Genomic DNA, 115,343 nt, shown 5'->3' with positions numbered 1-115,343 from the left:
CCGAAGGACGAACTGTTGCAGGAATTGGCTGTCGTTCAAAGACTCAACATTGCGACGTATATCATCATGTTTAGTATACTCTGTCTATTTTTATTTATTTTTTACAACCGTATTTTAAAGCCGGTAAGGGCCTTAATGGAATTTATGAAATCTTACCCGAAAAAGGGTGGAGAAAACCGCTTCAACGTTGTCCATCATAATGAAATTGGCGTGCTCGCCGTTAATTTGAATAAAATGCTGGATGAAATTGATACCCTAAGCAAAGAGATTCAGCTTACGCAAAAGCAGATGTACGAAATCGAAATCACGAAAAAACAGATGGAAATATCCGCGTTTCGTAATCAGATTAACCCCCACTTTTTGTACAATACATTGGAATGTATCCGCGCTATCGCTTTTTATTACAAAGTTCAGGAAATTGCTGATATATCGACATCCTTATCCAATATGTTCAGATACTCGGTCAAAGGGAACGATTTCGTAACCATTCAGGATGAAATCTCGCATGTCAAAGAATATGCGAAAATAATCGAGTTTCGTTTTATGGGAAGAATGCAAGTAGCAATCGAAGCGGATGAGGACCTGTTGGAAGTGAGGACGCTTAAAATGCTGCTTCAACCGATTGTGGAAAATGCCGTTTTTCACGGATTAGAGAAAAAAATCGACAACGGCCTCGTTCTGATTACGGTGCAAAAGATTGCGCAGAACCAAGTTCAATACGTAATCCGAGATAACGGATACGGGATGGAAGATAAGCAGCTTGAGGAGCTGCTAAATTGCCTGCGGCAATTTGACACACCTAGCTATTCGAAGAATGATGCTAAACTAGGAATTGGGTTATCCAATATTTATCGGAGAATCAAGTTGTTTTACGGTGATGAGGCTGAGATGACCATACAAAGTAAATTACATTTGGGTACAACGATCAGTATCACCTTCCCTGCGCAGGACCATTCCGAACAACTGGAGGACAAATAACCATGTACAACGTATTGATTGTTGACGATGAGCCGTGGGTCGCATACGGGATAAAAGCGTTGATTGATTGGGAGAGCTTGGGCTATACCGTGATCGGAGAGGCGTATAACGGGTTAACGGCGCTGGAGACGATTTTGGAAAAAAAACCTGAGATCGTGATATCCGATATTCGAATGCCGGGTTTAAACGGAATTGAGCTGTTGGAGCAAATCAATGAGAAGCAGCTGGATACCAATGTCATTCTTATTAGCGGCTATGCGGAGTTTGAGTATGCGCAAAAAGCGGTCCGACTCGGCGCCTTTGATTATTTGTTGAAGCAGGTCGATAAAGACAAGCTCATCGATACTTTATTGCGGTTAAAAAGCGTGTTGACGGAGAAGCAAAAAGCGTACAAAGGACTGGATTTGTTCCTGGATGATCTATTCGAATTATTTGAGCCCGATAACAAAATTAAAATCAGCAATTTTTTAACAAATAGAGGAATTGGTTTCGTACTTCCTCATTATCGGTTCATTAGTTGTTTATATCCGCAAACAACGCTTTCAGAAGCCGGGGATGGAATTATAACGAGTAACGGGATAAAGTGTATCCGCTTTCGTACAGGGCAAAATAAAATCTCCATTCTATTAAACTACGATGAATGCAAGAATCCGATCGGTTTATTGGATTTCATCTCGGTAAACCTTTCCGGTACCGAGTGTATCGGAATAAGCAGCATAGGTGTTTTCTCTACACCCGTTGCCAAGCTTTATCAGGAATCGGACATTGCCCTGTTCAGTTCTTTCTTCGGGCAGGGACGACAGATGGTCGATTATAAAACGACTGAACTTGCCGCAGCTCTGACGAAAACGATACTTCATATCGAAGTAGCCATTAAAGAACAAAAACAGGAGCAAATTTATAAAGGTCTGGACGAGCTTTGTGAGGAATGCAAGGCTCGGCACATGTTGATCGACCAAATATCCACGATTTACAATCAAATCGTCTCGCTCATTTTTAAATATTATAGCAACAGCGATGTAATTAACGAAATCGAATATTTAAACTACTACCAAATTGTCCGTTATTATAGCTCAATCGAGCAACTATTCGAAAGGATCAAGGCAATCTTCGAGCAACAAGCCGGCGAAGAGCTGCTGATTTCCAATGAGACGGCGAAGAAGATTATCGATCATATCAATGCCAGCTTTACGGAGGATATTTTACTCGGCGATTTATCCAAGCAATTTAATATCAGTCTCGGTTATTTAAGCACCCTTATTAAGAAGGAAACGGGAATAACATATACGGATTATATAACTAACAAGAGAATGGGCCTGGCCAAAGAACTATTGTCTGGCTCTTCGCTGTCCATACATGAAATCGTAGAGCGTGTGGGATATAAGGACTATTTCCATTTTAACAAGCTTTTCAAAAAAAATTGTGGAATTACGCCAAGCAAATATCGGAAAATGTAATCGCTATCTAAAACCTACACCAAAATAAAAAAAATCAAACATATGATGTGATAGCGAAGCGGGCTAAGATGAAGAAGTACCAAACAAATATGCGTGGGCAGGGGTGTCGTCGATTATGAAGTTGAGATTGTTTACAGTATTGACATTGGCAGGGGCAGTCGCGTTATCGGGCTGCAGCGCCAACAAATCGGGAAGCGGCGCCGAACCGACGAAGGCGGCGAAAACCGAGACGCCAGCGGCGCCGGTTAATGTTAACTGGTTCTCTACAGCAGGATTCTGGAACCCGCCTCAATGGAACACGGAGCCTGGAACTGTTACGGGCGAACTTACGAAAAAGACGGGGCTCACTTTCAGCTACAATATTCCGGCTCAGGACGGCGATACAAAATTGAGTCTGCTGATGGTTTCATCATCGGATGCTTTCCCGGACGTCATTACAACTGTAGGCCCGGATATGTCTAAGAAGCTGACTCAATCCGGCAAGGTATGGAAATTGGAAGAATTCCTTAAGAAATATGATCCGGAGTCCCATTTGCTGAAGAGTTTTCCTGCTGATGTAAAGAAGCAGCTTATCAAACGAGATGGCGACTGGTACGCCATTCCGAGTCATATGGGCAGTGATGATGCGAAGAAGACATTTCCTCCGTCAAGCACTTACTTTGCAGATGTGGCAAAGTATTCAGAAAACAAAGGTGTTTTGATCAACGAGAATCTCATGAAGCAGGCAGGCCTTACGCTTGACGATCTGAAAACCGAGGATGGTTTCCTCGCGGCTCTCAAAAAGGTGAAGGACATGAAGCTGACTGTTGACGGCCAGGCTGTCATTCCGCTCCAGTTGAATGGCAAGAACTATCAGGGCGAGTCGCTCCAACTTCTTCAGCGATCTTTTGGGGCCATGCCGATTGATAAAGAAGGGAAAGCCAGAGATGTTCTCTTAACTCCGGAAAAACAAGCATGCCATTCAATTTCTGTTTAAGGCAGCTCAAGGCGGGTACTTCGATGCTGGGCAGTTAACAACCGATAATGCAGCCATGGAAGCAAACTTCTTGTCTGGACGTGTGTTTAGCTTCATCGGCAATATGGCTGGCGCTAAATTTGATAAGCTTGATTTCTGGGTTTCTCCTGGCCCGATCTTGTCGAACGAAGGCACAAAACCTACTTTCCCTTACTGGTCTGAACCAGGGGAAGGCTGGATGCAAACTTTCATTTCCAAATCAGCCAAGGAACCGGAACGCTTGGCGAAATGGCTCAGCTATATGGCCAGTCCTGAAGGGATGACACTCACTCACTGGGGCATTGAAGGCGTTCATTATACGAAAAATGACAAAGGTCTCATCGTACAAACTGACAAAGGGATACAAGACACCAAGGACAGCACCAAAACAGCATTAGATATCTTCTGGCAATTCACCAATTTGTCATTCTTTGAAAGCGTGATGCCGGCTCCTACAAAAAGGTCTGGCGCCGGTGGATTGGCTGAAGTGGAGGCACGGACCGCTTTCGCGAAAGGAAAGGAAGTGGTCAGATATAATGCTTCTGTAATGGTAATGCCTGGCGATTTCTATGCGGTCGGAAGCAAAAATAAAACGATAAAAGATCAAGTGCAGCAATACATCCAAGCTCAGATTTCCAAGATGGTTTTGGCGAAGGACGAGGCAACGTTCAACAAGCTCTATGACGAATATATCGCCAAACTGAAGGAATTGAAGATCGATGAGCTTGATGCAGCGGTAGACGCAGAAGTCCAAAAGAGGTTCAAAGAACTGGGCGTAACGGTAAAAGGCGTTAATTCATAACTTATGATTTGACCGATGAATAGTGCCAAAGTGCGGGTGCCTTCGCATGCTGCACTTTGGCACTATCAATGTTTGTCTGGAGGGATAATGATGGCGAAAAGCGCCTATGAGGGACACATCCCGTTAGCAAAAGCTAAAAGCAAGAAATCATTCAGGCTTGGACACGATCTTCGCACCCAGTTGGAGCTCAAGACCATGCTGTGGCCTGCAATTATTCTTATTGTCATATTCGACTTTGTCCCGATGTACGGGCTGTTGATGGCATTTAAGGCCTACGATCCCTTTACTGGAGTCAAAGGCATTTTTACGAGTCAATGGAACAACTTTGAGAACTTTATGTTTGTTTTTCGGAACTTTGAGTTTTGGCCGATGGTGAAAAATACACTCGGAATCAATCTCTTGGGGTCGCTGATAGGGATACCGGTAACCCTGATGTTCGCTTTATTGTTAAACGAGATCCGGAATCCCAAGTTTAAATCATGGATTCAGACCGTCACGTACCTGCCGCATTTTCTATCGTGGGTTATCTTTGGCGGATTGTTTATTACGCTGCTGAATCCAGATGGCGGTATCGTGAATTATATGCTCCTGAAACTGGACTTGATCGATAGACCTATTCAATTTCTGGGTGATCCCGATTATTTTTGGGGCATTGCTATCGGGACATCCTTGTTGAAGGAAATAGGCTGGGGCGCCATCTTATATTTGGCTGCCATTGCAGGCATCGACCAGTCTTTATATGAGGCTGCTGCAATTGACGGTGCGGGCCGTTTCAAACGGATGATGCACATCACGCTGCCTAGCATTTTGCCTACCGTGATGATTCTGATCATATTCGCAGTGAGCGGCATGCTGAACAATAACTTTACGCAGATTTACGTCCTGCAAAACTCATTAAACTTGCCTGCAAGTCAGGTTATAGATACTTACGTGTATCGAACAGGGATTCAACAGTTCCAGTTTGCTCCGGCTACGGCAATCGGTTTGATGAAATCGATATTTGCGCTTGCGCTATTGCTTGGAGCGAACATTCTATCAAAAAGACTTACAAAATCAGGTTTGTTTTAAGCGTATGCTTCCGGAGCGAGTTTTTCGCTTGCATAGAAGATACTACATGGAAGCAGCGCGAATAACTTTTAGGAGGTAGTCCGGTATGGTCGGAGGCAGGAGCTGGGGAGATCGCATTTTTACTGTATCGAATGTCCTCATCATGCTGTTTGTGATGCTATTGACGGTGTATCCGTTTTGGTTTTCTGTCGCAAATTCTTTGAATACAGGCGACGATCTTGTGCGTGGTCCCATATTTGTATGGCCAAGGGAATTTACATGGGCGAGCTGGCAGACGGTTATGTCGGACCCGGGGATCCTTCAGGCTGCATGGATAAGCGGGTCGCGAACTGTTATTGTAACGGTTGTCTCTATTTTGTATACGGCGATGTTTTCTTACGCCTTTTCCCGTCCTTATTTAAAAGGCAAATGGTTTTATGCGGGAGTAGGCTTTGCAAGCATGTATTTTGGCGGCGGGCTGATTCCTTCATTTATGTTAATGAATTGGCTTGGTTTGTATGATAGCTATCTGGTTTATATCATTCCTGCCCTTTTTGGCGGATTTTGGAACGTTATTATTTTCAATGCGAATTTCAAAGCGATTCCCATCTCTCTGTTTGAATCGGCCAAAATGGATGGGGCGAATGAATTCACCATATTCTTCCGCGTTGTTATCCCGTTATCAAAGCCGGTTTTGGCTGCTCTTTCGGTTTTCACGGCTGTTGGCGTATGGAATGATTACGGAGCGACGCTGTATTTCACCCAATCCAGTGATTTACAGACGCTGCAGTATCTGATCTTAAAGCTGGTTCAGTCGACTGATGCGCTTGAACAGATGGCTAACACCGTGAATGCCAACAATCCCGCTATCGCGGATCTCTACTCCAAAGTTCAAGGCCAAGGAACCGTTACAGCCCGAACCCTTCAACTGGCGTCGATGGTCATGGCGTCGATTCCAATGGTAATTATATACCCTTTTGCGCAAAGGTTTTTTATTAAAGGCGTGCTGCTCGGTTCTGTAAAAGAATAAAGGAAAAGTAATTATTTGAAGATGACCCAAAATGCCAGATATGTATCAAAATGACCGTCTAAAAAGCTTGAGCCCGGCTAATTGCCGGGCTCAAGCTTTTCTATTTTTCGCTTCAAATACTTACATCTTCACTTTCACTTATTTATTCTAAATATAGTAATCGTATGCAAATCCTCCAAAACAACCTGCGCATGAACACTATTCTCCTGCACATTTACAAACTTGACGATGACATCCCCTGTGGAACGTTCGAAACTTGCTGAATAATACAAAGGTTCGATCACCGGAAGCTTGTCTTCCGTGTCATGGGATAACACGTCGTCGATCCAAGCTCGGATCTATCTTCCCGATACTTCTAACGTACCCAATCCGTTTCTCCCAGATCCAGCCAACTTAAAAAAATGTATTTATCCCAAAAAACTATTCCCTTTAACATTAATTCGGCTAATGCTACAATAAAACGGGGGGGAAAGCTATGATCCATTACATCACGTCTTTCATGCGCAACAAAAACTTTCTGATCCGGATTGTATCGTCGTATGTTCTTGTCGGACTGCTGATCATTGCGGTCTTGACGTTTGTCATCACTTCTAAAGTTTCAAGGAATTTGACGAATGAAATCAATCGATCCGCGGATCGCTCCGTTGAGCAGTCGTATAATGCGGCGAACATTTTGCTGACATCAATGTTTGAAAATTTTGCAATCGCTTTCCAGAGCGCAGATGTCCAATATGGTTTATATAATGAAGATTTCAATACGAGCGCATTGGGTAGAATAGGTGGTAAGCTGTACGAGCTCAGCAGTACGAATCCTTTGGTAAACTCGATTTATTTGTTCAATTATCAAAAGAGACTCGTATTCTCCTCATTATCCACTGTCCGGACCTTTGACGATTTCTACGATACAGGGATGATCCAGCTGCTCAGTAACTTACAGCCTGCTAAGTCCGGCATATTTTTTTCTCGCCATATTCGGTATGACATCGACGCGAAACAGTATGACAACGATCTAATCTCCATTGTTTATTTGAACTCCATTGGAAAGAACGCGAACGGCGCCATGGTAGTGAATCTGAATCAGCAAACCTTGCAGAGGATGGTTATGAACGGGGCGGGCAGCAGTTCTTTTCAATCGATGATTTTGAACAAGCAAGGTACGGTCATTTCTCATACGAACAGCGCTATGATCAACACGAATATGTCTGATCAAAGCTATGTGCAGAAAATCAGCGCTTCGAGCGAGCCCAGAGGCACCATGGAGATCACGCAGGATGGCCGAAGTTACCGCATCTCGTATATCAAATCTGAAAGCTTGGGCTGGACTTTCATAGGCGTTACCGACTATGAGAGTCTGCTCCGCAATGTGAAGGAAATGAAGCGATATATTTTATCGGTAACGGCTATCCTGCTATTGACCGTACTCGGTCTCGGCGGCTTCTTTACCCGCCTCATTTACGGTCCGATTCATCGTCTGATCCGAAGCGTTCGTGATTCTTCCTTCGATTCAAGGCAGCGGCAGCCCGTTTCCGAGTTGGACTTGCTGAGCGGTACATTTGCTTATTTGGAGAATAAAATTCAGGATTTGCAAACCAGCGTCACGGACTATCAATCTGCGAAACGCAATGAAGTGTTACGGATGCTGACAGCCGGCGGCTGGACGGACGATGCCGAGATCGCCCGTAAGCTCAAACAAGTAGGCATCGAATTTGAATATCCTCATTTTCTCGTATGTTTGCTGCGAATCGACTCTTTTCGCAGCCTGCAGGAGGCCTATAAGCAAACGGATGTTTCTTTGTTCAAATATGCAGTTTCCAATATCGCCGTTGAGCTTGGCTCAGGCTCGTTCCGGATGGTCTGCTTTGATTGCGGGGAGGATGCGATTGCGCTCGTCGCCAATATCCCGGAGGATATGACGAACGCGGACCAACGGCTTGCAGATTCACTTGCTGACATTCAGACGAATGTCCGCAAATATTTGAAGCTGTCCGTTTCCGCAGCAATGGGTACACTTGTTCATGGTTTGACGCAGATCAAGTATTCCTGGAGCACCGCATCTGACGCTTCACGATACAGAATCGTGCTGGGAGCGGGTTGTTTGATAACCCGCGATTTTCCGGAAACACGAGAACCGCTGCAGGAGAGCCATGTTACGCTGCTGGAGAAGCAAGTGACAGACAGCATGAAGCTGGGGGATTTGGGGAAGACGAAAGAGGCTGTCGGGGAATTCGTCGCTTATGTGCGTTCGACTTCATTCGATGAAATGATGCTGGTATTCGCCCAGATGCTGATCGCGATTGTCCGTGTTGCCAGAACGATGGGAGTCGCCGATCATGAGGATGCCAGAACGTACATTGGCAGCCTGAATCAACAGTTATATATGAAGGAATCGATAGAAGAGATCGAACTATGGTACATGGGCTTATGTGAGAAGTCGATTAGCCAGAGAGATCAACAGTCGCTGCAGAAGAACAAATGGATTGTCGACAAAGTGCTACGATATATTCATGAAAGCTACAGCGATCCAAGCTTGACCGTGGATACGCTTGTGGAGGTCGGAGGATTATCGACCAATTACATGCGCAAAATGTTCAAAGATATCGTAGGGCAAACGATGACCGCCTATTTGACAGAGTACCGTTTCGCGAAAGCGAAGGACCTGCTGATTCAGACGGATTTGCCGGCGAACAGGATCGGAGAAATGGTAGGAATCGAGAACACGAATTATTTCTATGTATCATTCAAGAAGCACTGCGGCAAAACCCCGGACCATTTCCGTAAGCAGGCGAAATATAGCATAATTGATGACAGCGAAAGTACCATTTAATGAAAGTGGTCGGATTTTAAAGCTTTGAATCGTTGCCGATCGTTGAATGTGATCTAAACCTGAACTATGACCAAGCCTTGGCCTCGACTATGATTATAGTCGAGACTAAGGCTTGGCTTTTTCTATTGCTAACACAACGATTCGGAAGGCGTGATTGAATGACAAGGACTATCGAGAATCTCTCCTTGTGGACGGGGATGAGCGGATCAGCTGATGATTATGCTCTTCTAAGACCCGATGCGGAGGCGATCTTTGAATACGGGGAGGCGCAGGATTGGCGGCCATGGGACGCGCTTTCGCTGGAGGTTTACCTTCCAAAGAATACGACGGCCCAGCTGACATTCCGTATTTATCCACTTGCAATTGGCAGACAGGAATATATTCCTTTTACGACGGCTGCCGTGGCAGTGAGCGGCGAAGGCTGGACCTCAATAGAAGTATCGTTCGCTGAATTCGATTATTCCCATGCTGTACCAGCATTTTGGCGCATGGTAAGCAGGGTGGGTTTGAAGGCTCAATTTGTTGCCGACGGACAAGCGGAGGAGCTGCAGGTCAGAAAGCTTCGGCTGAAGAAACTAGGTTGGATTTCCCTTGATGCGCAGCAGTTGTCCCGATCGGCTGAACCGGGGGAAACGGTCATCTATGACCTGTCGGTCCGCAATGAAACGGACGAAACGCAGGCTGTAGCCCTCAGCTTGGAACATTACGGGTACGAATCTATGGAGCTGCTGCTCCAACCGAAGCTGCTTCTGCTCGGTCCCGGCCAATCAGGCAAGGCTTCGCTGCGGACGGTGATTCATGATGGAATCGCTCCAGGCGGGTTTGAGAAACATGCGATTAAGGCAATACCGAATGGTAATGCTAACTATGCCAAACGACTGACCTTGTATACCGTACGAAAGCTCCGCCATCCTTACATCATTCATACGGAAGCCGGGTGGGAGCAGGTCAAGCGAAACGCCAAGACCTACGACTGGGCGAGGAAAGAGTTGGACAATTACGTCCGAATGGCGGAGGAATGGGTTGTCCCCGAGACGCAGGGAGCAGGAAAGCCTCATGCCTTCGAGCTGTCGCAGCGGTTTCATCTGCACGCGGCAGGCGTGGCCTGGAAGCTGACAGGACGCGCGGATTTGCTCGAAAAGGCGGTGCTGTTTCTGCGGCGATTCGCAGATCCTGAGACCGGATATCCGACTACGGATGCTCCGTTTCTACACATTTATGCCACTCGCGAAGAAAGAGCATTGCCGACTCCCAGGGCTGTAAAGGTAAGTACCGGCGGGCTCATACACGAAGGCGAATTGATGCTGGATATCGCTTCCATCTATGACTTGCTTTACGATGCGGAATGCTGGACGGAAGAAGACCGCCGCAGGATCGAGGTGGCGTTCCGACTCTTTATCGAGAAGGTCGATTGGATGATCACCGACGGGGATACGAATAATATTCCTTCAGGAGGCATGGTTGGAGCGTTCCTTTGCAGCTTAGTCATTCAAGACATGCACCACATTCAGCGCTTCCTCCACGGACCGGGCGGTTTCGTTGACATGGTGGCAACCGGCGTCATGGATGACGGCTGGTATTTTGAAGGGGCAACCAATTATGTCATCTTGTTCGCCGATATGTTTACGCGCCTAGTTCAGGCCTGCGAGCCTTGGGGTCTCAATCTGAAAAACTGGCATGTGCCGCCTTCCTACCTAAGGAATGCGATGCTTTCGCCCTGGTCTATGCCGAAGGAAAAGCCTTTTCTCGGCATGTCCTTCGAGAAATTTGGCCCAGTTTGCCGTAATTACAGATCAGTGCGCGACGTCTGGGATGCGATGCTGCCTTTCATCGACGACCGCGGCATCCTGTTCGGCACCAACGACTCTACGGCGAAGGATATGGTGAAGTGGTACGATCTGGCTTATTATGTTTGGCGCGAGCCGAAATATACATCGGTAATTCACACTGCGGACAGACGCGATTTGATCTACGGCGTCGGGGAACTGCCCGAGCCGCCGGAAAGCCATGACGAACGATCCGTATATGCCGACAACGTCGGATTGGCTCTGCTGCGCTCACGCAAACCTGATGTTGCACCTTCCTCACAGCTACAGGCTGTGGTGAAATACGGCAGCCACGGCGGATACCACGGACATTTCGACAGAATGGGACTAACCGCTTTGATGAGGCATGGCAGAAATGCATACGGCCCGCTCGCCTCTTGGTTCGGCTATCATTCGTTTATGTTCAAGATGTGGGTGCAGGCTTCCATGTCTCACAATATGGTCGTCGTCGATGAGAGTATGCAGGAGCCGGTACCATCAGAGCGACTATTGTTCTACAGCGGCCCGATGCTGAACGTTTGTGCTGTCGAGACGTCAGCAAGGTGGAGCGATCCGCCGTACGGAGGCCAGACACCGTACCCCGAGACGTTTCCAGAGGAACGGAGTCTAATCGAAGGTCGCGACGTTCCGGTTCCCGCCATCGCCAGAAAACAGGGAGATATCGGAACGTATTCCGAGCCGGTTCTGCAGCGCAGGTTGGTCGCGGTGACGGATGATTACGTCGTAGTGGCGGACTACCTGCGGGGGGAAGAAACGCATACGTTCGACTGCCTTCATCATTATCAGGGTTTTCAAGAGCTTGCGGCAGAGCGGAAGCGGCACATTCGCCATACAGGCCAAATGAACGACGATCCTTACGGCTCCGGCCAGTTCATTACCGATTGCGATTGGTATGAATGTGAAGCTCCCGTACAAATTCGTTTTTCTCACCAATACGACCGGGTAAAGGACGATAGTGACGGCCGACACGCCATGTACAACGAAAATGGGCTTATGAATCTCCATGTGCATTCGCTTTGGCCGCGTCGGCAGGAGGTTATGACCGGTTGGTATGCCGAGGCCGACCAGATCAACAAGACGATAAGCTACAAGGTGTCGGGAGACGGAGTAACGCTGGCGGAAGGACGATTCGGCGCCTGGATATTGGGGAAAAGAAGCGTACAGATTGATCTTTCAGGCGTGAAGGAGTTTAAGCTGCAGGTCGATACGGATAGAGCAGCCAAGAAAACCGTCTTCTGGGGAGATCCCTTTGTGCTGACCAAGGACGGCCGCCGTATTCACCTCTCCGAATTGCCCGTCCGTTACGACAATGTAGATCGCGGGAACGGCATCGGTATCGATTACTATGGGGGTCCCGTACATGTTGAAGGGAAGAGCTACCGAAGGGCGCTGCCGTTCGAACCATTGGATTCCGGGCAGCCGGCCGAAGCAGTATTCGACTTGATCGGTCTTGATGTCGTCAGCTTCGAAGGGATCATCGGTGGTGATTATCCGCTAGGCGACGATACTGCCCGCAGGAAAACCGTTAGTGTCCGCAGCGTCGGCAAAGAAGCGTGCTTCCTGACGATTCTGGAACCTCACGAAGGAAACTCGGCGATTGTCTCGGCCGAAGCTTCCGCTCCGGGGGAGCTGAAGGTTTGTCTCGCCGACGGAAGGACGCAAGAGCTGTCGATCCGAGGCCTAGAAGGAGACGGGAAAAGCATTCACGTTCATGTCCGAGAGCTTATAAACGGCGTTATCGTGCGTGAGGAAACAGCGGAATGAACGATAAATCGTTACTATTCAACCAAACTAGTGAGATTTTACACCCGGAGTTTGATGGGGAAATAAAGCTTTTATCCGAAATCCAAACTTTCGCCATGCCGACAATGGTTCTATAGTAAGGATGTAATAGCAGACAAGATAAGATTAAGGAGGAGGGATCAGGATGAGCGAGACGATGTCAGCGGCACGCCCTGAATACACAGGCAGCCGCATCAAGAAAAATCGCGGAGTCATCGGGCGCTTCTTTTATGAACTGCTCCGCAATAAATTTATGTACGCTTTAGCCCTTCCCGGGATGATATGGTTCTTTGTATTCGCTTATCTTCCAATGGGAGGCATTGTTATTGCTTTCCAGGACTTCAAAGTGGTAAAGGGGATAACGGGCAGTAAGTTCATCGGATTTAAAAATTTCGAGTTTTTCTTTCGATCAAGCGATTGGATCAAGGTAGTGAGCAACACGTTGTTTCTAAATATTTTATTCATTGTAATCGGAACGATTGCCGCCGTAGCCATTGCAATTATGGTGACGGAAATCAGCGGCAATACGTTCAAGAAAGTGACGCAGTCGGTCATGATCTTCCCGAACTTTCTGTCATGGACGGTTGTGGCTATGTTTATGACCGCATTCGTCGCGACGGATGGAGGCTTTATCAACCAATTTCTCGGGGTATTCGGTATCGCGCCGATCACTTTCTTGTCGTCGCCGCAATATTGGCCTGCCATTCTGGTGCTGCTGAAAATTTGGCATGGCGCCGGATTCGGCTCCATCATCTACATGGCCACAATTGCAGGAATCAACCCAGAGATATACGAATCCGCTTCAATGGACGGTGCCAGCCGCTGGCAGAAAATTCGCTTCATTACGCTGCCGTTATTAAAACCGACGATTATCTTGCTGACCATCCTGGCGGTTGGCGGCATATTCAACGGCGATTTCGGCTTGATTTATGCGATTATCGGACGCAACCCGATGCTGTATCCAACAACGGACGTCATTGATACTTATGTATTCCGCGCCTTGATGGACCTTGGAGACTTGGGGATGTCGGCCGCCGTTGGCTTTTTACAATCGTTCATCGGATTCGTACTTGTCATAACCGTCAATGCTGTCGCCAAGAAAGCGGCGCCGGATTCCGCCATTTTCTAGCAGGAAGGGAGTTTTAGAATGATCAAGGAAAGTTTACCAGATAAGCTGCTCAAAGCGGCATTTTACATCATCATCGCTGTCTTTTCAGCGTATTGTCTCGTTCCGTTCTATGCCGTTGTGGCCAACTCATTTACTTTAGAGTCTGAAATTGTAAGGAACGGGTATATGCTGTTGCCCAAGAAATTCAGTCTGGAAGCCTATAAGCTGATTTTTCAAGACAATACCATCTACAGAGCTTATGGTGTGACAATATTCGTTACATTAGTCGGCACGGCATTGTCAATGCTTTTCACCTGCGCATTGTCTTACGCCGTCTCATCGAAAGCGGTAAAGTACCGTAATGCAATCGCTTTCTACGTCTATTTCACAATGCTGTTCCATGGCGGCTTGGTCACCTCCTATCTGCTCATATCCAAATATTTGGGCATGAAGGATTCGATCTGGGTGCTGATTATTCCCGGCATGATTAGCGCGTGGAACATGTTTCTACTGCGGAACTTCTTTGCTACCATTGATGAATCGCTCGCGGAATCCGCCAAAATCGACGGAGCCAACGATGCCTATATTTTGTTCCGCATAATATTGCCGATTTCGCTTCCCGCAATCGCAACGATTGGCCTGTTCTATGCGTTAGGGTACTGGAACAATTGGTTTAACGCGCTTCTCTACATTAACGACGCGCATAAGTATCCGCTACAATATTTGATTCAGCGCATCATGAACAATTTGGATTATATCAACTCGGTGTCTCCGAACGCCAACGTAAGCATTCCGGATTACGTTCCTCCAGCGATAACAGTTAGGCTGGCAACGACGATCGTGACGATCGGTCCGATCATTCTCCTGTATCCGATTCTTCAGAAATATTTTGTCAAAGGCTTAATGGTCGGCGCAGTTAAAGGCTGAACCCGCCTATATGGCGGTTTAGTATAGATGACTTTCGAAGATAAAAAGGGAGGAATAACAAACATGAAAGCGAAAAAAATCTCTGTCGCACTCCTTGCACTAACTGTACTCGGAGTAACGGCATGCAGCAACAGTAAGCAGGATCAGGCAAGTCCAGCCGTGAACGGCTCCGGAAAGCAACCGGCGCTGGCGCCGATTACGTTGAAGGGAATGTTGTTCGGCGATCAGCCGAAGGACTTACAGCTGGTATTCGACGAATTTGAGAAGCGGACGAAGGATACCCTGAATACGAAGCTCAACATTCAATGGAATCCGATCAGCGATCATAAACAGAAGGTTAAGCTGATGATGGCCGCCGGTGAAGAGATGGATTTTGTTTTCGAGGCCGATTTTATAAGTCTGAAGGAGCTTGTGCCGCAGGGCGCCTATGCCCAGCTCGATAAATACTTCAATAATGACGCGTATCCGGGTCTCAAGAAAGCGTTTCCACCGGAATTTGTAGAATCGAACAAGCGGTTCGACGGACACCTGTACACGATTCCGTTCACGCAATATTTCTATGATATTCCCGTTGTCTACCTGCGCAAAGACCTGCGCGAGAAATATGGACTTCCGCCGATCAACAGCTACGACGATCTGCAGAAATTTTATGATAAGGTGCTGGAGAACGACAAAGGTATAACACCGCTTGCATTGCGAGGTAATAGAGGGTTCCAGGAGATTTTTCAAGGAGAAAATCCGGAGCTGCCGAATGTGGTGGTAGGCACGGGGGGAATTCCATCTATTATAAAATTGTCTGATGATTTGAAGAAGGTTGAGACCATTGTCTCGGTAGGCGATCCAGCATCGGAGTGGGCCAAGCTGCCGGCGCCTTACAATACACCTAAGACTGCATTCCCTCATTTAGATAAGTGGGCGGAGTGGAGCAAATACCTGGAAAAGGACGTCGTCAGCCAGAAGGATGATTTGGGTTACTTCATGTCCGGCAAAGCAGCATCTTATTATTCAACCTTGAACGCTTTCGCAAAAGACAGGAAAAAGCTGAAGGATACGATCCCTGAAGCGGATTTGGAAATGTTCGTGCTCAAAACGAAAGTTCGGGAGATGAAGCCGCATGCAATCGGTGTGGACTATGTATCGAACAACTCTGTTGCGATCCCGGCCACTTCCAAAAATATCGACAGAACGATGAAGTTCTTTGACGCGGTGTTCAGCAGCAGAGAAAATCACGATCTGCTTGAATACGGCATACCGGGCAAGCACTGGGAAGCGGTTGGCGACAATCAGATCAAATTGCTCGACGAAGCGAAAAATTACAATTTCCCTGGCTATGAGCTCACATGGAATCCTTCGATGATCCGACTGAGCACCGATCTGGACGAAAATACGAAAAAGTATTACGAATATTCAGCGAAACCGGATACGTATTATACGCCGACGCTGAAAAAATTCAAGTTCGACAACACCGCTGTTAAATCGGAAACCGCGAACATTGCTTCCAAAGTTGATCCATTCACCCAATTGCTCAAGGATGGTCAAATCAAGGATTGGGAAGCGCAGATGGCCAAGCTGAAGGTCGAGGTGGATGCGCTTGGCGGTGAGAAAGTCAACGCCGAAACGAAGAAGCAAATTCAAGCTTACCTTGACAAGGGCGGCAAGTAAACAAGTATAGGCAGGTTGGCCAACCGATCTCATCCGTTAGAGATGAGATCGGCTGCCACCAAGCCCTTCGCAGCAAGAGAAGGAGGAGATAGACAGGTTATACGGACGATAGTTCGGGTAGGATTGCTCATTTTTATTAAAAGGAGGACTTTATGCGTAAGATTTCATTTCATTTAGGAATTCTTTGGAAGCGTTTACTCGCGGTAGTTGCAGTAGTGAACATGCTTGCAACGCTTATGCCGATTAGCACGGCTGCGGCTGCGGACGAAACCGTCAGCACAGGATATCAAGTCGAAATCAATGAAACGATCACCAGTGGTTTTACACATCCGGGTGTCGGTTTAACCAAAGCCACACTTGAAAATATGAGAGCGGAGGTACTGGCGCAAAAGGAGCCTTGGTACTCCTATTATAAGGCAATGACCGTATCTTCTACCTCTTCAACAACGATTACGTCGAGCAACCAAAGCTCCACAGATCCGACAAAACCGGCGGTCACTTCTTTTGACAGTCAGGGCTTTAATCAGAGATTTATACAAGATGCTTTGAAGGCTTATACACAGACGCTTATGTATTATGTTACCGGCGATGAGGTTTATCGGGCAAATGCTATGCGTATTATCCGCATTTGGTCCCAGATGGATCCTACGAAATACGTATATTTTACTGATGCGCATATTCACACGGGAATACCTCTCAACCGGATGGTAACTGCGGCAGAAATCTTAAGGTATTCCAGTTATCAAACCGAAGAGCTGAAGTGGACGGATAAAGATACGGCCGATTTTACGGCTAATCTGATTACGCCGGTCATCGAAACCTTTCAGCATGAAAATAACCATTTCATGAATCAGCATAATTATCCGCTGCTGGGAGCAATGGCAGGTTATATCTTTACCGAAAACAGAGAGAGATATAATGAGGCTGTCGAATGGGCAACCGTTAATAAGACGGCTGTAAATCAGGGCTTCAATGGGTCCATTAAGCAATTATTTCGATTGATTGATACCAATGCAGCAACAGGCGAGAAATTGGATAAGCCGGTCGTTCAGCAAGTGGAGATGGGCCGAGACCAAGCTCATGGCGCTGGTGACTTAACGAATTCGGCCATTCTGTCGCGTTTGTTTCTTGCCCAAGGCACCAAAGTCGACCCGGTGGAAGGCACTGTATCTACACAGGCCAATGCAGTAGGTTATTATGAGTTTCTGGATGATAGATTTTTAGCGGCCGCCGACTTCTTTTGGAAGTACATGCTTGGTTATGACACGCCGTGGGTACCAGTTGCATACTCCACTTACCCTGATGGAACGGTAAGAGGCATCTACCAAAAGTTCTCGGACTCTTACAGAGGAAGAACGAATACCGCTCTATTTTGGGATATGTACTATTACTATACGTATGTGAAAGGGATTAATGTAGCAGAGAAAGCGCCTTACTTATATGATGCATTTACCAAGAGAAGCCCATCCAATTATTACTATAAAGGGGCACTTACTCAAGCTTGGGAAAGCGTGGATGGAGGCGGAGATTTCTGGCTTTATATGCCAAAGGCAGCTGAGTCCGAGGGGGCAAAGTATCTTCCCAAGGAGCAAACAAGCGCTGCGCTGGTAGAAGTAGAAGACCGTTACACAGCATTTGACAACAATACGGCTACCAAACAAGAGGGAGATACTTCCTATGTGGAGTTTACGGCAACAGCTCAAGGAAGTGAAATTGCCGTACAGAATCTATCCTACGCTGATCGTACGAATTCCCGTCTTATTGGATTAAAATTTAGAACCAACGGCCCGGCTACATTAGAGCTAAGCAACGGTGTAGCAGCACCATACTATACATTGGCGCTGCCGGATACACAGGGTCAGTGGAAATATGTGACCTATGACATGGGGATTAGCCAAGTTTCCTATGGTCAGCTTGATGGCGATTACAGCCTCGTGTATATGAATGTAAAAGGGGACGGAACGACGGTTGACTTTGACCACTTTAATGTTCAGGCAGGCACTGGGCTGACACCTCCTTCATTTAAAGCTGGAAATTCGGATTTGAATATTTTTGCCTTTGTCGGGTCGCCATTGACTTTGGATTTCTCCGCTACGGATTCTGGTACGACGGATACGGTTGCTTATCAGAGTGGCAATAAGCCGGAAGGCGCCGATTTAAATGCGAATACGGGCGCATTTTCGTGGCAGCCGACGCAAGCCGGAGCGTATTCCTTTATCGTTGAGGCTTCTGACGGCACAACGATTGCAACCAAGAAGGCCAATATTGTTGTAGGTGGTGACAGGGCTTCTGCCGTACAAGCGGCAATTGCGCCATATAATCCGAACACAAGTTACGTTTCAGGATCGCTGAATAATTTTAATACTGTATATAATAACACCATTGGTCAGATTCAGACTGCGTCAGACAGTGCCTTCTCTCAGCAATTGATAACTCTGAGGAGTGCGGTCGAAAGCCTTCAATTGTTGACGCCTTCATTACAAGCTGACGGAAGTATGGCTTATACCAATATTATTACATCCACCTTTGGCAATTCAATCTCTCTCCTCGTGGATGGTAACAATAATACTTTTCCAGTCTATACGCTGGCGCCGTATCCGAATTTGTACCATATCCTGGATTTCGGGCCGGACTATAAATTAACAGCTGATGCTTTTGCTATGCAAGGCAGAATGAATTTCGTGGATCGTATGGCAGGCATGACGGTATTCGGGTCCAATGACAAGGAAAACTGGACGCGGATAACACCGGAACAAACGGCGTTTACGGATGGCTTTTCAAAATTAGACGTAGCAGATGCATACAAAAATGAGAAATTCCGGTTTATCAAGTTAGAAATGATTGATCCACAGCCTGATGTTCTTCGCGGTAATATTCAGAACTTACTTGAATTGTCCGAATTAAGAATCTACGGCGAGCGCCATGAGATTAATAACAAACTAGAGTCGATTTCGATAGGTTCAGATAAGAGCGTCAATGGCAGAATAGTTTTAGGCAGTACGGTAAAATTAACGATTAAAGCAAAAGAAGCGATCAATAACGTTAGTGTCAAAATTCAAGGCCAGGATGCAGCGGTCAGCACGCAAGATAATATCAACTTTACGGCCCTGGCGACTTTGAATGAGAATGTACAAACGGGTATAGTGAAATTTACCATCGATTACAAAAAGAATGACGGAACAAATGGAGACACAACCTATTTTACAACCGACAACTCCAAGCTTTACCTTGCTGATGAGTCGGATTTGATTCGCAATGTGGCTAGTATCACTAATTTAATTGATTCTACTACAAGTTCAGGAAGAACAGCAGCAGAAACCTTGAAACAGACGAATTATCTGTTTGACAACGATTTAAGTACGTCTTCCGATTATCGTTTAAACGGCGGCGGATCGGGAAGCTACATTACCTTTGACTTCAAGGAAGGTAATCAAACTGTGCTTTCGAGTGTAGAGCTTCTTGCAAGACAAGATAATAATCTATACAGCAGAATTAGGGGTGCAGTGGTTCAGGGATCCAACGATAATGCGACCTGGACAACTCTCTCGAAAGCAGCGACATCTACGATAGATTGGCAAACGCTGGCGATTAGCGGCACAGAATCTTACCGTTATATCCGTATTCTCAATTCAAATGGATGGTTTGGAAATATGGCTGAATTGAGATTCCATGGTGTTGTTAAGTCCCTAAGCAAAATCGAATCAGCTTCAATGAGTTCGGATCAAAACCTCAATAAAAGGATTGTTCCGGGCAACACGGTCAAATTAACAATCAAATCAAAAGAAGCGATCAATAACGTCAAGGTTGCCATTCAAGGCCAAGATGCAACGGTTACCACACAAGATAATATCAACTTTACGGCCGTGGCGACGTTGAATCAAGGCGCAGCAGCAGGACCAGTGAAATTCACCATTAATTACAAACAGCAAGATGGAGCGGATGGATTCCCCATCACGACTACTTCGGATAACACCACGCTGTTCCTGGCAGACGAGTCAGATTTGATTAGCAATGTAGCTAGTATCGCCAATTTAATTGATTCTACTTCAGGAAGAACGGCAGCAACCACATTGCAACAGGTGAATTATCTGTTCGACAGCAATTTAAGTACGAGTTCCGATTTCCGTTTGGGCAGCAGCTCCGGAACGGGAAGCTACATTACGTTTGACTTTAAAGCAGGCAATCAAGCTATGCTTTCGAGTGTAGAATTGCTGGGAAGACAAGACCAAAATTTATTTACCAGAATTAATGGTGCAGTGGTCCAGGGATCCAACGATAATACGACTTGGACAGCGCTTACAAAAGCAGCGGTATCTACAGCGGATTGGCAAAGCTTTGCGATCAGCAGCAAAGTACCGTACCGTTATATCCGTATTTACAATCCGACGGGGTGGTTCGGTAATATGGCTGAACTTAGATTGCATGGGGCAGTGAAAGCGGCAGACCTGACGCCTCCGGTTACAACGGATGATGCGCCGCAGGGATCGGTCAACAAGGATACGAAGGTAAGCTTCAATGCGACTGATGCAGATTCCGGCGTTGCCTCAACCTTTTTCAAAGTAGACGGAGGCGCACAACAAACCGGGAACTCGGTTACCTTGACTACCGAAGGAACGCATACGTTAGTGTATTGGAGCGTGGACTCGGCAGGGAATGTGGAACAGCCGCATACGGTTGCAGTAAACATTGACAAGACGGCTCCCGCCGATGCCACCTTCGCCCCAGACGTTACGGCGCCGACCAACAGCGACGTTACTCTTACGATCGGCTATCCGGCTGATGCCGCTGTGATGGAGTACAAAGTTGGCGAAAGCGGCACATGGACAGCATACGGTGCTCCAGTGGTTGTTTCCGCAAACGAAACGGTGTATGCAAGAGGAACGGATGCAGCGGGTAATGTAAGTCATGTAACCAGTTATGAGGTAAACAACATCGATCATGTAGCACCGGCAGATGCAATCATAGCTGTAGATACCACAGCTCCAACCAACCAAGGTGTCACCGTAACGATCAGCAACCCGGCAGACGCAGCGGTGAAAGAATACAAAGTTGGCGAAAGCGGCACATGGACAGCATACTCCGCTCCAGTCATTGTTTCTGATAATGAAACCGTGTATGCAAGAGGAATTGATGCTGTAGGCAATGTGTCGAATGTAACGAGCATGACAGTTAGCAACATTTACAAGATTGCCCCTGTCACAACTGCAACGCTAAGCCCGGCTGCGCCAAACGGCAACAACAGCTGGTACACGACAGCTGTATCGGTAAGCTTATCAGTAACCTCCAATGTTTACGGAGGAGCAGTGACAACGGAATATCAGGTGAATGACGGTGCTTGGACCGCCTATACCGGTTCCATTCCTGTCTTCAGCGAAGGAACGTATAAGTTCGGTTACCGGAGCAAGGATCAGGCAGGTAATGTAGAAGAACTTAAAACCGTCGAGTTTAAAGTTGACAAGACAGCGCCAGCGCTATCTGTGCAGCTGGATAAAACGTCGATTTGGCCGGCGGAACATAAAATGGTGACGATCAATGCCACGCTGAATCCGAGTGATGCTACATCAGGTGTTGAATCTGTGGTGTTAACCTCCATCACGAGCAATCAACCGGATAGCGGCCAAGGCGACATTCAGGCCAATTTCGGTACAGCCGCCACTTCATTTAGTTTACGTGCGGAAAAATCACGTATCTATACGATTACCTACACGGCAACCGATAAAGCGGGCAACAAAACGGTTACTTCCGTAACCGTCACAGTGCCTCATGATCAATCCGATACTCAATAGTTAAATCGTTGCCGATCGTTGATTGTAATCGAAACCTGAACTATGACCTGGCCTTGGACTTGACTATGATTAGTAAAGAGCCCAAGGCCAGGCTACTTTTATTGCTTACACAACGATTTCGGAAAGGATAACTGAATGACGGAGACTATCGAGAATGACTCCTAATGGAAAAGGTGTGAAAACGCTTTCCCACATCCTTAGGCTGTGGTGAAATACGGTGACCAGGCGGCAAAGAAACGTGTTTCCGGGTCTTTTCTCAGCGATGGATAGTGAACCATATTGAAGCATTTTATAATCACGATAACTTGAAGGAGAGTTGACATGCGAATAAACCGATTGAGAAAAAAACTTGTCTCTAAACTTATTTTAGGCTTGGCCTTGCCTCTGGCTTTGTTCGCGGGAGCCGTCGGCCAGCCGCAGGCAGCCGCTGCCGACGCCGAAGAAAGCTTTATCCATCCCGGCATGATCTTTACACAGGCTGATCTGGATCGCATGAAACAGCAAGTTGCTTCCAATCAAGTTCCGGCAATTTACGAATGGAACAATTTGAAAGCGAATCCAACAGCTTCTTTGAATTATGCCCCATCCAACTATCATCCAATTGTTTACAGAAATGATCCTACGAATGGGAATAAAGGAAATACCGATCTGTATTACAGCGCATCGGCAGCCCTTCTGAGTGCGCTAGAATGGTATATTAGCGGAGACCAAGCCTATGCGGATCATGCGATCCAAATTCTGAACGGCTGGTCCAACAATTTGACCTCCATCCAAGGCCATGACGCCCAATTGGCGGCCAGCATCTACGGCTACAAGCTGCTGAACGCCGCAGAGATCATCCGTTACAGCAATGCGGGGTGGTCGTCTGCGGATATAAGTAAATTTACCGATATGATGACGAACGTATTCTATCCGCTGACAAGCACGTACGGTCAGGTGAATGGCGGTTGGGCTAACGGAAACTGGGACACCGTTGATACGGTCTTCAATCTCTCCTTCGGCATTTGGACGGGAAATAAAGAAATTTATAATCAAGCCGTAGACTATTATAAGAATGGTGCGGGCAACGGAACCGTCATGCACTATATCCAAAATGACGACGGCCAGGTTCAGGAAAGCGGCCGTGACCAAGATCACACTCAAGGGGGTCTCGCAGGTCTGGCCGAAGCGGCGCAGATTGGCTGGAACCAGAGGGCAGCGGTTCCGAGCGGCAGCGATATGTACTCGTATCCGAACAATACGTACCGGCTGCTCAAAGGCATCGAATATACGGCCAAATATAATTTGGGCTACGATGTTCCTTACACACCAATCCCGGGTATAGGCTACACGCTGGACGACATGTCGAAGGGCTTCTCGTGGATCCCCGGTATGGTGGTTTCGCCGATCGGCCGAGGTAAATTCAGTCCCATATTCCATCAGGTCTATAACCTCTATGTTAATGAGATTGGTTTGTCGGATTCCATGCTGCCCTATACCAAACAAGTGATAGCGAGACAACCGTTTCAAGCGTTTGCTCTAGACTTCCCGTCATACGGGGGACTGTTATTCAACAGCAAAGATACCCCGCATTCCGATCAGTGGGGCAAGTCGGAGACTATCACGATTACAAACCGCGGTGCAGGCAAATCTATCGTTGTCATTAACGATCAATCACCGGCTTCCGTGGAACAGCAGTTCATCTCTGCGGCGGATGCCAATGTACGCGGAGGCACGTCTTCCAAAATCAACTATGGCGCGGACGCAACGATGACGAGCAAGCTGTCTACAGCAGATTTCACGCGGGAAGCCTATCTCAAATTCGACCTGAGCGGATACGCGGGAACCAAGGTCGATTCCGCCATCGTGAGGCTATATGCCACATCCGTAGGTGCCAATGTAGGCAATACGGAGGTCGATTATGTAGCGGACGATAGTTGGACCGAGAGCGGCATTACCTGGAGTACGAAACCGGCCTCCGGCGCCGTTCTTGCCACTTGGCCAAAGCCGAAGGCAGCAGGCTTTATCCAATTTGACGTGACGAATCAATTGAACGCCGAACTGGCCCGATCTGGGGATAAGAAGCTTTCCGTCCGAATTCAATCTCTCCTTAATGGCGATGGAGTGGACTACAGCACCAAAGAGGCAACTACAGCCGGCAACCGTCCGACACTCATCCTCAAGAATGAAGCAATGTCGTACCGTTATGCTATCGAATACCTCGGCACAAGCAATTATTACGCGTACAGGTCGCTCGCCAACAACAAATATTTGACCGTGATGTCGGACAGCACATTAGTGGCCAATTCGGACACCATCGGAACTGCACAAACGTTTGCTTACAGCAATAATGGTTCAGGCAACGTCATGCAGTCGATGCTGAACGGCAAATATGTGGCAGTCGATTCGGCAACGGGACAGTTGAAAGCGAATGTAGACAATGTAACTAACGATTACGGGAGATTCGATTATTTAACCCCGCTTGATTCGCCGGTTACAACAGCCGTATTGTCAAACGCGGCACCCGACGGGCAAAATGGGTGGTATGTGCATCCGGTTTCATTAGCGTTACCGGCATCCCCTTCGGTACTTCCGGTGAAAAACACCGTTTATACCCTTAATGAAGGGCAAACTTGGCAAACCTATGAGGGACCGATTACGTTCAATCAAGACGGCAAGTATTCGGTTTGGTATGAATCAAGAGATATCGGGGGCGGCGTAGAATTTGCCCGCAACGTCTTATTCAAACTGGATACGACCGCACCTGCCGATGCTACCTTTGTTGCAGATGTGACATCGCCGACCAACAGCGACGTCACCGTAACGATCAGTTATCCGGATGACGCAGAAGTGAAGGAATACAAAGTGGGCGATAACGGCACATGGACAGCATACGGTGCTCCAGTGGTTGTTTCCGCAAACGACACGGTGTATGCAAGAGGAACGGATGCAGCGGGCAATGTATCCAATGCAACCCATTATGTGGTCAGCAATATCGATCATATAGCACCGGTAGATGCAATTTTAGCTGTAGATACCACAGCGCCGACCAACCAAGGTGTCACTGTAACGATCAGTTATCCGGCTGATGCGTCGGTGAAAGAATACCAAGTGGGCGACAGCGGGACTTGGACAGCATACACAGCACCAGTCGTCGTTTCCGATAATGACACCGTGTATGCAAGAGGAACGGATGCCGTAGGAAACGTATCCAATGTAACCAGCAGTACAGTAAGCAACATCTACAAGATTGCCCCTGTAACAGCCGCAACGTTAAGTCCGGCTGCGCCTAACGGGAAGAACAGCTGGTATACAACGGATATGTTACGGTAAGCTTATCCGTAAGCGCCAATGTATACGGAGGAGCAGTGACAACCGAATATCAAGTGAATGACGGTGCTTGGATCACCTACACTGGATCCATTCCTGCCTTCGGTGAAGGAACTTTTAAGTTCGGTTACCGTAGCAAGGATCAAGCAGGCAATGTCGAACAACTCAAAACCGTTGAGTTTAAGGTTGACAAAATGGTGCCATCATTTACGGTCCAATTGGATAAGACGTCGATTTGGCCGGCAGATCATAAGATGGTGACGATTCAAGCCACACTGAATTCGAGTGATGCTGCATCGGGCATTGAATCTGTTGTGTTAACGTCCATCACGAGCAATGGGCTGGATAGCGGTCAAGGCGACATTCAGGCCGCTTTCGGTACAGCCGCCACTTCCTTCAGCTTGCGTGCGGAGAAATCGCGCATCTACACCATTACGTATACGGCAACCGACAAAGCGGGCAACAAAACAGTGACAACTGCAACCGTCACTGTACCGCATGATCAATCAGGTAATCACTAAGAAGAAACATGTTACGGGAGGAAGGCATTAGTGCCTTCCTCCAATAAAAGAGGCAATCTACTGGCACCGGCTACTACAAGATTCTCAACGTTAACAGCCACAAGTCATTGGATGCATCGGGCGCTTCTATGGCTGACGGCGCGAACATTGAGAACATTGTGAACAATGGAAAAAATCTATCGCTAGCTGGCAATAATGACGATTGGATATTAAACAGTCTAAAACCCGAAAACTATTACTTTACATGTGGTCAAGTGTTTGGGCAAAAACAAATGCACTTGTTCTCTATTGGCATGTAACCCCGCTAGACCAAATACCAGCATGTAATGGCTAGGTGTTTTAATTTAGCAAGTGCCAGGATAGTATGGTGATTAACTTGAATTGATTAAGTAATTATAATTAGAGGTGTTTACTGTGGATTGGAAAGAGACTAATCACTTGGCTCAACTAACGGAGAATGAGGGAGTTCAATAAGTAATAAAAATGAAGCTGCCGGCAGATGGACCGGCAGTCTTCACTACGTTAATGGGTAAGATACATAAAAGTGATGTTAGCATTTGAAACATTGTACTAAATTTACATGTCTATTAATTAGATTTTGAACCTTGAAAGGGGGACGATCTTGAAGAAAATCATAATTGGTATAGCATCGGGAGTTTTTTTATCTATGGTAACCGGAGTTTTTGCGTCGTCCAGCACTGCTGTTCAAGCAATGTGTAGACTAAAGTCTCTTGGAATAAGTTAAGTCATCGATGGTTATAACCATTGTGGCTTAGCTTATTTTCGTTTGTCGATTCAATTGAAAGGGGATGATGTTAGCCAGATGCCAAAGGGTGCTAAACCGGCATCCTCCTTTTTTAGAGATTTTTTTTAAACTGCGCAGGTACCCCCGCATACATAGTCTTCGCAGGAATATCATTTTTTACAAATGCTCCACCTCCTATAACCGACCATGCTCCAATATTGATTTTTTCACGGATAGAGGAACCAATGCCAATGTATGCTCCTTCACCTATTGTGACATTACCCCCAATATTAACTCCGGGACCTATTGTTACATAGTTGGTGATGATATTATCATGGCTAATGTTTGAACTGCGATTAATGATAACAAAATTCCCTACTTGAACATTTGTGGTTAAAATGGTTCCTTCACAAATAATCGATCCAATTCCAAGTGTATTCCGCTTTGAAATATAAACAGAAGGATGCACTAAAGTATCAGCAATCTCAAAACCTGCATTCATGGTTTTGATGGCAAACCTTTTTTTTAGAGAGGGGTCTCCTACACCTGCACAAACAATTTTAATCTTGTCTCGAAGAGAATAAATATCATGAAGATCTCCTAAAACCGGTACACCATCTATCATTTTTCCCTTCATTTCCGATCTTTCATCAAGAAATCCTGCAACCTCATAATTTGAATTATCACATAGATGATTTACCTCGCGTGCATGCCCACCGCATCCCCAGATGACGATTTTTTTCATGGTTTCAATCCTTTGGCGAGAATTTGTGTTACTTGGGCAATATCACTTTCTTTCATTTCCTCCCATATAGGTAAACTCAGTATTCGTCCAGATAAATGATCAGTATTAGGCATTAATGTTCGTTGGAATGATGAGAAGAACTTCTGTTGATGACAAGTAGGGGAAAAATAGGTCCTTGCTTCTACATGATTGTCGGCCAGTAGTTTCACAAAATCTAAATTGCTTTGATCTTTAGGACAGAGAACAGGCAAAAATTGATAAGCAATTTCACCTTCTGTTTTTTGGAGCTCCCACTCTTCGTTTAACACAGGGATTCGTTGGAATTTGTCAAGGTACCATTGAAAAATTTGTTGTCTTAGTCGCCTTTTTTCGGGAAAGATATCCAGAGTTGCAAGAGCAATAGCTGCGCTGTATTCTGATATTTTGCTATTAAGACCTTGTGAGATCGTTTCCCTAGCAGCCGAGAACCCAAAATTTCCTGCTCGTCGAATTTGACTGATCAGGTCTGTGTCACCACTATAGATTAAACCGCCTTCGCCAATTCCAAAGGATTTAGTAGCATGAAAGCTAAAAACGCTAAGACCTGGGAAATTATTACCAAATGCCCCGTTGCGCCCCGATGTTCCGAAACTAGGGGCAGCGTCAAAAACTACGGGCACACCCGACTCATGAATTTGCTTATAAAAGGCTAGGTTTACGTCTGTACCGAAGGTAGCATAGGGAACAACGACTGCCACTTTATCTCCCAACTTAGTTAATAAGTCTTCTAGAAGATTTTCGTCCATACACCAGTCGTCTTGTTTCACATCTACAAAATATGGTTCCAAACCACACCACATAGCTGCTAAAGGGGTGGCAGAAAAAGTAAAGCTGGGCATTAAGGCAAACCGCCCTTTAGGCCGCTTAATCTGATTTATAGCTAACATTAGTCCGATTGTAGCATTGTTGACCGTCAATGCCGCTCCGTTTCCTTCATAGTACTCGTGTAGAACCCGATTCTCGAAAAGCGTATTTAATGGACCGTAATTACTGTACCATCTGGATTTTTCAATTTGGGATAGATATTTAGTAAATGTGTCTTGTTTGACCAAGTTGGGCAGTAAAAACGGAATATTAATCATACAGATACTTTTCATCTCCTTTCATATTTCCACTTATTAACAGAATATGTGTTTACTCCTGGTGTGTTCTTGTTGGAAAAGTCTAATCGTTGATGTCCTTTAGAATAAATTTTATTTACATTTTCCGAAGGATTTTAGATGTCATACTCTGTACTCATAGAGCATACTTTTGATGATATTGACAGATGAAAGAAATAAATCGCGTCTTAAAGGAAGCAAATGGGAATTCTGCCGGAAACTTATCTAACAATACGTTTTTTGGAGATCGACAACAACCGTAGCGAACGGGCAATTAAGCCATTTGTCATCGGTCGGAAGAACTGGCTATTTGCTAATACGCCTCGATGTGCAAGGGCGAATAGTGTTATTTACAGTATGATCGAGACGGTAAAAGAGAATGGGCTGAATCCCTTCAAGTACTTGCTGTACCTGTTCGAACAACTCCCGCAGCTTCCCGATCCGAAAGATCCGGAAGCACTGGACAGCTTGCTGCCTTGGTCGCCGTCACTGCCATTGACTTGTCGTGTGTTCAAATCTTGATTAACATAGATTAGCCCTCAACTTGATAACAAGGTGGGGGCTGTTTGACGCTTACGTTTAAACAATTCAAATGTTTCAAACGATAGCCATATCTAAGTTTGGAAAAGAAGGGCACTTGTTTTAAGGTTTCCCTTCTTTTTTGCAACTTCATTAGTTAGTATCGGTTTCAATGTACCTTCGTGCCATAGTTCACCAGCATTTTTTGCTCCCGCCACGTTGCGTGGAGTAGGTGCTTTTTTATTTGTGAGAAAGTTGCCAATCTTGGAAAGTCCCCATCCCTGTCTATTCTGCTGGTAGCCCAAAACTAACAACGGATACTAGGTGGATTGCGCCGTTACAATTGTTGGAACCTCAACATAAATTATTAAATAGCAAACTCTTTTTAGAGATGAATAGTAATGACAGAGTCAGCAGCGTTTTAATAAGCGGAAACAGACAATTGAATCCCAGTACAAAAATAGTTGAGAGCAATTTGGTTGATGGAGGAAGCTTCAGTGAGAACGAGAAAGAAATTCGAGTAGAAAAAGGAGATGAATAGAGGTGTTCAAAGAAAATGATAATAAGAACTATAATACGTTTGTGAAAAAAGAATTGCCACAAAATAAAAACGTTCTTAATGACACAGAAAACAGTTCTTTTATTGGGGGGGAAGAAGGGTTTCTTATTAAATCGGATGGTAATATTGCCAAAGATGTAACCGGAACTGAGGTGGGACTTAATTTCTGGGATAAAAAAGTACTTTATATCCATCCCAACCATGAAGGGACCTATAAGGTTATCAGTCAAGGCATTATTGAGGGGCTTAGAAATTTGGTGCGTGAAGTATATACAGCCAAAACGGATCAAGATGTGGTCAACCTTGCAAATCAAATTAAGCCAGATCTTTTACTTGTACTACTCGGAGATACATTTCCAATTGATCAAGTGAATGCCATTAGGACAATGGGTATCAAAACAGCTGTTTGGTTTACGGATGACCCTTACTATACTGATGTCACAACAAAGATAGCCCTATATTATCAGTACATTTTTACCCAAGAGTTAAGCTGTGTATCTTATTATCAATTGTTAGGATCCCCTCAAGTTCACTATTTACCTCTCGCGGTCAATACAAAATATTTTTATTATCAAAAGGAATATAACTCGACTTCTATTGACGTTTGTTTTATGGGGGCGGGTTGGAACAACAGAATTACTTTATTTGACCAAATAGCTTCCTATCTATCAAATAAAAATACACTTATCGTTGGATCGCGTTGGGATCGAATGCGGAATTATCACTTACTCTCCGATAAAATCCGTTTTGGATTCCTATCGCCGGAAGAATCGGCTAACCTTATCAATCAATCTAAAATTGTAATTAACAACCATCGTTCATACGATGATAGTACGTTATTCAACCGTAACAGTAATAAACTACCAGCCGTTTCAATTAACCCGCGAACCTTTGAAATTTCCGCCTGCTGCGCATTTCAGCTTTCGGATGTTCGACAAGAATTACATCGTTATTATGAAATAGGGAAGGAAATTGAAACCTACTCATCCCCTACGGAATTAATTGAAAAGATAGACTATTATTTAAACCATGAGGATGAGAGACATGAGATTGCACGAAGAGGACATAGCAAAACATTAATAAATCATACTTATACGAAAAGATTAGTAACTCTGTTGAAAGTGGTATTTGGATAATTCTAATTTTTGATTTAGGAGTTAGTCGCGGGTGAAATGAAACTAATATTAGACTGGATGTAAATCCCTGCTTACAATGAATAAATGCAACGTCGTCAAGGTGAACAAGGCCCACAATGCAGCCCAGGCATGGCTAGTTCAGGTGCAATAATCCCATTTGTATTCGGACTACCTATCGAACACGTTAACGATGAAGTATTAACCGGCATTGACAGGGGCGCAGCACTTGGATTTGGAGGTACATCTTGTGGGTTACCCGTTAAGTTGGTTTTCGTTCAAAACCGTAACAAACGCCGGGAATGGCTGGCGATTCTCAGTACCGACCTGACGGTAAGTGCAGACGAGGTTGTTCGAGTCTAAGGCATGCGCTGGAGCATCGAGACCTTTTTCAAATTCACCAAAAGCTATCTTAAGCTGGGCACTGAGTTTCGGGGCCGCCTCTTTTGTCATGCTCATTAGCCATATGACTATTGGTATTCAGCCGTTATCTAGTCATGGAGTTTGAGCATCGGCAAGAGAACGATGCCAAGTCGCTGGGCAGTCTTTTTTTCCTTTTTGCTGATGAGGTAAGGGAGACTTTGGATTACCAAACCGCGTTGCAGCAACTGATGACGTTGTTCCTGCAGATGGCCGGAGCCAAGACAAAACAGGAGAAGTCCGATGTATTTTGTCAACTCCGCGAGTGGATCGTCGGTTTACCCAGCTACATCAAGGGTTTGTTCAAAGATTTAAGCTGCGAAAGTTGAGTTAATAACATTTGCTTTGCTAAAGTTTTAAGGAATAAGCAGAAAATAAAAGCATTAACAGAAGACAAAAATAGCTACTGGAGACTAAACAAAATGCCCCCGGTCCATAATACCAGAGTCATCTGTAGCTACTTAACCGATTAGGATTTTTTTAGTTTTTACTTTTTATTTCAATTTACGTATGAGGCGCAAACTATCGTAATCACAAACAAGTACATATTCTCTACTCTCACATAGTTCATCAACAGCTCTTCTAAGATCAGGATAAACAGTATAGTCATGAAACGCTATAAATCCTCCGCTGACAACTCTTGGAACATATAATTCTATATCTCTTTTTACGCCTAAATAACTATGGTCTCCATCTACAAAAAGGACAGATAAGGTCTCAGGACAATCCTGTATTGCATCATGGCTGAAATTTTTTATTGGTGATACATAGTTTGCAAGACGGAAGTTTAGAATATTATTCTGAAATTCATTAAAATAATCGGTATAATATCCATTAGAAATAAAAGGATCAATGGCAAAAATTGTTCGTTTCCTTTCACTTAACCACTTGCTGCCGAGACCTAATGCAACAGTACTCTTCCCTTTAAAGGAACCGATCTCAACAATTTCCCCATCTAAATGATCAACGAGAGCTGGCAAATGTAGTAGTGCAGTTTGCTCTGCAGTTGTCAACCACCCACTGACCGAATCAATGAACTGATACAATTGGCTGATTTGAAACTGATGTCCAGAAATTTTAGGTCACCTCTCAATAAAATCGTTATTTTCTAATGCTTTTTTTATTGCTTCCAAATATTGAAACTCATATTTTTTATCTGGTTCTAAATATGTTCCTTCGCCCCATTCATTCCAGGCATTAATAAACAAAAAGTCACTGTTTATTTCTAGAGATCTTTTTATTTGTTGTGTTAGATAAAAGGAAAATTTTTCGGGAGACGCGCCGGTGAAGATGAGGGGCCATTGACCTCCAACCCGGGCGGAGTTATCCCAATCGATGAAAGCTCCTAAATAAGTTTTAACACTTTCCTTGTCAGCCTTTCTTTCTAGTATACAGGACCAGTATTTATCGTAATCCATTAGATCAAATTTTTGCTTATAACCATCAACAGCTCTTCCACAATGGATACCGTTTGTTAAATACATTGTGTATCCTGGCTCAAACTCAATACGAGCATCGAAACCTTTAAGTTGAGGGTTGTTAAATCTATTTAAAGTTTGGACAAAATAGATTCCATCAAGCCCATTATCGACAGCTAATTTTTGCCAATACTCCAGCATTTCCTCGCATTCGGGAATATCGCTAGGACGATAAATAAGAAATAAAGGTTTGTTTTCTACTCTGATATACCTTTTATCTTTAAATGCTGTTAGGAGAAACTCGAAATGTTCTTTCCAATCTACTTTTTCTCCGTAATCTTGATCTACCAATACCTCATTACTTGAACCGGTCCATGTTTTTGTCCACGGGTCGTTTGCCCAGGAAAGACAGAAGGGGAAATCGGGCTCCCCTTTTTGAAGAACTGCATCTAATGGTTTATGAAGAAACCTTTTCCCCTTAAACCAGTAATGATAATAACAAAATCCGTAGATGCCATATTTTCTTGCAATTTGTGCTTGCCATTCCCTTGCAGATTCGTCTGTCAAATCATAGTAATAGTCTTGGTACGGCTCTTTCGGCTGATAATGTCCAGGAAATAGAGGCTTTGCTTTTCTGGTATTGGTCCATTCGGTAAATCCTTTTCCCCACCAATGATTATTTTCGTCGTTCTCATGAAATTGAGGCAAATAGAAAGCTATAAGTTTCAAAATCATCTCTCCTTTAAAAACTTTAGAAGGTAGGTTCTAAAGCGCACTAGATCATATACAAATAGTGTGTGTCCGACCATGGGCCATTGCTAATGATGTGCTATGGCAATTCCGGTGCTAAATCCATGACAAATATAGTATCGTTAAATGCCCATGACAAAACCATCATCTCCATCTTTTTTTTAATACGATATATATTATGTGCGTATTCCGGTAATGTTTGGACTCTCATTCCGGAAACAATTGGACAGTATTCCCTTCCAGTTCTCCCCCTTAAGAGGGCATCCACTTTAGCAAAGATTTCCCCTTCCTCTCTCGCGAATGTCTTTCGGGACACCGACTGAATGGAGTATAGCAACTTAGGGTACAAGCGAGTCCAGAGGACATTGACTATACAGCGCTCCGTGAATTGGATCACAACTTGATCCGCCAGCTCTTGACCGGGCAATGGCTGACGTCCCACCACAATCTCCTGGGTTAATCCGATGAAATTCTAGGGAGTGCATTTTATGTCAGCGAAAAAAGGTCAGAAGTTTAATCACTATCCGGAGTCCCTTAAAGTAGAGGCAGATCGATTGCATGTGGATGAGGGATGGAGCTACAGCAAGATTACAGAACACTTGGAGATTCATGATAAGAATCCTATTAGGGTGTGGATGTAGAAATATCGTGAACAAGGGCAAGCAGCATTGAAGAATCGACGTGGAGACCCCTATCTAGCTGAAACTGAGCAGGAACGTGAGCTCAAACGTCTTTACATGTAGGTAGACGTCTTAAAAAAGCGAAGACTAAACAAGCTGACACCGGTAGAATACCAGCGCCAGCTTGTTGCCAAGGTCTTTTTCAAATTCTATCAAATGGGGTCTAGACCAATATATATATAGTGCTTTTTAAAATCTTATTTTATGTTTGCTAGGTGAATGTTATCTCTATGACGGTACCTATATGGCTGGATCAAATCCAAGATTTAATATCAAGTCATTTTTAAAAGAGAATGATATTAACATCCATACAACCTTATATCCAGGTGGTGGTCGGGATCCTTCCACTTCTGATGAATTTCTCCTTATAGCAGTTCAAAATTGAAAACAGTATTTACGAACATAAATGAAGTATTAAATGTTATTCCGAATAGCATTTATTTTCCGGTAGACAGATTTCTATTCTTATTTTCCAAAATCTAAATCTAAACCAATACAATTAACTTTTTCTGCTCATCGTGCCGAACGTAAAGGGTTTCCATTATTGGCCCAAACATTAATCAACCTGATGAACATTTTCATCTAAATATTATAGGCGACTGGCAGAATGATCTCCATTTAATAACAAATAAAAATTATACTTTTTTTGGTCTTCTAAACCCCGAAAGAATAAAAATTTTGTATTTATTGTGGTACTCAAGATCAGTTTGCACTTGAGGGGTTTCCAACAACAGCAGCAGTTGATTTGTGTCTTAGTTTCCACCAACCCTAAAACATTAATATCGCTTTTCAATTATTATTTGATGGATGAATCCTATTAAAGGGATAGGAACTCGCAATCTATTAAAAATGCCGTTTTTTTATTACTTAGGGCAAATACTCAATCATTCACATTAAATTAGAATACGATAGAGGAACAAAGGAAGCATGCCCCTTTATTTTGATTCTGTATTTTAGTTCTAGTATCATTCTTGATCCCTGACTCAAAACACACTCTTGTTAGCAACTCTAGTTAATTTTTAATTCTAGGATACTATTATTCTATTTAATAGGTATGATACGAGTGTGAATTATGAATAAAGGAGGTATCAATTAAATGGCAGTTCTTTCCACCGGACCTATTGAAAATAATCCTGTTGATGGGGTCAGACCCACCCAACAGGTCACAATTAAAATGGTTAACCGAGATTCTGTCAATTCTTCCACTGTTTTAATTCAGGGATACTTTTTAAACGGCTCCAGAACATTGTATGTACTAGAAGAAGTTTCATTAGGTCCCAATGAAGTTGTTACAAGAAATCATTTTGCAAACTTCGATGCATTTGAATTCGTTTTTACCACAAGCGGGCCAGCAGAAGAAAGTACTGAAATTTCAGTTTGGGGAAGAAATGGGTCTGGAGAATTTATAAGCTCACAGCGTCTTGTATCAGATGAGCAACTTGAGTAATAAAATCCACGGCTGTACCAGGATAAACTCATAATCATTTTACAGGGATTGAAATAAGATATAGGGAACAAGTGCTTGGAAATCCTTTGTTCACGCTGCTTTTTACCACAAAAATATGTCTTCATTATCAATTGTATGACGTTAATGCTATTTAACACTTAGTTAGAAAGGAGGTATCAACTAAATGGCAGTATTATCAACCGGGCCAATTGCAAATAACCCTGTTAGTGGGGTCAGACCCACCCAACAGGTCACAATTAAAATGGTTAACCGAGATTCTGTCAATTCTTCTACTGTTTTTATAGAGGGGTTTTATTTAAACGGTACCAGAACATTGTATGTAGCAGAAGTGGTAGCATTAATCCCCAATGAAGTTGCGACGAGAAATTATTTTGCAAACTTCGATGCATTTGAATTCGTTTTTACCATAAGCGGCCCAGCAGAAGAAGTTACTGAAGTTTCAGTTTGGGGAAAAACTGCATCTGGACAATTGGTACCTGCCCATCGTCTCGTATCGGATGAACTTTTAGGAACAGAACCACCTGGACCTACTGGACCACAAGGCGACGAAGGACCACAAGGTGACCAAGGACCACAAGGTACTACTGGAGCACAAGGTGTTCAAGGGCCACAAGGTGTTCAAGGGCCACAAGGTGTTCAAGGACCACAAGGTGTTCAAGGACCACAAGGTGTTCAAGGACCACAAGGTGTTCAAGGACCACAAGGTGTTCAAGGGTCACAAGGTGTTCAAGGGCCACAAGGTGTTCAAGGACCACAAGGTGTTCAAGGGCCACAAGGTGTTCAAGGGCCACAAGGTGTTCAAGGACCACAAGGTGTTCAAGGACCACAAGGTGATCAAGGACCACAAGGTGTTCAAGGACCACAAGGTGTTCAAGGACCACAAGGTGTTCAAGGACCACAAGGTGTTCAAGGGCCACAAGGTGTTCAAGGGCCACAAGGTGTTCAAGGACCACAAGGTGATCAAGGACCACAAGGTGTTCAAGGACCACAAGGTGATCAAGGACAACAAGGTGATCAAGGACCACAAGGTGACCAAGGACCACAAGGTGATCAAGGTGATCAAGGACCACAAGGTGACCAAGGACCACAAGGTGATCAAGGACCACAAGGTGATCAAGGACCACAAGGTGATCAAGGACCACAAGGTGATCAAGGACCACAAGGTGATCAAGGACCACAAGGTGACCAAGGACCACAAGGTGATCAAGGACCACAAGGTGATCAAGGACCACAAGGTGATCAAGGACCACAAGGTGATCAAGGACCACAAGGTGATCAAGGACCACAAGGTGATCAAGGACCACAAGGTGATCAAGGACCACAAGGTGATCAAGGACCACAAGGTGACCAAGGACCACAAGGTGATCAAGGACCACAAGGTGACCAAGGACCACAAGGTGATCAAGGACCACAAGGTGATCAAGGACCACAAGGTGATCAAGGACCACAAGGTGACCAAGGACCACAAGGTGATCAAGGACCACAAGGTGACCAAGGGCCACAAGGTGATCAAGGACCACAAGGTGATCAAGGACCACAAGGTGATCAAGGACCACAAGGTGATCAAGGACCACAAGGTGATCAAGGACCACAAGGTGATCAAGGACCACAAGGTGATCAAGGACCACAAGGTGATCAAGGACCACAAGGTGATCAAGGACCACAAGGTGATCAAGGACCACAAGGTGATCAAGGACCACAAGGTGATCAAGGACCACAAGGTGATCAAGGACCACAAGGTGATCAAGGACCACAAGGTGATCAAGGACCACAAGGTGATCAAGGACCACAAGGTGATCAAGGACCACAAGGTGATCAAGGACCACAAGGTGACCAAGGACCACAAGGTGATCAAGGACCACAAGGTGACCAAGGACCACAAGGTGATCAAGGACCACAAGGTGATCAAGGACCACAAGGTGATCAAGGACCACAAGGTGACCAAGGACCACAAGGTGATCAAGGACCACAAGGTGATCAAGGACCACAAGGTGATCAAGGACCACAAGGTGACCAAGGACCACAAGGTGATCAAGGACCACAAGGTGATCAAGGACCACAAGGTGATCAAGGACCATAAGGTGACCAAGGACCACAAGGTGATCAAGGACCACAAGGTGATCAAGGACCACAAGGTGATCAAGGACCACAAGGTGATCAAGGACCACAAGGTGACCAAGGACCACAAGGTGATCAAGGACCACAAGGTGACCAAGGACCACAAGGTGATCAAGGACCACAAGGTGATCAAGGACCACCACCACCACCATAATAACCACAAAGTGACGTTCTATAAACCAAATAAAAAGAAAGCACTTATTAGGAAAGTATTGGATTTAATATTTCACACATTAATGCTGATTCAAAGGTCGTTTCATTATGACTTTTGGATCAGCATTTTTATTATTTTATAGGGGATTTATATTATAAAGTTTTAAGAATTTTCCATATGTTTTGCTAAGGTATAAAAAAGGACTTCACCCCTAATTTTGTAGAATTTTTCGAAGTGATATTTCAACAGAGGAATGTGTATAACAGTTGAACTTTTATGTATAGCTGTTTTTAATACCTACAAACAAGGGATTTTGGACATAAAAAAGGGACTTCACCCGCTTAATCTAAGACCCTATCAAAGAACTGAGAAGTCGTTCACCCCGAGGTGCACACGGACATTGCAGAGAAGGAATTCTTCGAGCGCTACTGGCCGCACCACTTGAGCATATTGATACATTTACCAGTTTGCATCATCGACTAGAAATGGATTCTAGCTTCCGCTATCAATGTGGACTCTGACTGGATCGAGAAGCTCCTTCGATATCGACATTGAGCCGCGTTTTTGCAGAGTTAACTAAAAAGAGTTTGGCAAAGCGTCTCTTCGAAAAGCTCGTCACACGCTGCCATCCATGCTTACGAGAAGAAGCAACCCAAACGTAAAAGCGAGCAGACCGGAAATGCGAACTGGGGCGCGAAATACGACTCGTTCGGCAACAAGATTACCTGGTTTGGTTACAAGCTCCATCTCGCTGTCGATACGAAAAGTGAGCTTCCTCTAGCGAATGATGGAGAAAAGGCGCCTGATTTGATCGAGCAAGTAGCAACTCGGACGAACACGCGGTTCTTTATTTTGGATGCCGGGTATGACCAGATGAAAGTCTACGAGGCAGCTCAAAACGTGTAGGCACAAGCGATTATTCCGCTCAACCTCTGAGGCGAGAAACAACCTCCTGCTGGGATGATGTCGAACTGAACCCCCTGCTGTTCGATGGGTTTCACGATGATCTAATGGGAAGCAGACGGTGATTATCTGAAGTTCCGTTGCCCGCATGCGATGGGTAAGGTCGATTGCCCACTTGGTGGGATGGTAGCTTGCTCATCTTCCAATATTTGAACGCGATTGTGCTGCTCGTATCTGCGCTTTCTATGGCTCAACAGAATAACCAGATCGCTGTTTTAATTCCGAATGTCTGAAATTCTGCAGGTCTGCCCATTTTTCGAACTTCGCTACAAAGTAGTTGTTACCACTGCGTTCAAACGAGAGTATCTACCCGTCTTTTAATCTGTTATGGAATTATGCAAAATGCTCAATTGATAAAAGGGAACCGAAACAAAAAATTGTGGTTATGAACTCTAATATATCAGGTTCCGAATTTAATGATTGTTTTGCGAATCATGTAGTATTCAAACCTACAGTGGTAAGGGACTTCCCCTTCTTTTGCAGGGTTATCCAACTTCGCCAGCCAACACGGTTAATACCGCCTGTTCCGGGGGTTGCTTTCCAGTCCTCCGCACCCTGCCTCACGGCCAGAGCACTACTGGTCAGCTATGCGCTTCCGCCACCTTCCGGTGCGTTCGGGACTCTCACCCGTTAGTACGATGCGCTGCCAAGCGCACAAAAAACCTTTCCGGGTTAGCGGAAAGGTTTTACGAAGTTATACTTTTGCATGCGCTCGGCTCGCATTATTTCATCATGAATAAATCTTGCGTCATTGTAAATACGCTGCCGATCCAGCCGAGTACGCCTTGCGGATAGAAACCCATCACGAGCATCACCGCCGTGCACAGCCACAGCGTAATGCCGAGCGGCGTGCTTACCCTTATTTCGGCACCTTCGTAGTCGCTGCGCATGAACATTTGCCGGTTGAAGCCGAAGTAGTAATAATACGAGACGACGCTTGTGCCGATCATAATGCCCGCCAGCCAGTAATGCTGCGTCTGGATCGAACCGAGCAATATGTGCAGCTTCCCGAAAAATCCGCCCGTTACCGGCAGGCCGGCCAACGACAGCACGAGAATGACGGCGGCCGCCGCCGTCCACGGAGCGCGGAAGTAGAGTCCCGCGAAGCCGTGCAAATCGCCGTCGGCGATATGGTGCACACCGATCAGCGGAAGCTCCAGCGAGAATGCGAGCGTTGTGGAACGCCCCGGCAGACCACGGAGTCGTAAACGCCTCCTGTTCGATGCGCAAATGGCGGGAATATCTTCTATTTTCATCAGGCGAAACGCAATATGCCCGACTCCCTGATCGGGATGCTCCGCTCGCTGTTCCAACAAATGAGTCATCTGGATTGTATGCTCTTATGATTCAGCCTCAAATACCACATTCGAAAGTTGTTTCAATCTATGCGGATACGTATGCTCCTGCAATGTTCAAAGAAGCCCCCTTAAAGCGATCGTATTTCTTCCCTTCTCATGGATGTGGTAATATCGTATTTTTTCGATCAGATCCGCAGGAGACGAGTAGGTTTCGATTTCTTTTCCAACCGTATAATTGCGAACCAATTCCTCTCGTACATCCGTAAGCTGAAAAGTACCGCATGCCGCGATTTCGAACGTTCTCGGATTGATAGAATGAGTGGGTAGTCTTCTGCTGTTCTTGTTGAATAGGGTCACATCGTCGAATGCCCTGTGATTGTTGATTGCGATTTTTGATGCATTCAAGCATCGTGCGGATTGTTCAGGTGAAAATACCTCCAACCGGATTTTATCGGATAACAACTTGGAATGAACTATGCTCTCCCAGCCCTGGCCTACAATTAGGGTTTGATATCGATTCAATTCGTGAGCGATTTGGTCAAAGAAAGCAATTCTGTTATGCCATTCCGTACCCAAAAAATAAACATCTACATTTTTAGGTATTTCTTCGTCCCGATGAATATCGCCGTATTGACAGCAAGCGGTAAATAGTGAACTTGACTGTAACCCAATGACTTATAAAAAGCACGCAGCTGATTTCTTGCGTAAAAATATAGTCGTAATGGGAAGCAACTCCTGCCGTTACATCGGTATTTCGAGTTAATGTCGGTTCCGATCTCCTTTGCGAAACATTTCCTGCCATATCGCCATCAAAGCTTGGAATTATGGATCAGTTTGGCAATCCTTTTATTAAGCAGCTCATCAGCTTCAGTAGCCACTTCGAGCAAGACGCCCAGCCCGAAATGCGATGAGACGCGATGTAACTGAATGTTCCTCTTCGTATCAGCAAGGAAATCTTCTATTGCCGTCAGCACCCCGTTTTTTTCTCCATGTTCATAAAGAGCATTATTATGTCTGTGGTTTACGCCTCCTGGAACAACCTCCTTTACGCCAGGCAGCACACCTAGCGAGGAATAAGGCTTTCGGTAAGCTTCGGGAATGGAAGCCGGATTATAGTACATATCCCTTCTGCCATACGGCCACTCGATATCGTGTTCAAATACAAGAGGAAAACGCTCCATGGCATCAATCATTTTTAATTCGTGAAAAACGGTATACCAGTTATGGTCTCCGTCAATTAAAACGACGTCGCAATGCTTAATTGTTTTTAAAGCCGTCAAGCTTAAATCCCGAATGAATTCGAACCGGTCACCGTACGCCTCATTTGCTTTCTGCACATTGAACATGGGGGCCGGATCGATGCAGATTAATTTGCTGTCCGTAGCTTCACAGTAGCGAAGCAAGTTGGCTGTGTTCAAACCGTCCGCGCAGCCGATTTCAACAATGACTTTTGGACGAATCATGTTGAAGATCGGTTGAATAAGCGGGTCCCAAAATCTCTTCATATTTACCCTCTCTTCTTCTATAATTTGGTAATTCACGTCATAATTGCTCAAAGAGCGCGAAGCAACCACACTTAGGTAATGGAGGTTTGCTTCATTGTACGTGCGGGATGGATATTGTGAAACGGCAATTGTACGGTCTCGTGATTAAAGAGACATCCGGTTGCCCGCATTTCCCACCATATCCGCTTCATCATCGACTTATCGTAATTATCGTTTGTTAATCGTGTTTGATTCTGCTGTCTAGTTCTCAATCACGGAATTATGCAAAATGCTCATGTAAAAAGTTTCTTCATTATAATAAAGAAAAAAGGCTAATGCATTGATAAATAGAATCAATGCATTAGCCTTTTTTGTAGAAAAGAACCCCAATAAAAATTCTTATCAGTTTGATTACTTTGTCTATAAGAATGCTCCCATCAACAACACTAAGCACAAATACAGAATAACAGGAGACTTGTTTCGATGAGGAGGTTACATTTTTCATCCTTGTAGGGGTTCACGGCAGCACAATCACTTTCTCCTTACATGAAGCGCAAAACTTGGCATATTGGATACAAGTTTCTAATGAATCATTTGGCTCCATTGGCCACCATCGGATTGCCCCCGTCGGCGCCTTCGACGCAAAGGTCTCGATTTCTGGTGGAACACGGCCTACAATCACTACCTCGATCTCCTTAAAGCTGGTTTCAATGCCCTTTTGAAGAGTCATAAATAATTGGGTATGCTTTTTTGCAGGACAGGAATGGGAGATAGGAAACAATATCGAAACTCTGGACAGATCTTCATGAATGATATGAGCAGATTTCCGGGCAGGATCATCTGTAGATGTCTCCCATACACGACTATATGGCAGCACTTGATCGGGTAAACCCAATTCTTTCACTCTCGCATAGATTCTCTGATGATAATAACTTTTTAGTTCTTTTACGAGAATCTGAATCTGCTTATTTCTAAGGAAAGTGGAGTTATCTCCATTTTCATTCCGATATTGGATATAGAGTAAATCGGGAATAGCTGCATACTGAGTACAAAGAAACGTCCGAATTAGCATGTCGTAATCGTCAGCCACCAATAGTTCAGCACGATGGCCACCTATCAGATGGTAACAATCCCGCGTCCACGCACGAGGATGATTCGGTAAACCGACCAAATGACGAAGGGTATTCCCATTGATAGTTGTATGTTTTTGCACATTTTGCCATCGGTTCATTTCATGAAGCCAGACTCGATAATGTATACTATATCCAAAACCACAATCCCAACCATACCAATGAGCATGATGGCTCCCTACGTGCACCTCTGTACAATCCCCATAAACAAAACCACATTCAGGGTGTTGTTGAAATGCATGGACGATCTTCTTTAGACAGTCAGGAGTTAACTCATCATCATGATCCATTTCTACTAAAATTTCTCCTGTACACAGACCTGCTGCATGCCTTTTGGTTGCCCCAATGTAGCCATTGCGGGAATCTTGGCGATATCTCCGCACACGGGGATCGTCTAGTGGAAGCAAGAATTGGTTGTATGTCTCATCCTCATCACCAGAGTCATCTACAATTACCCATTCCCAATTAGGGTAAGTCTGATTCAATAGAGAGCGATAAGGTCGCTGAATTTTATCTTTGGACTTATAGCTAGCTGTGAACACGGACACTAAAGGTGTATCTGAAGAAAAACGAGTAGCGGGAATCATCCTATTTTCAGGGAGGGGATCGGTTCGGCTGAGCCAGCAGTAAAATAAATGAAAGGGTTGAATCTCTTCTGGAGAATTGAAGTGTAACCAACGTTTTCTCTCGTGTGAAGGTAACGCATTTAGTGTTCTAAATTCTTCCCACCCCGTTCCCAACGAAACGTAGACGCGAGGTTTTTTTGGGTTAATATCTAATAATGGATCATCAGGTCCATGCAAATTCACTGTGATGCGGCTTTCTTCCAGTCTCATTATAAATTCTTTCAATTCATCCATTGAAATCTTCCTAGAAACAAATAGATGAGTTGTCAAGAGTGGAGTGAAATCCAATGACATGTTCATTCTCCTTTCCTATATATCCAACCGACTAGAGGTTCGTGTTGCTTCACAAATTAGTCTTCATAACCTTGTTCCATTCTTATCATCATCTTCTCACTCATTTTTCTTTTATATATATATATATATGAACGGAAAATGTTACTCAATTTCGGACCCAAAGAATAAATCAGACTTTCAGTCTAAGGGATGTTCTATAGAATTTTTTATCGGTTGGAGTCTATTGCCGATGCGATAACAATATATTTTAGTGAAAGAAAGGAGTTGATATTCGTCAAACATGATAATAACGAGTATTGGATGAATACTTTGATCGCCGAGGATGTCGCAACAATCACCTTTGGTGTGACAACTGAACATACTGAACATATTAGAGAAAAGAGGAGTCATCTTGGGACGTCCATTAGTTAGTATAGTCATACCTGCTTATAATCGGCCCCATACTCTACAAGTAGCCATCGACAGTGTATTGGAACAAACCTATCCGAATATCGAAATCATCATATGTGATGATAGTACAGATGATGGTGTACAAGAAATGCTTAATCCTTATTTACACGCTTTCCCTCAGATCAAATATCATAAAAACGAACAGAATCTATTCCTTGAAAATTGGCACAAATGCTTTGATCTAGCGTCAGGGGAATATATCAATTACTTAATGGATGATGACGTGTTTCATAAAGAAAAAATAGCGAAAATGATCTATTTTTTTAATGAATTTGAAAATATTACACTGGTCACATCTTATCGACAAACCATCAATGAATCAGGGGGATTTCTCCCGCCTCTCCATGCAACGGCTAGGCTATATGAAGAAACAAGGATATTAGATGGAAAAATGTTAGCAAATGTTGCATTAACTCGTTGTCTAAATGTGATTGGCGAGCCGACGACTGTGTTATTTAGAAAAAAAGACCTTACTGAACAATATGGCGTATACAAAGGGAAACAGTATTCACTTATCAATGATTTAGCTGCCTGGTTGTCTTTGCTATCCAAAGGTAAAGCTGTCTATATTCCGGAAGCACTAAGTTATTTTCGATTACATCCGAATCAAAACAACAATAAACTGGGTCTAAATGCATTTAGTGAATGGTTAGATATTATGATTGCCTCAAGAGAAGGTGGATTTCTTGAAACGAACGAGTTATTTAAAACTGCACTTCATTCTTATCGTGAACGTGTAAAGGGGCATCAACACTTTGTAGAAGATATCAAGCGGATTGAAATAATATTAAAAACGCTAGACTAAAAATCTAGATTTGTATCTCAGGCTTGCTTAAAAATACGAAAACGAAAATATACAAAACTTTATACCCGGTGCTTCTTACCACGTGAAATTTGGCAAATAAAATAAGCATAATTAACAGTGAAATATATCATTGTTAATTATGCTTATTTGAGATGAGTGATAAGCGACTATCGGTAAGTAAAATAAAACGGGTTATGAAAGCCAAGCCGTTCGCTAATTTCCGAGACATTTAATGAAGTGGTACGCATTAGATGCAGGGCTTTATATACGTCCGACATGTAGATCCGCTTTTCCAGACGCTTTCACTTTTTCTCGGTTAGATGCCGATTGATGCAGGATCAGGAATAACTGATACGCCTGTATACTGATTTCCGTCATACCGTGCGGCCTTTGCTTGCGATAGCTTTCGATCATGGACTTTAAGCTCAAGACGTTATCCTACATGTATTTGAACTCGAGGACGGACGCACAGCATCAACCACTGTGTACAACACGAAGGGAGAAGCGGAGCTAGTAGTGAACGCAGAGCTGAGCAGTCGCAGCATATCTATTAGCGCAAGTGGCACAGAGGTGCAAATCATAAGCATGATTTTTGTCCTTGCCTTGCCATCAGTGATAATATCCTTTGAAATCATGGACGGTATGTATTTTATAGTCCCAAAACAACGGGTTCGAACAGCCGGTTCATAATTCCTCCAAAGTGGATAAAATTCAAACATTTTCTCATATTTTATTATAACTTTTTCGATGGACGGAGGGATATAATCAGAATAAATATCGTTTGATGTTGATAAAATTATTGGCTCGTTTTTTGGGCAAAACACAGAAAGAGGTTTAACGATGGACAAAATAGCAAATGGCATTTGGAGAGTGCGTTTCGGAAAGCCCGAATCCCATACTCCAGTCAATCTACGTGAAACGGAAGTGAGAACGGAAGAACTTGCGAAACTCGATTGCCATGGAGTTTCGCCCTTCTCGCTTAGTGACATCGTGATTAAGCAATCGGCAAGAGGGATTTATCTTGAACTTCCTCTGAAAGCCGAGGAGCATATTTATGGTTTTGGGCTGCAATTGCATCGTGTGGATCACACAGGCAGGAAGAAAGTAATTCGTGTCAACAGTGATCCCGTGGCCGATACAGGAGATAGTCATGCACCTGTACCGTTTTATGTAACGACCGCAGGATATGGCGTCTTCGTTGACACATCGCGCTACGCAACTTTCTATTGCGGGACTAATTTACGTAAAGGGGCTTCGGAGAACAAGAAATTTGAACAGAAGGAAATCGGGACTTCTGAAATAGAATTGTACGGCTACCAGACTACGGAGGGTGATCGATCGGTTGTTGTCGATATTCCATCAGCGGAAGGCATTGATGTGTATTTGTTTGAAGGTCCGGACATGGTGACCGCCGTGCAGCGGTATAATCTGTTTTCCGGAGGAGGCGTTCTTCCTCCTATGTGGGGACTCGGGATGTGGTACCGGGCTTACAGTGCAGCCTCACGTGAGGATGTCATGCGGCTCGCCAAGTGCTTCCGGGATGATGGAATGCCGGTCGATGTGTTTGGCTTTGAGCCTGGTTGGCAAACGAAGGCTTATTCTTGCTCTTTTGTATGGGATGAAAGCCGTTTCCCGGCCCATGAAGAGATGCTCGATGAATTATACGATATGAGTTACCGGGTTAACCTCTGGGAGCATCTCTTTGTGCATCCGACTTCCCCTATGTACGAAGAGTTGATGCCATATTCCGGTGATTACGAGGTTTGGGAAGGTCTTGTCCCCGACCTGTCCGTAAAGGAAGCCAGAGATATCTTCGCCAACCATCATTTGAAGGAGTTTGTAGAAAAAGGGATATCCGGATTTAAATTAGATGAATGTGACAGCTCCGACTTTGTGCATTCCAATTGGTCATTTCCGGATATAGCGACATTCCCATCAGGGATGGACGGGGAGCAGATGCACAACCAACTGGGAACGCTATATCAATCCGCCATTCAGGCTCCTTTCGAAGCGAATGGCCGAAGGACGCTATCTCAAGTCCGATCCTCCGGAGCTCTTGCTTCGCCGTTTCCCTTTGTGCTTTACAGCGATCTATACAATCACAAGGTGTTTATACGCGGTGTCGTAAACTGCGGATTCTCTGGGCTTTTATGGTCGCCCGAAGTCCGTCAAGCGGATTCCCCCGAGGATTTGATTCGAAGGATTCAAACGGCAGTCTTCTCGCCAATGGCCTTGCTCAACTGCTGGAGAATTCCGAATCCGCCATGGATGCAAGTGGACCGCGACAAAAACATACGTGGTGAATTCCTCGATAATTATGAAGATATTCGAGACACTTGCCGAACGCTGTTCGAAATACGTATGTCATTGATCCCTTACCTGTACACAAGTTATGCGAAATATAGTATGGAAGGGTTGCCGCCTTTCCGGGCGCTTGTTATGGATTACCCGGATGACCCAAACACGTACGGAATCGAAGATGCCTACATGATGGGTGATTCCATCCTTGTAGCGCCAATAGTAACAGGCACAGCAGAGCGCAGCGTGTATCTCCCGAAAGGCTACTGGCGGTGTTTTTGGACAAATGAGGCCTATGAAGGCGGACAAGCATACACCTTTGCGCCGGGCTTGGAACGTATTCCGGTATTCGTGAAAGAGGGTACGCTTCTGCCGCTTGCCAAACCTTTGCCATATGTTTCCGATAATGCCACCTTCGACATCACCGTTAGAGCTTATGGAGACAGACCGTCGGATTGCTTCCTTTATGAGGATGACGGAACGACATTCGAATACCGAAAAGGCAGCTTTAATTGGGTGAAGCTAACTTGGAACGAAGGTGTTGATGTTGAACGCATAGGCAACTATACGGGCAAACAATATAACATAACCGATTGGGAACTGTTTAAGTAATTCTTGCGCAACGGGAAATAAGTTGAAGAACAAAGCGACATATATTTGAGTCAATTTCATAATAAAAGTCCGATTTTTCCACAAGGGATCAATTCGGGAGAAAAGCAATCGGATAAGAGACTTTAGAGACTGCTATTTCTTCATTTCCAGCGTATTTTGTAAAAATAAGAGTCCCTAGAGACTCTTATCCGTCAAGTAAAGTGTGAATTCGGGAGAAAAGCAATCGGATAAGAGCCTTTAGAGACTGCTATCTCTTCATTTCCACCGTATTTTGTAAAAATAGGAGTCCCTAGAGACTCTTAACGTTCAAGTGAAGTGTGGATTCATTTAAAAAGAAAATGCAGGAGGAACAAAATGACAATATCAGAAGCTAAATTGAAAATTACGAATCCCGTGTTGACCGGCTTTAACCCAGACCCATGGATGGTGCGGGTCGGTGATGACTATTATATTGCGACATCGACGTTCGAGTGGTTTCCGGGGGTTGCGATATATCATTCGCGAGATATGGTCCATTGGCAGCTGCTGACCCATCCGTTGTCAAAGGCCGATCAGCTTGAGCTTCTCGGCGTACCTAGCTCTGGCGGTATTTGGGCGCCGAATCTGACTTACGATAACGGTACGTTCTATCTGCTTTATACGAATGTAGTGGGGCGCAAGGGCGTGTTTAAAGACTTGCACAATTACTTGATTACGGCTGAAAATATCATGGGTCCATGGTCAGAGCCGATCTATCTGAACGCCAAAGGATTCGATCCCTCATTGTTCCACGATGACGATGGACGCAAATGGCTGATGCAGATGCGTTGGGATTTCCGGACAGGCCGTCCGCGCTTTAGCGGTATTTTGATGCAGGAATACAATCATGCCGAGGGCAGGTTGGTTGGAGAAGAGTCGGTCATTTATCGAGGAACTGAAATTGGCGTCACCGAGGGGCCTAGTATGTTCAAGAAGGACGGCTACTATTATTTGATTACTGCAGAAGGTGGTACTGGATGCAACCACGCAGTTACCGTCGCCCGTTCCCGCAGTATCGAAGGACCGTATGAAACAGCTCCCGATAATCCGATGATGACGACGGCTTATGATCGTGAACATCCACTGCAAAATGCAGGCCATGCGGCCTTCGTAGAGACTCAGAACGGAGAATGGTATATCTCCCATCTGGCGATACGCGTTCTTCCTGATGGAAGACGTTTGAACCCGCTCGGACGTGAAACAAACATCCAACGGATCGTTTGGACGGAGGATGGATGGCCCCGCCTTGAAAACGGTACCCGGCTTCCTTCGCTTGAAGTCGCGGCTCCTGGGCTGGAGCCGCATCTATTCGCCCCTGTATCGGAGAGGGACGATTTCGATGCTCCTCAGCTGAATATTCATTTCAGTACGCTGCGAACGCCGGCTGATGAAAGCTGGCTCTCATTGCAGAAGCGTCCGGGTTATCTTCGCTTGCGCGGCAGGGAGTCTCTGAATTCCTGGCACAAACAAAGCATGGTGGCGCGTCGTGTGCAGCACTTTGAGTGCGAAGCGGAAACATGTGTCGAATTTAATCCGCAGTCTTTCTTCCATATGGCCGGTCTCGTTTGCTACTACGACGAACAGGATTATTACTATCTGCGTATTAGCCATGATGAACACCTGGGCAAACATATTGGCATCGCCAAAAGTGTCGGGGGTAAATACGAAGAGCTTCTCGAAAATGTCGTTATTGCCGATGGCTGGGAACGATGCTATTTGCGAGTGACGATTGAGCAAGGGGTGCTTCAGTTTGCCGTCAGCGCAGACGGAAGCAGTTGGTCGAACATTGGGCCTGCGCTTGATTTCGGCGTCCTTTCCGACGAATACGCTGGAAAGCTGGGCTTTACAGGCGCAATGGTCGGCATATGCGCACAGGATATGAGTGGCGGCGGACATCATGCCGATTTCGATTATTTTACTTATCGTGAGCTTTTGTAACGGAAGGATAGGTTAAATATGAATAATCGGGAAATCCTTTCAGGGCGTCTTGACATCGGTGGAAAAGAGCTCTACTACGAAGTCTCCGGATCAGGACCTGCTGTCATCCTGCTTCACGGACATTCCGTAGATCATAGAATGTGGGACGCTCAGTTTGCGAGTTTAGCTACCCGGTATCAGGTACTTCGTTATGACTTAAGAGGCTACGGCCTTTCCGATATGCCGCAAGAGGGAGAAGTTTATTTACATGCCGAGGATCTGTACAAAGTAATCAATCATCTGGGCATTAAGCAAGCACATATCGTTGGTTTATCCTTGGGGGCCTTTGTAGCACTGGACTTTCTGTATCTTCATCCGGATCATGTGATGACTGTCTCCGTTGCGAGCGGAGCCATCTATGCGAATGAGGAAGATGAGACTGTAAATAACGAACCGTTTCAAGATGCAGGTTCTGCTCACGAGTCCCAATCGTCAAGACCAAAGCGTAACGATCCGTCGATCCAAGAGAAAGTAGACGAATGGTTCATTAATCTGATGGAGAGCTGCGGGAAATACAAGGATGAAATTCGTGACCAGCTATGGAGAATGATTGGCGACTGGTCTGCATGGACGCTGAGGCATCGAGAACCTAAGTGCCTGATCGGTCCGGATCTCGCACGAGGCCTTCGCGCACGCGGTGTCCGAACGCCAATTCTTGTCATCATTGGGAGCGACGACTCAGAAGGCAGCATCCGTTCGTCGGAAAAGCTGCTCCATCTGGTACCATCCGCTCGTAGAGCGGATATCGCAGATGCAGGTCATTTTTCCAATATGGAGCAACCGGAAGTTTTTACGAACGTGCTGGAACTCTTTTTTGAAGAACAGGAACAGTGAGAAAAAGAAGATAGTCTACAATGAAAAGAAAGAGTGATAAGGTGTGCATACGATTAATTTGGAACCATTGAGCCGTCTGGAGCAGTTTGGACAACCGCCAGTCATAGATTCAACATTTGCAGAGGAAGCCATTGGTTTTATTCTTAAGCAAATCGATCGTAATCTGGAAGCATTCACGCATCAATTTCCGGCGCCTGCAAGCGAAAATCTGATTTATCCGGGCATTGACAATGTGGAGTGGACTTCGAGCTTCTGGACGGGTATGCTGTGGCTTGCTTACGAATATACAGGGGATGAAAAATACCGCCATGTCGCGGAAAGCCAACTTCAAGGCTACAAGGAACGCGTAGAGAAACGGATCGAAACGAATACGCATGATATTGGTTTTCTGTATTCTCTGTCTTGTGTCGCTGCTTATAAGCTAACCGGCAATGAAGAGGCTAAGCAGACAGCTTTGCTCGCAGCGGATTTATTAATGGAACGCTACTTTGATAAAGCAGGCATCGTTCAGGCTTGGGGAGAACTCAGCGACCCCGAACAGCAGGGCAGAATGATCATCGACTGCAACTTGAATCTGCCGCTTCTGTACTGGGCGACTGAAGTGTCGGGCGAGCCGAGGTATGCCGAAGCAGCGAGAAGTCACGTCAAGCAGGCAGCTGCCTTTATTGTCAGAGAGGATGCATCGACGTACCACACCTTTTATATGGATGTGAAAACGGGATTGCCGAGATTCGGAAGAACTCATCAAGGCTATGCCGATGATACATGCTGGTCGCGTGGTCAAGCCTGGGGAATCAGCGGCTTCCCTCTCAGCTATTTATATACGGGTGATACAGAACTGCTCGAATTGACCAAGAAGCTGTCAAATTATTTTCTTAACCGTCTGCCGGACGATCTTGTCTGCTACTGGGATTTGATCTTCTTAGAAGGCAATGAACAGGAGCGGGATAGCTCGGCGGCTGCGATTGCCGCAAGCGGTTTGCTCGAACTCTCCAAACAATTGCCGCTTCTAGACCCGTCGAAGAACGTCTACGAGAATGCGGCGCTGCACATCCTGAAATCACTTCACGAAAACTACACAGCCAAGAATTACCCAGAGTCAAATGGCGTGTTGATTCACGCCGTGTACAACAAGCCACGCGGAATGGGCATCAACGAGTGCAACATTTGGGGCGATTATTTCTATTTTGAAGCATTAATTCGCGTTGTGAAAGATTGGAAGCCATACTGGTAGTCAGGCAAGAGTGTGATTTTAAATTTTATATGATTTGAACAACAAAAGGGGGCGACGAATGTTAAATTCGATCTGCCCCTTTTGTTTAAGACTTGTAGAATTGCCGCATGTACGCTGATGGCGATTCGCCATAAACTTTCTTGAACACCCTACTAAAGTAAAAAGGATTCTGATACCCGAGCCGCTCACTAATCTCCGCTAAGTTCAACGAGCTTAGTCGCATCAGCTCGATCGCCTTGTTCAGCTTTAACATCGTATGAGTCTCTACGATGCTTTTGCCAGTTGCTCTTTTGAATGAGGCAGAAATGTAGCTGTAATTCATGTTCAAGTGTGTTTGCAGTCTGGCAGCATCGAAAGGCTCCTCGAGATGTGCCACCAAATAGGTCATGATTCGGTCTGTCGTCCGACGAGCAGCTTCGGCGATTCCATCCTGATCGGAAGCGGCCGCATGCAGTTCGAGGAAGAATTGATAGACGTTCAAGCTAGTCCGTGTCATTTTGTGAGCAGCTGAATCATGCATTCCATGGATCATAGCATGAAGTCGTTTCTCTGTTCCTAGGGGTGCTTTAGCAAATTTGGGCAGTACGATACGGTATTGATAATGATCGGGATAGTAATACTCCAGCTCAGGACGCGGGGTATGGTCTTTGTAATCCTTGCGTTCGTCCGCGACTGTGTCGAAATGTATCCAGTACCAGGAAGTTCCCGCCAGCGTCTCAGGTAAGCCCCAGTGGTGTAAGCCTTTATTTAAGAATAAATACTCTTGTTCACCTACAACATAGGAAGATCCTTCCTCAATGACTTGCATGCCTCCTTTGGCGACATAAAGGAATACATGGTAGTCCAGAATACGGTCAGGATGGGTATATCGTGTATCCGTTTGGTTCAAGCCAATATCCCGGATCAACGGGAATCGGTCCGCAGTTAAATCAAAGAACTTGTCCATAGAGCGATTCCTCTCTCAGCATGCTTGTTGTTCATTAAATAACAAAAAAAGTATATGTAAATTCAAAATATAGTGCATGGAGTGAAGTATATCATAACATTAAAATGAAAAAGAAAACAAAAAAAAGAATGGGTGAAAAGTGATGAGAGGAAAAACGGTCATGAGAGACTTTCCGGCGGGACACGTTCAATTGCTACCGGGTCCACTCAAGAAGCGGTTTGAACTAAATAAACAGTACATGATGAGCCTGACCAATGAGAATTTACTCCGTAGTTTTTATCTGGAAGCAGGGCTGTGGAGCTATAGCGGCAACGGCGGCACTACTAGTGCTACGACCACAAGCATGGATGGTCCGGAGCATTGGCATTGGGGTTGGGAATCGCCAACCTGCGAGCTGCGAGGACATATTATGGGACACTGGCTTTCGGCAGCTGCGCGGATATATGCGCAAACTGGCGATCTGTTAGTGAAAGCAAAGGCTGATTATATCGTAGCTGAATTGAAGCGCTGTCAAGAAGCGAATGGAGGGGAGTGGCTTGCTGCGTTCCCAGAAACATATATGGACCGCATAGCTAGTGGTAAATTCGTATGGGCACCTCACTATACGATTCATAAACTGCTTATGGGATTATATGAAATCTATGCAATCACGGATAATGAGCATGCGGTACATCTGATTTCAGGAATCGCAGCCTGGTTTTATCGCTGGACGGGGAAATTCTCGCAGGAGCAGATGGACGATCTGCTAGATCTTGAGACCGGAGGCATGCTGGAAGCTTGGGCGGATCTGTATGGGATTACCGGCGATGAGAAGCATCTCGAGCTCATATGGAGATACGATCGGCGGCGATTTTTCGATGCGCTGATGGAAGGAAAAGATGTACTGACGAACAAGCATGCCAATACACAAATTCCTGAGATTCTTGGTGCTGCACGGGTTTGGGAAGTAACAGGGGATGAACGGTACCGCAAAATAGTGGAAGCGTTTTGGGCCACTGCCGTCACAAACCGAGGTTATGTTGCTACAGGGGCAGGCGACAATGGCGAGCTATGGATGCCGGCAAACGAAATGGCTGCCAGACTCGGCGTCGGTCAGGAGCACTGCTGCAACTACAACATGATGCGCCTTGCGCAAGTGCTGCTCCGCTGGACGGGTGATCCTATTTATGCCGACTATTGGGAGCGTCGGTTTATGAATGGTGTGCTTGCTCATCAACATGGGGATACTGGCATGATCTCATATTTCCTCGGTGCAGCTGCAGGCAGCAAAAAAACATGGGGCTCACCAACTCAGCACTTCTGGTGCTGTCACGGTACGCTTATGCAGGCTAACGCATCCTATGATTCGCAAATTTTCATGGAGGAAGAGAGCGGAATCACCGTCTGTCAATGGTTGCCTTCCGAGCTGCATTGTGATCACGGCGGCAGCGCATTAAGTATCCGCTTGGAACAGGACGGACAGCACGGCATTTATCCACTTAACAACTGGTCCGTTGAAGGTATGACCGCGATTACGAAAGTGAGCATTCCATCCATTCCGGTTCAACGTCCGGACAGCTTCATTTATAAAATTACCGTCAAGGTTGAGCAAGTTTCTACATTTACATTGAAGCTGCGCTTGCCTTGGTGGCTGAAGGGCCACCCAAAGATTTCAGTGAATGGCGTCGAACAGGCGCAGGGAGTGGCAGAAGCATCGTCCTTCTTCCAACTCACCCGAGAATGGCTTAGTGGCGATACGATTACCATCGAATTCTCGAAGGCGTTAACGGCTGAACCTCTTCCTGGAGAGCCAGGTACCTATGCGTTCTTAGATGGTCCGATCGTGCTTGCGGGATTAACCAGTGAGGAACGGGTGCTTTCTGGGGATCCTTCTCGTCCGGATACGATGTTGGCTCCTGACCGAGAGCGGAACCATGGCTGGTGGAATCCCGGATATTACCGCACTAAGGCGGTGGACCGCGGATTTAGGTTCATTCCTTTGTATGAGGTTAAAGATGAAAGTTATTCGATTTATTTTCCAATCCAGACGTCTTAAGAGATGGTGCGCTTCTATCATTCCTGTATTTGAGCGGAGTTATTCCGACCACCCTTTTGAAGAGCTGAATAAAGTAAGAGGCGTTCGGTATGCCGATTCGAATACCGATTTCCTCGACCGCCAAATCCGTCGTCTCGAGCAGTCTGCAGGCTTGTTTCATCCGTCTGGCCGTCAAGTAATCCGTTACGCTGCTGCCTGTCTCCTGACGAAAAACTCTAGAAATGTAGCTCGTGGACAGATGTGTTTCTTTGGCCAAATTTTCAAGACTAACGTCATCCTGATAATGCTTTTCGATCCAACTCATAATCGTTTCCGAGTAACGCGGATTTCTTCGCAATGCCTCTTGTACATCTTTCACTTTCGCGTACACACTGTCCACAACATTCAAAAGTTGCAGCAAAAGCAAAGTGATATCTTCACAATCGCGAACGTTATCATCGTTATTGCGATTAAAGGATGAGTAAATCCATTCTATCGATTCTGCTTGTAGGGAAAGATCATAAGCATGATTACGGTCACTACCTTGCCATAATGCAGTAAAAAGGGCGTGCTTTTTCGGGAATGGACGTAATTGTTGTTCAATGAGAACAGGATCTACATAAAAGATGGATCGAACATAGGGTGTTTCAGGACTAACCATTGCGTGAATACGATGGAGTTGAAAAGGCTGGAAGAAGAAGAACATTCCTCGTCTGATTTCGTAAGCCTGGCGATTCAGGACGATGCTGCCCTGTCCTTCGTGTACGAAGACTGCTTCGCAGCATTGATGCCAGTGATAGTACCCTTTGAAGCCATTTTCAGACCTGAGGTGATAATCCCAAACGATGTCTTTATGATCAAAGATAACAGGTTCGAATAGCCGGTTCATAGGGCTACCTCCTATATGACAAAATATGAACATTTGTTGATATTGTATCATAACTTTTGCGTGAAATGGTGATCTATAATGGATAAAAACAGATGGAGGTATTCATAATGAGTACAACATATTGGCAAGACATCATGGCAAGGCTCGATAGAAAAGTTACACGCACGATGGATCAAATGGGTACGAAATGTCCGCATTTCGCAGGGGAAGACGGCAAGTTTGACGACATCGGCTCCGATTGGTGGACGACTGGCTTCTGGCCGGGCATACTGTGGATCATGAATGACATGACAGGCAAGGATTACTATAAAGAGGCTGTCTGGCACTGGGATGGCCTTCTGGAAGAGTGGTTCGTGAAACCGACGGAGGAGCTGCATCATGACGTAGGATTTCAATTTCTGCCAACAGCTGTTATCAAAAATACGTTAACAGGGGATGAGGATGGATTCCGTCGAGGGATTGAGGCAGCGAATTTTCTAGCAGCACGTTATAATCCTGTTGGGCGATTTATCCGAGCCTGGAATAATGGACCTGATGGTAAACCAGTACCCGGCTGGATCATTATCGATTGCATGCTGAACATCTCACTTCTGTTCTGGGCTAGTAAGGTGACTGGTGATCCTAGGTATAAACATATGGCGATTCGTCATGCCGAGACGACGATGGCATATGGCATCCGAGAGGATGGATCGACGAAGCACATCCTTTCATTCGACGCAGAGACTGGTGCTTATATCGAAAACTTTGGCGGCCAAGGCTTGTCTCCGGAATCATCATGGAGCCGTGGTACGGCCTGGGGATTATACGGTTTTGTGAATACGTATCGTCACACGGGGGATGATCGGTTTCTTCATACAGCGAAGAGGATCGCACATTACTTCATTGCAGCGCTGCCTGAGGATCATGTCCCGTATTGGGATTTCCGCTTAGAATCGGAAGAGGGGATGTCGAGGGATACCTCAGCAGCGGCGATTGCCGCTTCAGGCTTACTTGATCTTGCAGATTTCGTACCGGCAGGAGAAAAGAGGTTGTACGCCGGTGCAGCAGAGCGGATCCTGCGTTCGCTGACTGAGAACTATGCGACTTGGGATCAGCCGGAGCACGAAGCCATTTTGCTCCATGCCACCGGCAGCGGAACTTCGTTTATTGATGTATCACTTATTTATGGCGATTATTACTACGTGGAAGCGATATCCAAGCTTAATGGATGGAAGCACCGCATTTTTTGATTATAATAATCAATTGGAAGAGAGGAAGCAGCATGAACTGGACAACGGATGAATTTCTGAAGCGATTGTACGAGGAAACGAAGAATGAGCGACTTAAGCAGCGCTCAGGAAAGAAAGATATCGGAGTAGATCGGCAGGAGCTGAGCAACCGATTAAAGCAAGCGCTGGGAAGCTTTCCCGGAACGGTAACACCACTTCAGCCAATTGTGCTGGAGACGAAAGATTACGGCGATTATTATCTTGAGCACATTCAATATACAACTATGGAATCCGTAGACGTCCCTGTCATGGTGTTGGTACCGAAAGATGGAAATAGCTCATGGCCTGCTGTGCTGGCTTGCCATGGACATGGCAATGGTCAACGAGACGCTGTTGGTCTGGCTCCGAACGGCAGCGTGTTGGACGAACCCGGAATCCATAATCGTTTTGCTGTCGAACTGGTGAAGAGGGGGCTGCTTGTGGTCATCCCGGAAATCATGGGTTTCGGAGTGCGTCGGATGGCGGAAGAGATCCAAGCGAATCCAAACTACAGTTCCTGCGGCACGCTGTCATCCCAATTGTTGATGTTCGGTAGAACATTGGCGGGCATGCGGGTTTACGAAGCGATCCGGGCGCTGGATTACATACAATCCCGAGATGATGTCATAGCTAACCGCATCGGGATTTTCGGCTTTTCCGGAGGAGGTCTGATCAGCGCATTTACGGCAGGACTAGATGACCGTATTAAAGCCACCGTGCTTGCCGGGTGGACGAATACGTTTCAGGGAAGCATTCTTGCCATGCATCACTGCATCGACAATTACTTACCCGGTATCCTGACCGATGCCGAACAACCGGAGCTCATCGGTTTAATAGCCCCTCGTAATTTGTTTGTAGAATCAGGCGAGAACGATCCAATCTTTCCAGTAAAGAATGTTCGCGAGGCTATTACGGAGCTTAAGGAGATTTATATGGGCATGAATGCTCTGGATTGTTTTCAATCGGATCTTTTTCCGGGTAGTCACGAAATATCGGGACGTAAGTCCTTTGATTGGCTTGCGGAGTGCCTGCGATCATAAGGAAATTCGTTCGGCAATTATAACAATATGGAGGTGAGTTCGTGTTAAATCTTATTCATCTATTGGAAGAATGGCATGTCGTAGGACAACAAAGCGATCATGGTTATGATTTAAGAGAGACTGTAAATATTGAATACCCAACACCCCCTAATGCTGTAGGCTGGTATCCCATCGGATTTGAAAGAGGCAATGACTCTTCGCTTGAAGCAATGGGCTGGCATGGATTGAAGCTTCATTTGAACGCGCATGCTGAGGAAATTGAAATAACGGTCAAAGCTAGTTTTATCGATAATAGGAGTGTTATCGCGAGAATTCTACTCGCTGGGTCTGGGAAGCATGATGTAAAGCTGAAGCTGTCCGATTTTGAAATAGAAATGAGTAAAGGGGATATATGGAGATTTCTGAAAAGCTTTGAACTGCAAGGGAATGCTGAATTAATTTCGGTAAGCCTTCATCGAGGGGATCAGATATTTGTTGAAACGAATGTGTTGGGTAAATCCGGTAATGTAGGTGAAGAAGTCGTATATACGATGAGTGTATATAATTGTTCGGAAACCAAACAAAATGTTCTCATCAAACAAGTATTTGAAGGCTGGGAATCTTTATTTCCTATTGTTACGCCATCCCAATTTGTATTAGAGCCGAATGCCAGACAGGACATAACAGCGATTGTAAAAGTACATGATTATATGGTAGCGGGCGGGCATGAAAATACGATCCTTAACTTTATAGCAAATGGTGAAAGCGTCCATAAAGTCGAGTTCAAAACATTAAGAAGATTACCGCATCCTTATATTTATCATAATAAGCAGCAGTGGAAAGAAACCAAGGAGAAGATTGATAAGTATCCGAAATTCAAACCGGAGTATGATAAGTTAATAGCAACCGCGAATGCTTGGGAAGTCAAACCTCCCGTAGAAGAACGAGATTACTGCTATAACACAAGTGAAGAACATAATATCATGTCAGCTGCGTATGCTTATGCGCTTACCGAAGACATCAAATATGCTGAGAAAGTGGCTAAATTCCTACGCTATTTCATAGATGAGGAAATAGGGTATCCGAGAAAGAAAAAAGGCTGCAGCCAGAGCTATGTACAGGAAGGACATTTCTTCCAGCACCTAGCGATCCCCTACGATATTATTCATCAAGCAGGTGTTTTGACGCCTGAAGAACACCAAGGGGTAGAAAAAACGTTCCGCATCTATATGGATATCTTAGATACACATCTACATCAAGGGCATATTTCTAATTGGTTATTATCAGAAATAACAGGCGCTTTTTATTGTGCGCTGGCTACCCAAGATATCGAGCGAGCCTTACGTTTTGCATTCGGCATGGGGGGCTCCATTCATCACTTGAAATATGGTTTGTTTAATGACGGCTGGTGGCATGAATGTTCCGTTGGGTATAACACATGGGTATCCTCCATGTATATCCATACCGCACATGCCTTGCTTCCTTTCGGAATTAACATTTTGCATACGCATTTCCCGATCCCATTTAATGATGAAGTGAACAGTACCTATAACGGTGAAGATGCAAAAGTAAGATTCGGTATGTATAACAAAAAGTGGGGTGGTAATAGAAAGAACTATGTCTGCATCAAAGACATGTTCGATGCGACGATCCCATTTTTGGATTACAGGGGGGTTATGTTTGGTATTAGTGACTCCGATGAAAGGAAATTAGAGGGAGTGCACTTTGGCTCGACTTTCGACTTGGCTTATAGCTATTATAAGGACCCGGAATACATCCCTGTTATCCATCAAAATGTCACTGTGGACCCGATATTTGGACATGCAGAATTGCCGGAATATCGTTCTTTTTACGTTAAAAACAATGCTTATGCGGATAATGTTGGCATAGCCATGTTAAGAAGTCAGACTGAAAATAGAGAGCAGAAGGACCAAATCCAAGCGGTTATTCGATATGGCTCACATGGATATGCTCATGGACATTTTGATCGTACGGAAGTCTTATCCATTATGCGTTATGGGCGCAGCTTTTATAACCCTGAGCATGTATGGTGGGGTTATCCGCATTTTATGTACAAATTCTATGTCCAAAACTCGATGACCAAAAATATGGTCGTAGTCGATGAAAAAATGCAGGTGCCAAGTAGCTCCAAAAGATTTTTATTTTATAGCGGAAAAGCGATTCAGGCAGTTGCAATAGAGACTAATTCGAAGTGGTCCTGTCCTCCTTATGGCGGAATGATTTACAATGAGACGGAAACGTTAGAAGAAAGAAGCAAGATGAATGCGAGTTCATTGCCAGAAGTGAAAGATGCCCCTCCGTATGGAGAATTGTCAGAGTTCACAGAACCAATCACGCAAAAAAGAGTGATGGGGGTAACCGACGATTATCTTGTTTTATTTGATTACCTTAAAGGAGAAACAGAGCATCAATATGATAGTTTGTTCCAAATAAAAGGATTCAAAGGAATAAAGGCTGATATCTTGAGTGAACGGAAGCATACTAGTCAATTTACCGAAAACCCTTTGTCCGATGCGCAATTTATAACGGATTGTCATTGGTATGAAGTGGGCGGCACAAGTGTGGCAAGCTTTGAAACCATCTTTGGTGAAGGTGAAGATATGCGTGGTACGAGAACAGCTCATAATACACCTGGCTTATTGAAAATGGATGTACACACCGCATGGCCTAAACAATCGATTCAAATCGTAGGCAGAACGGCAGAGGATCATGGATATACGATACCGTTAGAGTACCAAGTTGAAGTAGATGGTGAAGTGAAGGCAGAAGGCGAGTTTGGCGCATGGCTCCTATGCGAAAGGAAGTGTGATATAGATCTTCAAGGGGCTAGAACATTAACTTTAAGAGTCAAAAATAATCCTACCTACAACGAACAAAAATATCCGCAAAAAACAAAACAAGGGCTTTTCTGGGGTGAGGCTTATGTGGTCACAGTAGATGGCAGACAGAAAAATCTTTGCGATTTAGACGTGGTCTACGAAAATATTGATCGTGGCTTCGGTATAGGTAAGGATTACGAGGGGGGACGGGTTACAATCGTAGGAAATGAATATCCGACGTCCATACCTACAAGCCCAATTGACCATGACATGGTTGGCACCCTAACCCTTGATTTATCAGGAATGAATGCTTTGCGTTTTGTAGGATTGATTGGAGCCGATGCCTTCCCAGGTGATGAAGCCCAAAGACGCAAAACGTATGCTGTAAGAACTAAAACTAAGGGTAAAATTGGCCGCTATATCACCATCGTTGAACCTTTCGAGACGGAAAGCATGATCTTATCCGTGAATGCTGCCGATGAAAATACGGTCGAAGTGATTCTTAAAGACGGCAGAACACAAATCATCACTGTTCATCATATTGAACATGACGAAATAACAGTCAATATCATGGAATACAAGAATGGTATTCTCATTCGCAATGAATTAGCGTGTGGTAGGTAATAAATATGCAACTCGTTGCAGCCTGAGAAGGCAGAAAATGCTGTCTCACTGGCTCGAGTGGAGCGAAAGTGTCCTGAGACGCCGGAAAAAGACCTCTCAGCTTTCGTGCCAGCGCGCTCTCTGCCGAATAGGGTCGGAAATCAGATTAAACAGGCATTAAATGTCTATAAAAACCGTACATGTATCTTAAAATACCACACTCCAAATCGGAATTTAGTTCATTATAATAGTAGTACCGCAACCCTGCCAAAATCCGATGGAAGCGGGAGTTATAGATATGTGATACTCTGGAGGAAATAATGACTAACAGATTAATCGTCTATGAGGCACCAAAAGGTGCTATTGGAAGGAATGACTTTTCTGTAAGTGTTCGAACACCTGGACAAGAGTGGCAGCAACTGTTCGTTTATGAAGTAAAAGTTGATATGCATAACGTTCGTTCAGCATCGATGGTTTATTTCGACATGGAAGGAACGGTTGAGGTTCAGGTGACAGTGCTAAACCAAGAAGTCGACCAAGCGGTCATACGTCCGCTATCATCCCAGATACCTTTTTCGAGCGACGAAAATAGGGTTGCTTTTTCACTGGATCGACCAAGTAAGCTGTCTATCGAAATCAATGGTGATCGTTTTAGTAACCTTCATCTTTTTGCCAACCCAATAGAAGAGAATGTTCCACAACAGGACGATCCGAAAGTACTTGTGCTAAAGCCTGCCATACATCGTACCGAGGATATCTATCGCTTGGCCGCAACACCTGTTATACCAGGAGGCAAGACGCCCGAAGTCATTTACTTTGCTCCAGGTATGCATTATTTGGAGGAAACCATCCTGCGCATACCGTCAAACACGACCGTTTATATAGCTGGAGGTGCAATCGTAGTAGGATCGCTCGTTTGCGAGCATGTGGAGAATGTCCAAATTCGGGGCAGAGGGTTCCTCTATTTGTCTGACTTTCATCGCTTCTCTGCATTTCGAGGTATTCGAATCCTATTTTCCACGCATATATCTATCGAAGGCATCATGACCTTGGATCCACCGCATTATAGTATTTATATCGGGAAGTCGGAACATATCTGTATTCGTAACTTCAAGTCGTTTAGCACACGCGGTTGGTCGGACGGCATCGATATGATGGCGAGCTCGAACATCGAGATTGATGATGTCTTTTTACGCACATCCGATGATTGCATAGCCTTTTATGGTACACGCTGGGACTATCATGGTGATGCGAGAAATCTAACAGTGCGCAATTCGATATTTTGGGCGGATGTCGCTCATGCGTTGATGATCGGAACCCACGGTGACCATCACCAGGATGGGGATACGATTGAGAATGTGCTGTTCGAAAATATCGATATTCTTGAGCACCATGAGCCACAAGTTAATTATTGGGGAGCGATGGCGATTAACGCAGGAGATAAGAATACGGTCCGAAATGTAACCTATGATAACATTCGGGTGGAGGAATTTGAATTAGGTCAATTGTTTGACCTGCGTGTCGTTTGGAACAAGGACTACAATCCTGTTGCAGGCAACCGAATTGAAAACATTACGTTCCGGAACGTCTCGTATAATGGAAAGAATGCGAACTCGAATCGCATTTATGGCTATGATAAAGAACGGGCTGTGGAAGGTGTCCAATTCATCAATCTGCGCATAAATGGCCAGTTGATAATGAGCCCTGAGCAGGGGAACATTGAGCTTAATGAGCATGCAAAGGGCGTATCTTTTTGCGAGTAATAATAGTAGTATTTGCAATAATAATCCTTGTATCCTAGAGATGCGGGGATTTTTTGTCGCAATATGCGAATTTTGTTATGATAGGGATACAAGTCCAGTGTTAAGGAATGAGGCGATCATTTGAATTCTTTTTCCAAATTACGATTTAGTAAGAGCATCTTCGCCAAGTTTACATTTTCCTTTATTATCGTAGGGTTAATTCCTTTGCTCGCGCTCAGCTATATTTCATTGAATACATTTAGCAACTATTTGGAAAGATATGCAGTTACCAACTTTGAACAAATGCTGCTGTTCGCAAGTAAAAATGTTGATGACATGTATAACCGATATAATAATGAATCCAAGCTAATGTATTCTTATGGTACGAACAAAGGGCAAGTACTTGGAGAGACTATTGCAGCACAAACCCTTGAGGGTGACTATCGCTTGACTCGGACAGTGGATGATTTTCTGCAAACGGTGCTGTATACGGACCGGCATTTGCAAAGTGTATTCTTCGTATTCCCGAATGGCGCTTATCAAACGGTGACCAAACAGAATAGAACTTTCGATTTTCGTTATCAATTCCCTGATCGAGAGTGGGGGGAAGTGCTCCAACAGAATCGTAATCTGCTGTCTTATTTCCCCACTCATCTTGATAATTACTATCTCGGTTCCAATCAACAAGTACTTACCTTTGGCCGAAACCTAGTGAATGTGGTAAATGCTCCAGGTGTTGAGGGGGAAATTGTAGGTTCCTTATATATGGATGTAAGCATGGGGGCATTCGATGAAATTTTCCAACAAATGATGTTGAATTCTAAAGATGTGGTCTATGTACTGGATCAAAACAACAGAATCCTATATAGCAGTGATCGAGCATCTATAGGTCAAACCTATGTGCAGAACGATTCTAACGAATATTTTCGGATGCAGAAAGATAATTCCAATGTTGCTTGGAAAATTGTTGGCGAGCTATATAAAGATGAGCTGGTTGTGAGAACCAGGAAAATTATTAATACGATCACGATTGTCGTCGGTCTTTGTATCGTATCGCTCATCTTGGTAGCCATCTGGTTCTCCAGAAGATTTTCTAAGCCGATTCGCAGTATTACTAGTGAAATGGCTAAGGTAGAATCAGGAAATTTCAATACCCAAGTAACCGTGCAAACTGCGGATGAACTCGGGTTGTTGTCTCGAGGTTTCAACAAAATGGTTGTGCGCTTGCAATCTTACATCGATGAGGTCTATGTTGCTCAGATCAAACAAAAGCATGCGGAGCTTAATGCTTTAAAGAATCAAATTAGGCCCCATTACTTGTATAATACCCTTGAGGTTATTCGAATGAGTGCGGTAGCTAACGATGACAATGAAGTAGGAGATATGATTTTGTCGTTATCGCATCAATTGAAGTATGTGCTTGATTATGGCCAAGAAACAGTTGCCTTGCAAGAGGAGAAAACAAACATCGAACAATATTTCCGGCTAATGGAGCTCCGTTATGGCGAGCATAAGCTATCTATGGATTTTCGTTTTGAAGGGGATGTGCTAAGTTGTTCTTTGCCTAAGCTTTCGATCCAACCGATCGTTGAGAATGCGATATATCATGGCATTATGCCGAAGTCGGGTAAAGGGACAATTCGAATCATAGCGGAGAAGCTTGCGGATAATCTTCTTTGTTTGACGGTCGATGACGACGGTGTCGGCATGACGGAGGAAACGCTTCATCAGGTTCGTCAAAAGCTGGAAAGCAGCTATTCTCTCGACTCAGGCGGAAGCAGCATTGGATTAAAGAATGTCCACGATCGTATTGTAACGCTCTACGGACCAGACTACGGTTTAGAAATCAATAGCACTAAACATATCGGAACCTCCGTAAGGATGGTCATTCCATTGGGAGAGGTGAATGCAAGTGCTGAACGCCATAATAGCTGATGATGAGCCAATTATCATTAAAGGCTTAAAGAAACTAATCCCCTGGCAAGAGCTCGGCATCGAGATTGTAGGAGAAGCATGGACGGGAAAGGGGCTTATGGAGCTCATCGAGCAAGAAAATCCCGACTTGGTTATCACCGATATTAGTATGCCTGACGGCACAGGAATTGATGTGATTAAGGAAATTCAGAAGCAAGGGCTTCATACGAAGGTCATCTTTATCAGTGCCTATCAAGAATTCTCTTATGCGAAGGATGCGCTTGCGTACGGTGCGGTAGATTATTTAGTGAAGCCTATTGAGAAAGGTCTTTTGCGCGAAGCCGTGCATAAAGCTATAGCTATGCTCCAGGAAGAACACAATGAGCAGTCCTCCAAAGGAAAACTGGCTGTCTACGAGCAGAAGGACAAAAATACGCAGCTAGAGGAATTATTCGATCGATTAACGGAGGGCGATATTCGGATCGAGGAGGTGCAGCGAAAGCTGCAGTCTTTGGAAATCCATTTTTCTTATGAAAGGTTCACGATCTTGGTAATTGAGCTTGAGCAGCTTCAGGCCACAAATAGCAGGTGGGAGGAGCATGAGAAGCGCCTGTTGTTGTTTGCGATTACCAATATGGCCGATGAGCTTATCCGCGAGTATGGAATGGGTGTAGTGATTCGCAAATCGGAAAATTTATGTGTGATTGTTAATCATTCAGCAGAACGGGACATCCTTCCCTTATGCGAAGATATATTGGATAAGATTCGTTATTATTTGAAAATTGGCGTAACGGTTAGTATTGGAGAAACAGTTTCCAATTTTCGGGAGATCAAGAGCTCCTATACAGCAGCACTTCACTCATTAAAAAGCAGTTATTTTACTGGCACGGGTAAAGTGATACCTTTGTGGTTCTTAACTAAGGAAATGCATGCTTCGGAGTACCAGTTAGGTCAATTAAGACAATCGATTATCCAAGCATTGCTTGCTAAAGAGAAGGATCAACTGTCACAAATAACCGAAGAACTGTTCAAACAAGTGGAAGCTTCATCGCGTGGAAGTAAAGAAGCCGCGGTAATGAGCTGTTATTCGGTGCTTACCGAAGTAACCGAGGAGCTGGCCGGAGTCGGAATCCCATCAAGTGCATCCTTGCAGGAACAGCAGGATTGGCTTCATAGGATGCATCAGTTTCATCGATTTGAAGAGTTAAAGGCCTTTGTGAATTTAAAAGTAACGAATATGCTCGAACAATTGCATTTGGCTAGCGGAGGTAAAGAAGCCCAGCAAATGAAATTTGTGAAAGAGTATATTGAACAGCATTATAGCGAAAACATTACGCTTGAGAGTATTGCTTCCATGATCTATATGAACCCTTATTATTTCAGCAGCTTCTTCAAAAAGCATACCAATGAAAATTTCAAACAGTATGTAACGGATGTACGAATGAAGCAAGCTGTCAAATTGCTGCTACAAACCGATAAGATGGTCTATGAAATCGCGGAATTAGTAGGATACAACAACGCCAGGCAGTTTAGTGATATGTTTAAGAAACACTTCGGTAAGCTTCCGCAAGAATACAAATCTCAGAAGCAATGAACGCAAGCTCTTCAACCTTCAACAGACACCTGGCACCATTGTATCAGGATTCGGTTAGAGGTTTTTTCCGTTTGTGTTATTTTGATTTCAATTTTTACACATCTTTAAATGCTGCATATTAAGCTTAAAAAACTTCATTCTAAAGCAAAAATGCATGTGTTAATCTTAAGTCACAGAACGGATGCTAATGTGGACGAACAAATGAAGCGGCCAATATGCTTTCGTCTAAGGGATTGAATATATAGGGAGGTTTATCTAAGATGGCTAAAAAATTTGCAAAAGTATTAGTTGGCTCGACAGCTCTAGCCCTTGCATTAACGGGATGCGGCGGTAAAGCATCGAATACAGGTTCCAGCGCTTCTCCCGCAGCTTCAGCTAAAGTCAGCGAAGCACCTAAGAAAGACGTAACTTTCAGTATCATTTATGCACCAGGCGATCCAGCGACGAAAAAAGCGGTGGAAGATTCAATTGCCGCCTTCGGCAAGGCATTTCCACATATCAAAATTAAAAATCTCACTGAGGTTACTTCTGCTTCCTACCTCGATTTCTTAAAAACGAAAGATGCTGTTGGCGAATTCCCGGATCTGGTTGAGATGCGTGACACACAGCTATTCGCAGACAATGGCAAGCTTGCAGAATTGCCTAAGGAACTGCAAGGATTATTCGATTCCATTCCTCAAGTGAACGGTAAAGTCTATAATGCGCCTATTGCTTTGGAAGCGCCACATGGGATTATTTACAGCAAAAAGGCTTATGCAGATGCAGGCATAACAGAAGAGCCTAAGACTTATGCTGACTTTCTTGCAGCACAAGAGAAGTTGAAGGCCAAAGGCATTTCGCCAATCGTAATGGGTGGTAAGGATATTTTCCACTGGGGCTTCTGGATTAATAAATATTTGATGGATGAAGTTCTTGGCGATGACCCTAATTGGAATTCCAAGCGTTCTAAAGGCCAAGTAAGTTTCACGGACGCTGGACCAATGAAAGCAATGACGCTTTTCACTGAGCTTTTCACTAAAGGATATGTTGATCCGGGCTTCATGAGTACAGCTGATAACCAAACGGCTTCGATGCTTGTAACAGGCAAAGCAGCCAGCTTGTTTTCCGGCCCTTGGATGTTCCCGCAAATTGCGCAAGCAGATCCTAAATTCGAATTTGGTTTCTATCCGGTTCCAGATCAAAAAGGCAGAATTATTGTGAACGGGTTGGCGAAACCTTCTGGTTGGTCATTATCTGCTGCGGCAGCTAAAGATCCGGATAAAGTGGCAGCGATGAGTGAATTCATTAAGTTCTTCTTCAGCAAAGACAATTATGCGGCTTATCTGAAAGCAGCAAGCGCAATTCCTTCTACCAAAGAGAAAATCAGTTATGAAGCTAGTCCACAGCTTAAAGAGGTTCTCGATTTGATGGCTGATCCGAAGACAATTAAATCCCTTCAAATCAATGCGTTCTGGGGTGAGAATCAAATGCCTCCAACATGGCGCAACTGGTTCTATAAGCTTGCTCAGGATTGGATAATTAAAAAGGACTTCAGCGTAGAACAAATGAAAAAAGCGGATGCGGAATGGGATGCTGCAGTTAAAGCAATGAAAAAATAATACTCGGATCTATTGAAGGAACCTCTGCGGGCAGCGGAGGTTCTCCTTCTCTAAGCCGATTGGAGCGTGAGAGAATGGCAACCACCATACAACCAGAAAAGAGAAAGAGGTCGTGGATTTCCTATTCCGTACTATTTCTTTTACCAGCTTTTATTCTATATACCATGTTCGTAATTATTCCTACATTCGGCAGTGTGTATCTCAGTTTTACTTCATGGGACGGAATTAGCAATGACATCCGTTATATTGGCTTTGATAACTTTGTAGAAATGTGGCACAGTGACCGCGTGCATAACGCTCTCAAAAACACACTGATTCTTTCCATTGTCTTGGTTGTTTTAGAAAATGCGGTTGCATTAGCCTTGGCTATGCTGGTTGATCAAGTGAAATGGTTCCGAAACCTCTTTAGAAGCATATTTTATTTGCCGGTTCTACTAAGCGGTATCGTTTTGGGTTTCGTTTGGACGATTATTTTGAACTATAATTTCGGTGTGCTTACGCAGATACTGGATAAGTTAAACTTATCTTCTCTTAAGCTTGATTGGCTTGGAAATCCAGATTATGCACTCATCGCGATCATCATCTTTACGGTTTGGAAGGCATCAGGCTACTATATGATCATTTATTTAGCCGGCCTTCAAGGGATCCCGCCTGAATTAACCGAAGCGGCAAGTATTGATGGAGCAAACCGCTGGCAGCAATTCAGACATATCACATTTCCTTTGCTTGCGGGTGCCTTTACGGTATGTATGATGCTGTCGATGATTGGATCTTTGAAAATATTCGATCAAATCGCCGTTATGACCGATGGTGGTCCTGGTTTCTCGACAGAAACATTGACTTATATCATCTATAAAGTAGGTTTTGGTGAGTTAAGACAGGGTTATGGAACGGCACTATCGCTTGTATTATTCATACTGATTATGATTGTCTCGATTATTCAAATTAAGGTTCTTCGCAAAAGGGAGGTTCAGATGTAACATGAAAACACAAAAACAAAAAAAAGGGTTAGATCTGCTCCTCTTTGCCATAACTCTTGTAATCGCCGTCATTTTCTTTTTTCCCATTTATTTCACTCTCATATCAGCATTTAAAAGCAATGGGGAGATATTGCGAGATGCGATCGCATTTCCAACCAGCTTGTATGTAGAAAGTTTTAAATATTTATTAACAAAGACTGATTTTCCTCATGCAATGTTGAATAGTATTCTATTGACCTTAGTCTCGATTATTTGCATGGTTGGTGTTATTCCGATGGCGGCTTATGCAATTGAACGGACGAACAAAATATGGACATATCTTGTATATGTATACTTTCTAGCCGGGATGATGATTCCTTTTCAAGTGTATATGATTCCGTTGTTCAAAGAAATGAAAATGCTGGGGCTATATGGAAGTTTAGGATCCCCGGTTCTCATCTATATTTCCGGTTCGGTCGGTTTCGGATGCTTGCTGTATACGAGCTTCTTGAAGGGGATTCCTCGTGAGATTGAGGAAGCCGCAGAAATTGACGGATGCTCTAAATACGGTATATTTTGGCGTATTGTATTTCCGCTGCTGGGACCGTGTACGGCAAGTATGGTAGTGCTACAAGGCCTCGGAATTTGGAACGACTTTTTGATGCCAAGCCTGGTGCTTCCATCCGATAAGCCAAAAACAATGATTGTGGAAATATTTGGTTTTGTAGGCGAGTATGCGTCTCAATGGGATATGGTATTTGCAGGTACAGCCATGTCGATCGTTCCTGTTCTTATTGCTTTTATAGCGCTGCAAAAGTATTTCATCAAAGGAGTCGCAGCAGGTGCCACAAAGGGCTGATATAACTGCTTAAAGTAAGGCAGTCAACCTGTAATGTGTGGAAGGATTAAGTTGATGGCGAAGAACTGCAATGTTATATTTGATCTATGAATATGCCAATTTTAGCAACTAAACTATACATCCCCCAGCTTCGGACTAAAGTGGTATTACGCCCTCGTCTGATTGAGCGGCTGAACGAGGGGCTGCACCGTAAACTGACCCTCATCTCTGCCTCAGCAGGCTTTGGTAAAACCACACTGGTCAGCGAATGGCTCGCCGGTTGCGAGCGACCGGCCGCCTGGCTGTCGCTGGATGAAGTGGATAACGACCCGGCACGCCTTCTTACATACTTAGTTGCTGCTTTACAGACGATTGCGGCGAATATAGGAGAAGGCGTGTTTGCTGTGCTCCAATCCCCTCAGCCACCGCCAACCGAATCGATTCTGACGATCCTGCTCAATGAAATTACCACCATCCCGGACAATTTCGTCCTTGTACTTGACGACTTCCACGTTATTAATGCCAAACCGGTTAATGATATACTCACCTTTATGCTCGAGCACCTGCCGCCACAGATGCACCTGGTTATCATTACTCGTGAAGAGCCGAATCTGCCCCTGGCTCGGTTACGCGTCCGGAACCAATTGACCGAATTGCGTGGCGCAGACTTGCGGTTTACCTCTTTCGAAGCCGCCGGATTTCTCAACCAGGTGATGGGCCTAAACCTTTCATCGGAAGACATAGCCGCCTTGGAAACGCCGCACCGAAGGATGGATTGCCGGCCTGCAATTAGCCGCGATCTCCATGCATGGACATAAAGACGCAGCCAGCTTTATCCGATCATTCACCGGAAGCCACCATTTCGTACTTGACTATCTGGTTGAAGAAGTTTTGCAACATCAGTCCGAAAGCGTTCAGACTTTCTTGTTGCGCACGTCTATCCTCGACCGCCTGTGCGGTCCCCTTTGTGATGCCGTCCTGCTTGACCCCTCATCTTCCGGGCAAGAAACCCTTAAATATCTCGAACGCACCAACCTGTTCATCGTCCCCTTGGACAACGAGCGGTGTTGGTACCGCTATCACCATCTCTTTGCTGATTTGCTTCGGCAGCGGCTGCACCAGAGTACTGTCACTTCTACAGAGGATGATGGTAGTGGCATGGCAGAACTACACAAACGTGCTAGCGTATGGTTTGAAAACAATGGCCTGGAGATTGAAGCTTTTCACCATGCTGCTGCCGCTAACGATGTTGAGCGTGCAGCGCGACTGGTTGAAGGAGAGGGGATGCCTCTGCACCTTCGCGGCGCGGTTGCCCCTGTACTGAATTGGCTGGAGTCACTACGGGCGGAGGTACTGGATGCTAGGCCGTCGTTGTGGGTGATGTATGCTTCGGTGTTAGTGATTGCCGGCAAACCAACCGGCATCGAACAGAAACTGCAGGCTGCTGAAGCGGCCATGCAAGGTGCCGAGCCAGACGATAAGACCAAAGACCTTGTGGGACTTATTGCCGCCACACGGGCTGCGTTGGCTGCGTTAATGATTGCCGGCCAACAGAAAGGCATCGAACAGAAACTACAGGCTGCTGAGGCAGCCCTGCAAAGTACTGAGTCAGAGGACAAGACCAAGGAAATTGTAGGATATATTGCCCCCATACGGGCCACAGTGACTGTCAACCAGCAACAGGTTGAAACCATCATTGCCCAATCGAGACGCGCCCTGGAGTATCTTCACCCCGACAACCTGTCTGTTCGCACTGCCGCTGCATGGATGCTGGGGGTTGCCTGCCAGCTCAAGGGAGATCGTGCCGCTGCCAGCCAGGCTTATACCGAAGCTATATGTAACAGTCAGGCGATTGGGGATAACAACATCACCATAATGGCTACAATCGGCCTGGGCAACTTAGAGGAAACTGCAAACCGGCTCTATATGGCGGATCAGAGTTACCGCCGCGTACTGCAGTTGGCAGGTGATCTGCCTCTGCCGGCTACCTGCGAAGCGCATCTTGGCTTGGCCCGTTTATGCTACGAATGGAACGACATGGATGCCGCTCTAGAGCATGGGCAGCAGAGTGTCCAACTAGCGCGACAGATAGAGAACACGGAAGGAGTCATTGCTTCTGAGGTGTTTCTAGCCCGTCTGAAACTTGTCCATGGAGATGTGGCCGGCGCTGCTGCTACTTTAGCTAAGGCTAGTCAGTCCGTGCGCCAGCATAGCTTAGTGAATCGAATGCCTGAAGTTGCTGCCGCACAAGTGCTTACGTTGCTCCACCAGGGAAAACAGACGGCAGCAGCTCATCTGGCTCAGACACACGAACTCCCCATCAGTAAGGCGCGGGTGCACTTGGCCCAGGGAGACACGTCCTCAGCATTGATGGTGTTGGAGCTATTGCGCCAACAGCTGGGGGCAAAGGGCTGGGAGGATGAACGGCTCAAGGTGATGGTTCTACAGGCGGTTGCTCTTCATTCGCATGGCGTCAAGGACAAGGCTGTGAAATTTATGGGTGACGCACTGACGCTGGCAGAGCCGGGCGGCTTTATCCGTATCTTCGTCGACGAGGGTATGCCGATGGTTAGGCTATTGTCCGATGCAGCAGTGCATGGGATTAAACCGGAATATATAGGTAAGCTGCTTGCTTTGTTTGAAGCTGAGGAGCAGCAGAGCGAAGATGTATCTGATCTGCCCCCTGCCATTCCGCTTATCGAGCCATTGAGCGGGCGTGAGTTAGAAGTACTACAACTCATTGCCCAAGGATTCTCGAATCGTGAAATTAGCGAGCGACTTTTCCTCGCCTTGAGTTCTGTTAAAGGGCACAATCAGAATATCTTTGGCAAGCTGCAGGTCCAGAGGCGCACCGAAGCTATAGCACGAGCCCGTGAATTGGGTCTGTTGTAGCCTAAACGTCCGTTTGCCCACCCCCTCTGAAACCCTACAACAATACCTCTAAAAACCCTAAAACAATACTTTAGTATCTATACGTTAATACCAAATTGTAGATATAATCCTTGTAAATTGAGCAAGTGGCATAGACAGTAGGTTGTGCCGCATCTCAAAACAAAGGAGAGAGAAAATGAATTCAAACAAAAAGACCGCAAGAATTGTAGGCGTATTATTTCTAATTGCGACGGCAGCTTTCATGATAGGAAATGGGGTTTTAGAATCTATTCTAAACCATCCGGAATTTCTTGCGAAACTCTATCCAGACAGAACAAAAGTGATAGTGGGAATATTCTTTGAGCTGATTAACTCCGCAGCAGTTGTTGGCATAGCCATGTTAATGTTTCCAATTTTAAAACAACATAGCGAAGCTATAGCACTTGGGTACTTTGGTTCCAGGCTCATTGAGTCTGCGCTTCTCATTGTGAGTATACTCAGCCCGCTAGTACTAATAACATTAAGCGAAGAATATATAACCTCAGGAGTTTCGGGCAATTCCTATTTTCAAACTATAGGGAATCTAGCTATGAAAGGACATTATATGGCCTTTGAAATGGCTATGTTAGTTCTTAGCTTGGGTAGTCTGATATTTTGTTATTTATTATATAAATCGAAACTAATGCCACGATTTATTTCAGTCATTGGTCTTATTGGATATGCAGCTTTGTTAGCAAGTGGCTGTTCAGCGATTTTCGGTTATGATATTGGATTGATCCTGTATATTCCAGGGGCATTATTTGAAATCATTTTCCCAATATGGTTGATAGTAAAAGGTTTTAATTCAACTGCAATAGATTCTGGGGCTGTAAAAAACTAAGAACGTTGAAGTCTTGATAAAAGTTCCTGCGGTGTCTGAAGTTCGGCTGACTGACATAAATATTCAGCTCTAAAAGGGCTGTCCTCAAGATAAATCTACTTGAGGACAGCCCTTATTTACACAGCTGTATAGCTGGCAACCCTTCCGGTACTTATAATTGCTCCTTATCGAATCACAAAATAGATAAGGCTACTTTTACAACGTCCTGCAGAGATTGCCGATCTGAAGCGGTTTTGCCAAGTACATAAAGGCCGTTACGCGTATTGACTAAAAACCGTGAAAGCTCGCGTAGAGTATGGTGGAATTTCATTCCCCCCTGTTTTTGCGCGTTCAGCAGAAAATGATAAAATCGGGACTCCATGTCGAGGTTATATGCTTCAACCCTAGTGGCGATGCCGGAATCGATTGCTGCCAGCTCCATGGCTGTATTTGCAATAAAACATCCCCTTCGCTGCGTTCCGTTACCCAAGGCACTATCGATTACCTTATCAAAGAAACGGGAAAGCACCCTCTCTGGGAGAACCGGGTTCATCTAAGATGGAAAAAAGTCTATGGTTGGAAACTTGACGGAACCGATCTAAGCAGGTCAAGAAAAATTGATTTTTATCTCCGAATGTATCATATAGGCTTCCGCGGTGAACACCGGTCTTTTCCACGAGGTCTTGAATAGAAGTTCTTTCGTAGCCTTGCTGCCAAAATAGCTCCATGGCTTTATCTAAAGCGATTTCTTGATCAAATTCTTTCGGTCTAGGCATAGGTTAACCTCCTTAAGGACAGTATAATTATTTAAGAACGGTTAGTCAAAATAAATAGCTAATATACTTTAAATATCGATCGATATGGCTTCAAAAAACCAATATATATCCTTAAATCCAAATATTATAGTTGACTGATCATTCTTAAATGGCGTATAGTTGGGCTTAGATAACGCTGCCGGAACTGTTATCTCGCTGTCTATTCAAGAATGGTCATTCTTAAATGATATTTTAATGGGAAGGAAAGAATTCTGGATGACTCTAATATTCACTTATCAAATTTGGGACTATAAAAGAATAAAGCTTGAGGGAGGGGTAAACAATGACGTTTAAGATGAAGAATGCTTCCAGCCATGAAAAGGATCAGGGTGTTATGAAAGAAGGTTTGGTTACCTTTCTACTCGGTATAACGATCGTACTCGTCATCATGAACACGATGATGTTTAATTTGGCTTTACCTGCTGTTTCAAAAGACTTTCATCTTTCTGCTTCATCTACATCGTGGATAGTGACGGGCTACTCCATTGTTTTCGCGATGGCATCCATTACGTATAGCCGATTAGCTGATTTCATTCCAATACGAAGGCTCTTTATTATAGGAATATTATTTCTCAGCCTTGCGGCAATCGCCGGATTGTTCAGTAACAATTTTATCATGCTGCTATTCGTTCGCATTCTACAAGCAGCCGGAGCAGGTTCAATCCCAGCCTTATCCCTAAATTTGATTTCACGTTATGTGCCAATTGAGCGAAGGGGTAAAGCAATGGCTCTGATCATGTCTTCCATTTCGCTTGGTCTTGGTTTAGGACCGGTCGTAGGTGGAGCCATTGTCCAATACCTAGGCTGGCATATTTTGTTCGCCGTGACGGCAGTTACTTTGCTGTTAGTGCCTTTCTTTGTAGTGCTCATTCCTAAAGAAGAGCCGCGGAAAGGGTCATTTGATGCCCTAGGCGCATTGTTTATTGGCGTTGGAACGACAGGACTGCTTCTTTTCTTAACGAACCATTCCTGGTTCATGCTCATAATTGGGCTTATCGCTCTTGCCTTATTTATCGTCCGCATCCGATCTGTTAAAGAGCCTTTCGTACTCCCATCGCTATTCCTGAATCGGTCTTTTCTCATTCTAGGAGCTGTGGGGATTGCAGCTTATCTATGCAGCTTCGCTACACTATTCCTAATGCCGCAGATTCTTGTTAAACAGTATGGCTTAAGTGCTATTCAAGCCGGGCTTGTCATTTTTCCAGGCTCGATATTAGCCGTGTTCGTATCCCGACGGGTTGGCCGTATCATTGATGCGCGTGGAAACAACACGATTATCAGATTTCTACCGTTGTTCCTTCTTGCTTCCGTCATTTTGTTCGCCTTGTTCGAAGGAACTTCATTTGTTTCGATCATGTTGATTTATATGCTAATGAGCGTTAGTATAACGATTTTGAATAGCAGTGTATCCAATGAAATGTCTAGAATATTGCTGCCTTCTCAGATTGGATCTGGACTCGGTCTGTTTCAGCTTCTCCAATTTTTTAGCGGAGCCTTCGGTGTTGCTATGACAGCAAGTGCCCTAGTTTGGCAGAAGAACATTCCTCAAGCGAGTGCTTATAGCAACATCTACTGGGGACTGGCGATAATTGTAATCTTATCCATCGGTTGCGCAATTGGTTACCTCAGATTGACTTTGAGAAAAGTAGAAATGGCCTAAGATTTAAATAAGACTCACTTTTTGGACATAATACTATCAAAATTAATCTCAGGGGAGAAGATAAATCATGAATGCAATTAAACAAAGTGGGGCAACAGCAGAAACAGTTGAGACTTCTTATATTGAAGCTGACGGAATACGATTCGCATACCGGACTTTCGGTAAACCATCCGATGTTCCGCTTGTATTCTGCCAACGTTTCAGAGGTACCATGGATGATTGGGATCCTGCTTTTGTTAATGCATTAGCGAAGGAACGTACGGTCATCCTGTTCGATAGCGCAGGTGTAGGATTTTCTTCAGGAGAGGTAGCAGAAACTTTCTATGGAACGGCGAAATTCGCAGTCACATTCATTGAAGCACTTGGTCTTAAACAATTGGATCTCCTCGGCTTCTCTATGGGAGGTTATATAGCGCAGCTAGTAACGCTTGATCGCCCCGACTTGGTCCGTCGTTTGATCTTGGCAGGTACAGGAGGTGGAACGGGGGAAGGTACACAGTCTGGCAAACCTGAAGTGTTCGAAGTTGCTTTTAAGCCGGTTAACGAACCGGAGGGACTTCCTTTACTTGTTCTTCGAACAGACGGAAACGAGCAGAGCGGCAGGGCTTAACTATCTAGAACGGCTTGCTAGAAGAAAAGACGATAGAGCGCCGTTAGTCAAGCCTGAATCGGTACAAGCGCAAATAAAATCAGCTGTGGCTTGGGGAACGAACTCAACCTTCGACCGACTGGGAGAGATCAAGCAGCCCGTTCTTGTAGCTAATGGAGATCATGATATTATGGTTCCGACTATCAATTCTTATATTGTGTCCCAGCGAATTCCTAATGCACAATTGATCATTTATCCGGATTCCGGTCACGGATTCATGTTCCAATACGCGGATTTGTTTGCCGAACATGTTTCCATGTTTCTAAATAGAGATTAATTCGACTAAGTACGATAACACAAAAAACCAGTCCAACACCATTTTTCGTGTTTTGGCTGGTTTTTTGTTATTCGGGTCGTATAGTCTTTGATTTTTGCTGTGAGATTTTGCTGCGAATCAGATAAAGGATAAATAACAGCGGGATATACGCGTAAATAAAATAAAATCCAATCTCTGCAACGTTCTTTCCTAACCAATCAATCTTAACGCGATCATTGAATGGTAGTGTGGCTATGAAGATTGCTATCAGTATCAGTAATAGTGACAACGTTGGTTTAAGATTCGTAACTCTTTTTATAATTCTAGTACAGCTCCAAACCGAGAGACAAAGCATGGGGATAATAATAATAAGCCAGATACATATAAAAATAAATTCAACCCTTGCAATAAGTGAAAACTCAATCACTTTTATCATCAAACAAAGTTGGCCAGTAGGTATGCCTTAATAACCCCTGACTAAAATACATGAGGGTTACAATCGTTAGTGTGGAGTACTTGAGTGTGCTTAAAAATAAACCGAGATGGGCCCATTTTACATTTTTCTCTGGGGCTTTTATAAATGGAAAGTAAATGAGTAAACCTTCGAATCCCATGAACATGATGCCTGAGTATTTAGATGACGTGAGCAGATCTTTCATAGAATGATTAAACACAGGCAATAAATTGTCGATATGCCCAAACTTGATATTGAAGTACATTAACAGCGGTAAAAGCGTGGAGAAAATAACACCGAAAAAACAATACCCGGCTAATACTCGAAACCCTCCGGAAACAATGTAGTAGATGATACAGATGAATAGGAATGCCAGAATCCAGGTTCTAAGGGTTGGAAACATCCAAACTTGTATGATTTCGATGTAGCCGCGAAAGACCGTTAGAGCCAGTATAAAATAATATCCGACCATCACTAAAGAAACGGCATTCCCAATGAATTTACCAAAAAGTATGCGATGTAAGTCGATGACATCTTTGGCTGGATTGCCAAGCATCCTAAATATCATCCAAATGATGACATGAAGGCTTAATCCCATAAAAAGAACTGAAATCCAAGTATCGTTGCCAGCAAAATCAAAAATTAAATGTTGAAAACTTAAAGCACCAACCCCGACCAAAGAAGCATGGATGAGGAAAAATACAAAAAAGCCGGAAATCAAGTGGTTTTCCTTAACCACGTTCTGCACTAATGCCCAACTCCCAATAATAATATTTTAACTTCTGTCTGAACATCAAATTTTAAATTTGGGTAAATGTGAGCAGTGAACTCTTGCTCATTCCAATTCCGTTGGTGAATGCTATTCTGATGGCCTAACCCAATTGGATCTACAAGATTCTTTTGGAAATTTTCCAGCATAGTCTTGATATCGGTTGTTAAGTTATTTTCGATTTGCTTCTTTAGTTCAAGCATATCGTTTTTATTTTCAAAAACGTTAAAGGATGCTGGATAATCTCGGATGTCGATTTGGAGATCAAGTGATATCACAGCTTTTTCATTTATTACAGACATTTTTCGTTTTGAATCAATAATTTTAAATGAAATTTGTTCGTTTTGATCATTTGTGAAATCATATATGCCTGACGTGATGTTGGCTTTATGATCTTTAAGGAGTTTAATAAATAATCCTTCTTTATTTGTCAACAAAAGCTTTAATTTTTCACCCTGAAAAATACCTGCACCGTCCATTTGTAAAACACCTTTGGGGTTTTTAACCAAAATGGGCAAATAAACATCTTGTCCTTCTCCAAAGTAATGATCAAGAAATAAATGGCCATTTGTTGTAGGCGTATTCCCAGTGTCCATGTTTTGTTTGATTAGATTTGATAAATAGATGGGTGGATATTTTAAAGTTTCAGATAATATATCTCTTGCCAGATCTGTTGTTAAAACAATTGTAGAGCGATTACTAATAAGGGGATCACGAACTACGGTACTGGCAAGCTCTGATATGCCTCTTCTGGCCATTTTTTCACTAATAACCAATGTCCGTAATTGACCGATTGCTATAGGGTGATCCGATTGCGTAGTGAAAGGTGTAAGTATCTCATTAAATGATTTAACTTCTCCATTAAATAGAAATAATCTAGCTTTTTTTTCATACGCCGTATATGTACCGCTAACCTTAAATGTATCTCCTTGCAAGTCGCATCCAATACTTTGTATAAGCTTAATCCGATCTATAATTTGTTCTTTTGCGCATCCCGATAATAGGAAGCAAAAGAAAAGGAGGGAGACAAATCTATTCATGCCGCTAGTTCCCTTACTTCGTAATTTATTCGTTGTTGTAATCGTTACTAATATCGTTATTTTTCTTTACCTTATATCTTTTGATCGAGAGAGGACGTAGAAAACGAGGTCGATTAAAAGTAAGACTGAGGGAAGATCGAATAAAACTATCTGTGAAATCACGGAAACGAAATGGGAACATGGGAACAATGTAGGGAGTACCCAAAGATTTTAATCTCAACAAATGGCCTAAAAGAATCACTAACCCGATCATAATGCCTAACCCACCCCATGCTGCCGCCAAGCCCATCAAAGGAAACCTCAAAAAACGGATCGTGTTAGCCATTTTGAAAATGGGTGTGGCAAAAGAAGAGAGGGCCGAAAGAGAAACAATGATGATTAATATGTTGCTCGTGAGAGCGGCTTGCACGGCTGCTTCTCCGAGTACGATACCGCCCACAATCCCCAACGTTTGTCCGACTTTGGTTGGCAATCTGGACCCAGCTTCACGTAACATTTCGACGGTTAATTCCAACAGCAATACTTCAATAATCGGCGCAAAGGGGACATTCGTTCTTGATTCGATAATCGGGGCTAGAAGAGATGCGGGATGACGGAATAATGAAAGGTTAACACGGCAACATAGAAGGGAGATGCAAGAATGGAAAAGGCAACTCCCAAATACCGTATGCACCGAAAGAATGAACCCAAAACCCATGGCAGATAATAATCTTCGGGTGAGAGGAAAAAATCAAACACAGTGGTAGGTCCTGATATGACATAAGGAGAACCACTGCTTAATATGGCGACTTGACCGTTAAGAAGATTTAATTTTGTCCTGTCCACACGTTCAGATGACATAAATAAAGGGAATGGTGAATTTGCGTTATCCGCTATGATTTGGTCAAGAACCGAACTATCAAATATCACATCAAAATCAAGATCCTTTGTCTTACTGTATTTATATGCTGGGGGTTGCAAACACCGTCTAAATAAACAATTATTACTCTCGTTTGTGACAGAGAACCTATGATATGTTCCTCAAACATAAGTTTATCCGATATAATCTCTTTTCGGAGTAAATTAAGGTTGGTATCGATATCTTCGACAAAGCCGACTTTCGGACCAATTACGCTGTATTCGTTATCCGCTTCGTTATTACTTCGATACCCGCGTTTTAGATCCGCAATATGGATTAAGAGCCCTTCATTTAAATCAGGTTCCATCTGAATATAAATGAAGCCTTTAATCAAGCTTTGCGAAATCTCTTCCAAATTTGATGATAACGTGATTTTCTCAAGGGGAATCATATTTTTTAACGCATGAAGAGTATTAATTTCTGCTTCTGAGATTTGAATATGGTGGAGTAATTCATGATGAATGAGTTCCTGGTCTACAATGGCTTTGCAATATGTAAAATGAAACCGTTTGTCGTGAATAGTATGGACAGATTGTTCAAAATCATTCGATTTGAAGGTATCTTTCAAAACCGTGTATATAGTTTCCGGAATTGGAATCAACACCTCTCAGTAAGATCTTCCACTTATTATGAACTTAGATACAGAAACTATCCGTAAAAAAGAGTTCGATCGACAGCAGGAGAAGGGAATAACCTCTGAATAAAGAAATAAACAATAGCAGGTATTCTAAACGGGAGGCTGAACATGGGAAAAACGTTATTTCATCGGCTGCTGCTTTCGTATGTACCGATCTTTTTTATCGTGGTCACGTTTACGTTTTTCGTATTTTTTCAGCTGCTAAGCGAGCAAAGCCGGAAGGAGGCGCTGAACGCCAACAAAATGTTGTCACTGCAGGCGATGCGTCTGATCGACACCTCCCTGAAAGCGATTGACAATATGGTGATGACCGAATCGATTAACAATAAGCAATTGATTGATTTCTTTAATAATGACGCAAAAGATAACGTTTACATCAACATCAGTGCGGTAAAAAAAATGCAGGATATGATCACTTCCTATCCCATTATCGATTCGATCTATTTGGTGCGTTTTGAAGACAATTTCGTTCTCAGTAATGCGACAAGCGATCAACTCAGCAATTATAAGGATGAGCCGTTCATTAAACGGGCTATGGTTCCGCAGATGTCCAAACACTGGTCGGGTGTTAGAGACTTTGAACAGTTTGAGGTGAAGGGCAGCAAGCCTGTTATAAGTCTTGTCCGGGGGGCGCCGTTCATAACGAGCGAGAAAGGAATGATCGTTGTCAATGTGGCGACCGATTCTTTGCAAAAAAATATCGCCGACCTCTACGATTCGAAAGCAAGCTTTATCGGGGTCCAGGACGCTTCAGGAAACGATTTGTTTAAAGATTCGAGTGCTAAGAAACAAGCAAGGGTATTCTCCAATTACGTCTCGAGCTATACGGGATGGTCCTTTCAAAGCGGACTTATCAACGGTAAAGTTTTTCATATCGTCTCCTCGCTGTATAATGTGTGGTTTATTATCGGGATCGCGATGATTGTGTTTGGATTCATATGGCTCGTTTATGTGACCAGGCGCAATTCGAAACCGCTTGAGCAGATTGTTGCGCGTATTCGCGGTTACCGTCTTCCGCTGTCAGGAAGTATGTCCAAGGAGGGCGGGGATGAGTTTTCATTCATCGAATCAGCGCTCGTAAATATTATTGAGCAGTCCAATCAGTATCAGCAAAAGCACAAAGAAGACATGCATCTTCGAACGAAGTATTTGTTTCATCAGCTCATTGAAGGCGGTACGGGATTAACCATCGATGAGTGGATAGAAGAAACGAGCAGTTTGCAGCTTCCGCGCCCTTCCGACGGACAAGTGGTGCTTGTGATCGAAATGGATAAATACAATGACTTTTGCCGCCAATACTCGCGCATAGACCAGAATCTGCTTAAATTCGCGCTTCGCAGCGTCATTCAAGAGCTTGCTCCCAAGCATGAGCTCGAGCTGTGGGCAGAGTGGACTTCCGCGTCTCAGCTCAGCGTCATGGTGTTCGTCGACAGCGAGGAAGAGACCAGCGAGCATTCTGAGATTCTCGAGCTTTTTGAGAGCGTTCGTATATGGACGCAGGATAACTTGAAGTTTACGGTAACTATCGGTATCGGTGAGCAGGTTGTACAACTTTCCGATGTTGCAAATTCGTACAAAGAGGCGCTTAGGGCGCTGAAACATAAAATTGTGCTCGGGGAAAACCGGCTCATTACAAGCAAACACATCGCAAATCACGGCCAAGCAGAAGTGTTCTCGCATCTGAACGCGATTCGCTCCATTGTCCAGTCGTTTAGATTGCTCGAAGACGAATGGGAGACAAAGTACGACGAGCTGTTTCGCGAAATGAAACAGGGGCTGCTGACGAAAGATGAAATTACGAATCTGATGAATTATTTAATTTACTATTTGGGCCGGGAAATGGCTGGCATGACCAAAGAGTTTCAAGAAATATGGGTACGGGATGGTTTACCAAAGCTGAGTGAAACCATTGATCATTGCCATTCTCTCGATCAAATGCGGGAAGAGACTATAGTCGTGCTGAATAGTCTGGGCACCGTTTTGCAGGAAGCGCAGGAGCAGCGTCTGCATGCAGCTACGATTCGCGATATGCGAAAATTCATCGAAGAACAATACGCCAATCCGAATATGTCGCTCGATTATCTCAGTTCAAACTTCAACATCAATGCCAAATATGTAAGTAAGCTGTTTAAGGAAGAGACTGGGCAGAAGTTCGTCGACTTCCTGATCGATATCCGCATGCAGGTTGCGCAGCGTCTCCTTACGGAATCGCAAGCTTCCATGCAGGAGGTAGCCGAACAGGTCGGTTATACGAGCGCGATTTCATTCAGCCGCGCGTTTAAGAAAGTGATTGGCTGCTCCCCCAGCGAATTCCGCGAGGAGGCGGCACGTAGGGAGACTGGGTGAAATTGGTTAAGCGGTAGAAAAGAGTTTGCAGAGCTTGTTCACCTATCCGTTTAATATTGGTTATCAAGCAGCAGCTCCGGCTATTAACCGGAGCTGCGCGTATTTTCAGGCTATGCGAAAAAGGTTAGGGCCACGATTCTTGTTTCTTGCAGCATCCTGCTATCGCAATCTAGTATTAAGATATGAAGCGCCATCAGCATTGGACGAAAGGAGAAGGAGCTAATGTCAATCATCCAAAAGGAATTAAGGACATCCATACCTCCAAACAACAGCAAGCAGCATAAAACGGTATTGCCCGGCAGCAAGTCATCTTTAAACATCGTTGGGAAAAAAATGAAGCGTCACTGGCAGTTATATTTGGTTGTATTACTGCCGCTTCTTTATTTGGTCATTTTTAAGTATATTCCTATGGCTGGTGTTGTCATTGCTTTCAAAGACTACAACGTCATCAAAGGCATTTGGGGAAGCCCCTGGGTTGGTTTGAAATATTTTGAACAATTTTTTGAATCGCCGAATTTTTGGTTGTATATGAAGAATACGCTCGGCATCAGTACGTACGGTTTGCTTGTCGGCTTTCCGGCCCCGATCCTACTGGCGCTGGCTTTGAATGAAATACGCAACGGATTTTTCAAAAAGAGCGTACAGATGGTCACTTACGCGCCTTACTTTATTTCAACGGTTATCATGGTGTCCATTCTCATCGTAACACTGTCGCCAAACGTCGGAATCATCAGCAAGTTTCTGCAAATGCTCGGCGTGGAAAACACAAACTTCATGGGTATTCCCAGCTTGTTCAAATCGATCTATGTCTGGTCAGATGTTTGGCAGTATACGGGTTACGGTGCCATCATTTATATAGCGGCTCTTTCAGGCGTTAACCCTGAACTGTATGAATCGGCGAAAGTGGATGGCGCGTCCAGACCACAGAAGATCATCAATATCGATATCCCGAGTCTCATCCCGGTATCCGTCATCCTGCTTATTTTGAATTTAGGCAACATTATGAAGCTTGGCTTCGAAAAAATATATTTGATGCAAAATCCACTTAACGTCAGCACGTCGGAAGTCATTTCGACCTATGTGTACAAGGTGGGTCTGCTTAGCTCCAGTTTCAGCTTCTCAGCAGCAATCGGCTTCTTTAACTCAGTCGTCAACCTGATTCTTCTCGTAGGTGTCAACTATATAGCCAAGAAGCTGTCCAATTCGAGCTTGTGGTAAACGGACGGAGCTGCAAGAACCCGTTGTTGCGCACAATTCAGGAGCGTCAGTCCGCAGTAAGGAGGATCATTTATGTTAAAAACGACAACGATTCGGGAATCGCAGGGCGATCGGTTGTTTCTGCTCGGCATCTACGTTCTATTAACAGTGGTGCTGATAGTCGTCCTATTCCCGCTCATTTTCATCATCAGCTCATCGTTTAGCTCGCCGCAAGCTGTCGTATCCGGTAAGGTATGGCTGTTTCCGGTCGATTTTACACTGGAGGGCTATAAAGCAGTGTTCCGCAATCCGCAAATCGTATCCGGTTACTTGAATTCGCTCTTTTATGCAGTCGCCGGTACAGCTGTTAACGTTGTATTGACCGTCATGCTTGCTTATCCGCTGGCCAGAAAAACGTTCTACGGCCGCAATTTTATTATGGTGCTTCTAGTCGTCACGATGATGTTTGACGGAGGGCTTATCCCGTTCTATCTGGTCGTGAAAAACCTGCATATGCTCGATACTCGCTGGGCGATGATTTTGCCAGGAGCGATGGCGGTGTTTCAGGTTATTGTCGCTCGCACCTTTTTCCAGACAACGATTCCCGATGAGATCGCCGAAGCTGCTGAACTTGACGGCTGCAGCGACATCCGGTTCATTACCAGTATCGTGATTCCGCTCTCCAAACCGATTCTGGCTGTGCTAACGCTGATTTATGCTGTCGGCCATTGGAACGCTTACTTCGATGCCTTGATTTTCCTGAAATCGCCGAATTTGTTCCCTCTGCAGATCGTGCTGCGCAACATTTTGATTTTGAACACGATCGATCCGACCATGGTGTCCAAAGTCGACCAGATGCTGGCTCAGCAGGGGCTGAAGGACTTGCTCAAGTATTCGCTTATCGTTGTTGCGAGTGCCCCCGTGCTGATCATTTATCCGTTCGTGCAGAAGCATTTTGTTAAGGGCGTCATGATTGGTTCATTGAAAGGGTAGCGCTTTGGCGGCCAAGCAGCCCAATTAACATGAAAGGTGGTGGTGAGTTCGTCGTGCAGCTTAGATTACTTCCTTTGGGTTCAAATGACATGGTTCGATAAAACGGGAGGAGTCGTCTATATGAAAAAATGGAATAAAGCTTACATGGGTACGATGGGGGTAGCATTAAGCTTTTCGCTCGTTTTGAGTGCTTGCAGCACAGAATCAGGTACGCCTGCAGCAAACACACCTTCAGGCAGCGCGCCTGTTGCTAGCGATGTGTTCTCACCTGTTGGACAATACCCGATCGTAACGAAACCGATGACGATCAAAATGTTTGCACCTCAGCTCGCCAGCATCGAGAATATGGAGACCAATACATTTACGAAATACGTTCAGGACAAGACAAACATTCAAATTAAATGGGACCTCGTACCTGACAAAGCACTTAACGACCGCAAACAGCTAATGCTGGCAAGTGGCGATTATCCGGAAGTGATTCTACATGGGTCCTTGACCAAAGATGAGCAGATGAAGTACGGCAAACAGGGCGTATTTATTACGCTGAATGATTTGATTGATAAATACGCGCCGAACTTCAAGAAAGCGATGGCCGATCTGCCTTATCTGAAGAGCTCGATCACGGCGCCGGATGGCAACATTTATGCGCTTCCGCAAATAAACGAATGCTATCACTGTAACTACGCCCAGAAGCTGTGGATTAATCAATCTTGGCTGGATAAGCTCGGGCTGAAAATGCCGACAACAACGGATGAGTTTTACGAGGTGCTGAAAGCATTTAAGGAAAAAGATCCGAACGGCAACGGTAAAAAAGACGAGATTCCGCTTACTGGTTCCGACGACATGTGGGCAGGAAACATTGCCTCCTTTCTGATGAACTCGTTCATTATCGACGACCAGGTGGACAAAGACAGCGGCACGTTCCTCCAGTTGAAGGACAGTAAAGTGGATTTGGCCGCCAATAAGGCAGAATGGAAGCAGGGATTGCTGTACCTGAACAAGTTATATAAGGAAGGACTAATCGATCCAGCGTCATTTACGCAAAATTCCGACGCGATTCAGCAGTTGGGCAACCGCCAGGACGCAAATGTGATGGGAGGCATTACAACGGCTTTGATCAGTTACGCACACTCGCCGGACGAAAAGCACCCGCGCCATAGAGAATACGTAACTGTTCCTCCACTCAAAGGACCGAACGGTGTGCAGCAAGCAGGGTATTTTGCGGGAGTGGGCAGCTCGCAGATGGCGATTACGAATAAAGCAACGAAAGAACAGCAAATTGCCGCAATCCGTTTGGCCGACTATTTGTACACGGAAGAAGCAATCGTACTTGAAGAGCGCGGTCCGGAAGACCAAGGATGGCGCAAAGCGAAGGACGGCGAGCAGGATATGAACGGCAAGCCGGCGAAATATGCCATTATTCCGAAAGCTGAAACCAAAACGACGCACAACGATGGTTGGGAACAGATCGGTCCATCTCTCCGAACGTTCCAATACCGCGATTCGTGGGCAGCCCTTCAAGATCCTTTTGCTGAAGGTGCATACGAAGTTAGACTGAAGCGTGAATCGGCGAAATATGAACCTTACCAATCGAAGATGATGTATCCGTCCAGCGTGTTCATCGCACTGGAAGATGCGGAAGTGGCAGCCCAACTGAAAACGACAATTCGCGATTACATTAAGTCCAACATGGCGCAGTTCATTACGGGCAGCAAAGACATTGAGAAAGATTGGGATAGCTATGTAAAAGGTTTTGACGGCCTGCAGCTAGGCAAGTATATCGAAATCTATCAAAAGGCAATTGCCAAAAAGTAATACGATAGTTTCATTATGTTCCGCCTTCGGATCTGATCTGATGGCGGAACTATGCGATTTCTGACTGCTATAGATAAGGCGATTATCATATAAATGAAAGAAAGTGAGTGTGGCTCATTCATGGATACTGATGTTTTAGCGAAACCGACCCTTCAGCAGATGGCCTGGCAGGACTTGGAGCTTGGTATGTTTTGTCATTTTGGCATGAACACGTTTTGTGATCAGGAATGGGGAGAGGGCACGGACTCACCACAAAAGTTCAAACCAGCGCAGCTGGATGCGCGCCAGTGGGTAAGGACAGCAAAGCAGGCCGGATTTAAATATTTTGTTTTGACGGCCAAGCATCATGACGGGTTCTGCTTATGGCCAACGAAGACGACCGATTATTCGGTTAAGTCGAGCCCATGGAAATACGGACAGGGGGACGTCGTTCGCGAAGTGTCCGATGCCTGCCGGGAGGAAGGCTTGCAGTTCGGTTTGTACTTATCGCCTTGGGACCGACATGAGCCTTGCTATTCGGACAAAGCGGCATACGACGATTTCTATGCGGAACAATTGACTGAGCTGTTGACACAATACGGTCCGCTTGTTGAGGTATGGTTTGATGGGGCGGGCTCTCAGGGACGGGAGTACGACTGGCAGAGAATTATCGGACTTGTCACACAGTACCAACCGGATGCGATGGTGTTCAATATGGGACAGCCGACGATTCGCTGGGTTGGAAACGAAGACGGCGTTGCCCCATATCCGTGCTGGAATACGGCGGAGAGCGCAAGAGAGAGTATGTTCACAAGCGACATGCTTACTTGGATGGAAGGAACTACGTCATGGGTGCCTGCGGAGTGCGATGTGCCGATCCGCAGACGCCATTGGTTTTGGCATCCGGACGACGAGAGCAGCCTGCACAGCTTGGAACACTTGATGGATCTTTATTACCGCTCAGTAGGGCATGGCGCGACACTGCTGTTAAACGTGGCTCCTGATGACCGCGGTCTACTGCCGGAAGTGGACGTGCAGCGTGTAGTCGAACTGGGCGATGAAATCCGCCGGTTTGATGCTCCGCTTGCCGTTACAACAGGAGGAGGAACGGAAGTTACGCTTTATTTGGAGGGAGAGCAATCCGTCGACCACGTCGTTTTGATGGAAGACATCGCACACGGCGAACGGGTACGGGAATATGTGCTTGAAGCGAAGTGTAAAGGCGAGTGGGTGGAGCTTGTAAAAGGAAGCGCCATCGGTCACAAGAAAATCGACAGATTTACAGCGGTTGAGACAAGCGAACTGAGAGTCCGGTTTACCGCGTGCGCCGCAACGCCGATTGTACGCAAATTTGCCGCTTTTTCGGTAAACGGATACGAAGGTTGAACGTTAATCGATGATGAATACTTGGAGGTATGAAGATGAAAATCGGGCTTAGTTCTTATAGTTTGCTGCAGGCGTTGAAGTCGGAAAAAATGACAATTCTGGACGCAGTTCAGTGGGTGAAAGACAACGGCGGCGAGCATCTGGAGCTTGTTCCGTATGGCTATTCGCTTGTGGATAACCTGGAGCTGGCGGATGCGCTCAGAGATAAGGCGGGATCGGTTGGCATCGACTTATCGAATTATTCAATTCCCGCTAATTTCGTGCAGGGGACGGAGGAAGAGTTCGAAGCGGAGATGGACCGCATCAAGCAGCATGTTGATCTTGTGCATCGATTGGGCATGAGGCATATGCGCCATGATGTTACTGCCTTTACACTGCCTCCGGAGAAAATGACAATCGAATACTTTGAAAACAGTTTACCGCTCATCGTTCGGGGAAGCCGAATTATTGCCGATTATGCGGCAAACTACGGCATAACGACAACGATTGAAAATCACGGTTTCTCCGTGCAGGCGAGCGACCGGGTGCAGCGTGTGCTGGCCGAAGTGAACCGCCCAAATTTTAAAACGACATTGGATGTAGGGAATTTTATGTGCGTGGACGAAGCTCCACTTGTCGGCGTTCGCAAAAATCTGCCGTACGCTTCTTTAATCCATTTCAAAGACTTTTATTTCAGACCGTACTATCAAGACCCGGGAGAGGGCAATTGGTTCCGGACTACAAATGGAAATTATTTAAGGGGGGCAATCGTCGGCCATGGGGACATCGAGATCAGAGAAATCATAAAGCTGATCAAAAACTCGGGCTATGACGACTATGTAACTGTAGAATTCGAAGGGATGGAAGACTGCGAAATCGGTTCGCGGATAGGCATGAATAACTTAAGAAGATTGTGGAATGAAATTTAGGTGAAAGACAAAGGCAGCCGTCCAGTATGGATTAGCTGCTTTTTTCGCATAAGTGTAGCAGGATAAGAGTTTCAAGTGAAAAGATACAGCCATTCATAAGCATTTTGGGGTCGGGACGGTGTTTCTGATCTCTTTGTGCTACCTAAATGTCGACAAAATAAGCGTAATACTCATCTATAATGTGACAAACATTTATCCAATGCAAGCTTATAATAGATATATATCAGAATAAGAAGTCCTGCTACTCATTTACAGACACTTGAGAGGATGGTCAACATGGACAAGCAGTTCATAAAGAGGTTACACACGCTCAATCGTCGCGACGAATTAAGATCAAGACTACTAATTGAAGGTGTTAAACTCGCTCTCAAACGAAAAAAGAAATTGAGTTTATTAGGTAGGGTTTTTAAGAATAAAAAGAAACCGGTTATTGCTAAAGGGTGGAACTAAAGAACACGATAGCTTCATAATAATATTGTACCACTAGGCTGCCGATAAATAGCTCGGCGGCCTTTTCAGCGCGACAGTTTAATTCAACAAAACAGGGTTTTGAAGATCAGATATCGAACATATTATCGAAATTATTTGAAATCATAACTAGAGTAAATTCTCTGATCCGGAGGCAATTAAGTTTGAATAGACAACTTCTTTTTCTTTTCGCTTTTACTCTCCTCCTCATCACGGGCTGCAAGGGTAACAGTACACCTTCCGAGCCATCCCAAGCTTCCGCAACTGTTGCGGATTCGATGGTATCTCCTACAGTAAATGGAGTCCATTCATCCCCAAATCCCACCACAGTAAAAGAAACATCTAATACAACTTCTTATTCAGCTAATTCAACGACTCCGTCTGTCCCAAGAAAATTAGACGCAATCATAGGGGATATGCTGAAAGACCAGACATTCCATGTCAATTTCGATAATTTTGGAGAGTCTGATTTTATATCCACTGAAGAAAAAATAAATGGAAAGAACAGACCGCATTTTTATTTCAAAAACAGGGATTCTGTGGCTGAATTGAAGTTTGATCCCGAATCGCCAGAGTCTTTTTATTCTATCTCAGCAGTCTCTTTTCGAGATGTAAGTGGTGATGGTAAGAAGGACATTATCGTGATCGCTGATTACACAACTGGTTTTGGGTATATGGGGGCAATCCCCATTTCGCAATTAATAATTTATAAGCAGACCGACTCCGGGTTTATAGAGGATCGCTCAATCGAGGACAAGGCACGCTCCGGAGTTCCATACCGAATCCTGACAGTTCAGGACGTAATGATCGGCCTGAAAACGGACCCAAAAGAAAGTATACCTAACGCCTGGCAACGATTGCATCTTGGCACTTATAAGTTGGAGGACTCAGGTGAGCTTGCTGGCTCTACGTTGACCATTAAACAAGCTTCTGGTGATGGTATTTTATTCAGTCTTGATGCTTTTTACGCATCGAATAAAGAAGCATTGAGGAATGGTGGGGTCAATATAGGCACCATTGAGACGGGTAAAGCTACCCCCTCATTTGCAGATATGATTTTCACGGCCGGAAAATATGAATTATCCTTCTATATGATATCCAATACAGATCTTTATCTTCGGGACAATGGCCAAACATACTTCGGACATAACGTGTACGTAAATGGAATTTACACTCCCGTGTCCAAACCATAAGAATTATAAGTTTATATAACAAAAAAAATCCGTAAAAAAATAAAAAGCCGTCTTCCGACTATTAATTGGAAGGCGGTTCTTCTATTTGTATAAATTCAAAAGAGTATCGTCCAGCCTGGTTTCACTTGATGCTTCGTATATGAGACTCCGGCGACTTTTAGGCCGCTACGGTCGAGTAGAGTAATAATATCACCCTTGTCTCGGAAGAATGCAGGTTCAGCTACTGGGATGGACATAAACTGTCCGGGTTCGATGATGCCATGAATCTTATATTTTTGCTTAGCCTTGTTTGCGATTACCCACCCTGTCAAGTCTACAGCCCGATTGGAAGCATTTAGCAGTGTGACCGTTTCGTAACTGCCGTCTTCAGTCAGCACGACGACCCCTGCGATTCGAATGCTGCCGCCTTCCACCTGAACCGGCGTTGTGTCGGTATTAGGTACTGGTTCCTCCACAGGGCCTGTGATTACGTGTCCCGAATTATCGTCGGTGTGCCATGACTGGGACTGAAAAGCGAGGAATACGGCGATCCACCTGTCCTCCGACGGGAAGTGAATCAGCAGCCCCCCGTCCTGATAGACACCGTCGTCTTTCGTAAATGTGCCACTATTACCTTGATTCATATGAATATCGTGAATGCCGTTGCCGATTTCGAATCCAAAAATTTTGTCCGACTTGCCGTGTTCAGGACCCCATCTTTCACCGAATGCGTACATAACGGCATCATCTGTTTCCATCGCGCGTCTGATGTAGAAGTCAAGCTTCTCGTTCAGATCGTTGTCTCTTCCCGGAATATTGAAGGCAAGCGGTAGCATGTTACGGCGATCGAATAGATTGCTACGAATATAATCGAGTGCCTGTCCGTCAGGCTTGCTTGCCAGCGGTGAAAAACCAAATGGCATAGCAGACAATTCGGCTGTCGTGACATGTTGAAAATGTTCAATCGTACAGTACAACAGCTCGGATGGGCTCTGCTGCGACTTGACATTGATCGCTATGCGGAAGTGTTCGTTATTTGCGATAGCGTGCACCTGGTAATGCGGGTTCTCGTTTGTGCCGAGACGCCGGTCGTGTGCTTTGCATTTGAGCAATCCGTAGGGATGGATGGGCATAATGTTCCTCCTTCAATCCGGACTCGAAAATGTCCGTTGTTCACTCAATTAACCTTTCCACATAAGGGGGATAATTCCTCTTTCTATTCAATGTAACTTTTTGTAAACCATAATACACATAGGAAAAACACGATATCGGATGTCGGATTCGTTCAAGCTGGCGGCCATTACATCGTATTGGCTCCAGACAATTTAGCTCTCGGGTATCTTTAGTAGCACCCTTTTTTCACGATTAAATGCCATTAGAAAACTAGAAGGAAACCCACATGATGTACATATTGGAAATTTCGGTAATGCTATAGCTTTTATTGTTAAAGGTATTCCAGATTCTTATTTCAAATCAGTTAGAGGAAAGATTGCGTGGGAACATAATCCTCAAGAAAGTCCATAATATGGTAATATTGATTTAGGCTTTACACAACAATTATTTCTGAGGTGCGTTACATGGACAATTGGATCTCATTATCTAATGAACTTTATCGACATGTGTGGGATAAATTTTATGAGGATTTCAATTTTAATCCCAGTGTTTATAGTAGTGATTGGCCTTCCTTTAGTTTACCGACTCCTTATATTACTTATAAAATAACAAATTATACGGATGAAGACATAGACGACTTAGAGAGAAAGTGTGTTGCATGTCTTAAAGTAGTGACTGAGCCAGACGAATATCTGTATGCGTTAGACTGGCAGCATGAATCCTTTCATTACAATCCACATTTGGGTCCTCCCAGGACAATTTCGTTTTATCCAGACGGTGATTATTATCTCTTTATAAATAAAGATTTTTTATGGGGATATTTAGGGCATCCATGGGAACACACAATAAGTATTTTTGGCGTAGAGCTAATTCATCAGTTTGAAATCAATAGACCAAATTTGTTTGGGGAAATAATACGAAGTAGTCCATAGAGGATTATGTTAATGGTGAACGACAGCATATTAAAATTGGAAGATGTCAACCGAAGTAGTTCTGATTTTAGGAGGACCATTTGATGTGGAAACCATATGAGGAAACAAGGAAATATAAAGCTGATTTTAGAGTTAAGTACAAGTTGTATTCTCAAGAAGAAGGTGGGAGAAAGAAGCCTGTATTCCAAGGTTACCGTTCTGATTTTTTTTACGATGGAGATGAGATAAAGGACGGTATTTATGCAATACATCCAGAATTTGAAGATGAGCACGGAAATATTATTCTTGATGACATCAATCCTGTGCTTTTAGAAGGAACTGCTCTGATGTGGATTCTCTTCCCTGAAATGAGGAAAGAAGTACATGTGAAAAGGATTCAAAATGGAGTTACAGGGTATTTCATGGAAGGCTCAAAGAAAGTTGCAATTGCTGAAGTAATCGAAATCTTAGACCTACATCTAAACGCTAAGTTACTGAACTAACGGGAGGTTAGTTTAATAAAATTCAGGGTAAAAGTCTGAAAGGGGCTGGTAAGTAATGGGCTCGAGAATTATGCACCTTATTATTGCTAATCAAATAGCTGACCAATTTTCATTAAAAGATAAACCAACCTTTTTGTTAGGTGGAATTGTACCTGATGCTGTTTCTCCTAAAGATTTATCCCATTTTTTTGCCGGAAGCCATAGTGATTACTCAAGGAGTATTGATTTTGAAAAATTCATAAATAAATATAGTTCCCATAAGCATTCCAATTTTATATTGGGTTATTATACGCATTTAATTGCTGATGATATATGGCTAAAAGGCTTCTTTTTACCTTGGTTAAAAAATAGACTTGAAAATGATAAGGACGTTTTTGATAGATATCACAATGATTTCCGTTTATTAAATGGAAAGTTATTGGACTATTACAACTTTACAAACAATTTTACTCAGGTGATTACCAAAGAGGTTGAAATCGTTGAATTACAAGAAGTCACAGAAAAAGATATAGAAAAATTTCTACCTGAGGTATTTGAAGATATGAATTATGAACAAAGCTCTATTAAAGAGCAGTTGAGTGTTTTTACTTTTGAACAAATAGTTGGTTATATAGAGACTTCAGTTGAAAAAGGTGCTATGTATATTAAACATCTAATCCGATAGAAAACTAACCATTACAATTACCCGATAAATAATCGTTAAGCGCTAACGGCAAAAAATCGGAGGTTATTATAAAATCAATAAAGAGGTTGCCAAACGGCAACCCCGTATTGATCATTTAATCAACGTATTTTATTTGGTGAGCAGTTTCAAAAACTCGCGCATGAAGCCTGGTAAATCCGGCCAAGCGTGACCAGTGACTAATTTCCCATCCACACGAAGTGAATCTGTCGTATACAATGCTCCGAGCTGCTCCACATCTAAACGACAAGCGTTATATGCAGTCATGGTGCGGCCTTCAAAAAAACGATTGTCTTTTAAAGCGGAGAATACCTGTACAGCATGGCAAATAGCGCCAAGCGGCTTATCAGCTTCAAGGAAGTGACGAATAATGCGAGGAACATGCTCGTTCGAACGAATGTATTCTGGGGCTCTGCCTCCAGGAATGATTAAACCATCATATTGACTAGGATCTACATCAGCGAAAGCGATGTGTGACGGCAGTAAATGCCCCGGCTTCTCTGTGTATGTCTCCCAATCTTCGATGAAATCATGAACGACTGTACGAAGTACTTTCTTCGTCGGTGAAGCAATGACGGCCTCGTACCCTTCCTCTAATACACGAAAATACGGGTAATAAACTTCCAGAGCTTCTGCAGCATCACCAGTGAGAATTAAGATACTCTTTGACATTGAATCACTCCTTGGAAATAGATGGTAACCCATATATAATTATGAATAAACCTCGTTTCGTTGTAAACGGGTGGAATTTGATACGAATTGTCGAATCGAACTAATCCGGCAGCTTCGTTAAGCGATTGGGCAGAAATCGATAAAATAATTCGTTCTATTGATCGCACCATAATAGAATTTAGATTTAGTTACAAAGGGGTGATTCTATGGTAGTTGTAAGACTATTGGAACAGAAGGAATACGATTTTTTCATGGATATGCACTATGAGTCAATTTATATATTAGAGGATAAACCCTCCAAGTATGAACTTCTAAATGCACCTAATATCAAGAAATACAGTGAGGAATGGGGAAGAAAGGGAGATAAGGCTTTAGTTGCTCTCATTGACGATAAACCCATAGGAGCTGTTTGGTATAGATTATTTGACGAGACAAATAAAGGATATGGATACGTTGATAATAATACGCCTGAATTAGGCATTGCTCTATTACCTGATTTTAAACAAAAGGGAATAGGTACGATTCTTATGAAGGAAATCAATCAGCAAGCTAGAATCGATGGTTATAAATCACTTTCTTTAAGCGTTGATCCAGATAATCATATAGCGGTTCGGTTATACGAAAAACTCGGATTTGAGTATTTTGGTATGTCGGGAACTTCTTGGATTATGAAGATAACATTCTAAGACAATTGTTAATGTCGGCTCTATGAAGAGCCGTATGCATCCCTATTAATGCTGCCATGACTTCTACTCATGTAACACATACCAAGTGCCGTGAAGTCGGATGTACCCCGTTATGATCACTGGCTTCGGTCTGAACCACCTGATAATCCATTTCAAGGCTGCACAACCTTTCGTGTTAGCGCTATGCTTTCTAGACGGTCAATGGCCCAGTCTGTTAAGTGATGGGCTAAGCAAGCGTCCCAAGGGAATTGTTATGTTTAAAAAACTTATCTAAGCAAATAAAGTGATGCGACGGCTAATATTGGAACCACAAAGAGCATGATTACGAGTCGAATTGAAATTAAATCTTCGTGTGAGTACGTAGAAGTCACGACCTTTCTTGTCAGCTTAATATATGCATACAATATCAATTCAATTTAAGCCTTGTCGAACCCTTTGATGAAAAAACACTACTTTTGTCAGTTTTCTTTTTGGCAAAAAAAGAATCCACTCATAGGGGGCGTAGCATACAGATATTGAATCCGTTCATGAAGTCGTACAATGATTAAAAGCAAGAATAGATGGCATATATATTGGAATTAACATTCTTAAAAATCGGGAGAGCAGTTACTTTTATGAGCTCAGTCATTATTATAGAGGCGCAGACACTGCCGGACCTCTTGTTGCAATGGAAAACCGTTATAAAACGCTAGAGGAAGCAGCAAAAGGAGCGCTCCAAGCTGCAACGATGTGTTACCGAAGCACTGATGAAGGAGGGTCTTGGCTTAGAAACGATTCCTTTCTCCAATAAGAATCAACTCTATGATGAGCTTCACGATTGCGAAATTCCCCCATTACAAGCCGCTTATATTGCGGCTTTTTTGCATGGGATCAATTAAGGCAGCCTGCTCAGGGACGGACAGATTACTTCAAACTTGCTATTATATCGGATGGAAACATATCTGTTAGGTGTGTTGAGAAGCAGATTTGCGTTTATTACAAAGAAATTCACATATGAAACCGAAGGGCGAGGCAGCTACGAGATTATATCCCCGGCATTTTCAAAGGAATATGAGCTTTTCATTTGAGCAATCAAAGCGAATATTTGGATACTTACGAACTTGTGGCGGTGATTATGGGAATGCATGCGATTCAGAAAAGGCAGAGTGCTGCGGCAAACAACGCATCCTATTGAATGTTGACCAAAAATAGATGTTCATAATGATCAACCTAGTTATTTTATCCAATGGCAGGTGTATCTTTGAGGATGACGAATAGATAACCTAAATAATAAGTTAGGTGGTGAAATCATGAAAATTCTTGTTACCGGTGCTGCCGGCAATGGTGGTCAAGCTGTCTGCAGAGCATTAATTCAAGCCGGTTTTTCGGTTAGGATGGCAGACGTTATGCTTCCAAATGCGGACGATTTGAGAGAAATCGAATTCGTTAGGTGTGACACGAGATCCCCTGGTGATGTACGTACAGCGGTAAATGGAATGGATGCGGTTGTTCATCTAGCAGCATGGCATTGTGCGCATAATCCACCCGTAAGCGATGAAACGATTTTTGCTGTAAATGTGGATGGAACGTTCCATGTTCTGGAAGCATGCAGGCAAGCTGGGATTCAATCTATTGTATATGCTTCTTCAATGGCGTATGGATGGGGTTCGGTCTATGGCGTTAGTAAAGTTATTGGGGAAGATCTGTGTAAGACTTATCATGAAATGACCGGTGCTTCAATAGCCATGCTTCGTTACCATGAGTTCATACCTCGCCCGTACTTAGAGTTTGGGGCACGGTTGCTTCGTAATGGCGTGGATAGAAGGGACGTTGCTGAAGCTACAGTTGCCTCTGTCAAGGCTGTTTTGGAGAAAAGAGTAGGGCTTTTTCGTACAATTGTTCATACAAATCACGGCATGCCGATAGAAGTAATCCAAGACTTCAAAAAATATGGTCCAGAGTGGTGTGAGACACAGGTTTCTGGCGCAATTCATTTGCTAAAGAAATATGAGATCGAATTGCCTGAGCAAGTGGAACAACATGACCTTTCTGAGGCTGAAATGGCAATTGGTTGGAAACCTCGCTATGGCTTCCTAGAGTTTTTAAAAGACTTAAAAGCACGCGATGAAAAAGGGATCGATGTAACACACTTGAAGGTACCTTCTGAAATCCCGTCAATGTGAAATAGACAGATGGAGTTTCAATATGACCAAGAAAACGGAGTCGCGCGGTTGCGGGCTCCGTTTTCTAATTAATTGTGCATTATCACGATTGTGTATCTCCTGTAACAGAAGTTGGCATAGTCTGCAAATAATGGATCCACAGCAGTGTTCAAATCGCAGGTGTCTGGAGTCGTACTCGGACAAGTATTCAAATCCTCGATCGTATAATGAGGGGCTGTGGGAACTGCTGTTCCAAACACGGATCCCGTACCGTCCCACGCGTCCATGGTGATTAAGCTCATAAATGTTTTTGAACAACGAAAAACGTTAGTACGGGAATAATGATGCAATTTTTTTTCCATTTAGAATGAAAATCGGTTATTATGTTAATGAAATAATAATAGAAAGTGGGATCAATCGTGGGCCGTAAGTGGAATAATATTAAAGAGAAGAAAGCCTCTAAAGATGCAAATACTAGTCGAATTTACGCTAAGTTCGGCTTAGAAATTTATGTAGCAGCACGGAAGGGTGAACCGGACCCTGAAGCGAATCGTGCTTTGAAAGTTGTACTCGAACGGGCAAAAACCTATAATGTGCCGAAAGCAATTATTGATCGCGCCATCGATAAAGCAAAAGGCAGCTCAGATGAAATTTATGAGGAGCTTCGTTATGAGGGCTTCGGACCAAACGGTGCGATGGTCATAGTGGACGCACTGACGAATAACGTGAACCGTACTGCTTCTAGCGTACGTGCAGCATTTAGTAAAAATGGCGGTAATATGGGTGTAAACGGCTCAGTCGCTTACATGTTCGATGCCACTGCTGTCATCGGTATTGAAGACAAGAGCATCGATGACATCATGGAAATTTTGCTGGAAGCAGATGTAGACGTTCGAGACATTGTCGAAGAAGATGACATCGTAATGGTTTACGCAGATCCAGAGCAGTTCCATGCAGTTCAAGAATCATTCAAAAAGGCTGGAATTACGGAGTTTGCCATTGCTGAACTGACGATGTTAGCTCAAAACAACGTCACCTTATCGGAAGAAGGTCAAGCCCAATTCGATAAATTGATTGATGCTTTGGAAGATTTAGAGGATGTGCAGCAGGTGTATCATAACGTGGAATAACCAACAAGAAAATTAGTCTCATAAAACAACGGAAAAGCTGGTTCCAGTACGCAAAAGGAATCAGCTTTTTTCGTTGTTTTCTACTGTAGTTGACGAGAACTTGAATGAAAAATCTGGAAGAAGCACAAGATACAGTTGAATGATAAGTAGGATAAAAAATGGGTTGGGGACAAGAAGTCATTGACCTAAGAAAACGATTCCCGGAGAAATTATTCCAAAAAGACGGTGAGATCATCATCATGATGCAAAAGGTAATGGTTTATTTTTTTAAGCCGGATATATGGTTGGGAGCTTTTTTTTCTTTCGTTATCCCGTTCGGAATTTCAATGGTATTTCATTGGATACATGGTGTGGAAGGAAGTAAATCCCCTTGGTTGGGCTTCGTTCGGAGAAATAAGAAGAAAGAAAAACATATGGAACAGACAGTACCTCAACAGAATTTTCAGTTATCAGTCTGTCTGGAGGAAAATCTACGGGTAATGAGAGAAACCATCGGGCATAGTCCTGACGTCATTTTTCGCCAATTCAGTGTGAGTCTTATAAAATGGAAAGCCGCCGTTGTTTATGTTGATGGTTTAGTCGATAAAGTCGCTATAACCGAACAGGTGGTCAAGGCGTTGATGAAGGATCAAGAAGTACTCATGCAAACACCTGTCAGTGCGGAAGAGATGAAAACCAGAATTACGGATTGTGTGATTTCGGCTACAGAAGTGAAGGAAGTTCACAGCCTGAAAGATTGTATTCACGATGTACTTTCCGGAAATGTTGCCTTATTCGTGGAAGGTATGGCCGATGTCCTCATCATTGGATTATGCGGAGGGGAAGGCCGATCGATTGAAGAACCCCTTTCTGAGGCAGTTGTACGTGGGCCAAGGGATGGTTTTGTCGAGAACCTCCGCAGCAATACGGCGCTGCTTCGCCGACGCATCAAAGATCCCGGCTTCACAATGGTCAATTATACAATCGGACACCGATCAAGAACGGAAGTGTCCTTGATTTATATAAAAGGATTGACGAGTCCGGAATTGGTGGAAGAAGTAAAAGAAAGGGTGGAGAGGATCGATATTGATGGGGTTCTCGAGTCGGGGTATATTGAACAATGGATTGAAGATAATTACCTCTCCCCATTTCCACAGGTCCAAAATACGGAACGCCCTGATCGAGCAGTAAGTGCTTTAATGGAGGGACGTATTGTCCTTATGACAGACGGGACACCTTTTGCTTTGATTGTTCCTATTACATTTTTCATGATGTTGACTTCATCTGAGGATTACTATGAGCGATGGCTCCCGGCATCGTTGATCCGAATAATGCGGTATGGCGCTGCATTCCTCGCCTTGTTTCTTCCAGCTCTTTATATTGCATTAATCTCCTACAATCATGGACTCATTCCGACGAAGTTGGTCATCTCTATCGCCGCGGGAAGAGAAGGGGTTCCATTTCCGTCTATTGTGGAAGCGCTAATTATGGAAATTACCCTTGAAATCCTCCGAGAAGCCGGGCTCCGCCTACCGAAGCCCATTGGGCAAGCCGTTGGCATCGTCGGAGGTCTGGTGATCGGTCAAGCAGCTGTGCAAGCGGCAATCGTGAGTCCCATCATGGTTATTGTTGTTGCTTTGACCGCAATTTCTTCCTTTGCCTTTCCACAGTACGGTGCGGGGATTGCAATCCGGATACTGCGATTTGCGATGATGATGGCGGCTGCAGTATTGGGCCTTTACGGGATTATCCTGTTTTTTATCCTCATCACGGTCCATCTTGTGAAGCTAAAAAGCTTTGGGGTTGACTATTTGTCTCCATTAGCCCCCATTCGTCCAGGAGATTGGAAAGATCTCATCTTAAGAATGCCGCTCAAAATCATGAAGCAGCGCCCTAAAATGAACAAAACGCAAGATCGTACACGCCAATAATGAGGATAAGGGGCATACAGCGTGATCACAAACCATAAAGAGCAAATCACAACTACCCAGGCTTCCTTGATCGTATCGAAGAGCATGATCGGTACAGGAATTCTCATCTTGCCTCAGGGAATATCGAAGGAGGTAGGAACCCCCGACGGATGGATCTCCGTGATCGTGAGTGGGCTTCTCGCCCTATTGGCTGGATATATAATTGTCAAATTGAGTCAACGTTTTCCAAAGCAGACTTTTTACCAATACAGTCAAACGGTCGCTGGAAAACTATTGGGGAGAAGTGCGAGCATCGTACTTACCCTCTATTATATTGTCTGTTCAGGTTATTTGCTCCGCTTTATGGGTGAAGTGATTCGCATGTACTTATTGGATAATACCCCGTTAGAAGTGATTATAATTGTGTTTTTAAGTTTGGCGACCTATCTCACAGTGGGAGGTATAAATCCGATTGCTCGTCTGGCCGAACTGTTTCTTCCCGTTGTTGTTTTGCTACTATTGGTGTTTATTGTATTCAGCTTGGGGGATTTCGAACTAGACAATATTCGTCCGGTACTGGGCGATGGAATGCTGCCTGTATTGAAAGGTATCAAGCCTTCGATCTTTTCATTCAGCGGCTTCGAAATCATGCTGATTTTACCTGCCTTTATGATAGAACCCCGGAAGGCAGTGAAAGCTTCACTTATGGGTATTGCTTTGGTCATCCCCTTGTACACCTTGGTCGTAGTGATTGCTATCGCTACGTTAACGGTAGATGAAGTAAAGACAGTAACCTGGCCAATGATGTCCGTAGCCAAAAACATTGAGCTGCCGGGTGGATTCTTCGAACGGTTCGAATCTTTGTTCTCCGTCCTTTGGGTGATATCGATGTACTCAGCTTTTGTCATCTTTCAGTATGCAGCGTCCCTTGGGTGTAGTCAGTTTTTCCGGAAGGAGTATCGAACATTCATTTATGCGTGTCTGCCGGTTATTTATCTCATTGCAATGTTTCCTGCCGATTTGAATAGTGTATTTAAATTGGGTGATTTTGTTGGATACTCAGCTTTGTTCATTACTGCTATCATGCCCCCATGCTTCTTGATCATCGCCAAGCTAAGGAGGAAAGGCCTTGAGAGTCGTTAAGAGGAGCTGCATACATCTGGCCCTTCTTTTACTCGTCATTTCCATGACAGGTTGCTGGGATAGGAGAGAGATTGAAGACGTCGGAATTGTGCTTGGAATCGGATTTGATGAGCCGGATAAGAACATGACGGAACGAGAAAAGAACGGAAGTATCGATGGCAAAAAAGGAAAACGTCAAGCCATTTCCATGATTCATCAACTTGCCATTCCGAAACAATTTGCTGCTAAAGAAGCAGGGATATCGCAAAAAGATTATATCAATCTTATTAGCGAAGGAACTTCAGTTTTTGAAAACATACGTGAATTGTCTACGCGGGCAGAGCGTTCCCCCAGTTATGAGCACTTGAGGATCATTGTTATTAGTGAGACTGTCGCACGGAACATCGATTTAAATAATCTTATCAATTTCTTGTTGCGGAATACAGAAACGAGGCGGTCCATTCGTGTTCTGATATCTCAAGGAAAAGCCGAGGATGCTTTTGAAAAGCGCGGGATCGTTAGAAACCCAGCCTTGGTACTTAGGGAATTAGCGGATAATTACCAAAAAACCTTGAGCATGGTCAATGAATTCAAATTGGGTGATATGTCGGAAAAGATAACGGGGAAAATCAGTTTTATTGTTCCACGGGTAGATACCACTAAAAAAGAAGCGATAATTGCCGGGGCTGCCGTGATCAAAGGCAAGACGGCCAAGATGATCGGCTGGTTAGGCGAGAAGGAAATTGTAGGATTGAACCTGTTGAAGGGAGAAAAGAAAAGCTCGGGAATTATTTCAGGCTCGGATCCGAAGAGCGGAGAGACGATTGTCTATGAAATCCGAACAGTGAAAAGCAAAATTAAACCCCAAGTAAAAGGAGACAAGCTATCTTTTGTGGTTGAAATACATTCAGAAGGAAAACTGCGGGAAGATTGGGTTGATCCCGGAAATGCTTTTGAACCGGAATTTATAAAAAGAGCGGAACAGGCGACAGAGGTGTCCATTCAGGAAGCGGTCGAGAAGGTGCTTACCAAAACACAGAAGGATTTCGAGGTTGATGTAATAGGATTTGGAAAGAAACTTAGCATTGATTATCCCCAAATTTGGAAAAAGATGAAAGACGATTGGGATGATGAATTTAGCGGTGTGCGTGTAGAAGTTAAAGTTAAAGTGAAAATACAAGAATTTGGAACAAAGGGCACGAAGAAGGGGTAGCAGCAAGGCATCCTTGCAAGCGTAATGGGTTCCGTCTCTTTTTCGCGCTCCTCCAAATCAGTCAGCCATTTCAATATGGATCAGTCTACGAGATTTGTCTGCCTTTATTTAGGGACTTCATATCTATGTTGGAGTTGGCAAGCAGAGGAAGCATCTTCACGCTACTAATCATGGGAGAATGGCAAAGATGGCAAGTTGGAACGTACTCAAACGCAAAATTGTCCCGAATCCAACCCTTACATTCTTCTTTCTTGCAAGCCCAGATTTTAGTGTTTTCCTGAGGGAGATCCTCTAACGATTTTCTTCGAAAATACATAGTTAACTCCTCCTTAGATTAAAAAAAACTGCCCTTAACACTTGTTAAGGACAGTTTACTGTGTATTTCAATTTACAGTTTTACAACATTCTCGGCTTGAGGTCCGCGGTTGCCTTGAGCTACGTTGAATTCAACACGTTGACCTTCGTCTAGTGATTTAAAACCATCGCCTTGAATCGCGGAGAAATGTACGAATACGTCATTTCCGCCCTCTACTTCGATAAACCCAAAGCCTTTTTCTGCGTTAAACCATTTTACTGTTCCTGTTTCCATAATAAATTACCTCCAAATAGTTATTTAACATGTTTTTTTTAAACAAAAAAATCACACATTGAAAAAGGTACCATTACACAAATGATCACCTTTTCAATATGTGAATTTATGTTAAAGCAGTTTATAAGCTCATCTTATCACACAAAAGTCTGCAAAGCAAGTTAGCATGAATCCAATGAATCGCCCCTGTTTGTTTGAAGCCAGTTCTTTGGCCCCACTTTCTGTGATTTGAAGGGAATAGGCACGTCCATCTTGGGGATCTTGAATCCGGTATACATAGCCTTTTTGTTCCAGTTCGCATCACATAGTTGTATAATGCAAGTATATAGTTTCATCATACAACTTATTTGAACAGAAGGCAATTTCTCAACTGGAGGGGAAACCGTCATTAAGGCAAATGAAATCATGGTTCGTCAAGTCTACAAAGTAAAAGAAGGCGATACTGTACGCGACGTGATTGAAAAATTTATAAAGCACAGAATCAGTGGGCTTCCCGTTGTTAACGACCGGAATGAAGTGGTTGCTTACATTAGTGATGGGGATATTATGCGTTTTATCGGCAAGCATGAGGACCATGTCTTCGGTTCTTATTTCTACACGGCTATCATCAAGGGAGACAATGAAGAGTTCCACGAAAGAGTTCGTAGCTTGCTTCCTTTGAATGTGATGAAAATCGCCCGAAAGAAGGTATTTTCCGTAGATTCTGAAGAGGATATTGAGCAAATAGCTGCCATATTGGGTAAAAAACGAATTAAAAAACTGCCGGTTCTAAACCAAGGCGTTCTTGTCGGAATAATCAGCAGGGGGGATGTTATTCGGCATTCCTTCCAGTCTATTTTATAGGATTAAAAAGGAAAATATGTCAAAAAACGGATAAGTATTGACTGGTTACTAGTAGTTTTTCGAACAAGGAGCAAACTGACGTTGCAGCTGCTCCTTGTTTTTATTTGATTATAACGTTTGTCCACTATCCACTGTAATGATTTGACCTGTCATTGCTTCTTGTTCCAAGGCTGCACAGATAAATTTAGCAATATCCTCAGGTGTTGAAATGCGCTGCAGCAGAAGATTAGGAGCTAACCTCTTCATTTGTTCTTCCCTTCCAGCCCACCATCTTGTCGCGACGGCTCCAGGTACAACGCAGTTGACTCTAATATCCGGAGCTAAGGCGCGTGCTAACGATTTCGTAAGACCGTGAACTGCTGCTTTGGATACGGCGTATGGAAGAGAGGAGCCTAATCCTGTTTGTCCCGCTATACTGCCGAGATTGACTATCGCTCCTTGTTTATTCATTTTCATGAAAGGGGCAACAGCTCGCGCGCAAAAATACATTCCTTTGACATTAACATCATAAAGTTCGTCCCATACTTCTTCCGTTGCCGCTTCCAAATCATCAAGCGGGATATGTCGTGTAATGCTGGCATTATTCACAAGCAAATCAATCGTCCCGAATTGTTGCACCAATGTATCAACCATTTCCCTGACTTCCTTGTCTTGAGAAACATCGGCTTGCACGGCTATTGCGCGCCCACCTTTTGTAAGGATGATTTGTGCTGTTTCTTCCGCATCGGCTTTAGAGCGCGAATAGTTCACGGCGACGGTTGCCCCCCGCTCAGCAAGTGCAAGGCAAGTAGCCCTTCCGATCCCTGTTCCTCCGCCAGTAACAAGAGCAACTTTGTCTTTTAAATCCATAATTAGTCATCTCCTTTTGCTGCACCATGATATAAATGATTGTATATTGTCATTTTGAATTTGTATAATTGAATTAGTTGATCGATATGTTCAAAAAAATTGAACTTGAAGCTAGGGGTACTGACATGGATCTTAAAACATTAAAAACGTTTCAAATGATTGTAAAGTACGGTAGTTTTATCCGAGCAGCTGATGAAATGAATTATGTGCAATCTACCGTTACGATGCAAATTCAAAAGCTTGAATCCGACTTGGGCGTTCAGCTTATCGAACGCGGAAAAAAAATCCGGTTAACAGAAGCCGGGAGACTGTTTTACGAACAGAGTTTGCAAATTGTAAAGAATATAGAGCAATTACAAACGAACTTATCGGATTTGAAATTAGGCGAAAGGGGGAATATCCGTTTAGGGGTGACGGAGCCTACTGCCAGTTATCGATTACCTGGTATTTTAGAGAGGTTTTTATCACAATTCCCGAAAATTCGTATCTCTGTGGAATTCGCAAACACGCCAACATTGAGCGAGCGGCTCCTCAAAGGGGATATTGATTTGGCTCTCTGTTCGGCACCTGATCTGGGTTCCGATCTCTATTTTGAACCCTTATTTAAGGAAGAGTTTGTGGTCTTGATGCCGGAGAACCATCCTCTTGCCCAAAAATCGATTATTGCGCCGGATGATATTCGGGGACATCGTCTGCTCATCACGTCAGCAACCTGTCCGTACCGTAGAAAACTTGAGATGGTATTGCAGGAATCGGGGAACATTCCAATAGACACTATGGAAATTGGCAGTATGACAGCTTTGAAATATTATGTCGAAAGCGGACTAGGTATTGCCCTTGTGCCAAAGATTGTTTTGAAACCAGTTCCTATAGGAACTACGATTCGGCCTATGAGCGGCAGCCTTATAGAAATGACTTTCGGCATTCTCTCCAAGCCATCAGAATATCCGTTGAAAATGGCTAGCTCAAAGCTTTACCAATTTCTCAAGCATGAACTTCTTGAACAATTCCCCCATTGACTTTCCGCAAAATATATCAAAAATAAAATTACGAAATGATGTACAGTTGAGGTAACCCCATCCTATCATTTTCACCGAATCTTCCAAACTGTCACACGAAATACCGTCTCGGATTACATAAGGAGGCGGAGATTGACTCATGCGGCATACGATTTGTTTCATTCCGATCTTAGAATCGTAGAGATTGCCATCAAATATCAGTTTGAATCTCAGGAAGCCTTCACCCGTGCCTTTCAAAAAATGCTCTCCATCTCGCCGGGACGGTTCCGCAAGCAAACAAACATGAAAGACACGCTGTTTCGGACGATGGAGAAGAAAGCGAAGAAAGTATAAGTTTTTCGGTTCCCGAAAACCGTTTTATTATTAGGTCACTCATCTTTGAATGGCCTCGATAGAGGTTTTCTCAATGGTGGAGTTTTGCTGATGAGCCATGCCCAACCAGTCCCATATCTTAAACCTCTCACGTCCATTTCATGTCGATTCTCCTTTGAACAGATTTCTATTTACCTACCCACGCGTCTGAAATTGAGGAATCTGGGCGAGCCCTCCCGTTGCTAATTCGTCAATCATGCTAACGTAGTTTTTTTCTGTATTTCATCGGTGTCGTGCCTACGAGCTTTTTGAAAGCCTGGCAGAAATAAGGGAAATTGTTCATCCCCACCTCAATGCTGATCTGCTCAATCCCTTTGTTGCTTGTATTTAATAACAGACAGGCTTGTTTGATTCGCCTTGCGAGAATATATTCCATCAACGTAGAGCCGGTTTCTTGTTTAAAGATACGAGACACATAATATTTGGATATATGCATATGTTCCGCTAATTTATCGAGTGAAATTTCCTCCGAATAATGCCCCTCCAGCCAGTTCATAATCTTTTCTGAATAATGAAGCTGTCTTTGCGGATGTAATCCATTTTCAATTGGATCTCCAAACCCTTTTGCATAGAGAAATTGAAAAACCTGCAGCATGAGTAAGGCGAAATTTTGTTGTTTTGCATCGTGCTGATAGCTGGAAAACACCGTATGATGATGCTGAAATAATTGGTTGATAAAGCTCATGTTATCCATTTGTTGGAGTACCTGATCCTCGAGTTCGTTTTTCCACAAATGTTGAAAATAATCATTTAACTGTGGGAATGCAGCAAAATAATGCTCAAATATAGAGGGCTCCAAGGCGATAATTGTTCGTTCGTAAGGGGCATCTGGATGTACGTCAACTTGAATGTGATGCAGTTGATACGGCTGCAGGTAGAGGAAGGTGCCAGGCTGAATTAGGTATACTTTGCGATTGACTACAATCTGACCGGTGCCTTGAAGCACATATAAAAATTCCATACCTTGATGGCAATGGTAGAATCCTTTGTAATCCTCAGTCGTTATCTTGCGATAACTGAAGCGATAGGGGATTTTTTGTAATTCCACGTCTTCAAAGAATTTCATAATGTGCAGACCTCCTGAATGCTACGATGATTCGTTCAGAATAGTGTACCACGGTCTATTTAAACATGACAAGAAAACAACAATTCCATGCAATGGATTGTAACTTTGAAACCGACAGATTTAATATAATGAAGTCATTCTAAGGGCAGCAGGGGGACAAGACGAATGCGGATGGGCATTGGAGCAAAGCTAAACGAACTGGAGAATCCAAGTTTGTTTATCGATCGGACCTGGGAGTCTTCGTTATTCACAGGTGCAGTTGATCGGATTTCAACACGAATGAAAGCGAATAGGCAGCGTTTTAAAGGAAGCTTTCCTGGGGATGAAGCGACGAATGGGATATATGCAAAGTTTAAAGGTGCACAGAAAAACGCTTGGGGCGCTGGCTACTGGATTGGCATACATTGGCTTCTTTATCAGATGACCAGTGATGAGATATTTAAAGAGACCGCGTATCAGTATGTTGAGACATATACACAAACCTTAACCCATGAGCATTATGAGCTCACGCATTGTGTTGGCTGCGAAGCTGATCCTGCTTTAGTGTGGGGCTATAAGTTTACAGGGGATTCCTACTTCAAGAATCTCATCACTCATGCAGCTGATATTATGCTCGACCGCTTTGTTCCGACACCCGGAATCATGCATATGGCCGGAGCTATGGATGATGCCACACAAAATAAGCGTGTCATTGTAGACAGTTTAACGGTGATTCCTATCTTAAAAGTGGCAACGGATATAAGCGGGAATCCGGCCTATGCCGAAGCAGCTGTGCAGAATGGAGAAACGGTTCTTAGATATAATGTTTGCAATGATGGAGCTATCATTCAATTGGCGCAGTTTGATCCAATTCTAGGTCGTTATGCGGGTCATCTGCCTCATCAAGGGTTGAATTTGCAAAGCACGTGGAGCAGAGGTTCGGGATGGGCTGCATGGGGATTGCCGGATCTGTATCGTCTGACTGGCAGCCAAGAAGTCTTGTACGGTATCGAGCAAGTCGTCCGTTATTATGTCAATGCGTTACCCAATGACTTAGTGCCTTATTGGGATTTATTTTATCGGGAAGGCAGTCAAGAGCCAAGAGACAGCTCAGCTGCGGCTCTGGTTTCGGCAGGTATTCAAAAATTTCTCAAGCTTGCCCCTGATCATAAATCCACACAATTGTATAGTCGTATCAATGATGCCATCCTCGCTTCATTGATTCAAACATGCTGGGAGGAGAAAGACAACATTGAGGGCTTGCTGGCACATGTCTGTGCAAATCGTCCCAGAAACAGAACTTTAGATGACTACGCGTTATGGGGAGACTATTACTTTGTGGAAGCTTTGTATTACAAGCTTGGCGGAGAATTATATTAGAGCGTGTTTAACAATAGACGGAGGGGAATGATGATTATGGAACAAAGGAAATCTGCAGCATCCATAGCCAATCTGACATTTGACGAATTGGAACAAAGATTATATTCTGCTGTTATCGCGGACATTCTGGATGACGAGGGTTACCGCAATCAAACCTTTGGTGCGGGAATCCGATTGTTAGATACGAAAACCAAGGTAAGCGGTCGCGCCTTCACGGCTCAAGCGAAGAAAGTGACGACGATTCCAGACGAGCCTTATAAGCTGCAAATGGAAGCGATCGATGCGGTGTTGCCGGGAGAAGTGTTCATCGTTCAAACGGGTGCACCGGGAGAGGCTGCTTTCTGGGGGGAGCTAATCTCTACGGCATGCCGGGCAAGAGGGGGCAGAGGAGCCATCGTTGACGGGCTTAACAGAGATACGGAGAAAATTCGCGAGATGGGCTTTCCGCTCTGCTCAAGAGGGCAAGTGCCGACAGATTCCAAAGGTAGAGTGGATCTGATTTTCTATCAAAAAACGATTGAGATTGATCAAGTGAAGATTGAGCCTGGCGATTATTTATTTGCAGATGTTGATGGGATTGTGGTGGTTCCCAAGGATATCGAGGAACGTGTTATTCTTAAAGCTCTGGAAAAAGTAGCTGGAGAAAATCTAGTCCGCACGGCGCTGCAGAACGGAATGCTCTGCACGAAAGCTTTCAAAACCTTCGGTATTTTATAGTCTTATATAACGGAAAAGGGGGATATAGAAATGACCGAGGATTATGCGCTGAATGAAGCAGCTTATTTGGAGCTTTTGTGTAAGAACGATCCAACTGTACCTCTAGTTGATCACTTTAGTCTTTTATTGGAAGAGTCTGAGGCTGTTTGGGAACCGACAGGTATAGATGCTAGTCAGTATCTGGATCAAGCCGAAGATATTCTGAGGCAATTTGCCGTCTGTCAGAACCAGGATGGCGGGATCATAGATCCATATGCCGGCGCAGAGAAAGAGTTCGTGACGGCAAGTTATGTGAAAACCGGGGCGATTCTGCTGCAAGCGGGGCGCTGTGATGATTTGCGCGAGTCGATTCTACTTGCCATGGATTTGGCATGCCGCCAATTGGGGACGAATACAGTGCCGGACGCGCATGGAGATTTTGTCACGCATATGCTGATGTTGGCCTATCGGATTTTAAGCCCGGACACCCAAGGGAATAGAGTGGAAGCTTGGAAAAACCACTTGAGCGGATTCGATCCGGAATTGGTGTACTCACAAGTGGAGCGCAGGATGCCGCTCAAAAACATTCGGAATTGGGCAACTTACAGCATGCATGGTGAAATGATGCGATATAAGGAAGGGGTTTCTGCGGATAAGCGTTTTATCGATAAATATTTGCCGCCGCAAATGACGAGGTTTACGCCTGAAGGCTTATATCGTGATCCTAATGTAGCGGCAACTTATGATCTGGCGGCAAGGGATCAATTATCAGGTTTGCTGAAGGAAGGGTATACGAGCGAGTTCACGCCATTATTGGAGCTATTGCTGCACCGGGGCATGCGAACTATGCTTTTTATGCAGTCTTCCACAGGAGAAAGCAGCTGCGGGGGGCGCAGCAACCAATTTATTTGGAACGAGCTCACGTTTGCTCATTTGTGTGAACGCGAAGCGACCCGCTTATGGGCAAACAACGAAACGAAGTGGGCAGGCGTTTTCAAAAGGGCTGCACGGCGGGCATTTTCCGCTACGCTGCGGTGGAGAGCAGACTCGCTGATGCCGCGTCTCAATAAAAGCCGATTCCATCCAGAGAAACGGCACGGCATGGAATTCTATGCTTACTATGCAAACTACAGTCTCTATGCAGCACAAATTGCCGCATCCTGTTATCTTTCAGCAAACGACCTGATTCCAGAAGTGCCGACGCCTTCGGATATTGGCGGATATGTGATGAATCTTCCAGCCTTTAACCGCACTTATGCGACTACAGGATCTACAGGTGGGAATTATCATGTTATGCTGGATCATTACGCTCAAAGGGGGCACGATGCGACGGGGTTTGTAAGACTTCATCGGGCGCACATGCCAGGAGAGCTGGCTTTGTCCGTAGGGATTCCCGGTAAAGAGAGAAACGAATCGCTTGTGTATGTTCGTCCGCATTTAGCGATGCCTTCTCCAGAATGGCCGGTGTCTATTGGGGTGACTTGGCGCGATGGGTTTGGGGTTTGGCATTCGCTTGCGCAATCGGGCCGGAGTAAACAAGAAGTATTCTCTGAGCTTGGCCCGGATGGAAATCCATTAAAGCCTGAAATCTCGCCTTGGGATTTCCGTGTGGAAGCCAAGGATACGCAATCCGGCACCGTGGAATTTCAGGTTATTTACACCGCTAAGGATCCTGCTGCTTTGGACATTGAACCTGCAGATGATTTCGAACGGAGTGTCGTAAAGGACCGCAATCATACGATGGGCGTCGGGGGATGCCAAGAAATCCGCGAAACGTATCATATGCATGCGGGCGGGGTGGAGGTAGAATGGGAACTAATACCTGCCAGCGATGGCATATTGACGGCAATTGCAGCAGTTATTCCTTTTCTTGAAAGCAATGGTGTAGACGGGTCAGAAATCAGCGGAGACGCTGGGGAGCTGCGTCTTAACTACATAGGGTATACCTATATTATCAAACCGGAGGCAGCGGTAAAAGAAAATGAGGCTAAGCCCGTGTTGGAATTGTTCCCTAGCCTAATGCCGAACAGGAATGGATTATATGGACTTGCGCAATGGACTTATAAAGATCGCTTGCGCATCCGTTTCTCTTTACAGCTTGTGAAGTAGTTATTCTAATGGAAGGAGGGTTACAAAAGAACCCTCCTCCATATGTTTACTTTTTCAAAACCGGTATCCATATTTCACTTTTAAAAGTTGGTGAGGTTACATCTTTATTCTCATTCCAAAGGATTTCTGGACCTTCTATTGCTTCATAGTTTGAGGATGGAAACCATTCGGAATAAATACGTCCCCATAAATTTTTGCAGCGTATCAGGAAAGGGTCCGATTGCTTCGAATACAGCCCATGTTGAGTCAGAAACATCAAGCTGTGTTAGGTGATCTGGACACTCCTTCGTGGTTGCTACGCCAATATAGTGATCAAGCTCCCCTTGATAGGAACTCTTTTCTTAATTCCAACTATGCGAAATGCCTCTTTTTCTTCAATTCGATAGATCATTTCATTTCCTCCTTTGATGGATAACTGGAAGGTCATTGGCGGGTAGGCTTTAAGTGAATGGCCATTATTTCTGGCTTCTGACGGTGCGATACCATGCAAATTTTGAAAAGCTCTAGCAAAAGAATCTGGTGAGTTATACCCGTATTTCACTGCAACGTCAATGACCTTTATGCTGCTGCCTTTGAGTTCAAGCGCTGCAAGAGTAAGACGTCTGCGGCGGATGTATTCCGATAGCGAAATACCTGCAAGGAAGGAAAACATCCTTTTAAAATGGTATTCGGAGCAGTAAGCCCTTCTTGCTACTTCTATAAAATCAATATCGTTCGTAAGATTTTCCTCAATGTACTTTAAAGCACCATTCATGTTTTTAAGCAAATCCATTTATCTGACCTCCATTATCAAAAGAATAGCAGGAATTGCATGTATCCATCCGACATATCGTGCACAATTATGCAGGGTCTATTCTTAGGTACATCGTTACCCCTTTGGAATTTTGCGATAATCTGTTGGGGAAACCCCCATCATTTTCTTGAAAAGTCTGGAGAAGTAGTAGGCATCGGATATGCCGATCGCGTTTCCGATTTCCTTAATAGTGAGGGCGGTCAAGTCGAGCATTTGGCTCGCTTTTTGTATTTTGAGACGTAAAAAGTACTCCACTGGCGGAAATCCGGTCTCCTTCTTGAATAAAAAAATCAAATGCTGTTTGGATACCCCAGTATGCTTGGCTAAATCGGCGAGTGTAATGGAAACCTCCAAATGGTCGTTCATGTACCGGATGGCGTTTTCCATATAGCTCTCCCTTTTTTTGTCTTGCGTAGACCCCGCTGAACTCATTCCAATATCGCTCAAAAGCTCCCGAAAGACATTTGAAACATGAACTTGTATCGCCATGGAATACGCCTTGTTCGAAAGCAATTCATAGCAGTGTTCGAATTCCGCCAGAAACTTTGCGTTTATGCTATGCGGCAGATAGATGGGGCCCTCGTACAAATTGTACATTTTAATTAATGGAGCAGCATGATCGCCATGCAAATGAAACCAGTGAATACTCCAGGGTAAATGGGAAGATGCTCCATAACGGTGTGGTATTCCTGCAGGTATTACGGCTAAATGCCGCGCAGATAATTGCAGCGGTTTATGGTTTTCAAGCTCGATCCATCCTTCGCCATCTGTGCAATAGATAACAATATGGGCGTTGCAGCCGTCAGAACGTTCCCGATAATGGTACTGAGCTCGCGGAAATACGCCGATATCGCTTATATATAGATGCTTTGTCAATTCCGATTGCTCTAATTCTTTCAAAATATATTCGGGCATGACATGAAGTAATTCCTGTTGGAAGCCCTCAGGCTTCATAATCGTTTCCATAAATCTCACACCTCTTATTGAAATAAGAATATCATCCATCATAAACCGCATTTCGTCAATTGGCAGAACTGAATCCTAGAAGTAAATTAGAGATATAATCTAGCAGGAGGTCATCCATGAAGAATGAAAAGACAGATTCAATGGCTCAAGATAACGTTCAAGCGGTTCGAGTATGGGAAGAAGCAGTTGAAATTCCCACCTACGGAATCGGAGTGCCCAATCCAAATCCAATGTTCTTGGAAAAACGGGTGTATCAAGGCAGCTCCGGCCGCGTCTATCCGCATCCTGTCATTGATAAAATAGAAGACGAGAAAGTAATGAAAAGCTATCGACTGGTTATTCTTGAAAACGAATATGTTCGAATTGAAATGATGCCAGAGCTCGGAGGACGGATCTATCGCGCGCTGGACAAAACGAATCATTACGATTTCGTTTATTACAACAGAGTGATCAAGCCTGCGCTTGTTGGCCTCGCCGGACCGTGGATATCAGGAGGTATCGAGTTCAACTGGCCGCAGCATCACCGTCCCAACACATTCGGACCCGTAGAATATCGCTACACAGTGAACGAGGATGGCAGCGCAACGGCATGGGTGAGCGAAATTGATCGCATGTACGGCACGAAAGTAACCACAGGTTTCACGTTGTATCCAGGTAAAGCGTACTTGGAAATCTCGGCACAGCTTTACAACCGTACGCCAGAACCGCAAACCTTCCTGTGGTGGGCCAATCCGGCGGTTGCCGTAAACGAACATACGCAATCCGTATTTCCGCAGGACGTTACGGCCGTATTCGATCATGGCAAGCGGGATGTGTCCCGATTCCCAATTGCTACCGGCACGTACTACAAAATGGACTATTCCGCTGGCGTTGATATCTCGCGGTACAAGAACATTCCAGTTCCAACTTCTTACATGGCGTACAAATCCGATTACAACTTTGTCGGGGGTTATGATCACGGCGTACAGGCAGGGCTTTTGCACGTCGCTAACCACCACATTTCCCCGGGGAAAAAGCAGTGGACGTGGGGGAACGGCGAATTCGGGCAAGCATGGGATCGCAATCTGACCGACGAAGACGGCCCTTATATCGAATTGATGACCGGCGTATATACCGACAATCAACCGGATTTTACTTGGCTGCAGCCTTATGAAGAGAAATCATTTAAGCAGTACTTTATGCCGTACAAAAATATTGGAGTCGTCAAAAATGCGACTATCGATGCCGCAGTTAATCTTGAAGTCGACGAAGCAACCCGTGAAGCTGTTGTCCATGTTTATGCAACTTCGATTTTCCCGGATGCCGTCGTGGAGCTGAAAAG

General features: G+C 44.4%; 87 protein-coding genes and 8 pseudogenes (2 of these 95 running past the window's edge). 68 read left to right on the top strand and 27 right to left on the bottom strand.

Going from position 1 to position 115,343, the window contains the following annotated elements:
• The 15 genes and pseudogenes from QFZ81_RS23625 to QFZ81_RS37475 all read left to right on the top strand — a co-directional run.
• Positions 1-978, top strand: partial view of a sensor histidine kinase gene (locus QFZ81_RS23625; RefSeq protein ID WP_307605032.1) — the 3' portion only. The gene continues 768 nt to the left of window position 1, outside the view; the window shows 978 of its 1,746 coding nt (coding positions 769-1,746); its start codon lies beyond the left edge, outside the window; the stop codon is at positions 976-978.
• A gap of 2 nt (positions 979-980) precedes the next feature.
• Positions 981-2,435, top strand: coding sequence for a response regulator transcription factor (locus QFZ81_RS23620; protein WP_307605030.1), 1,455 nt, complete (start codon positions 981-983; stop codon positions 2,433-2,435).
• Positions 2,436-2,550: 115 nt separating this feature from the next.
• Positions 2,551-3,411, top strand: coding sequence for a type 2 periplasmic-binding domain-containing protein (locus QFZ81_RS23615; RefSeq protein ID WP_307605027.1), 861 nt, complete (start codon positions 2,551-2,553; stop codon positions 3,409-3,411).
• A 70-nt stretch (positions 3,412-3,481) separates the two neighbouring features.
• A complete protein-coding gene (locus QFZ81_RS23610) occupies positions 3,482-4,231 on the top strand; it encodes a type 2 periplasmic-binding domain-containing protein (RefSeq protein ID WP_307605025.1) in 750 nt (249 codons plus the stop codon).
• 87 nt (positions 4,232-4,318) lie between these two features.
• Entirely contained in the window at positions 4,319-5,299 is a 981-nt protein-coding gene (locus QFZ81_RS23605) for an ABC transporter permease (RefSeq protein WP_307440982.1), read from the top strand.
• 85 nt (positions 5,300-5,384) lie between these two features.
• Positions 5,385-6,308 carry a carbohydrate ABC transporter permease gene (locus QFZ81_RS23600; RefSeq protein ID WP_307440983.1) on the top strand — a complete coding sequence of 308 codons (924 nt, stop codon included), beginning with the start codon at positions 5,385-5,387 and terminating at the stop codon, positions 6,306-6,308.
• A gap of 475 nt (positions 6,309-6,783) precedes the next feature.
• Entirely contained in the window at positions 6,784-9,132 is a 2,349-nt protein-coding gene (locus QFZ81_RS23595) for an AraC family transcriptional regulator (RefSeq protein WP_307605023.1), read from the top strand.
• Between the two features lie 158 nt (positions 9,133-9,290).
• Positions 9,291-12,722 carry a COG1470 family protein gene (locus QFZ81_RS23590; protein WP_307605020.1) on the top strand — a complete coding sequence of 1,144 codons (3,432 nt, stop codon included), beginning with the start codon at positions 9,291-9,293 and terminating at the stop codon, positions 12,720-12,722.
• A 163-nt stretch (positions 12,723-12,885) separates the two neighbouring features.
• Positions 12,886-13,869, top strand: a complete 984-nt coding sequence (locus tag QFZ81_RS23585) for an ABC transporter permease (protein ID WP_307440986.1) — start codon at positions 12,886-12,888, stop codon at positions 13,867-13,869.
• An 18-nt stretch (positions 13,870-13,887) separates the two neighbouring features.
• Complete coding sequence (locus QFZ81_RS23580) at positions 13,888-14,775, top strand: carbohydrate ABC transporter permease (protein WP_307440987.1); 888 nt, start codon at positions 13,888-13,890, stop codon at positions 14,773-14,775.
• Between the two features lie 63 nt (positions 14,776-14,838).
• Positions 14,839-16,437: an ABC transporter substrate-binding protein gene (locus QFZ81_RS23575; protein ID WP_307605017.1), complete on the top strand. Its 1,599-nt coding sequence runs from the start codon at positions 14,839-14,841 to the stop codon at positions 16,435-16,437.
• 152 nt (positions 16,438-16,589) lie between these two features.
• Positions 16,590-22,223: an OmpL47-type beta-barrel domain-containing protein gene (locus QFZ81_RS23570; protein ID WP_307605015.1), complete on the top strand. Its 5,634-nt coding sequence runs from the start codon at positions 16,590-16,592 to the stop codon at positions 22,221-22,223.
• Between the two features lie 321 nt (positions 22,224-22,544).
• Positions 22,545-25,535, top strand: a complete 2,991-nt coding sequence (locus QFZ81_RS23565) for a CBM96 family carbohydrate-binding protein (protein ID WP_307605013.1) — start codon at positions 22,545-22,547, stop codon at positions 25,533-25,535.
• Positions 25,536-25,570: 35 nt separating this feature from the next.
• On the top strand, positions 25,571-26,053 hold the full coding sequence (locus QFZ81_RS23560) for an OmpL47-type beta-barrel domain-containing protein (RefSeq protein ID WP_307605011.1): 483 nt from the start codon (positions 25,571-25,573) through the stop codon (positions 26,051-26,053).
• Positions 26,054-26,124: 71 nt separating this feature from the next.
• Positions 26,125-26,352, top strand: a pseudogene (locus QFZ81_RS37475) (RICIN domain-containing protein); the annotation flags it as partial.
• A gap of 558 nt (positions 26,353-26,910) precedes the next feature.
• Here the strand turns inward: QFZ81_RS37475 and QFZ81_RS23555 are convergent.
• Positions 26,911-27,543, bottom strand: a complete 633-nt coding sequence (locus QFZ81_RS23555; protein WP_307441001.1) for an acetyltransferase — start codon at positions 27,541-27,543, stop codon at positions 26,911-26,913.
• Positions 27,540-28,664 carry a DegT/DnrJ/EryC1/StrS family aminotransferase gene (locus QFZ81_RS23550; protein WP_307605009.1) on the bottom strand — a complete coding sequence of 375 codons (1,125 nt, stop codon included), beginning with the start codon at positions 28,662-28,664 and terminating at the stop codon, positions 27,540-27,542. The genes QFZ81_RS23555 and QFZ81_RS23550 overlap by 4 nt, the downstream gene beginning before the upstream one ends.
• 240 nt (positions 28,665-28,904) lie before the next feature.
• Between QFZ81_RS23550 and QFZ81_RS23545 the strand changes: the two are divergent.
• The 3 genes and pseudogenes from QFZ81_RS23545 to QFZ81_RS23535 form a co-directional block, all read left to right on the top strand.
• A pseudogene (locus QFZ81_RS23545) lies at positions 28,905-29,204 on the top strand (transposase domain-containing protein); the annotation flags it as partial.
• Positions 29,205-29,744: 540 nt separating this feature from the next.
• Entirely contained in the window at positions 29,745-30,896 is a 1,152-nt protein-coding gene (locus QFZ81_RS23540; RefSeq protein ID WP_307605006.1) for a CgeB family protein, read from the top strand.
• A 240-nt stretch (positions 30,897-31,136) separates the two neighbouring features.
• Positions 31,137-31,642 (top strand): annotated as a pseudogene (locus tag QFZ81_RS23535) (IS4 family transposase); the annotation flags it as partial.
• 165 nt (positions 31,643-31,807) lie between these two features.
• Here QFZ81_RS23535 and QFZ81_RS23530 read toward each other — a convergent pair.
• The 3 genes from QFZ81_RS23530 to QFZ81_RS23520 form a co-directional block, all read right to left on the bottom strand.
• A complete protein-coding gene (locus tag QFZ81_RS23530) occupies positions 31,808-32,326 on the bottom strand; it encodes a class I SAM-dependent methyltransferase (RefSeq protein ID WP_307441004.1) in 519 nt (172 codons plus the stop codon).
• Between the two features lie 69 nt (positions 32,327-32,395).
• Positions 32,396-33,460, bottom strand: a complete 1,065-nt coding sequence (locus QFZ81_RS23525; RefSeq protein ID WP_307441005.1) for a glycosyltransferase WbsX family protein — start codon at positions 33,458-33,460, stop codon at positions 32,396-32,398.
• 100 nt (positions 33,461-33,560) lie between these two features.
• Complete coding sequence (locus QFZ81_RS23520; RefSeq protein ID WP_307441006.1) at positions 33,561-33,923, bottom strand: hypothetical protein; 363 nt, start codon at positions 33,921-33,923, stop codon at positions 33,561-33,563.
• Positions 33,924-33,969: 46 nt separating this feature from the next.
• On the opposite strand from QFZ81_RS23520, the gene QFZ81_RS23515 reads away from it, so the two are divergent.
• The 6 genes and pseudogenes from QFZ81_RS23515 to QFZ81_RS23495 all read left to right on the top strand — a co-directional run bounded on the left by QFZ81_RS23515 (position 33,970) and on the right by QFZ81_RS23495 (position 39,097).
• On the top strand, positions 33,970-34,122 hold the full coding sequence (locus tag QFZ81_RS23515; RefSeq protein ID WP_307441007.1) for a transposase: 153 nt from the start codon (positions 33,970-33,972) through the stop codon (positions 34,120-34,122).
• 1,135 nt (positions 34,123-35,257) lie between these two features.
• Positions 35,258-35,608 carry a hypothetical protein gene (locus QFZ81_RS23510; RefSeq protein ID WP_307441009.1) on the top strand — a complete coding sequence of 117 codons (351 nt, stop codon included), beginning with the start codon at positions 35,258-35,260 and terminating at the stop codon, positions 35,606-35,608.
• A gap of 184 nt (positions 35,609-35,792) precedes the next feature.
• Entirely contained in the window at positions 35,793-37,709 is a 1,917-nt protein-coding gene (locus QFZ81_RS37470) for a collagen-like domain-containing protein (RefSeq protein ID WP_483874669.1), read from the top strand.
• The gene (locus QFZ81_RS37465; protein WP_373462610.1) at positions 37,693-38,043 is read left to right on the top strand and encodes a hypothetical protein; all 351 of its coding nucleotides are present in this window, start codon (positions 37,693-37,695) and stop codon (positions 38,041-38,043) included. Before QFZ81_RS37470 ends, QFZ81_RS37465 begins: the two co-directional genes overlap by 17 nt.
• A 198-nt stretch (positions 38,044-38,241) precedes the next feature.
• A pseudogene (locus QFZ81_RS37605) lies at positions 38,242-39,011 on the top strand (transposase); the annotation flags it as partial.
• Complete coding sequence (locus QFZ81_RS23495) at positions 38,972-39,097, top strand: hypothetical protein (protein WP_307605003.1); 126 nt, start codon at positions 38,972-38,974, stop codon at positions 39,095-39,097. The pseudogene QFZ81_RS37605 and the gene QFZ81_RS23495, both read left to right, overlap by 40 nt.
• A gap of 489 nt (positions 39,098-39,586) precedes the next feature.
• Here QFZ81_RS23495 and QFZ81_RS23490 read toward each other — a convergent pair whose 3' ends face one another.
• The 4 genes from QFZ81_RS23490 to QFZ81_RS23475 form a co-directional block, all read right to left on the bottom strand.
• Positions 39,587-40,189, bottom strand: coding sequence for a proton-conducting transporter transmembrane domain-containing protein (locus QFZ81_RS23490; protein ID WP_307441011.1), 603 nt, complete (start codon positions 40,187-40,189; stop codon positions 39,587-39,589).
• Positions 40,190-40,276: 87 nt separating this feature from the next.
• Positions 40,277-40,738 (bottom strand): glycosyltransferase family protein, encoded by a 462-nt coding sequence (locus tag QFZ81_RS23485; protein ID WP_307441012.1) that lies wholly within the window; start codon positions 40,736-40,738, stop codon positions 40,277-40,279.
• A gap of 233 nt (positions 40,739-40,971) precedes the next feature.
• On the bottom strand, positions 40,972-41,667 hold the full coding sequence (locus tag QFZ81_RS23480) for a class I SAM-dependent methyltransferase (RefSeq protein ID WP_307441013.1): 696 nt from the start codon (positions 41,665-41,667) through the stop codon (positions 40,972-40,974).
• Between the two features lie 496 nt (positions 41,668-42,163).
• Positions 42,164-43,696, bottom strand: coding sequence for a glycosyltransferase (locus QFZ81_RS23475; RefSeq protein WP_307441014.1), 1,533 nt, complete (start codon positions 43,694-43,696; stop codon positions 42,164-42,166).
• 391 nt (positions 43,697-44,087) lie between these two features.
• On the opposite strand from QFZ81_RS23475, the gene QFZ81_RS23470 reads away from it, so the two are divergent.
• On the top strand, positions 44,088-44,951 hold the full coding sequence (locus QFZ81_RS23470) for a glycosyltransferase family 2 protein (protein ID WP_307441015.1): 864 nt from the start codon (positions 44,088-44,090) through the stop codon (positions 44,949-44,951).
• Positions 44,952-45,212: 261 nt separating this feature from the next.
• Here the strand turns inward: QFZ81_RS23470 and QFZ81_RS23465 are convergent, their stop codons facing one another.
• Positions 45,213-45,380: a hypothetical protein gene (locus QFZ81_RS23465; protein ID WP_307605001.1), complete on the bottom strand. Its 168-nt coding sequence runs from the start codon at positions 45,378-45,380 to the stop codon at positions 45,213-45,215.
• Between the two features lie 411 nt (positions 45,381-45,791).
• On the opposite strand from QFZ81_RS23465, the gene QFZ81_RS23460 reads away from it, so the two are divergent.
• The 4 genes from QFZ81_RS23460 to QFZ81_RS23445 all read left to right on the top strand — a co-directional run bounded on the left by QFZ81_RS23460 (position 45,792) and on the right by QFZ81_RS23445 (position 51,924).
• The gene (locus tag QFZ81_RS23460; protein WP_307604999.1) at positions 45,792-47,861 is read left to right on the top strand and encodes a glycoside hydrolase family 31 protein; all 2,070 of its coding nucleotides are present in this window, start codon (positions 45,792-45,794) and stop codon (positions 47,859-47,861) included.
• A gap of 354 nt (positions 47,862-48,215) precedes the next feature.
• Positions 48,216-49,817, top strand: coding sequence for a glycoside hydrolase family 43 protein (locus QFZ81_RS23455; protein WP_307604997.1), 1,602 nt, complete (start codon positions 48,216-48,218; stop codon positions 49,815-49,817).
• Between the two features lie 18 nt (positions 49,818-49,835).
• Positions 49,836-50,690, top strand: a complete 855-nt coding sequence (locus QFZ81_RS23450; RefSeq protein WP_307604995.1) for an alpha/beta fold hydrolase — start codon at positions 49,836-49,838, stop codon at positions 50,688-50,690.
• A gap of 67 nt (positions 50,691-50,757) precedes the next feature.
• The gene (locus tag QFZ81_RS23445) at positions 50,758-51,924 is read left to right on the top strand and encodes a glycoside hydrolase family 88 protein (protein ID WP_307607003.1); all 1,167 of its coding nucleotides are present in this window, start codon (positions 50,758-50,760) and stop codon (positions 51,922-51,924) included.
• A gap of 85 nt (positions 51,925-52,009) precedes the next feature.
• Here QFZ81_RS23445 and QFZ81_RS23440 read toward each other — a convergent pair whose 3' ends face one another.
• A complete protein-coding gene (locus tag QFZ81_RS23440) occupies positions 52,010-52,870 on the bottom strand; it encodes an AraC family transcriptional regulator (protein WP_307604993.1) in 861 nt (286 codons plus the stop codon).
• A 160-nt stretch (positions 52,871-53,030) separates the two neighbouring features.
• Here QFZ81_RS23440 and QFZ81_RS23435 point away from each other — a divergent pair, with 160 nt between their 5' ends.
• Positions 53,031-54,905 (top strand): beta-L-arabinofuranosidase domain-containing protein, encoded by a 1,875-nt coding sequence (locus QFZ81_RS23435; RefSeq protein ID WP_307604991.1) that lies wholly within the window; start codon positions 53,031-53,033, stop codon positions 54,903-54,905.
• Here QFZ81_RS23435 and QFZ81_RS23430 read toward each other — a convergent pair.
• Complete coding sequence (locus tag QFZ81_RS23430; protein ID WP_307441024.1) at positions 54,859-55,773, bottom strand: AraC family transcriptional regulator; 915 nt, start codon at positions 55,771-55,773, stop codon at positions 54,859-54,861. The two genes, QFZ81_RS23435 and QFZ81_RS23430, sit on opposite strands and share 47 nt — an antisense overlap.
• Positions 55,774-55,880: 107 nt before the next feature.
• Here QFZ81_RS23430 and QFZ81_RS23425 point away from each other — a divergent pair, with 107 nt between their 5' ends.
• From QFZ81_RS23425 to QFZ81_RS23370, 12 genes are all read left to right on the top strand, one after another.
• Entirely contained in the window at positions 55,881-57,002 is a 1,122-nt protein-coding gene (locus tag QFZ81_RS23425; protein ID WP_307604989.1) for a glycoside hydrolase family 88 protein, read from the top strand.
• A gap of 32 nt (positions 57,003-57,034) precedes the next feature.
• Positions 57,035-58,060: an alpha/beta hydrolase family protein gene (locus QFZ81_RS23420; RefSeq protein ID WP_307441027.1), complete on the top strand. Its 1,026-nt coding sequence runs from the start codon at positions 57,035-57,037 to the stop codon at positions 58,058-58,060.
• Between the two features lie 41 nt (positions 58,061-58,101).
• Positions 58,102-61,503 (top strand): alginate lyase family protein, encoded by a 3,402-nt coding sequence (locus QFZ81_RS23415; protein ID WP_307604987.1) that lies wholly within the window; start codon positions 58,102-58,104, stop codon positions 61,501-61,503.
• Between the two features lie 299 nt (positions 61,504-61,802).
• Entirely contained in the window at positions 61,803-63,245 is a 1,443-nt protein-coding gene (locus QFZ81_RS23410) for a glycosyl hydrolase family 28 protein (protein WP_307604985.1), read from the top strand.
• A 120-nt stretch (positions 63,246-63,365) separates the two neighbouring features.
• On the top strand, positions 63,366-65,159 hold the full coding sequence (locus QFZ81_RS23405; RefSeq protein ID WP_307441031.1) for a cache domain-containing sensor histidine kinase: 1,794 nt from the start codon (positions 63,366-63,368) through the stop codon (positions 65,157-65,159).
• The gene (locus QFZ81_RS23400; RefSeq protein WP_307604983.1) at positions 65,131-66,732 is read left to right on the top strand and encodes a response regulator; all 1,602 of its coding nucleotides are present in this window, start codon (positions 65,131-65,133) and stop codon (positions 66,730-66,732) included. Before QFZ81_RS23405 ends, QFZ81_RS23400 begins: the two co-directional genes overlap by 29 nt.
• Positions 66,733-66,992: 260 nt before the next feature.
• On the top strand, positions 66,993-68,330 hold the full coding sequence (locus QFZ81_RS23395) for an ABC transporter substrate-binding protein (protein WP_307441035.1): 1,338 nt from the start codon (positions 66,993-66,995) through the stop codon (positions 68,328-68,330).
• A gap of 74 nt (positions 68,331-68,404) precedes the next feature.
• Positions 68,405-69,310 carry a carbohydrate ABC transporter permease gene (locus tag QFZ81_RS23390; RefSeq protein WP_307604981.1) on the top strand — a complete coding sequence of 302 codons (906 nt, stop codon included), beginning with the start codon at positions 68,405-68,407 and terminating at the stop codon, positions 69,308-69,310.
• Between the two features lies 1 nt (position 69,311).
• Positions 69,312-70,148 carry a carbohydrate ABC transporter permease gene (locus QFZ81_RS23385; RefSeq protein WP_307604979.1) on the top strand — a complete coding sequence of 279 codons (837 nt, stop codon included), beginning with the start codon at positions 69,312-69,314 and terminating at the stop codon, positions 70,146-70,148.
• Between the two features lie 86 nt (positions 70,149-70,234).
• A complete protein-coding gene (locus QFZ81_RS37600; RefSeq protein WP_307604977.1) occupies positions 70,235-70,945 on the top strand; it encodes a MalT transcriptional regulator family protein in 711 nt (236 codons plus the stop codon).
• Positions 70,932-73,019, top strand: a complete 2,088-nt coding sequence (locus QFZ81_RS23375; protein ID WP_307604975.1) for a winged helix-turn-helix domain-containing protein — start codon at positions 70,932-70,934, stop codon at positions 73,017-73,019. Before QFZ81_RS37600 ends, QFZ81_RS23375 begins: the two co-directional genes overlap by 14 nt.
• Before the next feature lie 175 nt (positions 73,020-73,194).
• Positions 73,195-73,878: a DUF4386 domain-containing protein gene (locus tag QFZ81_RS23370; RefSeq protein ID WP_307441045.1), complete on the top strand. Its 684-nt coding sequence runs from the start codon at positions 73,195-73,197 to the stop codon at positions 73,876-73,878.
• A 172-nt stretch (positions 73,879-74,050) separates the two neighbouring features.
• Here QFZ81_RS23370 and QFZ81_RS23365 read toward each other — a convergent pair whose 3' ends face one another.
• Both QFZ81_RS23365 and QFZ81_RS37460 read right to left on the bottom strand, forming a co-directional pair.
• Positions 74,051-74,347: a TetR family transcriptional regulator C-terminal domain-containing protein gene (locus QFZ81_RS23365; RefSeq protein WP_307604973.1), complete on the bottom strand. Its 297-nt coding sequence runs from the start codon at positions 74,345-74,347 to the stop codon at positions 74,051-74,053.
• Positions 74,348-74,366: 19 nt separating this feature from the next.
• Positions 74,367-74,633 (bottom strand): TetR/AcrR family transcriptional regulator, encoded by a 267-nt coding sequence (locus tag QFZ81_RS37460; protein ID WP_373463706.1) that lies wholly within the window; start codon positions 74,631-74,633, stop codon positions 74,367-74,369.
• Between the two features lie 322 nt (positions 74,634-74,955).
• Here QFZ81_RS37460 and QFZ81_RS23355 point away from each other — a divergent pair, with 322 nt between their 5' ends.
• The 3 genes from QFZ81_RS23355 (at position 74,956) to QFZ81_RS23345 (ending at position 77,258) form a co-directional block, all read left to right on the top strand.
• Positions 74,956-76,332 carry an MFS transporter gene (locus tag QFZ81_RS23355; RefSeq protein ID WP_307441049.1) on the top strand — a complete coding sequence of 459 codons (1,377 nt, stop codon included), beginning with the start codon at positions 74,956-74,958 and terminating at the stop codon, positions 76,330-76,332.
• A gap of 67 nt (positions 76,333-76,399) precedes the next feature.
• A complete protein-coding gene (locus QFZ81_RS23350) occupies positions 76,400-76,942 on the top strand; it encodes an alpha/beta fold hydrolase (protein ID WP_307604971.1) in 543 nt (180 codons plus the stop codon).
• The gene (locus tag QFZ81_RS23345; protein WP_307604969.1) at positions 76,899-77,258 is read left to right on the top strand and encodes an alpha/beta fold hydrolase; all 360 of its coding nucleotides are present in this window, start codon (positions 76,899-76,901) and stop codon (positions 77,256-77,258) included. The genes QFZ81_RS23350 and QFZ81_RS23345 overlap by 44 nt, the downstream gene beginning before the upstream one ends.
• Before the next feature lie 67 nt (positions 77,259-77,325).
• Here the strand turns inward: QFZ81_RS23345 and QFZ81_RS37455 are convergent, their stop codons facing one another.
• From QFZ81_RS37455 to QFZ81_RS23330, 4 genes and pseudogenes are all read right to left on the bottom strand, one after another.
• On the bottom strand, positions 77,326-77,673 hold the full coding sequence (locus QFZ81_RS37455; RefSeq protein ID WP_373463705.1) for a GerAB/ArcD/ProY family transporter: 348 nt from the start codon (positions 77,671-77,673) through the stop codon (positions 77,326-77,328).
• The gene (locus tag QFZ81_RS23340) at positions 77,657-78,439 is read right to left on the bottom strand and encodes a GerAB/ArcD/ProY family transporter (RefSeq protein WP_307604967.1); all 783 of its coding nucleotides are present in this window, start codon (positions 78,437-78,439) and stop codon (positions 77,657-77,659) included. The genes QFZ81_RS37455 and QFZ81_RS23340 overlap by 17 nt, the downstream gene beginning before the upstream one ends.
• A complete protein-coding gene (locus tag QFZ81_RS23335) occupies positions 78,439-79,500 on the bottom strand; it encodes a Ger(x)C family spore germination protein (RefSeq protein ID WP_307604965.1) in 1,062 nt (353 codons plus the stop codon). The genes QFZ81_RS23340 and QFZ81_RS23335 overlap by 1 nt, the downstream gene beginning before the upstream one ends.
• 25 nt (positions 79,501-79,525) lie before the next feature.
• A pseudogene (locus tag QFZ81_RS23330) lies at positions 79,526-81,002 on the bottom strand (spore germination protein).
• A 141-nt stretch (positions 81,003-81,143) separates the two neighbouring features.
• On the opposite strand from QFZ81_RS23330, the gene QFZ81_RS23325 reads away from it, so the two are divergent.
• The 7 genes from QFZ81_RS23325 to QFZ81_RS23295 all read left to right on the top strand — a co-directional run bounded on the left by QFZ81_RS23325 (position 81,144) and on the right by QFZ81_RS23295 (position 91,320).
• Entirely contained in the window at positions 81,144-83,381 is a 2,238-nt protein-coding gene (locus QFZ81_RS23325) for a helix-turn-helix domain-containing protein (protein WP_307604964.1), read from the top strand.
• Between the two features lie 333 nt (positions 83,382-83,714).
• Complete coding sequence (locus QFZ81_RS23320) at positions 83,715-84,599, top strand: ABC transporter permease (protein WP_307449578.1); 885 nt, start codon at positions 83,715-83,717, stop codon at positions 84,597-84,599.
• Between the two features lie 72 nt (positions 84,600-84,671).
• On the top strand, positions 84,672-85,571 hold the full coding sequence (locus QFZ81_RS23315; protein ID WP_307604961.1) for a carbohydrate ABC transporter permease: 900 nt from the start codon (positions 84,672-84,674) through the stop codon (positions 85,569-85,571).
• Positions 85,572-85,691: 120 nt separating this feature from the next.
• Positions 85,692-87,386 (top strand): ABC transporter substrate-binding protein, encoded by a 1,695-nt coding sequence (locus QFZ81_RS23310; RefSeq protein WP_307604959.1) that lies wholly within the window; start codon positions 85,692-85,694, stop codon positions 87,384-87,386.
• A 120-nt stretch (positions 87,387-87,506) separates the two neighbouring features.
• Positions 87,507-88,751, top strand: coding sequence for an alpha-L-fucosidase (locus QFZ81_RS23305; protein WP_307604958.1), 1,245 nt, complete (start codon positions 87,507-87,509; stop codon positions 88,749-88,751).
• Between the two features lie 35 nt (positions 88,752-88,786).
• On the top strand, positions 88,787-89,659 hold the full coding sequence (locus QFZ81_RS23300; RefSeq protein ID WP_307604956.1) for a sugar phosphate isomerase/epimerase family protein: 873 nt from the start codon (positions 88,787-88,789) through the stop codon (positions 89,657-89,659).
• A gap of 632 nt (positions 89,660-90,291) precedes the next feature.
• Positions 90,292-91,320 (top strand): hypothetical protein, encoded by a 1,029-nt coding sequence (locus tag QFZ81_RS23295; protein ID WP_307604954.1) that lies wholly within the window; start codon positions 90,292-90,294, stop codon positions 91,318-91,320.
• A 95-nt stretch (positions 91,321-91,415) separates the two neighbouring features.
• Here the strand turns inward: QFZ81_RS23295 and QFZ81_RS23290 are convergent, their stop codons facing one another.
• Entirely contained in the window at positions 91,416-91,733 is a 318-nt protein-coding gene (locus QFZ81_RS23290; protein WP_307607001.1) for a lamin tail domain-containing protein, read from the bottom strand.
• A 36-nt stretch (positions 91,734-91,769) separates the two neighbouring features.
• Positions 91,770-92,432, bottom strand: a pseudogene (locus tag QFZ81_RS23285) (DUF2278 family protein); the annotation flags it as partial.
• A gap of 444 nt (positions 92,433-92,876) precedes the next feature.
• On the opposite strand from QFZ81_RS23285, the gene QFZ81_RS23280 reads away from it, so the two are divergent.
• The 3 genes from QFZ81_RS23280 to QFZ81_RS23270 all read left to right on the top strand — a co-directional run bounded on the left by QFZ81_RS23280 (position 92,877) and on the right by QFZ81_RS23270 (position 94,490).
• A complete protein-coding gene (locus QFZ81_RS23280; RefSeq protein ID WP_307441066.1) occupies positions 92,877-93,344 on the top strand; it encodes a DUF2716 domain-containing protein in 468 nt (155 codons plus the stop codon).
• Between the two features lie 83 nt (positions 93,345-93,427).
• Positions 93,428-93,826, top strand: a complete 399-nt coding sequence (locus QFZ81_RS23275) for a hypothetical protein (protein ID WP_307441068.1) — start codon at positions 93,428-93,430, stop codon at positions 93,824-93,826.
• 55 nt (positions 93,827-93,881) lie between these two features.
• Positions 93,882-94,490, top strand: coding sequence for a zinc dependent phospholipase C family protein (locus QFZ81_RS23270; RefSeq protein ID WP_307441071.1), 609 nt, complete (start codon positions 93,882-93,884; stop codon positions 94,488-94,490).
• Positions 94,491-94,619: 129 nt separating this feature from the next.
• Here QFZ81_RS23270 and QFZ81_RS23265 read toward each other — a convergent pair whose 3' ends face one another.
• Positions 94,620-95,180, bottom strand: a complete 561-nt coding sequence (locus QFZ81_RS23265; RefSeq protein WP_307604952.1) for a DJ-1/PfpI family protein — start codon at positions 95,178-95,180, stop codon at positions 94,620-94,622.
• Between the two features lie 206 nt (positions 95,181-95,386).
• On the opposite strand from QFZ81_RS23265, the gene QFZ81_RS23260 reads away from it, so the two are divergent.
• The 6 genes from QFZ81_RS23260 (at position 95,387) to QFZ81_RS23235 (ending at position 103,361) form a co-directional block, all read left to right on the top strand.
• On the top strand, positions 95,387-95,866 hold the full coding sequence (locus QFZ81_RS23260) for a GNAT family N-acetyltransferase (protein ID WP_307441073.1): 480 nt from the start codon (positions 95,387-95,389) through the stop codon (positions 95,864-95,866).
• Positions 95,867-97,155: 1,289 nt separating this feature from the next.
• Complete coding sequence (locus QFZ81_RS23255) at positions 97,156-98,028, top strand: NAD-dependent epimerase/dehydratase family protein (protein WP_307604950.1); 873 nt, start codon at positions 97,156-97,158, stop codon at positions 98,026-98,028.
• Positions 98,029-98,426: 398 nt separating this feature from the next.
• Positions 98,427-99,137 (top strand): YebC/PmpR family DNA-binding transcriptional regulator, encoded by a 711-nt coding sequence (locus tag QFZ81_RS23250; RefSeq protein WP_307441077.1) that lies wholly within the window; start codon positions 98,427-98,429, stop codon positions 99,135-99,137.
• A 326-nt stretch (positions 99,138-99,463) separates the two neighbouring features.
• On the top strand, positions 99,464-101,047 hold the full coding sequence (locus QFZ81_RS23245) for a spore germination protein (protein WP_373462746.1): 1,584 nt from the start codon (positions 99,464-99,466) through the stop codon (positions 101,045-101,047).
• Between the two features lie 21 nt (positions 101,048-101,068).
• Entirely contained in the window at positions 101,069-102,169 is a 1,101-nt protein-coding gene (locus QFZ81_RS23240) for a GerAB/ArcD/ProY family transporter (RefSeq protein WP_307441082.1), read from the top strand.
• Positions 102,156-103,361: a Ger(x)C family spore germination protein gene (locus tag QFZ81_RS23235; protein ID WP_307604948.1), complete on the top strand. Its 1,206-nt coding sequence runs from the start codon at positions 102,156-102,158 to the stop codon at positions 103,359-103,361. Before QFZ81_RS23240 ends, QFZ81_RS23235 begins: the two co-directional genes overlap by 14 nt.
• 85 nt (positions 103,362-103,446) lie before the next feature.
• Here QFZ81_RS23235 and QFZ81_RS23230 read toward each other — a convergent pair whose 3' ends face one another.
• Both QFZ81_RS23230 and QFZ81_RS23225 read right to left on the bottom strand, forming a co-directional pair.
• Positions 103,447-103,677, bottom strand: a complete 231-nt coding sequence (locus QFZ81_RS23230; RefSeq protein WP_307441084.1) for a cold-shock protein — start codon at positions 103,675-103,677, stop codon at positions 103,447-103,449.
• Between the two features lie 72 nt (positions 103,678-103,749).
• Positions 103,750-103,950 (bottom strand): cold-shock protein, encoded by a 201-nt coding sequence (locus QFZ81_RS23225; protein ID WP_028553508.1) that lies wholly within the window; start codon positions 103,948-103,950, stop codon positions 103,750-103,752.
• 387 nt (positions 103,951-104,337) lie between these two features.
• Between QFZ81_RS23225 and QFZ81_RS23220 the strand changes: the two genes are divergently transcribed.
• Positions 104,338-104,793: a CBS domain-containing protein gene (locus QFZ81_RS23220; protein ID WP_373463787.1), complete on the top strand. Its 456-nt coding sequence runs from the start codon at positions 104,338-104,340 to the stop codon at positions 104,791-104,793.
• A 108-nt stretch (positions 104,794-104,901) separates the two neighbouring features.
• Here the strand turns inward: QFZ81_RS23220 and QFZ81_RS23215 are convergent, their stop codons facing one another.
• Positions 104,902-105,642 (bottom strand): SDR family NAD(P)-dependent oxidoreductase, encoded by a 741-nt coding sequence (locus QFZ81_RS23215; RefSeq protein WP_307441088.1) that lies wholly within the window; start codon positions 105,640-105,642, stop codon positions 104,902-104,904.
• A 125-nt stretch (positions 105,643-105,767) separates the two neighbouring features.
• On the opposite strand from QFZ81_RS23215, the gene QFZ81_RS23210 reads away from it, so the two are divergent.
• On the top strand, positions 105,768-106,661 hold the full coding sequence (locus QFZ81_RS23210) for a LysR family transcriptional regulator (RefSeq protein WP_307604944.1): 894 nt from the start codon (positions 105,768-105,770) through the stop codon (positions 106,659-106,661).
• Between the two features lie 75 nt (positions 106,662-106,736).
• Positions 106,737-106,994 (top strand): annotated as a pseudogene (locus tag QFZ81_RS23205) (helix-turn-helix transcriptional regulator); the annotation flags it as partial.
• Positions 106,995-107,232: 238 nt separating this feature from the next.
• Here QFZ81_RS23205 and QFZ81_RS23200 read toward each other — a convergent pair.
• Positions 107,233-108,099 (bottom strand): AraC family transcriptional regulator, encoded by an 867-nt coding sequence (locus tag QFZ81_RS23200; RefSeq protein WP_307441092.1) that lies wholly within the window; start codon positions 108,097-108,099, stop codon positions 107,233-107,235.
• 165 nt (positions 108,100-108,264) lie between these two features.
• Between QFZ81_RS23200 and QFZ81_RS23195 the strand changes: the two genes are divergently transcribed.
• The 3 genes from QFZ81_RS23195 to QFZ81_RS23185 are packed head-to-tail and all read left to right on the top strand — an operon-like array spanning position 108,265 to position 112,263.
• Positions 108,265-109,458 (top strand): glycoside hydrolase family 88 protein, encoded by a 1,194-nt coding sequence (locus QFZ81_RS23195; protein ID WP_307604942.1) that lies wholly within the window; start codon positions 108,265-108,267, stop codon positions 109,456-109,458.
• A 36-nt stretch (positions 109,459-109,494) separates the two neighbouring features.
• Complete coding sequence (locus tag QFZ81_RS23190) at positions 109,495-110,175, top strand: RraA family protein (RefSeq protein ID WP_307441095.1); 681 nt, start codon at positions 109,495-109,497, stop codon at positions 110,173-110,175.
• Positions 110,176-110,205: 30 nt separating this feature from the next.
• The gene (locus tag QFZ81_RS23185; RefSeq protein ID WP_307604940.1) at positions 110,206-112,263 is read left to right on the top strand and encodes a hypothetical protein; all 2,058 of its coding nucleotides are present in this window, start codon (positions 110,206-110,208) and stop codon (positions 112,261-112,263) included.
• 46 nt (positions 112,264-112,309) lie between these two features.
• Here QFZ81_RS23185 and QFZ81_RS23180 read toward each other — a convergent pair.
• Together QFZ81_RS23180 and QFZ81_RS23175 are read right to left on the bottom strand one after the other, a co-directional pair.
• Positions 112,310-113,035, bottom strand: a pseudogene (locus QFZ81_RS23180) (AraC family transcriptional regulator).
• Positions 113,036-113,131: 96 nt separating this feature from the next.
• Positions 113,132-114,022 (bottom strand): AraC family transcriptional regulator, encoded by an 891-nt coding sequence (locus tag QFZ81_RS23175; protein WP_307441098.1) that lies wholly within the window; start codon positions 114,020-114,022, stop codon positions 113,132-113,134.
• A 116-nt stretch (positions 114,023-114,138) separates the two neighbouring features.
• Between QFZ81_RS23175 and QFZ81_RS23170 the strand changes: the two genes are divergently transcribed.
• A protein-coding gene (locus tag QFZ81_RS23170) for a DUF5107 domain-containing protein (protein ID WP_307604939.1) crosses the window boundary here: on the top strand, positions 114,139-115,343 show its 5' end (the start). It continues 2,161 nt past the right edge of the window; the window shows 1,205 of its 3,366 coding nt (coding positions 1-1,205); it begins with the start codon at positions 114,139-114,141; its stop codon lies off the right edge, out of view.

The sequence above is a fragment of the Paenibacillus sp. V4I9 genome (assembly GCF_030817295.1).
Lineage (GTDB): Bacteria > Bacillota > Bacilli > Paenibacillales > NBRC-103111 > Paenibacillus_E.
The sequence above is the reverse complement of the archived record's forward strand: the minus strand, read 5'-3'. Positions and strand labels throughout refer to the sequence as shown.

Bases quoted from the DNA above. Each gene is read 5' to 3' on its own strand.
- QFZ81_RS23620 (WP_307605030.1), top strand. From the start codon at position 981: ATGTACAACGTATTGATTGTTGACGATGAGCCGTGGGTCGCATACGGG.
- QFZ81_RS23615 (WP_307605027.1), top strand. From the start codon at position 2,551: ATGAAGTTGAGATTGTTTACAGTATTGACATTGGCAGGGGCAGTCGCG.
- QFZ81_RS23605 (WP_307440982.1), top strand. From the start codon at position 4,319: ATGATGGCGAAAAGCGCCTATGAGGGACACATCCCGTTAGCAAAAGCT.
- QFZ81_RS23600 (WP_307440983.1), top strand. From the start codon at position 5,385: ATGGTCGGAGGCAGGAGCTGGGGAGATCGCATTTTTACTGTATCGAAT.
- QFZ81_RS23595 (WP_307605023.1), top strand. From the start codon at position 6,784: ATGATCCATTACATCACGTCTTTCATGCGCAACAAAAACTTTCTGATC.
- QFZ81_RS23590 (WP_307605020.1), top strand. From the start codon at position 9,291: ATGACAAGGACTATCGAGAATCTCTCCTTGTGGACGGGGATGAGCGGA.
- QFZ81_RS23585 (WP_307440986.1), top strand. From the start codon at position 12,886: ATGAGCGAGACGATGTCAGCGGCACGCCCTGAATACACAGGCAGCCGC.
- QFZ81_RS23580 (WP_307440987.1), top strand. From the start codon at position 13,888: ATGATCAAGGAAAGTTTACCAGATAAGCTGCTCAAAGCGGCATTTTAC.
- QFZ81_RS23575 (WP_307605017.1), top strand. From the start codon at position 14,839: ATGAAAGCGAAAAAAATCTCTGTCGCACTCCTTGCACTAACTGTACTC.
- QFZ81_RS23570 (WP_307605015.1), top strand. From the start codon at position 16,590: ATGCGTAAGATTTCATTTCATTTAGGAATTCTTTGGAAGCGTTTACTC.
- QFZ81_RS23565 (WP_307605013.1), top strand. From the start codon at position 22,545: ATGCGAATAAACCGATTGAGAAAAAAACTTGTCTCTAAACTTATTTTA.
- QFZ81_RS23555 (WP_307441001.1), bottom strand. From the start codon at position 27,543: ATGAAAAAAATCGTCATCTGGGGATGCGGTGGGCATGCACGCGAGGTA.
- QFZ81_RS23550 (WP_307605009.1), bottom strand. From the start codon at position 28,664: ATGATTAATATTCCGTTTTTACTGCCCAACTTGGTCAAACAAGACACA.
- QFZ81_RS23515 (WP_307441007.1), top strand. From the start codon at position 33,970: ATGTCAGCGAAAAAAGGTCAGAAGTTTAATCACTATCCGGAGTCCCTT.
- QFZ81_RS23510 (WP_307441009.1), top strand. From the start codon at position 35,258: ATGGCAGTTCTTTCCACCGGACCTATTGAAAATAATCCTGTTGATGGG.
- QFZ81_RS37470 (WP_483874669.1), top strand. From the start codon at position 35,793: ATGGCAGTATTATCAACCGGGCCAATTGCAAATAACCCTGTTAGTGGG.
- QFZ81_RS23490 (WP_307441011.1), bottom strand. From the start codon at position 40,189: ATGACTCATTTGTTGGAACAGCGAGCGGAGCATCCCGATCAGGGAGTC.
- QFZ81_RS23480 (WP_307441013.1), bottom strand. From the start codon at position 41,667: ATGAAGAGATTTTGGGACCCGCTTATTCAACCGATCTTCAACATGATT.
- QFZ81_RS23475 (WP_307441014.1), bottom strand. From the start codon at position 43,696: ATGTCATTGGATTTCACTCCACTCTTGACAACTCATCTATTTGTTTCT.
- QFZ81_RS23460 (WP_307604999.1), top strand. From the start codon at position 45,792: ATGGACAAAATAGCAAATGGCATTTGGAGAGTGCGTTTCGGAAAGCCC.
- QFZ81_RS23455 (WP_307604997.1), top strand. From the start codon at position 48,216: ATGACAATATCAGAAGCTAAATTGAAAATTACGAATCCCGTGTTGACC.
- QFZ81_RS23450 (WP_307604995.1), top strand. From the start codon at position 49,836: ATGAATAATCGGGAAATCCTTTCAGGGCGTCTTGACATCGGTGGAAAA.
- QFZ81_RS23440 (WP_307604993.1), bottom strand. From the start codon at position 52,870: ATGGACAAGTTCTTTGATTTAACTGCGGACCGATTCCCGTTGATCCGG.
- QFZ81_RS23435 (WP_307604991.1), top strand. From the start codon at position 53,031: ATGAGAGACTTTCCGGCGGGACACGTTCAATTGCTACCGGGTCCACTC.
- QFZ81_RS23430 (WP_307441024.1), bottom strand. From the start codon at position 55,773: ATGAACCGGCTATTCGAACCTGTTATCTTTGATCATAAAGACATCGTT.
- QFZ81_RS23425 (WP_307604989.1), top strand. From the start codon at position 55,881: ATGAGTACAACATATTGGCAAGACATCATGGCAAGGCTCGATAGAAAA.
- QFZ81_RS23420 (WP_307441027.1), top strand. From the start codon at position 57,035: ATGAACTGGACAACGGATGAATTTCTGAAGCGATTGTACGAGGAAACG.
- QFZ81_RS23410 (WP_307604985.1), top strand. From the start codon at position 61,803: ATGACTAACAGATTAATCGTCTATGAGGCACCAAAAGGTGCTATTGGA.
- QFZ81_RS23400 (WP_307604983.1), top strand. From the start codon at position 65,131: ATGCAAGTGCTGAACGCCATAATAGCTGATGATGAGCCAATTATCATT.
- QFZ81_RS23395 (WP_307441035.1), top strand. From the start codon at position 66,993: ATGGCTAAAAAATTTGCAAAAGTATTAGTTGGCTCGACAGCTCTAGCC.
- QFZ81_RS23390 (WP_307604981.1), top strand. From the start codon at position 68,405: ATGGCAACCACCATACAACCAGAAAAGAGAAAGAGGTCGTGGATTTCC.
- QFZ81_RS23385 (WP_307604979.1), top strand. From the start codon at position 69,312: ATGAAAACACAAAAACAAAAAAAAGGGTTAGATCTGCTCCTCTTTGCC.
- QFZ81_RS37600 (WP_307604977.1), top strand. From the start codon at position 70,235: ATGAATATGCCAATTTTAGCAACTAAACTATACATCCCCCAGCTTCGG.
- QFZ81_RS23375 (WP_307604975.1), top strand. From the start codon at position 70,932: ATGCATGGACATAAAGACGCAGCCAGCTTTATCCGATCATTCACCGGA.
- QFZ81_RS23370 (WP_307441045.1), top strand. From the start codon at position 73,195: ATGAATTCAAACAAAAAGACCGCAAGAATTGTAGGCGTATTATTTCTA.
- QFZ81_RS37460 (WP_373463706.1), bottom strand. From the start codon at position 74,633: ATGCCTAGACCGAAAGAATTTGATCAAGAAATCGCTTTAGATAAAGCC.
- QFZ81_RS23355 (WP_307441049.1), top strand. From the start codon at position 74,956: ATGACGTTTAAGATGAAGAATGCTTCCAGCCATGAAAAGGATCAGGGT.
- QFZ81_RS23350 (WP_307604971.1), top strand. From the start codon at position 76,400: ATGAATGCAATTAAACAAAGTGGGGCAACAGCAGAAACAGTTGAGACT.
- QFZ81_RS37455 (WP_373463705.1), bottom strand. From the start codon at position 77,673: ATGATAAAAGTGATTGAGTTTTCACTTATTGCAAGGGTTGAATTTATT.
- QFZ81_RS23335 (WP_307604965.1), bottom strand. From the start codon at position 79,500: ATGAATAGATTTGTCTCCCTCCTTTTCTTTTGCTTCCTATTATCGGGA.
- QFZ81_RS23325 (WP_307604964.1), top strand. From the start codon at position 81,144: ATGGGAAAAACGTTATTTCATCGGCTGCTGCTTTCGTATGTACCGATC.
- QFZ81_RS23320 (WP_307449578.1), top strand. From the start codon at position 83,715: ATGAAGCGTCACTGGCAGTTATATTTGGTTGTATTACTGCCGCTTCTT.
- QFZ81_RS23315 (WP_307604961.1), top strand. From the start codon at position 84,672: ATGTTAAAAACGACAACGATTCGGGAATCGCAGGGCGATCGGTTGTTT.
- QFZ81_RS23310 (WP_307604959.1), top strand. From the start codon at position 85,692: ATGAAAAAATGGAATAAAGCTTACATGGGTACGATGGGGGTAGCATTA.
- QFZ81_RS23305 (WP_307604958.1), top strand. From the start codon at position 87,507: ATGGATACTGATGTTTTAGCGAAACCGACCCTTCAGCAGATGGCCTGG.
- QFZ81_RS23300 (WP_307604956.1), top strand. From the start codon at position 88,787: ATGAAAATCGGGCTTAGTTCTTATAGTTTGCTGCAGGCGTTGAAGTCG.
- QFZ81_RS23280 (WP_307441066.1), top strand. From the start codon at position 92,877: ATGGACAATTGGATCTCATTATCTAATGAACTTTATCGACATGTGTGG.
- QFZ81_RS23275 (WP_307441068.1), top strand. From the start codon at position 93,428: ATGTGGAAACCATATGAGGAAACAAGGAAATATAAAGCTGATTTTAGA.
- QFZ81_RS23270 (WP_307441071.1), top strand. From the start codon at position 93,882: ATGGGCTCGAGAATTATGCACCTTATTATTGCTAATCAAATAGCTGAC.
- QFZ81_RS23265 (WP_307604952.1), bottom strand. From the start codon at position 95,180: ATGTCAAAGAGTATCTTAATTCTCACTGGTGATGCTGCAGAAGCTCTG.
- QFZ81_RS23260 (WP_307441073.1), top strand. From the start codon at position 95,387: ATGGTAGTTGTAAGACTATTGGAACAGAAGGAATACGATTTTTTCATG.
- QFZ81_RS23255 (WP_307604950.1), top strand. From the start codon at position 97,156: ATGAAAATTCTTGTTACCGGTGCTGCCGGCAATGGTGGTCAAGCTGTC.
- QFZ81_RS23245 (WP_373462746.1), top strand. From the start codon at position 99,464: ATGGTATTTCATTGGATACATGGTGTGGAAGGAAGTAAATCCCCTTGG.
- QFZ81_RS23230 (WP_307441084.1), bottom strand. From the start codon at position 103,677: ATGTATTTTCGAAGAAAATCGTTAGAGGATCTCCCTCAGGAAAACACT.
- QFZ81_RS23225 (WP_028553508.1), bottom strand. From the start codon at position 103,950: ATGGAAACAGGAACAGTAAAATGGTTTAACGCAGAAAAAGGCTTTGGG.
- QFZ81_RS23215 (WP_307441088.1), bottom strand. From the start codon at position 105,642: ATGGATTTAAAAGACAAAGTTGCTCTTGTTACTGGCGGAGGAACAGGG.
- QFZ81_RS23210 (WP_307604944.1), top strand. From the start codon at position 105,768: ATGGATCTTAAAACATTAAAAACGTTTCAAATGATTGTAAAGTACGGT.
- QFZ81_RS23200 (WP_307441092.1), bottom strand. From the start codon at position 108,099: ATGAAATTCTTTGAAGACGTGGAATTACAAAAAATCCCCTATCGCTTC.
- QFZ81_RS23195 (WP_307604942.1), top strand. From the start codon at position 108,265: ATGCGGATGGGCATTGGAGCAAAGCTAAACGAACTGGAGAATCCAAGT.
- QFZ81_RS23190 (WP_307441095.1), top strand. From the start codon at position 109,495: ATGGAACAAAGGAAATCTGCAGCATCCATAGCCAATCTGACATTTGAC.
- QFZ81_RS23185 (WP_307604940.1), top strand. From the start codon at position 110,206: ATGACCGAGGATTATGCGCTGAATGAAGCAGCTTATTTGGAGCTTTTG.
- QFZ81_RS23175 (WP_307441098.1), bottom strand. From the start codon at position 114,022: ATGGAAACGATTATGAAGCCTGAGGGCTTCCAACAGGAATTACTTCAT.